Raw genomic sequence first — 115,343 nt, forward strand, 5'->3', positions numbered from 1 at the left:
GGAAATGCCGATCATTTTCAAGCCGTTGCAACGCAGTGGCTGATCAAATTTGGCTTATCCGCAGGACGGTAAAATGACTGCAATCTGCAACGTCAATGGTTTCAACCGGGCCGCAAGGCCCGCTTTTCAACCATTTCCTCGCATATTTTTGTCATTTTACCGCCAAAACAGCCTCATTTATGGGTCCGTGACCTAGCGGTACCAATTTCAAAGTTCTTGAACGATCTTGCACGGAGCCTTCGCCAAAAGGTTTTCTCAAAGCGCAACAAATAAGGCGAGAACAACAAGAACCTTCGCGTAGCCAACAAAACGTTACACTTCATTTGAGACTCCTGCGACTTGTATCTCATTGAAGTGTAACATTTTTCCAAAGCTGCCCGCGTCCCAGTTTCAAGTGTAAACCGACAAGTGGGAAACGGGGTTGCGCGACCGGTTGGGCCGAATACCAAGCCTCATTACAACGAGGTCGTTGCCATAATAGGTGGAGAGGAATTCTCGTCCTGGATTGCGATCGATGTTGACGGTGATTTTCCGCTCAATGAGCGCTCCACTTTTGACCGTAAGACGTAGGTGCTCTCAGCATCAAGCTGCCTTCGATGCGATATAGGCTCGCCAAGAGCCCAGCGCAGTGATTTCTATTGCATCTTTCGTTGCATACGCCTCGCATAGAAAGCCCTTGGCGCGCGTGCCGTCTTCCAGGGTCACGGTTCCAATGCAAAGCGGTTCAGGAATACCGGCCATGAAGCTGCCGAAAGCGTGCTTGGGCAATGCCCAGACTTCAACGGCAATCGAGGCGCCGTCTGTGTCATGCACGAGGCCGGGGCGCTTTGGCGGACCACCGGCAAGCGCATAGAAGCGGTATTGCGCTGCCGTGTTGCAAGCCTTGATAAAGCGCGCGCCTCGTGATGTCAGTTCGTGATTGAGCGGCAGGCCGGACATATGCGCCCCGCAGACAACGATCTCGATCTCGTCAGGATTTGCAGCTGCATCAAGGGGCTTAAACGCCGGACGCGCCCAGTCCGTTGCGCCCATTGCGCCCGCTTCAAGTCTTGCCGCAAGCGAAGCTGCCGCTCCATCGTGGCCCGCCCGCGCCAGAATTGTCAGGCTGCCCGGCCGGCCATCGGACCTGACACCGGTCGGTACAGCAATGCCGCACATATCCAGCAGGTTGACGAAATTGGTATAGGTGCCGAGCATCGAGTTTGGCCCGATCGGGTCCGCCTCGATCTCGGAGCGGGTGACAAAGGTCGGGATCGTGGGAACGCAAAGAAGATCGAAACCTTTGAACGCCGCCTCACAGATCGCACGCAGTTCTTTCAGCTTGTAAATGCCGTTGAACGTGTCGACCGCAGTGACTTTCAACCCTGCACCGACGATTTCGCGCGTCGTGGGATGGAGGGTCTCAGGCGCCTTTGAAAGACGTTCACCCACGGCGGCAGTTCGTTCTGCCACCCAGGGCCCATAATAGAGAAGTTCTGCCACGTCGTAGAACGGCGTGAGATCAATCTCCTCTATAATCGCGCCACCTGCTGCCAAGTTTGCAATCGTCTCTCTGAAATGTGCCTCCTGCACGGTATCGCCGCTCGTTTGCAATGTTGCAGCGCTTGGTATTGCAATACGCAAATGTGGCGCTGGTTTTGAAAGGGGTGCTGTCGATACCGGGCGCGCATAGGGGTCTGCCGCGTCATAGCGTGCGGCAAGCTCGAACACTGCCCATGCATCGCTTACCGTTTGCGCGAAGACCGAGATCGTATCAAGGGTGCGGCAGGCCGGCACAAGACCGCTGGCCGAGAACGCTCCAAGCGAGGGTTTGAGGCCGACAATGCTGTTCAATGCAGCAGGCACACGGCCCGAGCCCGCAGTGTCGGTGCCGAGCGAAAAGGCGGCAATACCCCGCGCCACCGCGACGGCGGACCCGGAGGAGGAGCCGCCTGGAACGATCTCTGCATCCAGCGCATTACGCGGAACAGGGTAAGGCGTGCGCACGCCGACAAGGCCGGTCGCAAACTGATCGAGATTGGTTTTTCCAAGGCAAATCGCCCCCGCATCGCGCAGAAGCTTCACCACGAAGGCATCGCTTTTGGCGTCATATTTGAAATCCGGGCAGGCGCAGGTGGTCGGCATGCCGGCAACATCGATATTGTCCTTGACCACGAAGGGGATACCCCAGAGCGGACGGGCAGCATCGAATGTTCCGAGCCGGTCGGCTTCGGAAAGCGCCGCATCGCGCGCCTCGAAAAGAAATATGCCCGGATCATCTGTCTGATCGAGACGCCGGAAAGCCTCCGCAATGACCGCGGCGGGCGACACGCCTTCGATATAGGCCTCACGCAGGGCCTCAAGCGTAAAGGGAAGATCTTCAAGCATGGTCAATATCCTTCATGTTCCGACATATTTCCTTCCCCCTGGGGGAGAGGAAATGGTGTCTGATCTTGGTCCCTGGCATCGCAGGAATGAACGGGTTCTCTTTGATCTCAGGCAGCTGATTTCCGGTCAGGCGCATGCGGCGCCGCGGCAATCAACGCGCGTGTGTACGGGTTTGTGGGATTGTCCATCACCGCCTCCACCGAGCCGGCCTCCACGATTTCTCCGTCTTTCATCACCACGACGCTGTCGCAGAGGAGCCGAACGACGTTGAGATCGTGACTGACAAAAATGTAGCTCATATTGAGTTTCGCCCTGAGATCGGCGAGCAGATTCAAGACGACGGCCTGGATCGAAACGTCGAGCGCTGCGGTCGGTTCGTCGAGGATCAGAAGGTCGGGGTCAGGCGCGATGGCACGCGCAATACCGACGCGGGCCTTCTGACCGCCGGAAAGCTGGTGCGGGAAACGGTCCAGCAAATGTTCCGGCAAACCGGTCAAAGCGGCAAGTTCCTCGATGCGGGCGTTCAGCGCCTCACCATGCATGCCCTTCAAACGTTTCAGCGGCTCGGCAATCGACTGGCGGGCTGTATGGCGTGGATTGAGACTGTCGGTTGCATCCTGAAACACCATCTGGATTTTCGACCGCAGCGGATTTCGGGCGAAAGCAAGCGCGGGCATTTTTCCAATATCTTCGCCGCGATAAAGGATCTCGCCACCGCTCACGTCGAGAAGCCGAACGATCATGGATGATGTGGTGGACTTGCCGCAGCCGGATTCTCCGACCAGCCCGAGGCTCTCGCCAGCCTTGACAGTAAAGCTGATCCCCTTGACCGCACGGACCGGCCCGGATTTTCCATGATAGGTTTTCTCGAGCCCTTTGATTTCCAGCAGTGGCGTATCGCCCATCTGGCGCGCGGCAAGCGGCTTGCGCTCCTCTTCCGGCAACAGCGACCGGATCGTCGCACCGCGCCGCGGGGTCGCATCCACCAGCTTGTTTGTGTAGGGGTGTTTGGGATTGGTAAAAATCTCGATCGGATTGCCAGCTTCGACGATCAGGCCATCCTTCATGACGACAATCCGATCGCAATATTGGCTCGCCAGACCGAGATCGTGCGTAATGAGGATAGAGGACATGCCTCGCGCTTTGACGAGTTCGTCAACAAGGTCCATCACCGCCTTTTGCGTCGTGATATCGAGCCCGGTGGTCGGCTCGTCGGCAATCAGCAATTTGGGATCACAGGCAAGCGCAATGGCAATCACGATACGCTGGCACATGCCGCCCGAAAGCTCGAACGGATAGGCTTCGTAGCGTGCGCTCGCATTGTTGATCTTGACCGCCTTCAGCGCTGCAATGGCCTTTTTTCTGGCGTCGCTTCGAATTGCCTGTCCGTGCTGAATCAGCACATCTTCAATCTGATGACCAACCTTGCGGATCGGGTTGAGAGCTGCACGCGGGTTCTGGAAAATCATGGAGATTTCGCGCCCGCGTATGTCGCGCATCGCCGTCTCGCTTGCACGCTTCAAGTCGACCCCACCATAGATGGCTTCGCCGGCCTTAATGCGCCCGCCCGCATCCAGAATGCGCATCAGCGCATAGGAGGTTACGGACTTGCCCGAGCCGCTCTCGCCCACAATTCCGAGACGTTCGCCTTTTGCAAGCTCGAAACTGATGCCCTTGACTGCATCCACCTCGCCCCGGCGGGTCTTGAAGGCAACCTGAAGGTCTGAAATCGACAACATGGACTGATCCTTTCTAGACGCGTCGGCGGGGATCGACGATATCGCGCAATCCATCGCCCATGAGGTTGAAGGTAAAAACCGCAAGCATGAGCCAGAGGCCGGGAAAAATGGCGACCCACCATTCACCCGAGACGATGAAGTTTGCGCCTTCCGCAACCATGATGCCCCATTCCGGGGTCGGTGGACGCACGCCCAGTCCGATAAAGGAAAGACCCGCGGCATTGAGGATCGCCCAACCGAGGTTCAACGACACCTGCACCATCATGGGCGGCAGTGCATTCGGGAAAATATGGAAGGACAGGACCCTCACGTCGGAATTTCCCGATAGTTTGGCAGCCAGTGTGAAGCCCGCTTCGCGCCGGATATTGACCTCGGCACGCACGAGCCGCGCATAGAAGGGAATATTGATGATGGCGGTCGCATAGATGATATTGGCGACCGAATTGCCGAGAGCCGCAACAATGCCCATGGCCAGCACGAAGAGCGGAAAGGCCATGATGGTGTCGAGAATGCGGTTCAACACCACATCGACAGCACCACCGCGATAGCCTGCCACTGAACCGAGTATGGAGCCGATTACGAAAGAAAGCGCCACCGCCGAGACCGAGATGATCAGATCGAGCCTGGTTGCCACGATCACCCGGCTGAAGATATCGCGCCCGAGATTATCCGTACCGAACCAGTGGCTGAGCGACGGCGGCTGCAGCGCTATGGCTGCATCTGTCTTCAGCGGATCGTAGGGAACCACGAACGGACCGACGAGAGCCGAAAGCAAGAAGAATGTGAAGAGACCGAACGCGATTGCGGTGACCGGGTTTTCCTTCAGCACATAGATGATGTGGGCGAAATTGCCGGAGCCAATTTTTGGTTTTACAGCCGTTGGTTCAACAGCATTGATCATATCAGCCTGGGTCATTTTGCTGCCGTTCCAAATCGAGGATCGATCACCGAATAGGTCAGATCGATAATCAGGTTGAGGGTCACGAAGAGCAGCGCCATGGCAAGCACGAAGCCCTGCACGGCGGCGTAGTCGGAAACGACAAGCGCTTCCACGGCGTAGGAGCCAATGCCGGGCCAGGCAAAGACCTTCTCCACCAGCACGTTGGCGCCAAGCGAAAAGGAGAAGACCATGCCGAGCGTGGTCACGACCGGCAGAAGCGCGTTGCGAAACGCGTAGCCGTAGAGCACCTTTGTCGTGCCAAGCCCGGCCGCGCGCGCCGTGCGGATATAGTCGGCACTGAGGGCAGACAGCATGGCCGCACGGGTCATGCGGGCAATGGGTGCCAGCGTAAACAGACCAAGCGTCACTGCGGGCAACACAAGCTGCTTGAGCGCGCCAAACCAGGTCTCCCAATCACCAGCTATTGCAGCGTCAATGAGGAAGAAGCCTGTCACATGCTCTGGCTCGAGATAAGCGAAGTCCAGCCGCCCCAGCGGCGAGGGCGCGATACCGGCGAGATAATAGAAGACGTAGATCAGTACGATGCCCGTGAAGAATGTGGGCAATGAAACGCCCGCCGTGACCAGAAGCCGGCAGAGCTGATCGATCAGGCTTCCGGGTCGGGTTGCCGCCAGCACACCGAGGGGAATAGCAATAGCGCAGGAAAACAACAGCGCGGTGAGCGTCAGTTCCAGCGATGCCGGCAGTCGGTCGGCCAGATCTTCCGTAACCTGCCTGCCGGTCGAGACGGACTGGCCGAGATCGCCCTGGGCAAGCTGCACGACATATGTGGCAAATTGCTCGGGCATCGACTTGTCGAGCCCGAGTTTCACGCGCGTCTGCTCAATGGACTCGGGCGTTGCCATTACGCCCGCGAACTGGGCGGCAGGGTCCCCGGGCAGAGCCCGGGTCAACAGAAAGCTGATGACCACCACTCCGAACAGCACAGGCACCGCCTGGGCAATGCGAAGAGCGATCGCGCCGAGGCGGGCGTTCATATCAGCTCTCCCCTACGCTCAGCGAACGGATATCCAGCATACGATGGAACCAGAACTCGTAGCCGGCAGCGCCGTTGAGCGCCACATTGAGCGCGGGCTGGTAAAGCGGAATACGCGGCAAATCCTCCAGCACGATCTTGAACATTTCCTCGATCTTGCCCGCATAGGCGGGATCGTCCATCGGCATGGGAAGCGTCTCGTCCGTCAGAGCCTCGATCCGATCATCATGATAATTTGAGGAATTGAACAGGTGACCATCCTGATAGGCCCAGAAGAAATAGTAGTCCGGCGTATTCAGCCAACCGCCGAAGTTTTCGAAATGGAACGGCAGGCTTTTGTCGACAAGGCTGGCAGTGCGCCAGTTCGCGCCCGGAATCTTCTCGATCGTGACTTTGATACCGAGTTCGGCAACGGCTTCCTGAACCAGGATCGCCGCAGGCTCCATCCAGCCGAGGTCTGCTGAAATCGACAAGGTGGTCTCGAAACCATCGGGATATTTCGACTGCGCCATGAGCGCCTTGGCCTTGGCCATGTCTGTCGAATATTGGGTCTTGCGGGGCCAGGCGGTGTCTGCAATCTCTTCGGAACCGCCCCAAAGCGGCGCACCTCGTCCGTATGCCGCCGTCTTGAAGATCGCCTCATAGGGCACCGCCCAGGCAACGGCCTTGCGCACGTTCGGATCCTGGAAAGGCTCAAACTTGAAATTCATGCAAAGGCAATTGATGCAGTTGTCGATCGGCGTTGAATAGACCGTCAGCTTGTCTGCCAGTTCGGCCGCATCCTTGTCAGGAATGTCGAAGGCGATCTGCACATCACCGCGTTCGACCAGCGCACGCGCGGTGGCCGCAGACGGCACTTCGCGCATGATAACGCGCTTGACCGCTGGGGTCGGTCCACCAATCCATCCATCAAAGCGTTCATAGACAACCTGCTGGCCCTGATCCCATCGAATGACCTTATAGGCACCCGAGCCGATCGTGTTCTTGTGCAGATACTCCGTCGCCCAAGGATCGTCGGTGGTCGCATGTTCTTTTGCAAGTTTAGCGTTGATGATGAAGGGAACAGGCACGGCAAGGTCCGGCAACGACAATTTCGAAGGCTTGTCGAGTTTGACGACAAATGTCGCCTCATCCAGTGCCTCGAACTGGTCTGGCCGCTCCAGCCCGCCCGCCTTCATCTGCGTGGTCGGAAAACCGCCGACGGTGACAGCGCGATCGAAGGACCACTTGACGTCCTCTGCTGTGACCTTGCTGCCATCCTGGAAAATGGCGTTCGGTTTCAGCTTGAAGGTAATCGTCAGCCCGTCATCCGAAACGGTCCAGCTTTCGGCAAGCTCAGGCTCGATCTTTGAAAAATCGTAGGCAAGGCTGCCGTCGTCCAGCGTGCGGGAGCCGAAGGTCACAAGCCGATCGTAGCAGTTGACGGCGATCTGGTAGCTGGCTCGGTTGGTGCCGGTGCGGTGCAAATCAAGCGAGTTGATGGTTTGACCATAAGCGACGACCAGGGTGCCGTCCGGCCCGGCCAAGGCCGGCAGCGCCCGCGAAAAAGGTATGGCTCCGGCAATCATTGCGCTTGCCGAAAGGAAATTGCGTCTTGTGATTGTCATGGTTCATCCCCTCTTTATGAAGCCGCTTCTTGCGGCTCTATGAGAAGACGTTGCCTCTTTTTTGCGTTCAACAAAATTGCTATATTTTCACCGATGCGGTGAAAAAAATGCACCACGGCAAAAGGGCAGGAAATTGAAGCATCTTTTGACATTTCGTCTGATCGAAGCCGTCGCACGCGCGGGCTCCATGCGCAAGGCGGCTGAAGACATGAACATCACCCCATCGGCTCTGGTGCGCCGGATCAGTCGCTTTGAAGAAGAGTTCGGCGCGGACGTCTTTGAACGCTTGCCGGGTGGAGTGCGGCTCAATCCGGCAGGGGAATTGGTGCTGCATCACTACCGTGCCACATCCTCCGATTTGGCCCGTGTACAAAGCCAGGTCGCAGACCTTTCGGGCGAGCGCCGCGGTCATGTATCCATCGCCAGTTCTCAAGCGATGCTGCCGTATTTCCTCCCCAAGCAAATTGCGGATTATCGCGCACTGCATCCCGGCGTGACCTTTTCTGTCAACGTGAGAGACCGCGCCCAGGCAGAGGAAGAGCTGGCCTCCTATTCATCCGACATCGCCTTGGTGTTCGAGCCTGTCTATCTGGTGGATTTTCAGGTCATCCATGCCATTCCTCAAACGGTTCACGCGATTATGAGAGCCGACCATCCGCTAGCGGCGAAACAGGAATTGCGATTGCGGGACTGTCTTGATGTAGGCCATGTCGCGCCCACGGCGAAGTACGGCGTGCGCTACCTGCTCGATTTTGCCGCCCGGCAAAGTTCCCGCCGCGTGTCACCGTTGGTGGAAACCGAGAGCTTCGAGCTTATCAGGCATTATGTCATGCATGAAAACGCGATCGGTTTTCAAATACCAATCGGCCTTGAGGTCGTACCCGGCGGGCCACTCGTCTATCGCCCCATATCAACAAAAGACATGCCGGCGGGCAGTCTCATTCTGGGGCAGATGCGCGGTCGCACCCTGCCCGTCGCTTCGGCCCGCTTCGCCATGCAGCTGGCAACAGCGCTGAAAGACTATCAGCTTGAAGCTGACAGCCGCGCCTGATGCCCCTTCATTCCTTATCCCGCATATCCGTATTGGGCTTGCGTGCCGAAGGTGGGAAACGCGATGTGAAAGCCGCAGCCATTCTGTTGAAAATTGGCGTTGTCACCGAGGCATGATTCCCCGTGTCGCCACGCGAATACAGCTTCGCAGATAACGGATGCGACTGTCTCTGTCGGGAAAATCGGTATGACGGCCAGGCTCTGCCGCCAACCCACCCAGCATAAGTTCCATCAAGATGTTTGCCGTATCACCTGCATCGATAATGTCGATTTGCCCCTTTTTGTGCCGCTCCTCCAACCAGGCCTTCAAATTCCGCCATGAGCGATCGCGGCCCATTTCCCTGAGCATAATGGCCAGTTGCGGATTGCCGCGCGCCTCGTTTATCACGAGGCGGATAAAGGACATGCGCTCACGATGAAGATTTTCATCTATATCGGTGCGGAATATGCATTCGAGCGCCTTTTCCACTGGCAGATCGTCATAATTGCCGGGCAAGGCCAGCATATCGTGACTGTGATCTGCGACGACAGCCGCAAAAACGTCCAGCTTGTTGGCGAAGAATTTGTAGAGCGTTCGCTTTGAGATGCGGCAACGCGCCGAAATTTCATCCATTGTGGAAGCGGCGAATCCCCGCTCCATGAAGAGAGTGCGCGCGTGGCGAATGATCTCCAGTCGTTGCTCGGCATCACTGGTGCGTTTTGGACGACCGCGGCCGCGCTTTGATGGCGGTTCAGCGCCGGATGGTTTCATTTGCAACTCTGGTCGTGTGGAGATTGACTCGGGCATGGCGGGATAATATGGGTACGATATCGTTTTGTAAATGTTCAACAGGCCCGATTTGCGACACTCTCTGAAACCAGCACGCACAGACTGCATCGGCCTGTCTTCCTTTTCTAGGATTGGGAGGCAGTTCGGGCGTTTTGGTGCCGCGGCAGCCGTGGCAATTCTTCTGGCCGGCTGCACGGTGGGACCCGATTATGCGCCGCCCCATATTGCTCTGCCGCTTTTCTGGACGAGCGATCGCAATGCCAAGCCGCCGGAACTGGCCGCATGGTGGCAGCAGTTCAATGATCCTCTTCTAAATGAGCTCATCGAACGTGCAGTTGCCGGCAATGTAGATGTTGCCACAGCAAAGGCGAATATCCGCGCAGCCCGTGCAAGCTATCGCGCAAGCTATGGCGCGCTGTTGCCGCAAGCAGACGGCGATGTCAGTGCCAAGCGATCCGGGAGCAAGCAGACTGCAGCCTCAAGCTTCAGCACTGGCATAAGTTCCAGCTGGGAGATCGATCTGTTCGGCAGCAACCGTCGTGCGGCCGAAGCGGCAAAATATGGACTTGATGCCCAGGAAGAAGAGCTGCGCGCAACGCTTTTGAGCCTCATCGGCGATGTTGCGCAAAATTACGTTGAGCTGCGCGGTTATCAATCGCGCATATCGCTTGCCCGAAGGACCGCTGAATCTCAGCGCAACACCGCTGATCTCACCCGTTCCAAATTTAAAGCCGGTGCGGCCTCCGCAATTGACGTTGAAAAGGCCCTTGGCTCAGCGGCAAGCACGGCCGCCAATATTTCCCAATTGGAGGCACAGGCGAGCCAGTCGATGCACAGGCTTTCGGTGCTGCTGGGTCAGGCACCCGGCGCGCTTGTCCGCCAATTGAGTCACGGCGGCGGAATTCCGACACCCAAATTTCCTGTCAAGACGGGCATTCCGGCCGACGTTTTGACCAATCGACCCGACATCCGTGTGGCGGAGCGTCAATATGCGCAGGCCAATGCCAAGGTTGGCAAGGCGGAAGCAGACCGCTATCCGAGCATCAGCCTTGCCGGCAGCATCGCCACCAGCGGAACCAGTCTCGGCGCATTGGCCAAGGCATCGACAATCAGCTGGTCTTTCGGACCGACCATCAGCATACCGATTTTCAACGGTGGCCAGCTGTCTGCCGCCGTGGATGAAGCGCGCGCAACACGCGACGTTCAGTTTCTCAACTACCGCTCCACAGTTCTCACCGCTTTGGAGGAGGTAGAAAATGCAATCGTGTCGCTCGCCCAGGACCGCAATCAAATGCAACAATTGTCGGTGGCCGCAGGACACTACCGAGAAGCGGTCTCTCTATCGCGCTCGCTTTACAATTCCGGGACGCAGAGCTTCTTCGAACTGCTTGAGGCAGACAGAACGCTTTATTCGACAGAAACGTCCCTCATCGAAGCCAAGGTTTCGATCGCAACCGACTTCATTTCCTTGAACAAGGCACTCGGCGGCGGCTGGGACGGCAAGATAGATACATCCACACCGGAGGTGACTGACATCAATTCCGTTCCGGTCCCAACTCTTATACGGAATCCATCATGAAAACTCGGCATATCGTCGCCGTCATTGCAGCGCTCGCCATCATTGCCGGTGGCGGATATTGGTATTGGAAGAAGAGCCAGTCTTCAGAACAACCGACGATCATGTCGTCGACAGTCAAGCGCGGCGATATTGAAGTCACGGTTCTGACATCCGGCACGCTGCGTCCTGCCAGGCTGGTGGCCGTCGGAGCCCAGGTTTCCGGTCAGATCAAAGCGTTGAAGGTCAGCAACGGACAGAAAGTGAAGGCCGGGGATCTGATTGCGGAAATCGACTCCTCGACGCAGGAAACGACCCTGAAAACCAAGCAGGCTGCCCTTGCCTATGTAAAGGCACAGCGCATGGAGAAGGCTGCAACGCTGAAGCTCAATCAGCAGGATTTGGCCCGGCAGCAGGAGATGGTCTCGCAAAAGGCGGTATCCAGGGCCGATTATGACAGCGCGGTCGCTGCCGTGGATGTGACGAAGGCCCAGCTTGAGCAGCTGGATGCGCAGATCCGCGAGGCGGAACTGGCTGTTGAAGCGGCCCAGGTGGACCTCGACTATACAAAAATCACCGCACCCATTGACGGGACGGTTCTGGCCGTCGTCAGCCAGGAGGGTCAAACGGTCAACGCCTCCTCGTCAACGCCAACGATTGTCATTCTTGGCCAACTGGACAAGATGGTCGTGCGCACGGAGATTTCCGAAGCCGACGTTGTTCAGGTCCATGCCGGTCTGCCCGTCTATTTCTCCGTGGTCGGCGCTCCCGATCAGCGCTACGATGCCACGCTGGAAAGCATTGATCCTGCGCCGGATTCCGTCAAGACCGACAGTTCCTTCACGTCGTCCAGCAGTTCCTCCTCCAGCTCATCAAGTTCATCCACCTCCGCGATATATTATTACGGGACGTTCACCATCGACAACACGGAAGGAGAGTTGCGAACCTACATGACAGCAGAGGTTCACATCGTTCTCGGCCGTGCAGAAGATACGCTGCTCATTCCATCATCGGCGCTGGGCAAACCGGATGAGAACGGCCACTCCACAGTGCGGGTGATTGGAGATGACGGACAATTCGAGACCCGCCAGGTCGAAATCGGATTGAACAACAAGGTCCAGGCGCAAATCCTATCCGGGCTTGAGGAAGGCGAAAAGGTCGTGACCGGCGAAGTGGATGCAGCGTTGGTATCAACAAAATCGTCCGGCCTCTTTGGCGGCGGTCCACCGCCGGGAATGTGATGTGATGCGCAAACCTGTCATCGAGCTGAAAAAGATCACGCGCGAATTCCCCTCCGGCGACAGCGCAATCACTGTCCTCAACGATGTTGACCTCGACATTTACGACGGCGAGATGGTGGCAATCGTTGGAGCCTCCGGTTCCGGCAAGTCGACCCTCATGAACATCATGGGATGTCTCGACCGGGCCACCTCCGGACATTATCGCATCAACGGCCGCGAAACCTCGACCAATAGTCCGGATGAACTGGCCGCCCTTCGGCGCGAATATTTCGGCTTCATCTTCCAGCGTTATCACTTGCTGGGCGAGTTGGACGCCATCGGAAACGTCGAAATCCCCGCAATTTATGCCGGCTATTCGCCGGGCGAGCGTCGTTCGCGAGCAAGGACATTGCTCGAAAGACTCGGATTGAGCGGGCGTCTGGATCATCGTCCCGGAGAGCTTTCCGGCGGCCAGCAGCAGCGCGTTTCCATTGCCCGCGCCTTGATGAACAATGCCCGCGTCATTCTTGCTGATGAGCCAACCGGAGCGCTGGACAGCCAGAGCGGCGAAGAGGTCTTGCGTATCCTTGAGGAACTGAATGCGGAAGGGCGAACGGTCGTCATTGTCACACACGACATGAACATCGCCCAGCGGGCAAATCGCATCATCGAAATCAGCGATGGCATAATCATTGCCGACCGTCGAAATGATGCTTCCCGCAACGACCAGCTGCCACAGCAGGCCCCAACCCAAGGAGCGCGAACCGCCAGTTCGTTCCTGGGCGTTGCCTTTGCGCTGCGTGAAGCCTTCAACATGGCGTTGCTGGCCATGGGAGCGCACAAGTTGCGCACCTTCCTCACGATGCTTGGCATCATCATCGGCATTGCATCGGTTGTGAGTATCGTTGCCCTGGGCCAGGGTACCCAGCAAAGCATCCTTGCCAATATTTCCAGCCTCGGAACCAATACGCTGGAAATCTTCGCCGGCAAGAGTTTCGGCGATACGCGTTCGGGAAAAATAACGACCCTTGTCGTGTCCGACGCGACCGAGCTTGGCAAATTGCCCTATGTCGTGGCCGTCACGCCGACTGTGTCCACCAGCGGCACGGTGCGCTATGGATCGGTCGAGGCCAATGCACAGATAAGCGGTGTGAGCGAACAGTATTTCGTGGTCAAAGGCTCGAAACTGACAGACGGCGACTTCTTCGATTCCGACAGCGTCAAGAGTATCGCGCAAGATGTGGTGATCGACGAAAATGCCAGATCCACGCTGTTCGGTGACGAAGAGGCAAGTGCAATCGGTAAGGTTATTTTCATTGATAGCGTGCCGGTGCGCGTTGTTGGTGTTGTGGAGGCATCATCCAACGGCTTTGGGGGCAGCCAAAACCTGGCGCTTTATCTGCCCTATACAACAGTGCAAACCCGTTTTCTCGGCTCGCAGTCCCTACGCAGCATTACCCTTCAGGTCGACAGTTCGGTGGACACCGAGCTGGCGCAGCAGGCCGTGACTGCATTTCTGACCGATCGACATGGCACCGAGGATTTTCACATTCTCAACACCGATGACATACGCGAAACCATTACATCCACAACACAGCTCATGACGCTTCTGGTTGCAGCCATTGCTGTCATTTCGCTTGTTGTTGGCGGTATCGGCGTCATGAATATCATGCTCGTTTCCGTATCCGAACGCATATCGGAGATCGGTGTGCGCATGGCAGTTGGCGGGCGACAGAGTGACATCCTGCGACAGTTTCTTATTGAAGCCATTCTTGTCTGCCTGATCGGCGGGCTTTTAGGGATCGGTGCCTCACTGGCATTCGGCTTCGTGTTCAGCCTCTTCAACTCCAGCTTCAGCCTGGTTTATTCCACGACATCCATCATTGCTGCCGTCCTGTGCTCCAGCCTGATTGGAATTACATTTGGCTATCTGCCAGCGCGCAATGCGTCCCGCCTTGATCCGGTTCTGGCACTGTCCAGAGGTTAAGCTTTGTCGAGAGTCACAGGCATCATCCGAGGCGACGATCGGCTGCGTTCGGCCATACGGATTTGGAGCGATCCTGAGCGGGACCGCCCCGAAGCGACTGAATTCACCGACGTTTTCGTATCAAAACGAATAGCCGAAATTCCGCACCCGCATCTTGATGTGCTTCTTTTCAAGAAACCCGTGCAATCCCTCGGGACCAAGCTCTCGCCCGAAACCACTCATCTTCCAACCACCAAAGGGTGCCTGAAGATCGCTGGTGTCGTTAACATTGACACCGACAGCGCCGGCCTCAATCCGTTCGGCCATGGCCCAGCCGCGTTCAAGGTCACCGCTATAGACATAAGCAGCCAAGCCAAAGGGCAGCGCATTGGCGACCCTCAGTGCTTCACGGTCGTCGTCCACAGTTCTAAGGGCGGCTATAGGCCCAAAGCTTTCCTGTGTCATCACCAACGCGTCGTCGGCTGAATCCGCGACAACGGTGGGCGTGAAGAAGAAGCCCTTATCGAATGCTTCGCCAGACGGGATATCGCCGCCGGTCAAAAGCCTTCCGCCGCGAGCGAGTGCGTCATCCAGGTGACGTTTCGTGCGTTCTCTCACACTCTCGTTGAGAACGGGACCGTAAAGCACACCCTGCTCAACTCCGTGTCCAAGCCTCATCTTGCGGGTCTGCTCCACCAGTGCCTCGGAAAAACGATCTCGGATGCCGCGCGATACAATGATGCGGTTCACCGCAATGCAGATTTGCCCCATGTTGGAAAAGGAACGGCGCGCAGCCGCGGCCGCGGCTTCCTCCGGATCGGCATCATCCAGCACCACAAAGGGGCATTGTCCGCCCAGTTCCAGAAGCATGCGCTTTAGGTTTCCGGCGGACGCCCGCATGATGGCCTGCCCCGCCGGAACGGAGGCGGTTGCCGTTATTGCCTGTATGCCGGGATGCGCGGAGAGTGCTGCCCCAACTTCGGGACCCGTTCCCGGGATATCGTTCAGCACCCCGTCCGGGAGACCTGCATCCACAAAGCACTGAACCACCATGCCGATGGCAAGCGGCGTTTCATGCGGCGGTTTGGCAACGAGCACGCAACCCGAGGCCAATACAGGGGCGACTTTCCAGGCATAAAGATCCACGGGGTAATTCCATGGAATGATGCCCCCGACGACGCCGGTCGGCTGCGAGATAACGATATTTCTGATGTCGGAACGGCTTGCAGGCCGAACCGAACCAAAGACCCGACGTCCTTCCTCTGCATAATAGCGAATGACCTCCGCACCGAAGGCAATCTCTTTTTTGGAGTCGGGAACGGGCTTGCCCTGCTCCCGCGTCAAGAGCTCCGCGATCGCATCGATCCGTTCGATAATGAGATCGGCGGCACGGTGCATGATCTGAGCGCGCTGATCCGGCGCCAGGGCTGCCCAAAGCGGAAAGGCTTCGCGGGCGGCTTCAACGGCAATGTCGACATCTGCAGCTGTGCCAATGGCGCTGGTGCCGACGGGTGCGCCGGTCGCCGGGTCGTGAATGACAGCGGTCTGCCCGCCGGTGGCATCAAGCCAGCGGCCACCAATGAATAGTTTTCTGTCCATGTTCTTACCGTGCCTTCAGCCGCGCCCAGAGGGCCTCATAGTTGGCATCATTCTGGATGTTGGCCGCTTCTTTGCCTGTCGTGTTCGGGCTGACCATCACGCCCGGAGTAATGCCCTGCTGAACCAGCTTTTCAGCGGTTGAGGAAACAATGGCATGAGCGATTGCGATCGTCACACTGGTCGAACTGCCGCCGACGGGAGCATCCAGACCATCAATGCGTATTGCAGCGTCGGCAAGCGGAATACCTGTATCAATCACCACGTCGGCAACCTCAAAAAGGCGCTTGCCCGAAGAGTGACGTGATGGTGTGGCGGAAGAATGCGGCAGGGAGGTAACACCGATGAGACCAATACCGCGCGCCTTACATTCCATGGCAATGTCCATGATCACCGCATTGATGCCGGAGTGCGAAAACAGAATCATCGTGTCCTCGGCGTCTAGCTGATGAGACCGCAATATCGCTTTTCCGTAACCTTCCTGGGCATGGATGAATCGATATTGTCGCGCGCCCATGTCGCCCCACACGTGGTGGAACGAGATCATCGTGCTTTCTACGATCGGTCGAAAGCCGACAATCGTGCCGGTGCGTGGAAAGGTCTCCAGCGCCGGCAGTGCGCCATGGCCTGTGCCGAAGGTAAAGGCAAGCTTTCCTGCGGCGATCGATTTTGCGCACATTTCGGCAGCTTCAGAGATGGAATCGGCCTGCTTGTCACGGACGTTTTCGAGCCTCTCTATCAGCGTATCAAAGTAACGGTCGCTAAGCCTGCTCATTGTATTTTTCCTTTCCTCGTCATTGCCACGACGGCGTCGAGCGCAATGTCGAACATTTCGCGCTCAAGGGTCGCCATCAGGCCGTCATCAATTTTTTCCTGCGTCATCCCATCGACGGTGGCAACGCAGAGCGTGGAAGCGCGGGCGCCAAGCACACGGCCAGCGGTCAAGAGTGCGGATGTTTCCATGTCGGTGCCGATGAGGCCCAACTTGCGGATATCCTCCTTCAAGCTGTCGACCATCTTTCGGCTCTCGCCGGAAAGCCCGAACATTTCCGTGTAGAAGCCGTCATATGTGCCGAAAATGCCCGCGTGCCAACGGGAACCACGTGCCTGCAACAAGGTGCGCAATTCGGTGTTGAGATCAAAATCGGCAATCGCCGGAAAGCCCAGTGGAGCATAAGATGGCGAGGTTCCCTCTGCGCGCAATGCGCCGTCAGCCAGTACAAAATCGCCGAGTTTGGCCGGCGGCAACGCCATGGCGGTGCCGATACGAAGGAACGTATTCACACCAAGCGCATGCAGTTCGTGCATGACAATCGTGGCGATCGGTGCGCCCATGCCGAAGGCGCTGGCGGTGATGCGTTTTCCGTCGCGTGTCCCGGTCACCGTCTTCAGGCCACGTTGTTCGGGAAGAAAGGTCACATCGCTCATATGCTCGGCAATGCGGCCAATGCGGGCCGGATCGCCGATCAGGATCGCCGCCTCACCGACGTCTTCCTGTTTCGCACCGATATACCAGGCGCGGTTCAATTTTGCATGTTCCGTCATAGCGTCAGACCCTTTTCTGTTTCTTCTTCTGACTTGCGTTTGTTTAGCAGCACCCTGGCCGCCTGATGTCCGGATTGCCCGAGAGTCTCAGGATCCCTTTCACCGTTGATGAAGGCAGCGAGAACACCGCCTGCAAAACTGTCTCCGGCACCGGTTGGATCGCGAACACTGAGCGCCTCAGCGGGAACGAAGCATTGCTTTCCTGCACAATCGAACAACGCACCACGCTGCCCATGCGTCTCCACGATCCACTGATCCTTTCGCCGCACGCCTGCTCCTCCGCGGGCCTTGTCAAGGAATTCTCGCTCACGCGCATTGCAAAAGATGATATCCGCCCGCGCAGCAATTTCGGATGCTTGCTCAGAGGAAAGCGCATCCGGATCGTTCTTGACGATCCAGGAGAGAAACTGATCCTCGCGCAGCATATCCAAGACGGCGGCCGTGACGTTTTTAGGCCCGATAGTCAGGCAAACATTGGAGGCCGCTTCAATTATGTACTTTTGCGCTTCTGAAAGATTGGCGTCTGGAGGAATGCCCGGGTCGTAAAGGCAGGCGCAATCGCCCGCAGGATTGTAGACCAGCATCGAGATCGGGGTGCGCGCCTCGGCAAGCATAGTCATGCCGCTTACGGAAATGCAGCTTTCCTTCAACTGCCTGATATAGGTCTCTCCGAGTATATCGGCACCCACCCAACTGACTGGCACGACCGGTCCATGATACGTTTGCCGGGCTGCTGCAGCTACGTAGGCGGGACCGCCGCCAAGCCGCGGCCAGGCTTCGCTTGGACGATCGGAAATCGTTGTCGTTCGGCCAAAAACAACATCGCCGGACAGTGTGACCACATGATCCAGGCTGGCATAGCCAGTGATAACCAGACCACTCATGCAAGCATCTCCAGACCTTCGGAAAGATCAACGACCTTGCCCATGTAGCGTTCAATGTCTTCCAGCGAAGCTTCAGCCAAATGTGGTCGGTTGGAATTGGTCGCCGCGCGCACCAACACTGGCTCGAAGCCATTGGCAAAAGCGTCCTGTGCGGTGGCGCGAATACACACATTCGTCTTCACACCGGCAATGATGACGCGCTCTACTCTTTGTTCGGTCAGGAAAAGTGCAAGATCGGTTGCAAAGAATGCAGAAAAACGTCGCTTGAGGATCAATGTCTCGTTCGGTCCTTCGGGCCGGAAATCCTCGAAAAATTCTGCATCATCTGCGCCATCTATGTGATGAAGCGGTAGCTTTCTCCATTCGAAGTCATGAAACTCCGGACGGTGCCGTTCCACCGCGTGAACGGTGATGTTGCCGCCTTTTGCTGCCTGCTGCCGCAATGCCCGCATGGGCTCAAGGACGCTTTCGACCCCTTGGTAATAATTGGGGAACTTTGGATCGAAGAAAGACCGGATCACATCGACAAGGATCAAGGCTGTTTTCGGATTGTCGCTCATGAGCGGACTCCTCGGTTTTTACGGGCAGCAAGTGAAATGACCGTCAGGACGACAATGACCATGGCATAAGGCAGCGTCTGCACCAGTTCGGCGGGCACACCGCGGCCTTGAAGGCGGATTTGGAGAGCATCGAAGAAACCGAAAAGCAGCGCACCGACGGATGTCAAACCGGGACGGCCTGCTCCAAAATAGAAGGCGGCCAAGGCAATGAAGCCTCGCCCCGCGGTGATGCCTTCGCTGAAAATTCCAACGACGCCGATCGACAGATAAGCCCCAGCAAGCCCGGACATGAAACCGGCAAATACCGAGGACGCATCACGGATTGTAAGCGGATTAAGGCCAAGCGCCTGCGTGGCTGCTGGGGCGGCCCCCGCTGCACGCAACCTCAGCCCTGGCCTCGTTCTGGCAAGAAACAAGGCTGTCAGCGGCACCATGATCCAGGCAAACCACGTCAGAACATCATGACCGGAGAAGACTGCACCTATGACGGGAATGTCCGCAATGAAGGCAATATCAATACGAGGCAACCTGGAAATGTCAGGCAGATTCAATGTACCCGAAGTGTCATAGGCCGTTTTCAGGAAAAAGCGCACCAGGCCTGCGACGAGAATGTTGAACCCGAGACCGACGATAATCTCCTTGGCTTCGAGCCGTGTGATCGTCAACGTCATCAGAAGTGCGACAAGCCCTCCGGATAAGCCGGCTGCGGCGAGTGCAAGAGGCCAGCTTCCATTGTTCGATGCGACGATAAAGGCAACGAGCGCACCGGCGAGCATCATGGAATCGAGTCCGATATTGACGATCCCACCTATCCTGTTGATCAGACCGCCCATCGCTGCCAGCAGAACTGGCGTTGTCATCACAAGAGCAGCATGGATAACATTGTCGATCATGTGCGTCTCACCTTCCAGATATTGCTGAAGCGAACGACTGCGAAAATCATGATCAAGCCCTGGAGAATATTGACGATCTCAATCGGCACGTCGCTGAAGAGCTGGATCGTCGCGCCGGACGTCGAAAGCGCGCCAAACAACAAAGCGGCAAGCAGAATGCCCCAGGCGTTTCCGCGCCCGAGCAGCGCGACCGCGATGCCGACGAAGCCATAGCCCGGCGAAAATCCAGAAACGTACCGGAACACGTTGCCGAGCGCATGAACGCCCCCGGCAAGGCCACCAATTGCACCCGAAAGCAGCATCATGCGGAAAAGGAGACCAGGCACATTCATTCCCGACGCACTGGCAAAACGTGCATTCAGCCCGGCAATGCGGGTTTCGTAGCCAAGTGCGGTCCAGCGGTCCCAGAGCCAGTAGAGCACAACCAAACCCAGCGCGATAACAAAGCCGGCATTGAGTGAACTGCCGCGCATAAGCTTGGGCAGTCGTGCCGCGTCTGCAACAATGGGGGTTGCAGAATTGGCGGAGCCGGGCGCAAGCAGTGGGCCGTTGACCAGCCAGGCTGTCAGGCTGACCGCGATGAAGTTCAACATCAACGTTGTCACGACCTCGTCGACATTGAGCCTTGATTTGAGCAGCGCAGGCACCAGCATCCAAAGCGCACCCGCGATGACTGCGGCAAGAACGGCGGCCGGCAGAAGAACTGGGCCGGAAAGCGACACGAAAGTGAAACCTACAAAGGCGGCTGCCAGACCTCCCACATTGACGCAGCCCTCGACGCCGACATTGAATGCTCCTGCTCGGAATGCCAGTGCCGTCGCAATGCCGGTAAAAATAAGAGGAGTGGAGGCGGCAAATGTTGCCGCCACCCGCTTGGCAGAACCAAAGGATTCAGCGACCAGGAGCCTGTAAACCTCAAACGGATCATGTCCGGCTACAGCCAGTATGACCGCTCCCAATAGAAGAGCCAACACCAGCGGTGCGAGCGTTTTCACGACGCTTGAGAGCCAGGTGCCGCCGGAGCGCATGCGGCCGATGGAGGCGGATAAAATTGTGATCATCGAACGCCTCCCAGCATGAGGCCGCCGATCTTCTCGACGTCGCTGCCGCGGGCCAGCTCGCCGCAAATTTCGCCATTGTAGATCACAAGAATTCGATCGGCGAGCGTAATGATTTCGTCAAGTTCCTCGGAAATGAGCAGAACTGCGCCGCCGCGGTCCCTGTATTCCAACAGACATTTATGGATGAAGGCAATGCCGTGTATGTCAACGCCGCGGGTCGGCTGGCAGGCAATGAGGCAGGCGGGATCACCGTCGAGTTCACGCGCAATCGCGACCCTCTGCTGGTTGCCTCCCGAAAGCCTGCCCACAGGGAGGCTCGATGCGGCGCGCTTGACGGAATAACTGTCCAGCAACGCATCGACATGATGCCTGATGCGCCCGAGTTTGAGAAAGCCGGCCGACAGGAACTCTTTGCGCCGATGATGTCCAGCTATGGCGTTTTCCACAATCGAAGCCGTCAGGCAAAGCCCTTCAGCCGCACGATCGGGACTGAGATAGGCAAGGCCCGCCGCCCGCCGCGCGGCAATGCCCTCTCTCGTAACATCGACGCTGCAAAGCTCTACCCGACCTTTACGCAAACGCGACAGGCCCGTGAGTGCAGACGTCAACTCCTCTTGGCCATTACCCGCGACGCCGGCGATCGCGACGATCTCGCCCTTTGCCACGCTCAGCGATATGCCTTTCAATCGTTCGACTTGATCGGCATCCACCACGGATATCTTTTCTGCTTTGAGAACGGTTTCTCCAACCTCGCTCTTGTGCGCGACGATATCGAGGAGTGTTTCGCCGATCATGAGTTCGGCAAGCTCTGCTTTCGAGGTTGCCGCGGCAGCCATGCTGCGGATGATGCGGCCTGAACGCATGACTGTGATATCATCGCTCACCGCCATGACCTCATCCAGCTTGTGGCTGATGAAAAGGATTGTACGGCCTTCGTCGCGCAGCCGCTTCAACAGGGCCATCAGGTCGCGTATCTGGGCGGGTGCGAGCACGGCTGTCGGTTCATCGAGGATCAGTACGTCCGCTCCGCGATGGAGCAGGCGCAGAATTTCCAGGATTTGGCGGACGTGAACCGGTGCGTCGTCAACACGCATCGACCAGTCGAGGTGAACACCCGTCTCTTTTTCCAGCTTGCGGGCGGCTTGCATTGCTGCTGCCTTGTCCACAACGCCAAACGCCTTTACCGGTTCGTGTGCAAGCACCAAGTTTTCCAACAACGTAAGACCCGGAACCAGCATGAATTCCTGGTGAACCATTCCAATACCAAGCCCGAAGGCGGCATCTGCACCCGAAAGCGTAACCGGCTGGTCGTTGACGATGACCGTTCCGCTATCCGGTCGGTCCATACCCTGAAGAATGCGCATCAACGTCGATTTGCCGGCACCATTGCCGCCAACAATAGCGTGAATGGTGCCGGCGAAGGCCGAAAAATCCACGCTATCGTTCGCTGTCAACGCGCCGAAACGGCGCGTCACACCGCGTGCGCCGATCCGCACGCGATCTTCCTTGTCTAACCTGTCCAAAGTGTTCACGTCGTTTCAGGTTTACTTGAGATAGTCCGGGTAGCCCTGGTCCACCACGTTCCACACCTTGGTCTTGCCGGAGATGATGTCGGCCTTCGCCTGCTCGACTTTTTCCAGATAGGATGCAGGAATGAGGTCCTTGGTGTATGTCATCGGCGAGAGGCCGACGCCGTCATCCTTGAGACCGAAGGCAAGCGTCTTGCCGCCGAGCTGATCACCCTTGGCATAGTCCTTGACTACATTTTCCACCGCAACGTCCGTACGTTTGATCATCGAGGTCAATACATTGCCAGGTGCCACCCCGTCTTGATCGCCGTCCACGCCGATCGCATAGTGGCCCGTTTCCTTGGCGGCCTGTATCACGCCGGCTCCAGTGCCGCCTGCGACCTGATAGATGATGTCGGCACCTTCTTCGTACATGGCCTTCGCCATCTGCGCACCCAGGGCCGGATCTCCGAAGTTGTTGGAATAGGCAACTTTGACTTCAATATCGGGATTGATCGATTTGGCGCCCTCAATATAGCCCGCGATGAACTTGTCGATACCTGCCGACTTGGTTCCCCCGATAACGCCGATGATCGGCTTGTCGTTGATACCTTTGATCGAGGTATCGGTTGTCACCTGAGCGGCCAGCACACCTGCAAGGTAGGAACCTTCCTGCTCCTGGAAGAGCACGGAAACGATATTGTCTCCAGGCTGAACCTGATTGAGAATAGCAAATGTCGTGTCGGGATAATCTTTGGCAACCTCGACCATCGGCTCGCCATGCGAATATTCAAGATCAATGACGAGGCCAAAATCGGCGTCAGCGGCGCGGCGCAAAATATCTGTCGCCTGCGCAACCACATCCTTCGATTCCACTGGCTTGCCATCGATACCGGATTCTTTGAGCCCACGTTTGAAACCTTCGTATGCAAGGTCATTATAAGACTGGTCGCCCAATCCGCCCTGGGCAATGACCAGGGCTGCCGGTTTCACATCAGCCGCGCCCGCTGTCGCTGCCCCAAGGGCCGAGGCGAGGACCGTTGTGGCCATCAGAGTCATGCTTGTGATTTTCATTTCCGTACTCCTTATTTGTTTTTTGGTTCCCCTGGTCCGGCTCCCGTGTGAGCCGAGCCTCGTAAGAGTAGTGGCGCGCGTCGTACGTTGCATCGACGGCATCAAGCGTCGTTCCATCCGCCGCAAACGACCGGCGGTTGACGGAAACAACGACAGAATTTTTCGAAAGACCGAGAAGACTTGCCTCTTCTTGGCTCGCAAGGCGAGCGATCAGGCGTTCGTTGGCTGAAGTCACCTTCAGGTCATGGTCTTCGAAATGGCTGTAAAGCGAGAAATTTTCCGAACCGACGACAGCTTGCGTGAGGCCAATTCGCTCAGCGATCCTGGCCGAGATGATCGAATGATGACGTGCGACGGCGACGCCATCAACAAACCTCAGACGATCGAGCAAAAGCAGCGGTTCGTCCTTGTCGTAGGGAAAGCCGGGCATCCACTCAATGGGCCGGAACTCGAGTACCTTGTGGGTGGCAGCGTGGCCAGCAGCCTGAACCGCTTCCGTAAAGGATAGCAGATAACCGGGCTGACGTCTCAACGGTGCTTCGGCAACGAACGTCCCGCTGCCCTGCCGACGATAAATCAGCCCATCGTTGACCAACTGCTCCACCGCCTTTGCGACAGTGAAACGGCTGACCTTGAAACTCTTGGCCAGCGCCGGCTCGCTTGGCAGGCGCTCCCCCGAAGGCAGTTCTTCCACCATATCGCGGAGCCGCTCTGCGATCTGGCGGTAATAGGGCTCTCCAGTCTCAAGAAGCTTGGCCATCAGGTTACCTTTAATTTGTCCAGTCAACTGTACATATTTCAAGCGAAACGACAAGTGGCATTTTTCCCCCTTCCGAAAATTTCTTATGCATTTGTTTTTTCATAGAAATATTATGACGCCGCCACTCAGAGTGGAAATCGCTTGAGCGCGAGCAATCAACAGTGGATCGTCAACTTGAGCTTTTCCACGCAGCGAAATGGACGGATCAAACCACAATGCTGCGGCTCACCCCGCGCGTTCGGAGAGGCCGCACGCGTTCATTTCTTGGGCCATGATTGTTTCCCGTCCAGGCTTTCTCCATGGTCAAAAATGCCACTTCTTGCGATCTGGCGTCAGCTGCCGTGGTCCCTCATAAGACATGCCGGCGGGCAGATAATCCCTGGCGGCAATCGGAAAAAAAGATCTGTCACGACTTCCGGCATAACAAGAGCTTAAAACCGACAGCTAGGCGGTCATGCGCTGCCATTCCTCACTGCTGCGCTGAAGCTCCTGATGAAAATAGCCGTGGAGCTGGCGGGAGGCCTTGGTCAGTGGGCGCTGGGTGGAATGAATAAGTGCCAGTTCGACATCCAGCGTAGGTTCCACGATGGGATTAACCGTCACCCGATCATTGCCGAGTTCCTTCAGGCAAATCCAGTAAGGCAGGATGGTTGACCACTCGGAAAGCGCCAGGAATTCGAGGCCGGTCGAAAGGCTGGCAATCGAAATGGTCCGTTCCACCTGAATTTCACCATTGCGAATGGCGGCATCGATCTTCGGGCGGAGACTGTGGGTGGCAAAAGGGACAGACAATTTCAACGGCCCGACATCGTTGAGCCGAATGGGCTTCATTGGCGTCAGACCGCGGCGCGATCCCGAAATCAACGCCACCGGGTATTTTCCAATGGCGGTCGCCGTCAGACCGACCTGCGGTTTTGCAAACTGTCCGACATAAAAATCGAGCCCGCCGCCGGATACTTCTGCGACGAGCGCATCCGCCGTACCGCTCCCGATCTCCACCTCGACACCCGGATATTCGCGCACAAAACGTGCGAGGGCAGCAGGCAACACAGCCCTGGCGAGCCCGGGCGCAAAGCCGGCGGAAACCGAACCGCTCAATCCGGAGGCAAAGTCCTCAATCTCCATCTCCGCCTCAGAAACGGCTTTGAGAACAACCAGACAACGGTTGTAAAAGCGCCACCCGGCGGGCGTGGGATTGACGCCACGGCGCGTGCGCTCGAAGAGGCTGGTCCGCAGCCGCGCCTCCAGTGCGCTCATCTGCTGACTGACACCCGAGGCCGTGCAGTTCAACCGGTCCGCAGCCGCGCTCAACGAGCCTTCCTCACATGCCGCCACGAAATAGCGAATTTGTCTCAGATCCATATCGCTCCTCCAACAGATTTAAGAAAACTGTAACACAGACCTTAGGAAATATAACTACCGCTAATAGCTTTATCTCCTCTAGTGTTTGCAATTGCGGCTCTGGGAGGAGCCCCATCGGTTGCGTCTTGCACGCAAGTATCGGTGGACGCGCCATCAGGCGCACAAAGACAGGAGACCCGCATGCTACCACTCGAGGGGTTTCGAGTGCTCGATCTTACCCACGTGCTTGCCGGCCCGTGCGCCACGCATCATCTCCGTTGCCTCGGTGCGGAGGTGATAAAGGTCGAGCGGCCGGGCAGTGGCGATCCGATGAGGGCGCTGGACATGCAGCCGGAAATGGACGGTTTGCCACCTGGATTCCGCGCTCTCAATGCGGGCAAGAAATCGGTTGTCGCCGATCTTGCGACCGATGCGGGACGGGACGCAATTCTGCAGCTTGCGGCAACTTGTGACATTTTGGTGGAAAACTTCAGGCCGGGCGTTGCCAAACGCCATGGGCTCGGCGTGGATGACATTACGGCGATCCGATCCGACATCATCTACTGCTCGATTTCCGGCTGGGGACAGCACGGCCCCAACAGTGGGCGTGGGGCCTACGACCATGTCATCCAGGCTGCCACCGGCATGATGGCACTGCAAGGCGGCGACACAGACGATATGCCGGTCAAGGTCGGGTTTCCCGTGATCGACATTGCAACTGGCATGAGTGCCGCCGAGGCCATCATGGCAGCGATCATTCGCCGGCTGCGCGGCGACACTTCGCCGATCACGCTCGACGTTTCCATGATCGATTGCGCGCTGGCGCTGATGTCGGGTCCTGTGGCCAACACGATTGCCACCGGCAAGGCACCAGACCGCGTCGGCAATCGGGGCTTTGTTGGCAGCCCGGGTGCCGAAACCTTCGCAACGGCTGATGGGCACATATCTGTGGCCGCAAACACGATGGGGCAATTCAGAACGCTTTGCGCCAAGCTTGGCCGACCGCAATTGGCAGAGCCGCCCCACGTTCCTGGCGGACTCGGGGATGGCGCGTTCCTTGCCAATGCAGCGACAAGCGAATTGCGCAGCGAACTGGCTGCTGCCTTTGCGGTTATGAACGCCGAGACGCTGGAGCAGGCGCTGAACGAAAACGGCGTGCCGTCTTCAAAAGTACGTGATCTCGGCGAGTACCTGACCAAGTTCTATCCAAAGACTCCGGGTATCGGCATTGCAGGCGAGCCGGTGGCGCTCGGTCCTGCCTTCCGGTGGGGCGATATCGGAGCGCCTTCACTGGATGCGCCTCCGAAACTCGGCGCGGATACCAAGCTTCTGAATTCCGGCGCGGTATCAACACCGCCACGCCGGGCCGATGCGACGTAATGGGCTAATTGTCGGGATAGCCAAACGAGTGCCCGACGCTCTAGAGGGAGGAATAAAATGAATTCGATTACGAGAAGGCTGTTTGTCTCGCTCATGGCGGGCGCGGCAATGAGCCTGGGCATGACAACGGCGCATGCCGACCCATCCGGCACCTTCAAATATGCCGAACAGGTCAAACTCATCACCATGGACCCGCAGCAGCAGAGCGGCAGCGGCGTTCCCTATCTGCGTCCCGTCTATGAATCGCTTTTCGAACGGGACGCCAGCGGCAAACCGGCTCCACTTCTGGCGACCGGCTACGAGATCGACGGTCTCAATGTAAAGATATCACTTCGGGAAGGCGTCAAGTTCAGCAATGGCGAAGCGTTTAACGCTGCTGTTGCCGCCGACAACATAAACCGTGGTGTCAAACTGGGGATCATCGAGGGTCTCAAGACCGTCGAAAGCGCCGAAGCAAACGACGAGTACACATTCACGATCAAGCTGAAGGAGAAGGATCCGGCCATCATCGACAGCCTGACCCACACAGGCGGCATGATGCTGGCGCCGGCAGCTATGGCCGATCCAACCATCGACCGCAATCCAATCGGCACCGGCCCTTATGTTCACAGCAAGCAGGAATCGCGTGAAGGCGAGGTGCAGGTCTACACACCGAACCCTCTCTATTGGGATCCCGACAAGATCGGCCTGGAACGTTACGAAGTGTGGGAAATTCCGGATGACACCGCCCGTCTCAACGCCCTGAAAACTGGCCAGATCGACGCGGGCAACTGGCTTGCCAACCCGCAGTCGGCCATCATCGACAGCTCGCCGGATCTCAAGCTTATCCGCAACACGGGCGGCCTGAACTACCATGTCATCATTTCCGATCGGAATGGAACACAGGTGCCAGCCTTCGCCGACGTGAATGTGCGCCAGGCCATGGCACATTCAATAAACCGCGCCGCATTTGGCAAGGCGATCCTCTTCGGTCTGTCGGAAGATACGTACCAGCCCTATCCGAAGGGCCACTGGGCACACAATCCGGATGTCGAAGGTGCCTATGCCTATGACGTCGAAAAGGCCAAGGAATACATGGCGAAATCGGCGTTTCCCGATGGGTTTGCCTTCGATATGCCGTCGATCCCGATCTACCAGTCACGCCTTGAAGCACTGGCAGGGTTTTTCAAGGAAATCGGTATCACGATGAATATCGTACCGGTCGAACCCGGTACCCTTGCACGGCGCAGCCGCACCACGGATTTTCCGGCCACCAACCTTGTATGGGCGACCAACACGGACCCGAAGTTCCTGGCGCTGCGTTACATATACGAAGACGCCGCCTATAACCCGTTCCACATCAAGCCGGGTGATGAACTGCTCACTGCAGCCAATGCCGGCCTCGAATCGGTGGACACAGATGTACGCGGACCTGCCTATCGCCAAATGGCGGCAAAACTGGCGGAAGAAGCCTTCCTGATCTTCGTGGCAAACTCTCCGATCCTGATCGGCGTCACGAATGCGACGGCAGCCAACCCTACAGTTGTCTATCGGTACGGTGAGGATTCCATTAATCTTCGCGGTCTGAAGGCAAACGACTGACAAGCGGGTTCAATGTTCAGGCTCATTTTCCAAAGGCTTCTCGCACTGGTGCCACTATTGTTCATCGTTTCGGTGCTGACGTTCTCGTTTACCTCGCTACTGCCGAGCGACCCCGTCGACCTTATTCTCGGCGACACTGGAACGGACGAGCAGCACGAAATGCTGCGCGAGAGAATGGGCCTGAACGAACCGATCTACCTGCGCTATCTGCAATGGCTGGGCCGCGCCGTGCAGGGGGACCTGGGCAACTCATTCTTCAACAGTGTCAGCGTGATGGATGCGGTCATGCAACGGCTGCCCGTCACTCTCTCGCTCACCGCGATTTCGGCTCTGATTGCAATCGTTGTCGGCATATCGGCAGGCGTTGTGGCAGCGCTGCGCCCGCGCTCATGGGTGGATCGTCTGGCCACCCTTGGCGCGACCTTTGGGCAGGCAATACCGAACTTCTGGTTCGGCCTCATTCTGGTGGCGATATTCGCCGTCAATCTGCGCTGGTTTCCCGCTACAGGCTTTACACCGATAACAAACGCCCCGTGGGAATGGCTGCGCAGCAGCATCCTGCCGTCGATCGCTCTTGGAACCGCTTCAAGCGCGGCCATCGCCCGCCAGGTTCGCTCGGCAATGGTCGGGGTGCTGCAGCAGGACTACATTCGTGCAGCGCGCGCGCAAGGCCTTTCGGCGCGTCGCGTTCTGTTCAAACACGCGCTTACCAATGCCATGGTCCCCGTGGTGGCAGTCCTGTCGTTTCAGATCACGGTTCTTCTGGGCGGCGCGCTGATCGTTGAGCAGGTATTTGCGATCAACGGGCTCGGCACATTGGCCATTGCCGCAGTTCGTCAACAGGACATTCCCATGCTGCAGGGACTGGTTCTCGTGATGGTTGGGCTTGTCGTGATCGTCCAGCTCGCGACCGACATCATCTATGGCCTGCTCAATCCGAAAGCACGACCAACATGACCATCCCGGCATCCGAAAATTCCCGAACGGTTCTCATTCGTCTCCCGAAGCCTAGTGCATCCGGAATGATCACTGCCGTGGCTGTATTCATCCTTCTTCTGCTCGGGTTCATGGCAATCTTCGCGGACGTGATTTCGCCCTATGATCCACTCAGGCAGAACCTCATCAATGCGCTGCAAGGCCCTTCTGCCGAGCACTGGCTCGGGACGGACGATCTCGGTCGCGATGTCCTTTCACGCCTGATCTACGGCTGCCGCATCGCGGTCATTGCGTCGGCCGAGGCAACCACAATCGCGGTGCTCTTGGGCGTGCCCATCGGCCTGTTCATCGGCTACCGCGGCGGCTGGTGGGACTGGGTCGTGATGCGCATTGTGGAAGCCATCGTTTCGGTCCCCGGCATCATGGTCGCTATCGTCATTATCGCCATACTCGGTACCGGTCTCCACCGCGCCATGATCGCACTCGGAATCCTCTTTTCGACCTCATTCCTGCGGCTGGCGCGTGGCGTCGTTCTCGCTGAACGCGAAGAGGTCTATGTCCGTTCGGCACGGGTGATCGGCACGTCCGACAGGCGAATTCTGCTGCGCCACATCTTGCCCAACATCGCCCCACCGCTGATCGTGCAAGTCACGCTGACCGTTGGAGCCGTGCTATTGTCCGAAGCCGGCCTCAGCTTCATCGGCCTCGGTGTCCAGCCGCCTGATGCGAGCTGGGGAACGATGCTGAACACGGCTGCTGCCTTTATGCAACTTGCGTGGTTCCTGTCGATCCCGCCAGGAGTTGCTATCATACTGACTGTGCTGTCGGTGAACCTTCTTGGCGATGTCTTGCGGGATTCCATCGGCCGCGGCATCGCGGGCGACGCGCCCCAACCCGCGTCAGCCGTCCGCGTCAATCTTCCGGCTGCAACCGCTGCGCCTGAGCCTACCGCAGTCTCAAGGCCCGATGACGTATTGCGGATCGAAGGTCTCGACGTCGCCTTGGGTGGTGACACCGGCGTGCCGATCATAACTGACCTCTCCTTTGGCATCGCGCGCGGTGAAACACTGGGACTCGTCGGCGAATCCGGTAGCGGCAAGACGATGACCGGTCTGGCCATTCTGGGGCTCATGGGACCGGCTTTGCGCGCCACGAAAGGATCAATTGTACTCAACGGCAAAGACCTGACGTCCATGAGGCAAAACGAGATCGAGAAGGTGCGCGGCAACGCGGTGGCGATGGTCTTTCAGGACCCCACTACCAGCCTCAACCCTGCCTTCACGGTCGGCAGTCAGATTGCCGAGTTGCTGCGAACCAGAAAGGGGCTATCGAGCAAAGACGCCTGGAAACGCACCGTTGAACTCATTGACCGGGTCGGCATTCCAAGGGCGGCGGAACGGGCTAAAGCCTACCCGCACGAACTGTCAGGCGGCATGGCGCAGCGCATTGCCATTGCTCGTGCGCTCAGCTGCAATCCTTCCCTGCTCATTGCCGATGAACCCACCACCGCACTCGACGTCACCGTGCAGCAGGAAATCCTCGATCTGTTCCGCGACCTGCAGGAAGAATATGGCATGGCGATCCTGTTCGTCACACACGATCTCGCTGTTGCCGCCGACATCTGCGATCGCATCGCGGTCATGTATGCTGGCGAAATGGTGGAGATGGCGGAGGTCAATGCCCTGTTTGCCAAACCACGCCATCCCTACACGCGCGGCCTGTTGCACGCCATGCCGCACGCCTCGGATCGCGAGCCGCCCCTGCCGACCATCCGCGGCAGCGTGCCGCGGCCTGGCAACTGGCCTCAGGGGTGTCGTTTTTCCAATCGCTGCGATTACAAGACGTCTGCATGCGAGACGCGTATTCCCTTGGTCGGCACGTCAAGGCGTGTCCGTTGCATTCGCGCAGATGAACTCAATCTGGGGCGAAGACCATGAGCGACAGCCCCCTGCTTCAGATCGCCGACCTCTGGGTGACATACCGGCAACGGTCCCTTCTCGGCCTCGGCGGAACGTCCTTCCACGCTGTCAAAGGCGCCAACCTTACCATTCGCAGCGGCGAAACGTTGGGTCTGGTGGGCGAATCCGGCTCCGGCAAATCGTCTCTGGCCAATACCGTGCTTGGTCTGGTTCCGGCATCTTCCGGGTGCATCAAGTTCGACAACGTCGATCTCGCATCCCTGGGATCCCGCTATCCGCTTCCGGTCCGCAAACAAATCCAGGCTGTATTCCAGGATCCCTATTCCTCGCTCAATCCGTCCATGACCGTCGAGGATATCGTCACCGAACCCCTTCGGGTTCACACACGAATGAGCAAGGTCGAGCGGCGCGCGCGCGCCATCGAACTTCTCAGGCTGGTATCGCTGCAGGAGGAGCATCTCAATCGTCATCCGCATCAGTTTTCCGGTGGACAGAGGCAGCGCATCGCCATCGCCTCCGCACTCGCGTTGCAGCCGAAGCTCATCGTTCTTGATGAGCCTGTGAGTGCGCTTGATGTTTCGACGCGGAACCAGATTATCAATCTCCTTTACGAGCGTCGGGACCAGTTCGGCATCGCCTATCTCTTGATCGCCCACGACCTCGCCCTGGTACACCACATCTCGGACAGAATTGCGGTCATGTATCTCGGACACATTGTCGAGGAAGGACCATCTGACAGGGTCTACAAGTCTCCAGCGCATCCATATACAAGAGCGCTTCTGGATGCTGTGCCGCTTCTTGATCCGGCCAGGCAGCGCGCTCGTCGCGCACAGCGCAAACTGTCGCCCGCACAGGAGACGCAGCGTGTTGCCGAAACGGGTTGCCCCTACAAGAACAGGTGCCCGCTGGTGATGCCGCGCTGCCAGACCGAGACACCACCTGCATATCCCGTTGATGGCGGCGGTGTCGCCAACTGCTTCCTTTATGCCAGCGATCAAGTCCGCCAATCCGAACAGAGAGAGCGCAAAGCTTTATGACGCAAGTCCCTTACCGTCACGCCGCAAACGGCCAAGGCTTTGAAATTCGCACCGACTTAAGGCTTCCTGGTGTGACTGATGATAGGCCGCTGCCGCTCGTTTGCCGCTGGCCCGAGCGTGGCGACGTGAAGGGCTTTATCGTCTTCTGCCACGGGCTGAGCGCGAGCGGACACGATTATGCCGAGCTTTCCAGCCACTGGGCAGCGCACGGCTATATCGTTGTCCACCCGACATTCCCGGACTGGATCGGGGCAGTGGCGGCGGCAGAACCCGGCCTCGGTCTCGATCCGTCCAGCAATCTCAATCGGTGGGCTGACATGCCCGAGGTGCGGGCGCGCATGTTTGAGATCCTGCATTCACCGCACTTTTGGATGGAACGAATCCGCATCGTGCGGCAACTGATGGACCACATGGAGGCCGTCCTGGAAGCAACCTGCGGGTCGCAATCCTCATCGCTTGCCTGCGCGATCACGGGCCATTCCTTCGGCGCCTATACATCGCAGCTGTTTGCCGGAGCCGAGATTGATCTGCCGCAGAAAGGCAAGCAGAATTTCAAGGATGCCCGCTTTGCCGCAGCAGTCCTTCTAAGCGCACAAGGGCGGGATCAGCAGGGTCTTCGCGAAGGATCATGGAGTGCAATCACCGGACCCATGCTGAATGTGACCGGCACGCTGGATGGCGGAGCCAAGGGTCAGGATTGGCACTGGAAGGTCGAGCCCTATGAATTCGCGCCGCCGGGCGACAAATATCTGGCGCTGCTGACCGATGCCGATCACTATCTCGGCGGCATAGCGCGCCCGGATCAGATGCCCGTGCAAGCACAGAAGGAAGCCGTCTTCCAAATTACGCTGGCCTTTTTGGACGCTTATCTGGCAACTGACGCGGCGGCAGGCGACTGGCTCGCCTCGATCACCGACCGGGTGAATGGTTGCCCCCTCGTTTTCAGGCGCAAGTAGAGGAGGGCTTTCGGAAACAGCAGAATGTTTTTGGTTATCGCAGCACTCTGTTTGCGCCAGGTGTCCTCAATGCCGTCTGCGCTCAATGAAAACCGGATATCGGAAAAGCGGGACCGGAAAACCGTGATTTCCAAGACTTCCCCTCTGTGGCACCAGATGCCGGACGTCAGGCCCGCAAATGGTCAGCGAAATAAGGACTTGCATAGCGCTCGCGAAACAGTCCCGCATCTTTCAGGCGCGGAACGAGTTTTTCGAGCGCAAGGTGCATGGAAGTGACCGAGCCGCCGGGAAGCAGAATGAAGCCATCCATGGCACCGGCCTCGGCCCAGTTGCGGATTTCCTCGAATGCGTCGTCGACTGTGCCGATGATCTGCCAGTGGGCCGACCCCATGACCTCAGGACGCCAAAGCAATTCCGCAACGGTCGGCTGATCGCGCTCAATTGCGCGGCGCAGGAGCTCGGCATGGGTACCGCTGTAGGGCTGGGCCAGCGGTGGAGGAAGATCAGGCGTTGAAACACGCCTGCTTTCCGGCCATTCGGCAAGATCAAGTCCTATCAAGTTCTTGATCGTGTTCAGCTTTCTGGCCTTCTCCGTGCGGGCATGCGTTTGCCTGAAGAGATCGTCGGCCTCTTTGCGGCTTTCGGCAAGGTAGAGGCTCAGGCCAGGCATCAAATTGACCGAATCTGCGCTGCGATTGTGGGTTTCGGCAAGGCGGCGCAGGTCGCGACGCAATTCGATCGCGGATTCCATATCTGGGGAAGACGAAAAAATAGCGTCTGCAATCGATGCGGCAAAGGATCGACCGCGCGCAGACGCACCCGCCTGCACCAGCGGTATGGGCGATTTTCCGAATGCCGGCAGGTTCAGCGGTCCCTTGACCCGATTATAATCGCCGACGTGATTGATCGCGCTCACCTTTTCGGGGTCGGCAAAACGTCCGCTCCCACGGTCGAGCTTCAGGGCATCGCTGGGAAAGCTCTCCCACAATTGGCGAACCACCGCCGTAAATTCCTCAGCCCTGTCATACCGCTCCTGTGAAGACGGCATATTTTCCAGGCCGAAATTGTCGTGTCCGTTCAATGCCGTCACGACATTCCATCCCGCGCGGCCATTGCTCAGCCAGTGCAGTGTTTGAAGCTGGCGCGCCACCAGATAGGGCGGAAAGAAGATCGTCGAAATCGTCGACAGCAGGCCTATATGCGTTGTCTCGCGCGCGAGCGACGCCAGAAGCAGCGTGGGATCAAGGCTTGCGAAGCCTGATCCGTTTTCGATCATCTCAAGCGGCAGAAACAGGGCATCCGGACGGAACACGAAATCCAGGTGCACAGCCTCGGAGCGTTTGGCGATATCAACATAAAAGTCGCTCGAGAAAAGACCTTCAACATTGCTGTCTTCTCGTCTCCAGGCTTCCCCACTCAGCCAGGTTGGAGCCAGGGACATGCCGATATGCAGCTTCTTTTGCGGAGCCATGAAAACCTTCCGAATATGCGCCTTCGAATTGCGGAACGCATTCCACATTTAAATTGCTTCCTCTTTTAGTCTAGTTTAATTTCCCGGCCAAGAGCCGACGAAAGGTATCCATGTCGTTTATTGAAGTGAAAAATTTGCAGGTCTCCTATGGCCAAACGCCCGTGTTGAAGGACCTTTCGGTGGCCTTCGCTCCAGGAAAGGTCACCGCCCTGATCGGTCCGAACGGCTGCGGCAAATCGACCTTGCTGAAGGCCATCATGGGGTTTTTGCCCGTTTCTTCCGGCCAAGTGCTTTTGGGTAACCGTGAGATGGAAAAGATCAAGCGCCGTGAGTTGGCAAGACAGGTCGCTTATCTGCCACAGGAAAGTCACTGCCCCGACTATATGACGCTTGGTGAATTGATAGAGCTTGCCGGATACTCCCGCTATTCGCTGGTGGGGGGGCCATCGGCAAAAGACAGGCGTCTCTTCGGCGAAGCATTGGAGATTGTGGGACTGAAGGGTATGGCCTCAAGGCAGGTTAATGCGCTTTCAGGCGGTCAGCGCCAGCGCGCATGGATTGCCATGGTTCTCGCGCAGGACACCGATATCATCCTCATGGACGAGCCGGTCAACCATCTCGACGTCAAATATCAATATGCCGTTCTTGAACTGGTGCGATCGCTCAGCGAAGAGCATGGCAAGACCGTCATTCTGGTGTTGCACGATGTCAACCTCACAACCGCTTTCGCCGACAATGTCGTGATGCTGAATGACGGCACCCTGTTGGCATCCGGGCCGGTAAGCGACGTTGTAAACGCAAGCAATGTCGGGCGAACCTTCGATGTTGAAGCCGATATTTTTGACCATGCCGGCCGGCTGGTATGCCTGCCGCGCAGGAGCGAACGAACGGCGGTGACCGCATGAGGAAAGCCGTTCCGGTTTTTCTGGCTGCAATGCTGATATTGCTTTGCGGTTTCGTCGCCAATCTCTCCTTTGGAGCGGGCGTCTGGCAGTTCGACGCCTTTTTCAGGGCGATAACGCAGTTCGACCCGACAAGCTACGAACAATCGGTCATCGTTTACCAGCGCATGCCCCGGGCGATGATTGCCATTTACGCCGGCGCGATGACTGCGGTTTCCGGGATGGTGCTGCAGGGACTGATTGCCAATCCGCTTGCAGCACCCTCGACTTTGGGGATCAACGCCGGGGCCGCATTTTTCGTGGTTGCCGGTGCGCTGTTCTTCAATCTTGGTCTATTCGCGCAAGGTGCAGCAGCGCTGGCGGGAGGCGTGTGCGGCTTCTTGACCTGCTTCCTCGTTGCCAGACTGGCAGGCCGGGTCAACGATCCTCGCGGACTTTCACTCATCCTCTCCGGCGCATTGACGTCGATGTTCTTTGCGGGGCTGACCAGCGCACTACTGCTTGCTGATCCAGGCTTGAGGACACAATTCCTCGGCTGGGTCAGCGGGAACATCAATCATGTCTACTTCGAACGGCTTGGCGCCTTCTGGTGGCTCGGCATTCTTTGCTTGACGGTCCTCCTGGCGATCGTCCGCCCGATGACGCTAATCCAGCTTGGCCCGGAAAAGGCAACCTCCGCCGGCGTCAACGTGCGGTTGATCTATGTCGTTGCGTTGACCGCCACGGTCATCGCCACGGCTTCGGCGGTCGCCGTTTGTGGCCCTATCGGCTTCGTAGGTCTCGTCGTTCCGCATATGGTTCGGCCCCTGACCGGCAATCATTTTGCCAGAGCTCTTCCCGTCAGTGCCCTTTTTGGTGCCAGCATCTGCTTGATTGCCGACCTGATCGCGCGAGAGGCATTTCAGCCCTATGTGCTCCACACCGGCCCGCTGCTTGATCTTCTGGGCGGGCTTCTTTTCGTGGTCATTGTCAAACGCTTCTATCTTTCCAACAGCGTCAGAGCGTCGACATGAGGTGGACGAGGGCTTTGGACCGAAAGGTGGTCTACCGCTTCGAAAGCGGTTTGGAAATTCGACTGCACAACCTCTTGGCCGGCATCGGCCTGATGCTTGTCGCGCTGATATTGGCTGCCCTTGCGGTGGAAACCGGCGCCACAAGCACAGGCATGACCGATCTGCTACAGAATATTTTCGGTTCCGGGTTGAGTGACGATCAGGCCTACGCGTTGTGGACGGTTCGCCTGCCGCGTCTGCTCATGGCATTCCTGGCCGGCTGGTGTGTGGCAATCTCCGGCGCAATCCTGCAGTCCATTGCGCGCAATCCCCTTGCCGATCCGGGCCTATTCGGCCTGAGCCAGGGCTCCATGACAACCATCCTTCTGCTTATGGTTCTGGCACCCGCCGCCCCCAAAATTCTCGTTGCCGGGGCGGCAATGGCGGGCGGGCTGTGCGTTGCGCTCTTGTTGATCTGGCTGGTCGGTGGAGAACGTTCCAGCGGGCTTGCCATCATGCTCATGGGCATTGCCATGGAAACGGTGTTGTCTTCGACCAATACACTCATGCTTCTCTACACGCCAAGCGAAGTCTCAATGGGGCTTTCTCAATGGCTGGCAGGCTCCCTCTTCCAATCAAGCTGGTCATTGATTGCAACTTTTTTGCCTGCCTTTGGTCTCAGCTTCGCCGGCATTTTCTTGTGGGGCCGTGCACTTTCCACCTATGACCTGGGCAACGAGATGGCCATGGCACTCGGCGAGCCGCTGGGCCGTTCACGTCCCCTCATCCTGATCTTCGCAGTATTCTTGAACGCAGCCGCCGTTACGGCTGTCGGACCTTTGACATTTTTGGGCGTTCTTGCGCCCCATATTGCCGGCTTTCTGTCCCCGGCGAGCGGGCGCGCGCGCCTGCTGCTTTCGGGTCTGGTTGGCGGAATTCTGGTGATTGGTGCCGACACGGTTGCCAGACGCTTGGCCGGTGACCTTCCACTGCCGATAGGCTTGAGCCTCACCATTATCGGCGTCCCCCTTTTCATCCTTGCCCTGCGTCTTCAAGCGCTGAGCAGGAAGCACAAGCACTAGAAAGGACAAACGATAAAATGCGACTACTCCCCTTCCTCACCGCGCTTTTCGTTGCATCTGCTGCATTGGCAGACGATCAAACGGTCACCGATGATGCGGGGCGTTCGGTTACTGTGCCCGAACACCCGCAACGGATCGTCGTCATGCATGAACCGCTGCTCGGCCTGCCGCTGATCGATCTCGGCGTCAACCTGACCGGCAGCTACGGCCGCAACGATGACGGCTCGTTCTCAACGAAGCTTGACTTTATCGATGTGGTATTCGGAAAAGGCGTTGAAAAGCCTAAAGGCATCGGCCCCTTCGGCCAGATCGATCTGGAGAGACTGCGCGCGCTTGATCCGGATTTGATCATTGGCTCCGAACTCGACATCGATTCTGTCGATCAACTTTCCACCGTCGCACCGACATACCTGCAAAATGTCAGTACGGGGAAAACCCGCGGAATCGACATTGAGCGCGATCTCGCCAAGCTGGTGGGGCGGGAAGACGCTTTCGACGACCGCATGAAGACATACAGGGCAAGGCTTGAATCCGTGCGGAACTCGCTATCTGAAAGCCTGGAGGGAAAGACATACCTGGCAATCTTTCTGACAGATCAGATCAACGCCGTTGGTGAAATGTCGGGCGCGGTTCAGGCTTTGGAAGATCTGGGCTACAAGCGCCTCGCGCTTGATGAGCAAGGCAATGGTTCGGGCATGGGATCAACACTCATTGTGCCGCTCAGCACGGAAGCCCTGGGACGGCTGGAACCGGACCTATTGGTGGTCATGAACAGCTACATGAGCGACAATCGTGAAGAAGCCGGCTCAAGGCAGGCGCTCGACAAAATCCTGCCCGGCTGGGAGAACTTTCTCAAACCAGCCCGTGAAGGACAGGTTCTGTTTCTCGATTCAGCAAAAGTGACCTCGCCCACTGTCGCCAGCGCGTTGCATACACTCGATGCCTTCGAGAAATGGTCAAAAACGAGCAGCCAATAGAGCTGGAAACCAAGGCCCGGCATCGGTTTGAACCATTGCCGGGCCGATCTATTTGGGGTCAGGACCTATTACACGTTCAGCTTCGGCGGAATTCGAGGATGCTGAGCGGCGATGGCGTCGGTGTCGTAGCCACAGCCTCGAAGCCGTTCAGGCGCAAGAGATCGGCAAAGGCTTCGGGTGTCCGTTCCCGTCCGCCCAGCAGAACCATCATCATGATATCCTGAGAGGATGCAGCCGGTTGTTTCAGCTTTTGCGCGTCAAGCATCATGTCGATAATGAAGAGGCGTTCCTTGCCTTTGGTCGCCCTGTGCAGATTGCCGAGTATGCCGGCGACCGCGTCATCGTCGAAATCGTGAAAAACGCGGCTGAAGAGATAGACATCCCCACCTTCCGGAATTGCGTCAAAGAAGGAGCCTTCTATCACCTGAGCACGCCCTTCATTGACGAACGCCGCAAAATCGGGGTTCAAGACTGCGGTACTCCGCGGCAATTCATGAAGCACAGCGGTTGCGTCAGGTTTGTGATGAAGAATCTGAGCCAGAAGAGATCCGTCTCCGCCGCCGACATCGACGACTTGGGCATTGGCGGGAATATCGAGATGCCTGACTGCAATTCCGCTCATGGCTGTTGACGCCGCCCGCATTTCCGCGTCGAACCGCGCTTGCGCATCCACATCCTCGGCAAGCCAGGAAAACAGCCCCTTGCCATGCGCAATTTCAAATGCCGGCCGGCCGCTTTTCAGCTGTTCGGGAAGCTTCTCCCAGGCCCGCCAGTAAAGCGGGTGTAATTCGGAATTGATCCACGGGTGCAAAGAAAACGGGCGGTTGGGCAAAAGCGCCCGCCCCGCCGCAGAGAGCCCATAGTTGCCGCCGTCATCAGTTAGGAAGACACCTTCGTTAACGAGATGGTTCAAGACGCGCTCCAGGGATGGCGCGTGGGCACCAGCAGCCTTGGCAAGATCATCGCCGGACACATATCCATCCTGCAGATACGCCGGGACTCCCAATTCAACGATCGCCCGCAGGCATTGCGAGGTCCGGTAGGCTGCTATTTGCTGGAGGAGACGAATGGGCGGTCCCTCGCCTGCCATGTTGATGTCTTGGCCCTGGCTGGTTACCGGCATGGGTCGTTTTCCTTCGTCCTCGTCGGATATTGGGGTATTTTTCTTCGGCAACAAGGGCCGCGCCTCACGAGGCCACGGCCCTTGCTTTATGACGCTTTAGAACTTGCCGCGGATGCCAACGCCGAAAGTGCGTGGTTCCAGCATGTTGGCCACGGTACCTCCAACGGCGCGGTCTGTGGAAAGATAGGTCGGCGCACGCTTGTCAAAGATGTTGTTCACATAAGCGTAAAGCTCAGCCTTTTCGTTGAACGCATATGACATGCTGGCATTGGCAACCGCATAGCTGTCAACTGCGTAAATGGCCTGGTTTTCGTCTGTGGAATAGTATCCGTCCGTAAAGCGGATATCACCGCTCACGGTCAGCTTTTCAGTTACATCCCAATCCGCTCCAAGGCTCAGCATATAACCCGGTGCCTGCCCGAACTCGTTGCCCGTGTAGGAATTGCCCAGGCTGTCGACAAATGTCCCGATTTCAGTTTTGAGCAACCCAGCACCGGCTCTGATGCGCAGGTTGTCACGTGCCATCCAATCCACGCCAACCTCAAGACCGTAGGAATGGGCCTTATCGGCATTGACGACAATACTGCCGTACTGGGTGGTACCCAGGTAGTCAGGCAAGAGGCGCTGGGAATTTCGGTAATCGGTATAAAAGACGTTCGTTGTGATGTTGAGGCGACCATCCATCAATTCTGCGCGGGCGAAAAGCTCATAATTCCATGAGGTTTCCGGCTCAAAGGTGATGTAATTCTTGCCCGCAAAGCTCAGATTGACGCCGCCTGGGTTGTAGCCTCTGCTGACCAGACCGCCGACTGTCAGGTCCTGTGTCAGATCATAGGCAACCGAAAGTTTCGGCAACCACGCATCGAATGTGCGGTCGTAGTCCAAGGCTCCAGTTGCATAGGGCGAAGAGCCGCTGCGCTGAATGTGATCGTTCTGGTAGCGCAAGCCGCCTGTAATCGTCCAACGATCGGTCGGACGGTAGCTGACTTCGGAAAACACACCAACATTTGTTTTCCGATCATGAAAATCGGATATGCCTCTGATGTTCAGGCGGTCATGCGATAGGGTGCGCGCCAAGTAAACACCGGCCATTCCGCTGAACATGGAATCTTCATCGCCAAACGTGACACGCGATTCGTTTGAGTAGTTTGTCTGATCGATTGTCGCAGAACCGTTGGTGACTGGCGCAGCGACGCGATCCACATGCATCTTCGAAATTTGCGATTGATTGAAGACCTTCACGCCATTTTCAAAATCATAGGAGATGTCGAAGACTCCGGTATCCGAACGCGACTTCCAGCTTGGCATGGACGTCGTTGTGCTGTCCAAATTTGAATAGGGCGATGAAGCTGCTTCCCAGGTCGGCCGGTTATTCTGGATATGGGAATAGGTCAGCTTTGCGCTCAGTCCGGGAATTTCATCAGGTTCCCACAAAAGTTTTGCACGACCATTGAATGAGCGCAGGTTTTGATCCGTATCGCCCTTGTTAAAGGCCGTGTTCACATAATCGATAAACGTATCACGTCCCCAGTAATCCACCGCGACACGACCCGCCAAACCGCTATCACCGAGCGGTCCGGAAACCATGGCCGAGGCCCGTTTTCCTTTATAGCTTCCCACCTCGGCGCGATAGGCGGCCTCCGGCTCGAATGTCGGATCCTTGGTGTTCACCATGATCGCGCCGGCAATGGCGTTTGCACCTTGGGAGGTGGTCTGAGGGCCGCGGAAAACCTCAATGCTATCGACGTCCCAGATCGACGCCCCGCCATAAACATACTCATAGAAGTTCAGATAATGGCCATCGAGATTGATTGTTGCGCGCGGCACAGTTCCCCCGAAAAATGCCGTTGAGCCATAATTGGGCCCTTGCGTATCTTGGCCGCGAATGATGGGCGCGCCTACGGTGCTCGTAAAAGTGACGTTCGGCACCGACTTGATCACGTCGGCAACAGAAGCTGCGTCACTGTCTTTTTCCAGTGTTTCCGAATCAATCGCGCTGACCGACGAGGCCGTATTGCGAAGGCTTCGGGAAACCTTTTCACCGGTAATCGTGATGGCTTCCAGCTGGGTAGCGCCTCGCGTGCTGGTCACAGCATCCTGCGCAACAGCATTGCCGGCCATCACAACCATGATGGCGATTGCACTCGCATTGCATAGGTACGCAGCTGATCGTTCAGTTTTCATCTCTAGCCCCTTAAACATGAATTAATTTGTCATCTTTAATCATCGGCCTATCGATTCCACAATCCAGAATGCATTCTGCTTTTTTTCATCTGCCCGTGGATTTCTCTGTCTGTTGCTATTTGGCAACAAATGATCATCAGCGGAGGACATGACAGGAGGTTCGACTTCCGTTAGGCTGGGCCTACTTTTCGACTTTTGAGGTTCGGCCTGTCGCAAATGGAAATACCGAAAGAAAAGAAGGCCCTCGGCAAAGACAGGCGCACCGGCACGATCCAGTCAGTCTCCATAGCCACGCGGTTTTTGAAGATCCTCGCCAACGCCGATGAACCCTTGCCGCTCGGCGCCTTGTCTCGCGAGGCTCAAACCGGAAATTCGTCAGCTCACCGCTATATGCAAAGCCTTGTCAAGGAAGGATTGGCGTCCCAGGATCCGGTAACCGGATTTTACGATCTGGGACCGACGGCCCTTGACCTCGGAATCGGCGCAATGCGCAGGATTGACCCTGTGGACGTCGCTTCACGGCACATGAAATTGCTGGCTCAATACCACCGAGCGAGCGGCGGGGTGGTGATGTGGACGGAAAGAGGGCCAACGCTGGTGCGCTGGTACAGGAGCGCGCATTTTTCCATAAGCTCACTGGCAATCGGCGATATATTGCCACTGGACAATACCGCGAGCGGTCTTGTTTTTCAGGCATTTCTCCCGCCAGATCGTATCCAGAAGGCCAGAGACTTACAGCCAAGACATTTCAGGGGTCAGCCCCCAGACGCGCAAACGCTGGAGCAGATTCGGCAGACCGGGTTCAGCGAACTCACCAGCCATCTTCTCCAGGAGGTTACCGGGCAGGCTGCCGCCGTTTTCGATGCGCAGCAGGAAATTGCCTGTGTCATGACCACGGTCAACGATATGCGGCAACCGGGCCGACAAGAAGACGGTGAAGCGCTCGCCAAAGCGGCGGCCGAAGCCAACCGAGAAACCGGGGGAACCTGGCGTCGCCGCTGATTGCAGATTTCCGTGTGCCAGGCGTAGCGCAATAAAACTTGATTTTTTTAGACTAGTTATATTGCGAGCCTTTTCGCGGGCTGTTATTCTGCACGCAAATTTGGGAGAATGGTCGAAATTGTCGCTATAATTTCAATGATTTGAAGCCATTCCGCGAAATGAAGCAGCTTTTTGAAGGATCTATCATGTCTGCTGAAGCAAAGCATTCAACACCTGTTATCGACCGCACCCCGCAACGGCATCGTTTTGACCTACGCCTGCGTCATCTGCACGTAAAACGCCTGGAAAAGGTCGGCGCTTCCATGATGCGCGTGACACTGTCGGGACCCGAACTGGAGGGCTTCAAGAGCCTCGGCTTCGATGATCATGTGAAAATGTTCTTTCCTGCCGAGGGGCGTTCCGAGCCCGTATTGCCGATTATTGGCCCCAATGGCGTGGAATTCCCCAAGGGTGAAGATAAGCCGATCGCCCGCGATTATACGCCCCGCCGCTATGACGCCGACAGCGGCGAGCTCGATATCGACTTTCTGCTTGGTCACGACGGGCCGGCGAGCCAGTGGGCAGCAAAGGTCAAACAGGGAGACAGCGCCTGGGTTGCCGGACCGCGCGGTTCCTTTGTCGTGCCTTTTGACTTTGACTGGCACTTGTTGATTGCCGATGAAACCGGCCTTCCCGCACTTGCACGCCGTCTTGAGGAATTGCCAGCCAGCGCTCGCGCCGTCGTCATCGTTGAGGTCGAGACCGTCGACGATCGTATTGATCTTCGCACCGAGGCAGACATTGTCGAGACCTGGGTGTGCAGAAGCCAGACCACAGGAGAAGCAGACCAGATTCTGCTGAATGCTTTGCGCGAACAAACGCTGCCCGCAGGCGACTTCCATAGCTGGATTGCCTGCGAATCTGCAGCCGCCAAAAATCTGCGCCATTATCTCGTGAACGACGTCGGGACCAATCCGAAATGGGTTCGCGCCTCCGGTTACTGGCGACGTGGTGCCACAGGTGTCCACGACCACTTTGAAGAATAACGCGGCATTCAAGATGGAAATCATCGAAGAAATTCGAGGCCATCTGGCAACGGTCCTTGATGACGTCATGTCCGAGCTCGACGCCGATCAGAACCTGATCGAGGTCGGCCTGCATTCATTGGCAATCATGCAATTGATAAAACCGCTCTCCGAGCTTGCTGGTCGGCGCATAGACTATGCGGATCTCGCGGCCCATCCCACGCTGCGATCGTGGGGAGCGCTCGTTTGTCGGCAGAAGGCCGCATCAAACGAGACGGCTTAATGCCGCAGAAGAGGAAATACAAAATGGCTCTGAACAGTAGCAACCTGCGCGTCAGCAACGAAGGCACTTACGACCGATTAGAGTCCAACAATGCGCCTGAGGCCCTTTGGGGCAATGGAGAGCCCAGCGAATACGAAGAGCGGATTTGGCTGACCCAACAACAGAATCCCGAAACACCATTTTGCTATGCGCTTGCCTATCAGTTGAGCGGTTCGATCGCTGTTTTCAGATTGGCCGATGCAATACGAAACCTGTTTCATGGTATGCCGGGGCTCGATGTCCGCTATCATTTTGACGAAGACACGTTGAGCAAGTCAAAACCGGAACAGCCTGGGGAGTATCTCGAAATTCTGCATGCCGATGCAGAGAGCCAGATTATCGAAGAACTGGTGTCATTGCAGGCCTTGCCGTGGGACCTTGAAACGCAGCCTCCTTTCAGAATCAGGCTTTTTGTTTCGAAAGACTCCGTCACACTCGGCATGGTCCTTCACCGCATTTTGGACGAAAGCTGGTCGGCAGAAGATTTGCTCAAGGGCATAAGCCGGGCTTTTGCCGGAAGTCCGGTCATGCTGCCGGAGAAGACAGGACGAATGGCCGCGAATGCCGGCCTGTCTGAAGCAACATCCCCCATCGAATGGGCGCAGCGCGCAGGAACGCTACTCGATATCGGCCTGAACGATGTGACCGAAAAATACGCAGCGACGCCATGGCCGCAGAGCGCGCGGGCATATGGTTGCCTCATCCCCGCTGACCGATTGAAGGATGTGGCAAAAGGCGGGTTGGAACCCGATCGCATTCTCGCCCCTATAGCGGCTCGTTTTGCCGCGTTTGTGTGTGAGTTCGGTGGACACGACGCTGTCAGTGTCTGGTTACCTTGCGATCCGGCCAGGAGCCTTGGAGACAACAACTGCACGATCGGTGCGCCGCAGATGCGCGAGGTCGTTGTGCATGGCAATGCGCCGTTGGAGACCAGCTTACAGCAGATCATGCAGAGCAATGATCAGGATGAAAGCCGAAACGAAGCGGCTTCCGGCAACATGCCGCGGCTGCTTGTGACCTGGCTTGGCGATCCTGCCGCGTTCATATCCTTTCAGGACATCACCGCCAGGCGTCTCACCGTTCCCGCTCTTGAGCGGCGGCCTGAACTGGCCCTGGCCGTGGGTCCTGCCACAGATGGCAATTTGCGCATTCAGCTCACAACCGGGCAGGCGATGTCTCCCAATATCGGTGCTTTTCTGCTGGAAAGCTTTATCCGTTTTATTACCGATACGCCGGCAGCACGACCGATGATGGCGGCAACCAAAAAGGTCGATCAGGACGTCACGGCTCTTCGGCCAGTCACAAGCCAACAGGTCGAGACAGACGAAATCGCGAAGACAATTCTTGCGGAATTCCGCGACGCGCTGGATATGCCGGGCATGAATGCGCAGGACGACTTCTTCGACTTCGGCGGGCATTCCCTCATCGCCACACGCATTATCGGCCGCCTCTTGAGCCAACATGGGATCGAAGTGCATTTCAACACGCTGTTCAGCTATCCCACCGCGGCTGAGCTTGCAAAGCATGCACGAATAGTCGAAGCGACACCCGGCACGCCCAGCACGGGACATCCGCTTCCAGCCAATGCAAAAACGCCGCTTTCTCTCGCCCAACAGTCATTGTGGAAAGCCTACGCGGCATTCGGCTTCGGCGAAATATTCAACATCCCCTTCGCGCTCCGTTTTCTCGATACGGTGGACGAACAGGCGTTTCAAAATGCCTTCATGGATATTCTGGAGCGTCATCCGGGATTGCGCACGCTCTTTGTTCGCGATGGTGACGCAGTCTACCAGCAGGTTGTGCCCATAGATGATGTTCCACGCTTCAAGTGGTTCTGGACAAGCGAAGAGAGCACCGACACTGACCGCCATGTGGAAGCGGGATACCATTTTGATCTTTCCAAGGAGCTTCCCTTGCGTCTTCGCTTCATGCGCGACGCACAAACGGGCGAGCAGTTGCTCTCTTTCCTCTTCCATCACATCGTTCTTGACGAGTGGTCGGTTAACTTGATGATGGACGAGCTTGCCGAGGCCTATCGCGCGCGCACGACCGGCAGTGTACCGCACTGGGATACAACACCGCTTGCATTTGAACACTTCGCAGCCAAACAGAGTGCCGAGGGCGTCGACCAGGCACATCTGGATTATTGGGTGAACATGTTGCGTGGCGCGCCGCCTCCGCTGCCGCTTTTCAAGAATGATCCTCATCTGGAAGACGCTCAAGCTGAGGAGACGAGCCCGGCTGGTGGCTGGGTGGAAATGCAATTGGATCAATCGGTGTGCGATGGTCTTTATTCGCTCGCGCGCGAAAATAACGCCTCGCTTTTCAATATCGCCTATGCCGCCATCGCATCCACGCTTTATCGTCTCGGCGCATCGAATGATCTGGTGATCGGCACATCGGCATCAGGGCGCACCGATCCGGAATTTTTCGACACAATCGGATATTTCACCACGCTTGCCGCCCACCGGGTGCAAATGAGCCCCAAGACCAAAGTTGGCTCACTGATCGCGCAGGTCAAAACCACAATCAATGATTCGCTCCCGCATTCACAAATCCCGCTGGATCTCGTGGAAGAAGCGCTCGGCATGCAACCCGGCAGGGATCATTTGTTTGAAGTGTTCATCCAGATACACGCCAAGAACAAGCTGAATGGCACCCTGCCCTCAGGCAATGACGGCAGGATTGAATTCAGGCAAGTTGATCCCGACAAGCATGAATCGCTTCTAGGCCTGCAATTCGAGGTGATGGAAGAGATGATCGGCCGAGAACGATCGATCCGTATCCTCATGAGTTACAGGGCAGACCGCTATGGCCCTGACCGGGTGGAGAGCCTGCGCAAGGCAACCGTGGACATGTTTGCTCAGTTTGCACGCCCCAACGCCTCGGCACGTCAGCTTGAAGAGCTGGATTTGACCACCGTCGGCTGACCCGACACCGTGAACAAAACAAACCCGGCTTGGGTCACGCAAGCCGGGTTTGCCGTTCGTCACCCCCGATAAAATCAGGCGGCAGCGAATTGTTGGCTCAACACATGTAAGGGTCTTTCCAAAGCGTCTGCCGACAAAGCGTTTTTGAGGAAGACCGGAAAATCACGGCCGTGCCTTTCGAATTGCTCTTTGCTGGTCAGGGCGGGATCTGCATCGATCTCCAAGGTCAAGTGCGAAGCATCCTCATTTGCACGAAAGGTCAGGTTGAACCCGTCTGCAGGCCCGCTGGCCAGAACATGACGCTCGGTCTGGCAGCCTGGAAACGTCGGAGCCGTGAAGGGAAGTACATTGATGAGCGGCGAGAAAAAGAACCGGCTGCCGTCTTCAAGGTGTTGATCCATGGCGATCTGTTCGATTCGGTAGCGGCCGTGACGCCTTTGTTTGCGCAAGGCTGCAGCGCCGACCTGCAGAAACTCCATCAGTGTCTGACCCGTTTGCACCGGCACCCGGAAAGGCAGAATATTCACGAGCATGGCCGGCACATGCGCACCTATGCTGCCCCAGCGGCTCATGAAGGGTAGCCAGACGATAAGTTCGCGCTGATCTTCATGTGTCTCACGCCCTATCTCCTGGTGCAAATAAAGGCTCGTCAGGAGAACCAGCAAGTCGGGCCAGCCGATGCCGATCACGTCAGCCCGTGCTTTGAGCGCCGTGCCGATCGTATCATCCAACGCCTTGCGGGCATAAAGGCCCGCTGCGCCATAGTCTTCCACATCTCTTTTCAAAACCGGGAGATTGTCGGCATCCCCCAGATAGTCGCGCCAGAATACACTGTCCTTCTCGTGACGGCTGCCGGCACGATAAGCCTCTTCCTCTTCGATGAAATGTGCAAATGCGTGAAAGGGTGGCCCGGCTTGTGCTCCATTGGAAAACTGGTCGTAAAGCTCACTACACCGCCGCTCAATCAGTGCAAATCCATACCCGTCGAGAATGATGTGATGGGCGCGCAGATACCAAAGGTAACGGTCTTGCGCGACCCGATAGACGCGCTGGCAGGAAAGTCTGTCTGTTCGCAGATCAAGCCTGGCTTCCATATCGGCGCGCATCCGCTTCAGCGCTTCCTCGAAGGCGTCGGTTACGGTCCGCAAATCAACAAACTCAACCTCCGGAACGTTCATAGGATCGCAAATCTGGCGGGGTTCGTTTTCTGTGGGGTCCACCTGAATGCGAATCGACAGGACTTCAGCTTCATGGACCGTTTGGGAAATAGCCTTCAGCAAAGCCGCCTCGTCCACGTCGCCGGTAATATCGAGATAATGCGCGATTGTCGAAACCGGGTCGTGCGGGTGGTGGCAAAACTCCTCCCAGAAATCAAGCTGGGGAAGCGTCAGAGGCATCCACCCTTTATCTGAAGCCGCATAGGCCATGAAATCCTCCTTTGGGGCCGGCGGAAATCGGGTCTCCGCCTTTCTTATTTATGGCAGGAGCCGCGCAACTTGATCGGCATTGCGGCAATTGAGCAAATGGCGCGGCGGCAAATCCACGCCGAATTCCTCACCAATGTTCCGGGAAATTGTTTTCAGGTGCGAGGGCAGAAGCCCGATTGTGACAAAATCGGTTGCCGCATTGGCATCAGCCAAATCCTGCCTGCCCAAAGCAGCCAGATAGATATCGAGAACACGCCGGCTCGTTGTCGCGTCCGCGTTCTCGGGCTTGGTCGGGGTGGGTTCGTGCGCCGCCGCAGATGCCGTCAGAAGCGCCCGTGCCTGTCGCCGGTCCGGCTTGCCGTTTGCCGATAGAGGCATCGTATCAACCTCAGAAAAGCGCGTCGGCACATGCGAGTTCGGCAGCTGCTGCCGCGCAAAATTGCGGATAGCCTGCGCGTCTAGACGCGCACCTTCCCTGGCAACATAGAGAATACCAATGGCGGCTTCGCCCTGTTTCTCCTCGCCGTAATCCACGGCGAGCGCCTGATGAATTCCAGGGTGTTTTGCGATTTCAGCCTCGATGTCGGGCAATGAAACGCGAACACCCCTGACCTTCACATAGCCATTCACGCGACCCGCAAATATAATTGTTCCGTCTGGTCTGTAGCGCGCCCTGTCGCCGGTTCTAAAGGCGCGCACGGGCTTGCCGTCTTCGTCTTCGACGGTCACAAAGTCTTTCTGATTGAGAATTCCATCCTCCAGATACCCCAGAGCAACGTTCACGCCTGCGGTGTGAATCCGTCCTTCGACATGGGCAGGGCAATGTTCGCCGCGCGCATTCAAAATGAAGTAGCTGTTGCCTGCAAGCGGACGGCCATAAGGAATGGTTTCGATGTCCAGCGCGCCGATTTCGTGCCAGATGCTCCAGATTGTCGTTTCGGTCGGGCCGCCGAGAGAGACCAGGCGCATGTCCTGATTCAAATTCCGCAACGTTTCTATGACGGAGGGTTTGATATAATCACCGCCTTGCGCAACCAGACGAAGGCTCTTCAGGTCGCCGGTTTGCCGGCAGGAGAGCAGCATTTCCAGTATCGCGGGAACGGAGCACCATATGGTCACGCCATGTTCACGAACCAGCGCGTTCCAGCGGATGGCATCTTTTTCCTCTTCCGGCTGCGGCAGAACAAGGGTTGCACCGGCTGTAAGGCTGCCAAAAATATCGAAGACCGACATATCGTGATGAAACGGTGTCACGGAGAGAAAGACATCGCGCTCACTCACCCGCCAATTGCCGATCGTCTGGCCGATGACATTGGCGGTTGCCCGGTTTGACAGCACAACGCATTTCGGCTTGCCGGTCGTCCCGGATGTATAAAGATAATACCCAACCTCGCCGCTGGTCGACAGAGCCTCAAGCCCCTGCAGTTGCGGCGCTGGTCCGGTTTTCCTTTCAACATTCAACAGCTCTGCGGGAGTGATCGATTGAAATCCGGCAATCTGTTGATGCGACACCACAAGAGCAGGCTTGCAGTTTTCCAGGAGGTATTGCAGCCGGTCTGCCGGAGAGGAAGCGTCGATCGGAACCCAAACCACGCCCATCAAAGCACAGGCAACAGACACCATTACATGCTCAGGACTGCGTCTCAGGCAGATGGCAACGACACTGCCTTTGCCGATACCATGGTCTTCCAGCGCAGCAACAATCCGGCCCACATTCTCGCCCAGTGCCTGATACGAAATGTGCTGCGGCCCGCAAATCAGCGCCGTCTTTTCAGTGCTCTTTTCAAAAAGATTCTCGCTGATCCGCTGGAGAAAATTGCAATAGACCGGCTTGTTTCTCGCCGCATTGAAAAGCTCTGGCTTTCGTTCCACGACAACAGAAGGTCTGACCTCAAACGCGCCTGACGCTGCAGTTGCCTCAACAGCGCGACCGATCGCAGCGAGAATATCATTCACAACATATTCTTCCACCGCCTCGCGCGCGAAATCGATATCGAAAACAAGATCGCCGGTGCTGGACAACGAAAAGCGGAAATCCATTGCGATCTGCGGTGTCTGCGTGAGACCATCGGTGTAGCGCATGCCGGTCGCCTGTTCATCGCCGTTCGGCCACGAAAGGCCATTGGTTATGACAACCGGCAAGGATGGGCTGCTGACGCCGTTGTTCATCAACAGCCTGTTGATGTCGATGCCGGAAAAGGAGAGATGGTTCAAACCTTCGAGAATATCAGCTTGCAGGCCCTTTGCCCGCTCTTCGAAAGTCCATTTTTCCGGTTGCCAGTTGACCGCCAGAAAGCTTGATCTGTTTGCAACAGAGGCCGCCCCCAGGGGCGCGACCGGCACGCCCACGCAAAGGTCTCCATCACTCAGCCAGCGCGAGAGCACTTCCAAAATAATTGCGGTGATGCAGGTGTTTTTAAACAGCCCCTGTCTGGCGCCTGCGCGGCTGAATGCCTTAAAGACATTCTTGTCGATCCGAAGACTGGATCTCTGGTAGCGCGACGTTGCAATCGCTGTCAGTGGGCGCTTCCATGGCAAGCGCGGTGGCTCTTCGACCATACCGAGTTTTTCCGCCCAGTAGGCGCCATCCGCCAGGCGCGCGTCCGGCGAGACCGCCGGCTCTTCGTCTTTTTCCGCCCCCGCCTCATGCGCTGTCAATTCGTCTTGACCAAAAAGTTCTGACACAAGCAGCGAGATCGAACGGCCATCAAGGATGAGGGCATCGAATCGCAGGAACACGATGACGGTATCATCATCACGATTGTCTGGCGGCGGAAGCCTGAAGGCCGTGACCTGCCATGGAGATTTCTGAAGATCGAACAGGCAATGCGCGTAGTCGTCCCGCATAGCGTCTACCCGCTGCAAAGCCTCTTCGTAGGATAAGTTCTGAAGACTGACCTCTTCAAAATTCACACGGCCTTCTTCATCCAGACGTTCCACGAGCCTGTCTGCATCAATGATCTTTCGAAGGCTCTCGTAACGAGCGACGAGATTTTCAAGGCGCGTGTGCAACAGCTCGATATCGATGCGACCGCGGTATTCGCGAAAATCCTGCATGGCAACGCCGCCAAGCGGCAGATGCTCGCTGCGGCCCATCAGGTAAGCTTTCTGCAAGGCCGATAGAGGTCTCGTCATCTGTATCTCGCAATTCGTCGTCGGCGCATCGCCATCCCGTTGCATGTCTGCACATTGAACGGCGGGTATTTCGAAGATGTCAGGCTGTCTCGCGACCCTCTGCACAAGGTCGATATAGGTGTCGAAAACAGAGCTTATCCATGCTTGCGGCAACTGGTCGAATCGAATGTCCCAGTTCACCAGAATACCGCCATCAAGCGCTGCAACCTGTGCATCGAGCACGACATACGGCCCTTGGGAGACTGCCCATTCCATCGACCCGAACGCCTCGCGAACTTGCGGCGAAAAGAGCTCTCCGGATGGCAGATCAAGGCCGGCCGTAAAGACCACCGGCGCAGTCTGCATAGTGCCTGTGTGGCGCGAAAGATCCCGCATGACACTGACGCCCGGATAGGCTGAATGGCTCAACAGTTGCGCCAATTCTTGCGCGGTTTTACGGCAGAACGCGGCGAGCGTTTCATGGTCTTCGATTGCGGCATTCAAAATCAACGTGTTTGAAAATTCGCCAACGATATGCTGGACATTTTCAACCACAGGCTCACGCCAGAACATCGGTACATTCAGGCGAAATCGCCGGTCACCGGTTGCCCCGCCAAGGGCGAGCGAAAAAAGGCTCAGCATGAGCGTGGAAAGGGTTATGCCATGGCGACCTGAAACCTGCGCAAGTTCGTTGCGTATCTCGGGTGGCAACCATCTCGAGAGGCGACCGCTGTTAACTTCGAAATCGGAGGATTTCAGAGCTTGCGGCAGACTTGGCGCCGGCGCGATCTCACCGAGACGCACTTTCCACCATTGCCGGTCCTGGTCCAGGCGCGCAGCGATGTCCTGATCGGCCTTCAGGGAATCCAGCCAGTCAAAGAATCCGGTTCCCGGCTGGGCCTCGTGATCAGCATCCGGCTCTGTATAGAACCGCGCCAGATCCTCCATCAGGGTGGTAAAGCTGACCGGGTCAATGGCGATCATGTCCGTATCGACATGCAATCGACTGGTGCCGTTAGGCAAGAGACTTAGGCCCACCGCGAGGCTTTCGCCATGCGCAATATCCAGTTTCTGATTCGTCCAGTCTTTTCGCTTCCGCAAAAGATAATCATCGAGCTTTTTGCTATCAAAGCCCCGGAAATCCTCCACTTTCAGCGAAGGCGAAGCGTCCGGCGACAGCGCTTCCTGCTCACCCTCGGGGGTGATTCGCAGCCGTGTCATTGCATGCTTCCGGCAGAGCTTCGCAAGCGCTCCGGACAGCCTTTCGGGGTCGATTTCGGCCCCGTCGAACTCGGCATAAAGGTGCGCGGAAACACCGCCAAGCGGGGCCTCGGCGTTGCGTCCGACCCAATAGGCCGCCTGCATCTGTGTCAGATCTCTCATCGCAATTCTGGGCAGTTGACAAAACATGATTAAAATACTCAGGTATAGCAAATCGTCAACCACCCGCACAGGAGAAACCCATGAGATCGGGCGCTCTAAAGACGAATCAGATTGCAGAAGATTCACAAGTCGAAGAGGCAACAAAGTTCCTTTTCACCTCAGGCTCGCGTGCCTTGCATGCCCGCGGAATACAGCGCCACATCGCGGCTCCGGCTCGCGGCAGCGAACATCCCGAAAGCATGCTGCAAATTTCGCTGAAAGCCGCTTTCGCGGAGGCGCAAAGAGCCGGTCAGGCAAACCCCATCGCCATCGGCGCGATCCCCTTCGACATGCGTGAGCCTTCCTGCCTTTACGTGCCCGAAACATATGAATGGCGGGACCTAGGATCAGATGAAAGCGCATCTGCTGATTTGCAGCCCACCCGGCTGGTGGAGCAGCGCAGCATTCCCGATGAGGCCGGTTTCAAACGTTCCGTTGAACACGCCATCCTCAACTTCAATCACAGCGACGTTCGCAAGGCCGTCCTGTCGGTAACGCGCGAATTGCAATTCGATGCGCCGCTGAATGTCGAGCAGCTTCTCGCGAACCTCAGAGCACAAAACAAGCAGGGCTATCAATTTCGTATTCCGCTCGACGATGGAAGCACGTTGATCGGCGTCAGTCCCGAGCTGCTGTTGCGGAAGGAAGGAAATCACATCATTTCCAACCCGCTGGCCGGTTCAGCCAGACGCGATAAGGATCCGGCGCTCGACAGACAGGCAGCCGCAGCACTGGAAGCATCCGAAAAAGATCAGTATGAGCATAGCCTTGTGATCGAGGACATCCGGCGCGTCTTGACGCCGCATTGCTCGCAGATCAACATTCCCGATGCCCCCTCGCTCATCAACACGGCCACGCTTTGGCACCTTTCTACCCGCATTGAAGGTCAGGTTGCCGATCCGAACGTAAACGCCATCCAGCTTGCCAGCCTCTTGCATCCGACACCAGCCGTGTGCGGTTACCCGACAGAACAGGCGCACCGGCTCATTCGGTTTGTCGAGCCGTTCGAGCGCGGCTATTTTGCTGGCATTGTCGGCTGGTGCGATGCTCAGGGCAACGGCGAATGGGTGATTACCATCCGCTGCGGCATGGTGCGCGAGGATACCATTCGCCTGTTTGCAGGCGCGGGCATTGTCGATGCCTCCATACCCCAGTCTGAATGGGCAGAGGTGCAGACCAAGCTGCGCACCATGCTGAATGCATGCGGCATCGCCGCCTGAGCAAAATCGTAAATACCAATTCGGATCATTGAGATGACCATCGAATATTCCCGTTGGCCGGAGCCATTCGCCGCACGCTATCGCCAAAAAGGCTATTGGATCGACGAACCGCTTTCACGCTTGATCGAAAAACCTGCCGCCGAAACACCGGATGCAACGGCAATCATTTGCGGCGAACGGCATTTCACCTACGCGCAAGTGAACGAGAAGGCGGATAACTTGGCATTCCGCCTCGCTGCTTCCGGGCTTAGCCACGGCGATACGGCCTTGGTTCAATTGCCCAACGTGGCGGAGTTTTACATCGTCTTCTTCGCACTTTTGAAGATCGGTGTTGCCCCGCTCAATGCGCTCTTCAGTCACCGCAAGCTCGAGCTCAACGCCTATGCCGGGCAGATCAAGCCCAAGCTGCTGATTGCATCACGTGAGCATGCCTTGTTTGCCGATGACAGTTTTGTCGAGGCGTTGCGCGAACAGGCACCTGATCTGGCCACGATCATTTTTCATGGCGAAAAGAACCGCCAAACCAGCCTGGAGCACTGGCTTGAGCCTTCGCAGCGGCAGGAGACGGGCTCCGTTTCGCCAACAGCAGCTGACGAGGTCGCGTTCTTTCAGCTTTCCGGCGGCAGTACCGGCACACCCAAGCTCATTCCGCGAACGCATAATGATTACGACTACAGCGTGCGGGCCAGTGCTGAAATCTGTGCGCTGACCCGTGAGAGCCGTTTCCTTTGCTGCCTTCCGGCCGGGCACAATTATCCGCTGAGTTCGCCAGGCGCATTTGGCATCTTTCACGCGGGCGGCTGCGTCGTGCTGGCAGCAAACCCTGAACCGCTGAATTGCTTCGAGATCATTAAACGCCATCAGGTGAGCATAGCTGCGCTCGTCCCCTCCGCAGTCATTTTGTGGCTGCAGGCGGCTACCGAGCACCGCGCTTCGCTGGGTTCGCTAAAGCTGTTGCAGGTTGGCGGCGCGAGTTTTGCAGACTCGTTGGCCCGTCAGGTGCCGGAGGTTCTCGGCTGCAAGCTGCAGCAGGTTTTTGGCATGGCGGAGGGACTGGTCAATTATACCCGGCTGGATGATCCCGATCATCTCGTTTTTCAAACGCAGGGCCGCCCCATCAGCCCCGATGACGAAATCAAGATCCTGAGTGAAGACGGCACGCCGGTGGAGGCTGGACAACCCGGCATGCTGGCAACGCGGGGCCCCTATACATTCCGCGGATACTACCAGAGCCCTGAACACAACAAGGAGGTTTTCGACGCTGACGGCTTTTATTATTCGGGCGACGTGGTTCAGCAGACCGAAGAGGGCTATCTGCGGGTCGTGGGTCGCGTGAAAGATCAGATCAACCGCGGCGGCGAAAAGGTTGCGGCGGAAGAAATCGAGCATCTTCTGCTGCTGCATCCCGATGTTGAAAGCGCTGCCCTGGTTGCAATGCAGGACACGCTTCTTGGCGAAAAGAGCTGCGCCTTTGTTGTCAGCAGCAACGCAAATCCGAAAGCGCTTCTGCTGAAGCGCCACCTGCTCAACCTCGGCATTGCCGAATACAAGCTGCCAGACCGCATACGATTCATTGATGCATTGCCGCTGACACCTGTCGGGAAGACCGACAAAAAGAAGCTGCGCATGCTGCTTTCTCAACAGAACGAACACATAAAAACTATCTGAGGTACACCCCATGGCTATTCCCAAAATCGCCGATTATTCCATGCCGCAGCCAGAGACCTTTCCGGCCAACAAAACCTCTTGGCAGCCGGATGCAAAGCGCTCTGTGCTGCTGATCCACGACATGCAGCGCTATTTCCTGCGCTTCTACGGTGAAGACAGCGCCCTGATGAAGACGCTTGTCGATAATTTGGTGCGCTTGCGCAAATGGGCGAATGAAAATGACGTGCCAGTGGTCTATACCGCCCAGCCGCATGATCAGCCGGCTGGCGACCGTGCGCTCCTGAACGATATGTGGGGTCCAGGGCTGACCCAGGCCGACCCCGCGCTCCAAGGCATTGTGGATGAACTTCTTCCTTCAGAGGCGGACATTGTCCTGACGAAGTGGCGCTATAGCGCTTTCAAACGCTCCGATCTCCTCGAGCGCATGCAGAAATGGGGCCGGGATCAGATTATCATTGGCGGCGTTTACGCCCATATCGGCTGCATGGTCACGGCCGTGGAAGCGTTCATGAGCGACATCCAGCCTTTCGTCGTTGGCGATGCTCTGGCGGACTTCTCCCAAGGGGAGCATGAAATGGCTCTCAAATATGTGGCAACACGATGCGGCTCCGTTGTTTCAGCGGCCAGCCTGACGGGAAATGAAAGTGCAAATGCCGAGACAAGCCGCACCTGGCTTGAGGCGCGTGTTCTAAAGCTTGTCGAAGACGAGCCCGAACTCGATCCTGATGAGAACCTCATTCTCTATGGACTCGATTCACTGCAGGTGATGGTCCTGGCATCGGAATTGAAGGAACGGGGAATCACAGTCAGCTTCGAAGAGCTGGCGAAAACACCGACGCTGAATGGCTGGTGGTCGCTCATCGAATCCAAGCGCATGGCAGCCTGAGCCATGACGCAGCGGAGATTTGAAAACAAGCGGGTACTGGTCACCGGTGCAGCGGCCGGTATAGGCCGGCGCATAGCCGAACAGTTTCATGCCGAAGGCGCGGACGTTACCGGGTTGGATAGCAACATTGATGTCCCCGCCCCGCAGTACCGTCTGCTGAAGGCAGATGTGTCCAGTCCGGACAGTATCTCAGCCGTCACCGCGCAGTTGAAAGGCGAAGCGGTCCAGCTTGATGTCTTAGTAAACGCGGCAGGCGTCCTCCGGCTTGGATCTGCCGAGGAACTGAGCGTGGACGATTGGAAAGCCTGCATGGATGTGAACGCATTCGGGACGTTCAATGTATTGCGGCACTGGATACCCACCTTCAAGGCCCAGCGTCACGGCGCCATCGTCAACATCGCCTCCAACGCGGCACACGTGCCGCGCACCGGCATGACCGCCTATTGCGCCTCGAAGGCGGCGGTGGCAAGCCTCAGCCATTGCGTGGGCCTGGAGCTTGCTCCCTTCGGCGTTCGCTGCAACGTGGTTTCGCCCGGCTCGACGGATACCCCCATGCTGGCTGGAATGCTTGAGGATGAGAAAGCACGCCAACGGCTGATTTCCGGTCTCCCGGAACAATTCAAGCTCGGCATTCCGCTGGGGAAGATCGCAACACCTGAGGAGATCGCCAACACGGTCCTGTTTCTCGCTTGCGACCAGGCAAGCCATATCACCCTGCAGGACATTGTCGTCGATGGCGGGGCAACACTGGCCGCCTGATGAAGGGTGCTTGCGCATTATCGACGTGGCCTTGCCGGACCACCCCGTTTCATGGCTTGAAATGCAAACAGCATGACGGCCTCGTTGAACTTGTTGGTATTGCTGAGGACTGCGCCTGTTTTGCGCAGCAATTTTGCTGGTGTGCGCATTGCAGCCAACGTCTCCAACCCCTTCCAGGTGTCGCTCCATCGACAATCGGACGCATGCGCGCACGCCGACGCGCCGAATTTGTCGCAGGCCGGCTCTGCGCAATTCAATCTCTCAAATCCTTGAATTCACCGGCGACCGCGCCCGCAGAAGGGCCGGACCGTGCGCCCGTGTGGCCCGACAACATCATCGGCTCCATCACGCATTCCGGCCATTGGGCGTTATCCATTGCCGCTGGTCGTCAGCATTATTCAGGCATAGGCGTTGATCTGGAGGAACAATTGAGTGCACAGAGCGCGGCGGAAATTCGCGCGCAAGTGTTCTCCGAATGGGAACGTCAGCGGTTTGGAATTGATGTTGATGCATCGCTCACAGGCTTGGCTTTTTCGGCAAAAGAAAGTCTCTTCAAGGCGCTCTATCCGATCACGCGCCAGCATTTTGGTTTTCACGCAGCACACATTGTGGACAAGCCACGGAATGGATTTATGCAGTTGCGGCTTGATGTTGACCTGGATCCACAGTTTCGCAAAGGCCGCCAGTTCGACGTCCAATATGACTATTTTGGAGATCGTCTTCTGACGTGGATTTTGGTTGGGAAAACCCGGACAAACACCTCACATACCAATGACCGATGATAAGAAACCGTATGACCGGAGCGCTTGAGCGGTCGCCAAAAGCCGCAAAGTGCCGTCAGCGACACCACCGGAAAGAAGGTGCTCACCACGCCCAACAGGCATAGGGCACCACCGGCGGCGCGGCGTATGTGAAGGGCTCCCGAAAAAGAGCTTTTCATGACGACCAGAATTCAGCTGCCGGCGGCGACGCAGAGACGTCAGGCACGGTAGCAAGGTCGAAGCCGGCCATGAAAGCCGCCCCGGGTGAGGAAGCCGTCCACCCATCCGGTCTATCCCGATCAAATTGTGCAACGCTATCGGGCAAAAATTCCGCGACCAGCGTGCTGATATCCCATTATTTGGTTGAACAAACAACTAATTATGTTATTTAGAACCGAAAGCGTTTGCGGATACAGGGAGTTGGCAATGAAGATTATCGGACCAGATCAGGTCTATTTTGGCGTTGACGATCTGAATGCCTGTCGTACATTTTTGACCGATTACGGGCTTCGTGAAAACGCTCCGGGCTATTTTGAAGCGCTCGACGGCACGGGCTGTCAAATTCTCAAACGCGACGATCCAAGTCTTCCCGAAGCGCTGCCGACAGCGACCTTGTTGCGCAAGACGGTATATGGCTGTGTCGACCAGAACACGGTTGAGGAAATCGCAGCCGAGCTTGAGAAGGACCGCGAAGTCAAACGTCTGGAAGATGGCTCCATTGAGGCCAAGGACGACGCCGGCTTTGTATTGGGCTTTCAGGTGACAATCCGGCGCGATATCAAGCTTGTGGCAGAGCGGGTGAATTCCCCCGGCGCTGAACCCGCGCGGTTGGAAAACGATGTCGCGGCAGATCCGAATGGAGAAGCTCTACCGCGCACCCTTAGCCACGTTGTCTATTTCGTACCCGACGTCGAAAAGGCAGAAGCCTTCTATGTCAACAGATTGAAGTTTGTGGAAACGGATCGCTTCATCCAGGCCGGTCCCTTCCTTCGTCCGGGGGCCTGCCGCGACCATCACACACTCTTCCTCATCCACACGCCACCACATATGCAGGGCCTCGAACATATCGCGTTTCACATGCAGGGGCCGACGGACCTGATGCTTGCGGGAAGCCGCATGGTGCAAAAGGGATACGAGAGTTTTTGGGGACCTGGCCGCCACCAGCTCGGTTCGAACTGGTTCTGGTACTTCAACTCACCGCTGGCAACGCATTTCGAATTCGATGCGGACATGGACCTGCATGATGACAACTGGGTCTCGCGTCACGTCGACCTCAACGCAGCGAATTCGCAGCTTTTCCTGTTCGAAAATCGCGAAAAATGGTCTCCTGGGCCACCTCCCGAAGGTTGATCGCTACCTTGCCGCGGGTCAGTAAAAGGATAATAAAATGTCTGAACGCTTGAAGGGAAAGCGCGCCATAGTGACTGGAGCCGGTCGCGGAATTGGCCGCAAGATAGCGTTAATGTATGCTTCCGAGGGTTGTGAAGTTCTTGCCTGCGACATTGATGGTGCAGCGCTTCGCAAGCTGGCCGACCATGATCCCATGATCGCCGTCCAGAAGGCGGACCTGACGACAGAAGATGGCGCGGCAACGCTTGCGGTGTCTGCGGCAGGGCGTTTTGCCGGTGTTGTCGACATTCTGGTCAATGCCGCGGCAATCGTTCGCTTCGCGCCGATCAAGGAAATGACCTATGGCGATTGGAAAACAACGACCAGTGGCGAAATCGATTCCGTATTTCTGGTGACCCGAGCCATGTGGCCCCTGCTCGAAAGAAGTGGAAGGGCTTCCATCATCAATTTCAGCTCGGCCAACGCCCATGTGGCGTTAAAGGGTCTACCGGCCATTGCTCACACCGCAGGCAAAGGTGCGGTCATGGCCATGACCCGCCAGATGGCGATGGAAGGCGGCCCATCAGGGATTCGCGCCAACTCGATTGCGCCTGGCTTCACCGTTACGGAAGAAACGGAACAACATCTTGATACGCCATTGATGGTGAATGTTCGCGAGAAGCTGATGGTCGATCGCCTCGGCACGTCAGAAGATATCGGCTACCTGGCTATTTACCTCGGGTCAGACGAAAGCGGCTACGTGACCGGCGCTGATATTTGCATCGATGGCGGAGCAACGGCCTGGTAGGCTGCGCCCATCAACTGCCATCATGAATTAACGTACCTCCATCAACCACTATCGTCTGACCTGTAACGAAAGCACCCCCAGGACTTGCAAGCCAGAGTGCGGTGGCGGCAATTTCGGCGGCTTCGCCCACGCGCCGGAGCGGCGTAGCTTGAAGCCGGCGCTCCATGAATTCCTGATTCGCCATCAAGCCTTCAGCGAAGGGCGTTCTGATCAAGCCAGGCGCAATCGCGTTCGCGCGTATGTTTTTCGGGCCATGGGCGACAGCAATATTGCGCGCCAGTTGAGCCAGCGCCGCCTTTGACATGGAATAGGTCGCTATCGACTTGTTGCCTCGCAAAGCGCTAAGGCTCGCCATGAAGATGAGCGACCCCCCTCCTAGCACTTCCATTCCCGGAAGGAGCGCACTCGAAATCCAGGTTGCCGCATGCAGATTAACGTCGAAGACACGCAGATAGTCTACTTCATTCAGTTCTGAAATCCCGGATAAAGGCCCCTCTATCCCGGCGTTGGAAACGAGAATATCCACCTTGCCCAAGGCATCTTCTGCCGTACTGGCAAGTGTAACTGCCGCCTGGCGCGTGGAGATATCGGCAGGAAGGCCGACGGCACCGATACTGCTCGCGACGCTTTCGACTTCTTCAGACCTGTTTCCGGCGATCGCCACCTTCGCCCCAGCGTCAATAAAGGCCTTTGCAATGGCAAGGCCGATCCCGCTTGATCCCCCGGTTATGAGCGCGCATTTTCCGCTCAGGTCGAACATTTCAGTTGCTTTCATCATTTGCCCCCTTGGCTTCGCAAGCAAGCTTGCTTGCCAGGTCCATTCGTAATAGGTTGAACGTACGACCTACTAGTGTGTCGATAGAATTACAACGCGCAGAGGCACCTGCCAAGACAAATTGTTTTGCTGCAGGAAGATTGAACACCCAACGGGAGGAAATAGGATGTCGGGCAGGTTGGCAAATGACCTGAATAAAGTGCTCATCGTGGGCGGCGGCATTGCCGGCATGGCGGCGGCAATCCGGCTGAGAGAAGCCGGTGTCGAGCAAATCGAAATGATCGATGTTGATCCACAATGGCGGGTCTACGGAACCGGCATCACGCTTTCAACACTGACAATGCGTGCGCTGTGCGATCTCGGTTTCCGCGATGAAATTCTTGCGCATGGCTTTGCCCACAATCGCGTCTCGATGCGAACGTCTGCCGGCAAGATTTTGAACGTGGTGGAAAGCCCCTCCGTATTCGCCGACGGCACGCCGTCTGAGGGCGGTATTCTACGCCCGGTCCTTCATAAGATGATGTCCGAAAGGGTGCTGGGGTACGATATCAAGGTTCGCCTGGGGCTGACGGTGGAAAAGGCCGAGCAGGACGAAGACGGTGTTTCCGTCACCTTTACCGATGGAAGCACTGGACGCTATGATTTTGTGATCGGGGCCGATGGTCTGTTTTCGAAAATGCGTGAACTCGTTTTTCCGGATACCCCCAAGCCCACCTTTACCGGCCAGGCCTGTTGGCGTGTGCTTTTTGACCGACCGGACGATTTCGACCACTGCCACATGTATATGGGGAAGATGGTGAAAGCTGGCTTTAATCCGTGTGCGCCCGACAAGATGTATATGTTCGTGTTGGAACACGTTCCTGGAAATCCGAGGCGCTCACAAGATGAGCTTGTATCAATCCTGCAGGAGTTGACTGCCGATTTCGAAGGCGAAGCAGGAGAATTGATCCGTTCTGTCAAATCGGGCTCGCAAATTGTCTACCGGCCGTTGGAATCGATCTTAATTGACGGTGACTGGTATTGCGGGCGCATTCTTCTCATTGGCGATGCGGTTCACGCCACCACACCGCATCTGGGCAGTGGTGCCGGCATGGCGGTGGAAGATGCGATCGTTCTCGTTGACGAATTGAAAAAGACCAGCGTCCTCGAAGTGGCATTACAAAACTTCATGGATCGACGCCTGCCACGCGGCAAAGCCGTGGTGGGAAACTCGCTCAGAATCGGGGATTTGGAAATGGCGGGCGCGCCAATGTCTGAAATCGGCCCGCTCTTCGGGCAATCGTTACAGATGATCGCTCAGCCATATTGACGCAAAAAATGCGGGGCGGCCAATGACCGCCCCGCTTCAATTAGTTCTTCACCACTTTCTGGTCGATCTTGCCGAAAACAGATTGCCCATCGCTACCGATGCACTCCATCTGGACTGTATCGCCAAAAGACATGAAGGGCGTCTTCGCTTCGCCTTCGTCCAGGATCTCAATGCCCCGGCGCTCGGCAATGCACGATGAACCGACCTCGCGATAGGTCTCATTGGAAACAGTTCCCGAACCGATAACTGTCCCCGGCACAAGATCACGTGAATATGCCGCATGCGCGACCAGTTCGTGAAATCCCGACGACATGGCATACCCGCTGGCGGCACCAAAGCGCTTCTCGTTCCAGTCCACGCACAACGGCAGATCAACACGGGCGTCGCGCCAATTGGCACCGAGCTCGTCGGGAGTGACAGCGACCGGTGCCATGGAGCAGGCTGGCTTTGCCCTGATCCAGCCAAATCCCGTCTTCATCTCAAGCGGGGCAAGTTTTCGCAGCGACCAGTCGTTAATCTGCACAATCAGGCGAATATGATTTTGCGCACGCTCTTTATCCGTACCCATGGGTACGAAGTCGGTAATGATGCCGAACTCGCCTTCAAAATCTATGAAATCCTCCTCCGATGGCATGCGCACATCATCCGTAGCCCCGTAAAACTTGTCGGAGGTTCCCTGATACATATAGGGGAAGCCGGGCTTTTCCTTCTTTTCAAAGCCGAAAACGGCGTCCATCAGATTGCCATGGCTGTCGAAGGCCGAACCATCCAGCCATTGCCAGGCGCGCGGCAATGGCGCCATGGCATCGGCTTGATTGAATGCAGTTCCGCCGCCGTCATTGACAGCCGCGAACTCCCGTTTAAGCGCCGGTTCGATCTCGGACCAGGCCTCAAGAGCTTCTTGTAAGGTGATAGCCGCCTGTGCCGGCGTGCACCGTGTCAGATCGCGGCTGACAACGTGAAGCCGGCCATCTTTGGAGCCGTTTTTCAGTGTTGCAAGTTTCATGGTGAGCTCTCCTCCTCTCTAACTTGGCATGGAGTTTTGAATCAGTTCGTCCGCATTTGCATCGCGCTTGAAGCCAAGCCGATCGGCAGTTTCCGTCACCAGTCCGGGGTAGGAACCGAAAAGCGAAACGATTTCAGAATCCGGATCAAACGTTACCCGGCTTTTGCTTTCAGGGAAGCGCCGACGAAGCGCCTCCGCAAGTTCGCCGAAGGTCAAGGACAATGCCGGTAATGTAAGGGCTTTCTGCGGACCCACCTCCGGAAGAAACGCGCCGTGAACGAAATTGTGAGCAACTGTTTCAACCGAAGTCAGCCAGGTGCGGCTGTCCGGACGAACCGGCAAACTGATATCTTCGCCACGACGCACGGCCCAGAAAAGCCGTGACATGAATGCCGTCTTCAATCCGGCATCAACACCATCTCGGGCCATCACACCGGAGGGCCTCAAGCTAATTCCGTCAAGCCAGCCTTTGGCGGAGAAATTGGATAACGCGACTTCCATCATCAATTTCTGCGCGCCATAAACCATCGTCGGGCCAAATGGCGCAGCATCTGTCACCGGGTCGGGCATGGGCTTACTGTAAACGGCGATTGTCGAGGCGAAGACAACCCGCGCGCCACTGTTGAGCTGTTTGATTTCTTCGAAAAGGTCGAGCGTGGCGTCGACATTCACCTTGCGCGCAAGCGCATAATTGGCCTCTGCCGCGCCGCCGAGAATTGCGGCGAGCACGATAACCTTGTCCGCCCCATCCAGAAAACGCCTGCGCATCCGGCTGTCGGCCAAATCGCCAATATGTTTCTCGATACGTTGATCATCCGGCGCAGAAAAATCGACTGCATCAACCAGCGTTATTTTCTTTGGTTGACCCATGCCCGCGAGCTGCTTGGAGACTGTTTGGCCAATAAATCCACCGGCACCGACTACGACAACTTTCAATCTGATAATTCCCGTGCTATTAATTGGTTAATCGTTCAAGCAATATACACTAAAGCCTTGGTTGGCAAGGAATTCAAGCAACTGGCCCGTACTGTTTTTCAGGAGCTCTAAGCAAAAACAGCGCGCGACCTGCCCTCCAGGAGGGCAAGTCACAACTTAAACACAGCCCGTTTGGCTGTGAAAAACCGGAGGAATGAAGAAGTTGGTTAAGTACCTTAAGGAAGGCGTCAATGCGTCGGAAGTGAAGGCAGCCGACGAAAAGGTGCGTGCAATCGTGGAAGGCACGCTTTCGGACATTGAAAAGCGGGGCAACGCTGCCGTTCGCGAGTTGAGCAAGAAGTTCGACAACTGGGATCGCGACGATTACCGCCTGACCCAGGCGGAAATCAACAGGTGCCTCTCAGACCTCACGCGCCAACAGATTGCCGACATTGAATTTGCCCAGGAACAAGTGCGGAATTTTGCGCAGATCCAGAAGGCTGCACTCCGCGATGTCGAGGTGGAGACCATTCCCGGCGTTATCCTCGGACACAAGAACATCGCCATACAGAATGCAGGCTGCTATGTGCCGGGTGGGAAATATCCCATGCTCGCCTCAGCCCATATGTCTGTGTTGACCGCGAGTGTTGCCGGGGTCCCGCGTATCATCACCTGCGCACCGCCACACCAGGGCAAGCCGTCCTCAGTCATTGTCGCGGCACAACATATGGCCGGTGCTGACGAAATCTATGCGCTCGGCGGCATACAAGCCGTTGGCGCGATGGCGCTCGGCACCGAAACAATTCAGCCGGTCGACATTCTCGTCGGCCCCGGCAACGCCTTCGTGGCCGAAGCAAAGCGCCAGCTCTACGGCCGGGTCGGTATCGATCTTTTTGCAGGCCCGACAGAAACGATGGTCATCGCCGATGAAACTGTCGATGCTGAAATTTGCGCAACCGACCTCTTGGGTCAGGCAGAACATGGTCCTGATAGCCCTGCCGTTCTTCTGACAACGTCTGAAAAGCTCGCCCGCGAGACAATGGAGGAAATTGAGCGCTTGCTGCAGATTCTTCCAACGGCCGGCCATGCCCGCAAGGCCTGGGACGTATATGGTCAGGTGATCGTCGCCGATGATCACGACGAGATGTTGAAGATTGCGAACGACATTGCCTCCGAACATGTTCAAGTCATGACGGATCGCGATGATTGGTATCTGGAGAACATGGTCAACTATGGTGCCTTGTTCCTCGGCCCACGAACCAATGTGGCCTATGGTGACAAAACAATCGGCACCAACCACACCTTGCCGACGAAAAAGGCCGGACGCTATACCGGCGGCCTTTGGGTTGGAAAGTTCATCAAGACACACACCTATCAAAAGGTTCTCACCGACGAAGCGTCTGCCAAGGTCGGTCGATACTGCTCGCGCCTGTGCATGCTGGAAGGCTTTCAGGGTCATGCCGAGCAGGCCAACATTCGAGTGCGTCGCTACGGTGGCCAAAATGTTCCCTATGCCGAAGGCGCAACGCCGCTCGCCGGAGCAGATCTGGTCGAGGGCTGAAAGTGGCAGATTTACCTGAATTTCCGGGGTTTTCCCTGAGTGGGCGGCGCGCCTTGGTGACCGGCGCTGGCCGCGGAATCGGTCTGGGATGCGCAACCGCTCTTGCCAATGCAGGTGCTAACGTCATCCTTGCCGCCCGCAGTGAGGACGAAATCCGTTCAGCCGCCAGTGCTATAGCGGCAGCCGGCGGCAAGGCCGGCCATCTGCGGCTTGACGTGACCAACATCGAAGCGACCGCAGCGGCCATCGCCGATGCCGGTCCTTTCGATATTCTGGTCAACAATGCCGGAACCAACCGGCCCAAGCCCCTCTGGGATGTGACACTTGAGGATTACGATGCTGTTCTGGATCTCAACCTGAAATCGGCCTTTTTCGTCGCCAAGGCAGTCGCCGAGGGCCTGATGAAAGCCGGAAAGCCCGGCTCACTTATCCATATGTCAAGCCAGATGGGTCAGGTCGGTGGCGCTAAACGCTCGCTCTATTGCGCATCCAAATGGGCAATCGAAGGCATGTCGAAAGCCATGGCGCTTGATCTTGCTCCTTACGGAATCCGATCAAATACGGTCGCTCCGACTTTCGTCGAAACGCCGATGACCAAGCCCTTCTTCGAGGATGAGGCTTTCAAGTCGGCAACGCTTAAAAAGATCAAGCTTGGACGCCTCGGTACGGTGTCCGATCTGATGGGCGCGGTGCTTCTTCTGGCATCTCCCGCAGGCGAAATGATGACAGGCACAACAATTACGGTTGATGGCGGCTGGACCGCCGACTGAATGTATTGGAGGGAATACGTATGTGGGAACCATTCCCGGGCAATTATGTCTGGAACCTGAGCTCAAACCTGGCTCTGATGTGTGGTGGAAATATCGGCGAAATCGAAGCCGCCTGCCAACCCATCAGGGACGCCGCAAAAAACGGCGAAGACGCAGGGACGGCGCTGTTCTTTGATAGTTGGATAGCGGTTGCAAACAACGTGCTGGCAAACGCCGACGCTGACCTTGCAAAAGGCAGACGCCTGAGCGCCGGCATCAAATATCAGCGTGCAGCCGGTTATCTGCTGACAGCAGAGCGCATGCAAAGCCGTGATTATGCCCCGCGCTGGCAGGCTTATGCCGACGGATTGGCCAATTTCCGGAAAGGTGTCGAGCTGCAAGGACTGGACGTGGAGTTTGTTCAAATCCCCTATGAGGGAAAGTTCTTCACCGGGCTTTTCGTCCCGGCCAAAAATGTCGACGGCCCGGCCCCGTGCGTGGTGTCCTGCAATGGTCTCGATTCCATGAAAGAACAGATTTTTGGTGCCGGAAATCCTGAGGCCAATAGAATTCGCGGAATGCACACGCTGGTCATCGATCAGCCGGGAACCGGAGAAGCGCTTCGTATCCTTGGCTTAAACGGCCGTCATGATGCCGAAGCCTGGGGCAGCGCAGCATTCGATTATCTGCTGACACGCGATGATGTTGATCACAAGCGTATCGGCATGTTCGGACTGTCGCTCGGCGGCTACTTCGCACCGCGCATTGCATCAATGGATCATCGTTTTGCCCTTTGCTGCGTTATGGGCGCAAACCACAATTGGGGCGAAATGCAAACCCGACGCCTCAAACGCGAAGGTGACAATCCGGTTCCCCACTACTGGGATCATGTGATGTGGGTGTTCGGCAAGAAATCACTGGAAGAGTTCATGGACTGGGCACCGAACATGGATCTCACTCCCGTAATTGGCAATATGAAGTGCCCTTTCTTTATCATGCATGGTGGTGGAGACCGGCAAATTCCCGTCGAATATGCACAACAGTCGCGTGATCAGGCGACCGCCGCTGCAAAGGTCGACTATTTCATAACCGGAAGCTCGGAATATGAGGTCGAGCATTGCGGTGCCGACAACGGCACATTCATGCGGGACATGCTCGCTGACTGGATGGCCGAAACATTTGCGGAGGTGGCTCGATGAGCAACAATCCGCTGATCGGTTGGGAAGTCGACCCCGCAAACATCCGTTATATCGGCCATGACCTGCAACGACCCGAGTGCATTCTTGCAGAAAGAGATGGCAGCCTCTGGGTAGCCGACGGGCGCGGTGGCGTGATGCATATCGCACATGATGGCGAGCAGACCCTGATCCTTCAACAAGGACAGGAGGAAAACACAGCCACGTCCTTCGAAGATCGCCTGGTCAACACAAAAGGAAGCCTGCCGAACGGTCTGGCCTTTGCCGAAAACGGCGATTTCCTGATTGCCAATTTCGGCACAGACCGGGTCGAAGTGATGAAACGCTCCGGGGAAACGTCTGTTCTGGTCGACAATATCGACGGCAAACCCATCGGTAAGGCGAATTTCGTCACGCGCGACCGAAAAGGCAGGCTCTGGCTGACCGTAACCACCACAATGATACCATGGACCGAGCACGTGAAGTGCAATTCCCGAGACGGCTATATTGCCCTGCTCGACGAGAAGGGTATCCGGATCGTTGCCGACAATCTTTGTGGGACCAACGAGCTTCGTTTCGACAGAAATGAAGAATGGCTTTATGTTGCAGAAACGACCAGCAGAAACATCACCCGTTTCCGCGTTCGCGGAGACGAACTGGTCGACCGTGAAATCTTCGGTCCTTCCAATGTCGGCGGTTTTTGCGATGGTATCGCCTTCGATGCATATGGCAATCTGTGGTCAACGCTCATCATGGCTGATCGCCTGATCGCGATAACGCCCGATGGCGAGCTTCTCACCCTTCTGGATCTGGGAGGCGAAAGCGACGCACTGGCCGCGCTGGACACCGCCTGGGAGCAGGGACAGGTGACACCGGAGCTCATGGCGGCATGCGGCAGCACTGAATGCCGGTGGATGGCATCCCTCACCTTTGGTGGAGCAGATTTGAAGACAGTCTACCTGGGATCGCTGCAAGGCCAGAGAATTCCGTATTTCAAATCTCCGGTTGCCGGATTACCGTTGATATACTGGTAGTCGAAGCGCTTGTTGCTAGCCATTGCAACACGAATATGATTATTCAGTGAGAAGACTTGATTGACGGACTTTAAGAGACGCGGACGGGAACGGGTGAAGATGGTTCAAGACAAGGCGGGAGGTGCGAAGAAGCGGCTAACCGCGACACGGTCGAACGGTGACGAAACGCGCGCGCGCATCATCAATGCGGCTGAAGCACTTTTTGGCGCACGCGGCTTTGCTTCCGTGTCCTTGCGTGACATCACCACCAAGGCGGATGTCACACTCGCGCTCGCGTCCTACCATTTCGGCACCAAGGACAATCTCTTTGAAGCCGTGGTCGAAAGACGCGCGCACGTCTTGGGTCTTGAACGGCGGCGGCGGCTAGGCGAACTCAGCCAGCCTGATGCGCGGGCCATACTTGATGCATTTATGGCTCCGCTTTTTGAGTTCGCTCTTTCGGGTGAACCAGGCTGGCCGGATTATTTCCGATTGCTGGCCAGATTGGGAGAAGACAATCAATGGATTGATCTCCTGAGCAAGCACTTTGACGAGACCGCGCAGCAATTCATCGACGCTCTCTGCAAGGCGCTTCCCAATGCTACGCGCCACGACGTTATACGTACTTTTACAATGGTTTTGCACGCCATGCTTTCAACGGTTTCCCAGCACAGCCGGGTCGACAAGCTGGCAGAAGGCAAACTTCGAGGCGCGGATCTGAAGGGCGCATATCCTGTCCTGCTCCAATTCGCGACCACAGGAATGGAAAGTTTCAATCGCGGAAAGTAGCGCGGGCCGCCAAGATCTGATCCATCCGATCTTCTATCCAGCCAATGATATGATCGAGTTCGGCGCTCAGTTCGTAACCCAACGGCGTCAATGAGTAGACCACTGTCGGCACATTGGAATGGTACTCCTTACGGGCGACGAAACCGTCTCGCTCCAGCGCCCGCAGTCGCAATGTCAGCATTCGCTGAGAGATTTTCTTCTCGGAAGACAAGTCTGAAATGACGCGCTTCAGCGTGCTATGTCTGAATGTACCCGTTGCCAGGACCTTGATGATCAGAGCCGACCAGTTGTCGCCCAACCTAGCCAAGACCTCACGCTGCGGGGCGTCGCGTGCCGGTGGCGGATCGCCCATGGTTTTGGCAAGTCTTACCAGACCCGTCAATCGCGGGTCGTCGGCTTCGATTTTGGACGCTTCTCCTACGCTCAGGAGTGAAATCCACCGGTCTGTGTCGAGTTTTGTCGCCATACCGGCAATCTAGCCATAAGCTTGGATTTGCACCAGATGCCATCGCAATGCCCATCTGGTGCAAATCATTTTGTTCGCTCAGCCTGCCGGACAGGGATTGCTGTTTGCGAACGGCTAACCGGATTTTTTCTTTGCCGGTCTTGCGCTCCGCAACAGCATCGTCAGAATAAACCACACGGTTTTCAGATCGAGCAATTTCAATGCCGCGCGTGCTTCTTCGGGACTGAGGCGCGCCGTCATCGGCATGGCACCGAATATCTTGCCGCGAATGACCAGATAGTTGCGATCATCAGCCTCGATCTTGGAAACCGTCATCAGTTCCTTACCGGTATTGTCCAGGATTTTCATTAGGCAATCACCTTCTCGAAATCGATTCCAAGATCGTCAAACATGCGGATGGCCGTGCCACGGCCGGCACCGAATACGCCGCCGCCCGGATGCATGAAGGGACCGACAAGATAGAAGTCGTCTAGCCCGGGGACGGTGTATTGGCCCAGATCCGACGTAGGCCGATGGCCTCCGGTCTGGTACAAAAATGGCGCGCAGCCGTGCATGTCGCCCAAAACGAAGGAGTTGGGACTCGAACGCTCCATATCCAGTGGCGAATAATGGCTCGACGCGATGATGTTGTCAGCGCCCAGGTTCGAGATAAAGGGATCATACTGGCGCAGGGTTTCTGCGGCGTATTCATCCTTGATCTCGTCCCAGTATTGAGCGCCTTTGCCCTTGATGTTGTACGGCGCCATTGTAATGGAGTGAAATATCCCTGCCCCCTCGGGTGCACGGGTCGGATCACCATGCGTTTCATCACCGCCACCAAGCAAGCGGCGCGGGCTGATCCGGCCGCGGCGCAGGTAGTCGAAATCGTCAAGCAGGCTTTCCAGATCCCTGTAAGGGAAATATTCCAGCATGGTCGCCGTCGTGATTTCCTCGCCCGCACGGTATTTTGTGCGCTCCTTCAAATCATAGTGGGACACGAATAGCGACTGCGTGGATGGGTTCACCTTGTTGGCTTTAGCCTGAACACTTTCGCTCACACCGTCAATAAACTTGGTCAGCACGCGCGGATGGATGGCACCGATCACCGCCCGCTTGCCGCGAATTTCTTCGCCCGTTGACAATCGGACACCGACAGCCCTGCCGCATTCAACAAGGATCTTGTCTACCTCGCTGTCGCAGCGCACCTCGCCGCCATTATCTTCCAGGCAACGCACGAGCGCATCCGTTAGACCACCAGACCCGCCAACAGGCTGACTGACGCCAAAGGTATGGATAATTCCCGGCATCAGAAAGATACCCATTCCCGTACCCAGTTCATCGGGCAGCTGCAGGTTTTCAGTAACGAGTTTGAGGAGATGAATCTTGACGCGATCGTCTTCGAAAAGATGATCGATAATGTCGAGGGATGAACGGTTCATCGCGTCGAGAATTTCGCGGCCCTCGTCGGAACTGTCCAGCATGGCAAAGAAGGGGCCAAGCGGAATCGGTGGTGAGTAGAGCCCCGAGATGAACATCGGCATCATCTGCACCGAGCGCTCCGCGAAACGCCGATATGTCTCGGCATCCTTGCGGGAGAACTTGGAGATTTCTTCGCAGGATTTATCGAGATCCTTGTAGGTAATCAGCGTCTCGTTGTCGGGAAAGATTGATGCGTATGGAACGTCGGAATAGCGATAGTTCAAACCGTATTTCGCCTTCAGCTCGAGCTCGTCTTCCGTCAGCATCGGATTACCCTGAATCATGATGTGGCAGGAAGAATGAAGATCGTGCCGGTAGCCGGGTGTATGTAACTCCAATGTTACCACCCCACCGCCTGGATAGGGTTTACGCTCCAGAACGAGAACCTTGAGGCCGGCGCGCGCGAGATAACATGAGGCGGTCAGTCCATTATGGCCAGCGCCCATAACGACGATATCGTATTCACTCATTTGTTCCTCCAACTTAATTGTTTGTACGTTCATACAGGAAGCATCTGCTGCAAGGAAAGTAGGCACAGAAATGTGCCTAATTTTCTTGTCGTCCAGATCGTCCTAAACACTATGAAAACGGAGGAAATTCATGGCTTATACTGTTGATGGAAAAGTGGTTATCGTAACTGGCGGTGCCGGCGGAATTGGCTCGGAAGCCTGCCGGCTTTTTGCGGAAAACGGTGCCCGCGTCGTGGTGGCGGATATTGCCGCCGAGCGGGCCGCTGATCTGGCTGCTGAGTTGAGATCGGGTGGAGCGGAAGCCGTTCATGTCGGCGTGAATTTGGCCGACGAAACAAGCATCAAACATCTGTTTGAAACAACAATGGCAGAATACGGCACGCTCGATATCATTGACAACAATGCTGCCCTTCTGAGCGCCGAAATGGCGAAGCGCGACGGCAATATTGAACATATGGCGACAGAAGATTGGGATGCGACATTTGCGGTCAACACGCGGGGCACAATGATTGCCTGCCGTGAAGCTTTAAAGATAATGGCGCCGAAGAAGTCGGGCGTCATTATCAATACGGCCTCCAACCTGGCGCTTCAGGGCAATGTTATTCAGGCTGCCTACTCAGCCTCCAAGGCCGCAGTCATTCAGATGACGCGCTCCATTGCAACGAGCCATGGCAAGCTTGGTATTCGCTGCAATGCAGTGCTGCCGGGTCTTACGGGAACACCCGCTGCCCTTGAACATCTGCCTCAGGAGCTGCGTGAAACTGTCGAGGAAGAAACGTTGACACCCTATCTTGGTGCGCCTGTCGACATTGCACACCTGGTTATTTTTCTGGCCTCTGAGGAAGCCCGCTACATCAGCGGCCAGGCGTTTGCCGCAGATGGCGGAACATCTGTTCACATACCGGGATTTGCAAGATTGCGCCGTTTCTTCAATGGCTAGCGGTTCAGCTTTTAGCTGAAGCGCTCAAGGCCACAAGCGTGGCCCGGTGCTCATGCGCCGCCTCCGTGGAGCATTGCGCAAAGCGCAATTGGCGTGAGCGAAAAAATGTAGACTGTTTCAGTCAAAAACTGAAACAGTCTAAGAGACGTTCTTTTCAGAGCATCGACGGACTGGAACAGAAATGGGGGCCTTGTGGCCCCCAAAATCATTTTCCCGCCAGTTTTTTCTCTCACTGACGCGGAGCGCCGCTCCAGAGATACTCGTCGGCGCTTGGCGCGCGAGCGATGAAACCGTATTTGAAGAGCGAAGCATTCTCCACATCCCAGGCCTGGGAATTAAAGCCTGCCTGAAAGGGTGAGATGACCCGGGATTTGAGATATTCCGGCGGCAGCTTCGTCTGGGCCATGTCGATAGCGCGGACGGCATCGGGATTGGCGTTGGCATAGTCATATGCTTCCTCCATCGCCGCGATGAATTTGCCGAGCGTCTCGGCGTTGGCCTCAGCCCACTCCCTGTTGGACGCAAAAATGACAGACGGGAAACCAAGTGTTGCATTATTGGCAACCTCCTTCAATTCCCGGTTTCCGGACTGAATTGCAGTGTCATAGAAAAGTCCGATCGGCATACCTGCATCAACCGAGCCGCTTTCGATGGCGGATAAAACACCTGGAAACGGCAGGTTGACGAGCTCCACGTCATCCCGTGTCATTCCCTCTGCTTCGAGCGTGCGCAGCAGTGCTGCCCCTTGCGGGCTGGCAATACCGGGGAGCCCGATTTTCTTGCCCTTCAGATCCGCAATCGTCTTGATATCACTGGCCTGCGGGACGATAAGCCCAAAGGTTGGAATTTCGTTCTGATCTTGGGCGTTCAGCACGGCAACAACCGGCAATCCGTTGGCAACAGCCGCAGTCAGCGGAACAGCGCCAGTCATCGCAACGTCCTTCTGACCGGACATCAACTGAGCCAGCGCGCCATCCGGCGATGCACCGACTTCAATTTCTACCTTAACGCCGTGTTTGGCAAAAAGCCCCTGTTCCTCTGCAATGAACAGGCCTTCGAACTGACCGACGGGTGAACGTTCAACCCGAACGACAGGCAAATCATCTGCGCTGGCTCCTCCTGCAAGCGAAAGTGTTGCAACGCCTGCCATGACCATCGCCTGGACGATGCCTCTAACTCCTGAAAATCTCATTGTTCTCCTCCAACAATTCAGGCCAACTGACCGTTTCGAGATTGGTTGTTAATCCCGGACCCGCATGATCTCGCTCAAAACGCGGTTTCGGTATTCTACAAAACGAGGATCGGATTTCGTCTTGATCTGATCCCGGTTCATTCCAAGGTCGACATCAACATTGTCAACAACACTGGCTGGCTTGCCGGCAAGCACGACGACGCGGTCGGCGAGGTACACGGCTTCATCGATATCATGCGTGACGACAATGACGCTGATTTTCAAACGGGAACGGAGATCCAGAACAAGGTCTTCGAGGCCGAGCCTGGTCTGTGCATCGAGCGAGCCGAAAGGCTCGTCCATGAGAAGGATATGGGCGTCGTAGGCGAGCGCTCGAGCTATCGCCACACGCTGCTGCATGCCACCTGAAAGCTCCCAAGGGTATTTTTGCCCCGCGTCGCTGAGACCGACGGTGTCAAGGCATTCCTGTGCGCGTTGCTCGCGTTCGGCTTTGCCTATGCCACGTCCTTGCAACGGAAAGGCCACATTTTCAAGTGTGCGCATCCAGGGCATCAGCGAGCCGCGATAGTCCTGAAAGACAATGCCGATCTCTTCGAGCGGTTGGGTGATGACCTTGCCGCCCACTGAAACGCTACCACTCGTCGGCGGCATCAAGCCTGAGAGAGATCGAAGAAGCGTGGTCTTGCCGACGCCGGACGGCCCAACGATGCAAATGATCTCACCCGGGTCGACATGCATGTTGAGGCCGGAAATTACCTCAATTGATCCATAGGACTTGGACAGGTCCCGGACCACCATTGGCGGCGCCTTCGACGCCACTCCATCGCCGTTTTCATGCGTTTTGACAGTTTGAAGCTTTGGTCTAATCATTTGCATTCTCGCTTTGGAAATACCAGGACAGCGCAAAGGCCTCGATCTTCACAAAGATGGCGCTCAAGAGGTAACCGAGGAATCCGATCAGGACGGTGCCTGCCCAGGTTTCCGTCATTGCGAAACGCTGCTTGTTTTCATTGATGTAAAAGCCGAGACCTTCCGAGGCTCCAAAAAACTCGCCAATGACCATGAGCACCAGCGCCACGGCCACGGCAATGCGGATCCCCGCCATGATCTGCGGCAGGGCCGCCATCAGCAAAACCCTTCGGAAATAGAGACTATAGGGGATCTTGAAGGCTGATGCCGTGTCGCGCAATTGCGGGGTCATGCCTCTGACGCCATCGATTGTATTCAAAAGGATGGGCCAGAAGCATGTCAGCGCTATTATGAAAATCTTCGGCGCGGCGTCTGTCCCCAGGGCGACGATAACCAGCGGCACAATGGCGGCTGGCGGCACCGAGCGAAGAAAGTTGAGCATCGGCATCAGCGCATCGCGGAGCTGACCGAACTCGCCGATCAGGAGGCCAAATGCGACACCAAGCACGATGGAGATCACAAGGCCGGCAGCCATGTTGGCGAGACTGATCCACATGTACGAAAGCAGTGGGCCTTCGGTAAGATCGCGCCAAAGCACGGCAAGAATGGTTTCAAGACTTGGAAAATAGAAAGACTTTGAACCGGCAGACAGAAACCACCAGGCAAGGATGCAGATGATCGGGAGCCACCAGGCCTGAATCAGGGACAAGCCCGGACTTGCACGCCAAAGTCTCTTCCTGTTGCTATCGGCAGTCATCAACGCGTCCTCCTGGCCCATGGAAGCATTCGCTCTTCCGCAATCTCCCAAAGCGTCGTCAGGATCACCCCGAGAAAACCGGCATAAATGACATAGGCAAACGCCAGCGCGACTTCATCGTTGATGCTCGCCACGCTTATCTGCCGCCCCACGCCGGGAACCGGCATGATGACTTCTGTGCCCACGGCAACAAGAATGGAGACAGTTGCGGCAATGCGAATTCCTGTGGCGATGTATGGCAATGCAGAAGGCAGCAGCACACGGAAGAAGCGCAGGTGATGTGGTATGCGGAAACTGCGCACCGTATCAACGATCACCGGCTCCTGCCGCCGCACGCCATAGATGGTCTGCAACAGGATCGGAAAAAAGCAGGCGATGGCAATCGTTACAATTTTCATGGCGGAGTTTGCGCCAATCAACAGAACAAAGATTGGCAACAGAGCGACGACGGGAAAAGCGCGCCCAAAATCAAGCAAGGTTCGCGTGGCAATCTCCACCGCACGCAGCGAGCCGATGAGCAGACCAAGAGGAACGGCCAGCACGGCTGCAAAGAAGATGCCCATCAACGCATCGGACAGCGTACTCCAGATGGCCGGCAGAAATTCAGGGCGAGCCCAGGCCGCAATAAATTGGTAGGCGACATCCGTCATGGGTGGAATGACGTCGCGATTGAAGACGTTGAAGTGGTTTCCGGCAAACCAACCGAGCAACACGATCACGACAACAAAGACCTGCCAAAGCAGCTTGCTCACCGCGCTTTCCCTCCCTTATTATTTATTGGTCAACCAACCAATTAATGTAACTTAACCGCGTCTTGCCGGTGAAAGTCAAATGATTTTTACATGTTCATGCCAGTTTCAATGCGTTTTTAGCGCCGTGGCAATAACGCCCCAGGCTTTCTCACCGCTCTGCCGCTGAAATCGCTCCGCTTCCGGCGGCACGTATGCTGCGATCGCTGTTCGGTAACTTGGTCGAGCTTTCATCCGGTCGAGCCACTGACCGACTCTTGGCCATTTGGCCCAAAGGCCTTCAAAAGCGAGGCGATGAAGGCGATCGATATAAGCGGTCAAGGCTGTGTCGGCCATGCCATACGCTGGTCCGTTCAGATAGGGTCCATGAGACAGTTCCCTATCCATGTCCTCAAAGACGCGGCTGAATGTGCGAATTGCACCGCCGACAAAAACGGACTCCGGACCGCGCGCCATCAACTCCCGTCTCTTGGCTTCAATCTGGGGGTTGGGTGTGGAGGCAAGCCACCGTTCGATTTCATCGGCACTGCGCCGGGCCAGTTCGCCATCACGTATGTAACTCGCAAAGCTCAGGGAATTGACCGCTTCGTGTATTTTGATGCAACGCACAAGCCAAATTCGCGCTTTGGCAGCGGCCTTGGAATCATCCGGCATCAACTTGGGCTTGTCGGACAGTCCATCGAGATACTCGATGATGACGCTGGATTCGCGCAGCACAAAATCGTCATGTACCAACGTGGGAACCTCGCCCTCGGGATTGAGCACGAGGTATTCAGGTGCGAACTGCTCGGCCTTTTTCAGGTCGACAATATTGCTTTTCCAATCCAGTCCCTTCTCCGCCAGCGCGAGACGGACCTTCTGGCTGCAAACCGAATTGTCTCCGTGGTAAAGCGTCAGCACCGCATTTTGCCCTTAGTAGCCGATGGTGAAACGTTCGTTGACATGTTTGGGCGTCTCCACCTCGTCGGCCACAACGATGGCAAAATCCTCAAAGGAAATCGAGGTCGGCTGGCCGTCAACCATCAGCATGTCATCCTTGCCGTAGCGGAACTTGCCGGTGCGCTCGCCGGGAACGAACATGCGCGGTGGGCAAATGAACGTCCAGCTGATGCCCTTTGATGCTTTCAACAGTTCGAGCATGTAAACGCCGCGCTCGGAGTTCGGCTTGGCCGGCGCGGGAAAGCCTGGCTGATCAACCTCGGCAACGCCATCGGGATGCTTCAGGCCACCCGCTCCGCCGACAACGACATAGCGGCCAACGCCCGATTTCAGAACAGCCGAAACAAGGATATCAGGATCCAGATCAACGAACCGAACGGAGGAAACAACAGCATCATGACCGGCCACAGCCTCTGTTATGTCTTCACCGTTCCCGGAAAGGGCCCGCGGCTTGACCTGATCACTCTCCGAAAGGCTTGAAACATCGCGCGCCATTGCCGTTACCACATGTCCCCGACTGACAAGCTCGCTCAGGATGCGCGAACCGGCTTTGCCGGTTGCGCCAATCAATGCAACTTTCATATTCCCTCCTCTATCGATCAGTTTACGGAGTAGCGCATTACATGTTGTCGGTTCGCCGCCTGCCCATGTCCGCGAAAAGCTTGACGCTCAACCGGCACACTTCCGACGCTGCTGCATCTCCCGCTCTGTTGCTTTGTTAATTATACGACCAACCAATAAATTTGCAAGCGGCCATTGCTGCGGCGACATGCACGCTGTATGCACTCAGCTTGAAAAATCCGAGCGGCGGACAATTTCGACCAGCGTGTCAGACACATCAAGGAAGAAGAATGCGGCGGCAGGAGGCTTGTCAGGTGTCAGCCGCGGGTCGTCTTCGGCAGCCATCGGCCTGCCGTGACCGCGCATGATGCCGACAATACGCACGCCGCGGGCATGCAATTGCTCCAGGGCGGCTTGCACATCATCGACAGCAAAGCAGATATGCTTCGTCCCTTGTGTTTCAAGGTCTGTATTCGGTTTCAAGCGGCTGGTTGGAGCCGGGCTGGATCCCTCTATTTCGAAGAACTCGATCCGAAATCCATCGCGCTTGATAAAGGCGATTTTTGCCTTGATCGGCGCAATCTCTATCCGGAAATCCACTTCGAAGCCGAAGATATCACACCAGAAATCAATGGCTTCTTCGAGGTTGCGAACACTGATGCCTACGTGATGAACCGTCATGTCACTCAAAGCCTGGCTCATGAATTCCTCCCAGTCCCAACGTCCAGGTACAGCGACCCGATCGCCAAATCCCATAGACTGAATCGTCTTCATTGACAATATTGATTGGTTGCCCAATTAATAAAGGGAGAATCATACATGCTTGTCGTCGGGAGGACGAGGAATGGAAGCATCACGTGCAAAGCTGATTGAGACCCTGAAGGCGTTGAGCTGGGTTAACGACCCATTTTCTGGTCTCATCACGCCCAAGGATTTTGAAGACAGTTTCCTTTGGCCGGGCGAAAAATGGGATAGCATTGAGGAAAGCGCACAAGCATCTGCCGACGGCAGGCAGGTGGCGGAATACCGCTTCATGGGGCCAAAAGGTCCGAAACCCTTCCTGCCGGTTGCTTTTGTCGTTGATCCGGCGGCATCGAACGGCCCCACCGCCTATGTTTATTCCGACCATCACCTTGTGGACGACAGAGGGCCAATTCTCACGCCGGTCGAAGGCATAAAGCCGTGGCGCTCTGAGGACGATGTCCTCTATCGCTATTTCCAGGCGCTCAATGGCAATCGGCTCGAAGAGGTACTCTCGATCTTCGATGAAGATGGATATTTCCAGCATTCCAATGCCGAAACCTTCCGGGGGCGCGATGAGCTGCGCACAGACTTCGTCAAGATGATGGGCGAAACGGGTATTCGTATCCAATATTGCCGCTTCACAGATGACGGCAAGACGTGCGTCGTTGAATGTTACATGCCTTCCGGTCGACCGGCGATTGCCGTTTATGAACGAGGCAACACCGGCGGCCTGCATGCCGTACGTATTTACTTGTGAGGACGTATGGCCAATCTCGTTTTTATCGCAGGTGTACCCCATGATCCCACACTGGCCATTGCCGCGCGCATGGCGGCCGTTGGCAAAGCCGACCCAGGTGCAATACCTGCACTGAAGCACTTCGACGCGTTAAGGGAAAAACTGGAGGCTGCAAGGCCCGATATTGTCGTGATGGTCGGTAGCGATCATCTCAATCAATGGTTCTACGACAATCTGGCGCCTTTCATGATTGGCATAGCAGAACGCATGGCAGGGCCATTCCCGTCCGAGATCAAGTCGTGGGGGCTTGACCCGTGCGATCTGCCGGTCGATCAGCGATTGGCCCGACACATCCTCAAGTCGGGATATGAAAACGGTGTCGACTTCGCCTTTTCGAACGAATTCGTTGCCGACCATTCCTTCACCATTCCCATGCAGTTTCTTCGACCGGCTGACGATCTGCCGGTCGTGCCGGTCTTTATCAATCTTCTTGCGCCACCCGTCCCGCCCGGACGTCGCTATGCCACCGTCGGCAGTGCTCTGCGTTCTGGTATCGAGTCCGACGGCACGCACCAGCGGGTCGCATTGATCGTCACCGGACATATGTCGAACAGTGTGGGCGGACCGAATATGCTGTCGATTCAGAAGGAGCCGGCAAGCGCATGGGACATCGAGACCTGGGCATTGATTGAAGAGAACAGGGTAGATGACATATTGCAGCGCGCGACTTGGGATCAGCTCTACGCTCAAGGAAACGGCACGCCCGGATTTCTCGCCTATTGTGTCGCCCTCGGTGCCGCGCGTGGAGCAGCACCCGGATTTGCAGAGATGGTAGCAACCGGCGCACAGCCGCCATGTGCATTCCTGGGCTGGACTGAAAGCGACCTGAAGGGAGGCGCACAATGAGCCGTTACATGGTCAACAAGGTGCTTTGGCGCTATTCGCGGGAGGACGATTTTCGCGCGGCTTTCGACGCAAACCCGGAAGCCGCGTTGAAAGGGTTTTCGCTGAGTGCTGACGAGCATGCAGCTCTTTCGGCACGCGATCAGCGCGCAATTTTCCTGCTCGGAGCGCATCCTTTCCTCATTTACGCATTCATGATTGCAGTTGAAGGTGGCTGGAGCTTCGAGTTCATGCAGCGTTACGTTGATAAACTCCAGGGCGTCGAACTGCAGAACATCGAAACCTGACCCTAAGCTTTGGCAGTGAGTGCGAGGGCCCAATCGGGCTGGCCGTTCCAAAGTCGCCACTTGATCCGCTCGACATGTGTCAAGAATGAGTGACCATCTCGATTCCGTTCGCATCACCGCAGATAGCAACTGCCAAGCTAACGCTCTGTTGACCAACGACTTTGAGGAACAACCGTTCGAAGTTTAAATCGACAGTCAGGCGTTACGCTCTCCTCGTTGCAAGCAGATGAGAGCTCTGAATGATCGTTCATTCAGTTGTCATGCATAGCCTATATCAGTGCTCTGGACGCTAACGTCCCGGTGAGGGGCGAAAAGAGACATCGCATTTTCAAGAGAATCGATCCTGACCGCTTCGTGGGCGGTCGGGGGTGGGTCGTTGCGTCGCTGAAAACAAAGCTGGAGCGCATCATGCCGAAAACCACAACCTTTATTCATCTGACAGATCTCCATATCAGCAATCCCGCAGTTGACGATGACCACCTGCATTCGGACACCTCCGCCACACTCGCGGCGATCCTTGCCGATATTGCGACGCTGGACCCGCAGCCAGAATTTATCGTTGCGACCGGAGACCTCACCAACCGCGGGGATGTCGATAGCTACGGGCATCTCAAGTCGATCCTTAAGGCTTCGGGCATCGATCTGCCAATTGTCTGGCTGATAGGCAACCACGACACACGCGACGGCTTCTACAAGGGCATGCTCGGTCGCGACACTAATACCGATGCACCATATTTTCATGACACGGTACTGGCTGGCATTCATGTGATTGCTCTTGACACGAGCGTGCCTGGCCAGGTTGGCGGCAACATTGAACCTGAACAATTCGACTGGTTGGAGGCAGTTCTGAAAACGCACCCCGATCTGCCGAAGCTGATCACGCTGCACCATGGCCCCGCACTCGACGAAGATCAGCCGGATATGGAATGGGAGTCCCTGACGATTGCCGACAGCCTTAAGTTGCGCGACACGCTTAAGGGTCACAACATTCTGGGCATCCTCTCCGGCCACGTTCACTACGACAGACTGAGCAATTGGTACGGCATGCCGCTGATTGTCGGCATGGGTCAACATGCTGCGCTCGATCCAAGGGCCTTTCCAAACGCACTTAGAATGGTCGACGGCACCAGCTATTCCATCGGTATTGTCCGCCCGTCTGGTCTGACGATGGCGCTCGTGCCGCAGCCGCAAACGCGCGTAGAAAAGCACACCGTGCCCATGGAAACACTCAAGGAATATGTCGCGAAAGCACAACGGCAACTTCATGCCGGCCCACAAGCCGCAGAATAAGGGAGACTTGAAACATGTCTGCAATTGGAAAGAAACTTGCCCGCATTCTCGTCGGGACATTCGCCTCGGTTGCCGTAGCGGCACCGGGTTTTGCCCAAACCATTCCGGCAACCGTCGACAAACCGGTTACCATCACTTTCTACAATTACAACCTTGCCTCGGCCGGGATCGGCGCGGATGGCACCAAAAAGCTGATAGCCGAGTTTATGGCGGCCAATCCGATGATCAAGGTCGATGGCGTGGGTGTGCCTTCTACAGAAATGAACAGCCGCATTCTGGCCGACGTGGCGGCAGGCCGAGGTCCGGACCTGGCTCAAGTCGTTTTTGACGGTCTCGACTTTGTTGCCAACAACATGGGTGCGAGCGCTCTGGAAGATATCGTCCCCGCTGACGAACTCGCTGAACATTTCAACGGTATGTCGAAAAACGGCCTGGAGCTTGGTGTTCTCGATGGCAAGACATATGCACTTGCCTACACCTTTTCGACTCCGGTCCTGTTTTACAATGCCGACCTTTTCCGCAAAGCTGGTCTCGACCCGGATTCTCCCCCGAAAAACTGGGCGGAGATCAAGGAGACCGCCCTTACTATTCAGGACAAAACAGACGCGAAGGGCTTTTCAACCGGCGTCGTAGGCGCTGCGGCCTCCGGCTTTGACTGGCTGCTGCAGAGCGTTCTGCTGTCCAATGGCGGACGGGTGATGTCAGAGGATCGCAAGACCCTTACATTTGCCGAGCCAGCGGCGGCTGGTGCCGTCAAAATGCTTCGCGAACTGCATGATGCCGGTGTACTGGAAAACAGCAGTTCCGGAAGCAACCTGGAATCGATGAATGCTGGGGGGACGGCGATGTTCCTCAACACATCGGCCTACCAGCGCGCACTGATTGCCGGCGCGGAGGGCAAATACGAGTTACGCGCCGCGCCCATGCCAGGTTTTGGGGACACACTGGCCACACCGACCAATTCCGGTTCCGGCCTTGTGATCCTCAGCCACGACCCCCTGAAACAGCGGGCCGCCTGGGAGTTCATGAAATTCCTCACCTCCAAGCGCGGTTACACAATCATCACCTCCGAAATCGGCTACTTGCCGCTGCGCACCGATATCGTCAATGATCCCGCCTATCTCAAGGACTGGGTTGCCGAACACCCGCTTATTCAGCCGAACCTCGCTCAGCTTGAGCGCCTTCAGCCCTGGACGCCGTTTCCCGGATCGAACTACCGCCAGATTCTCAAGACGATGATGGATGCGATGGAACAAGCAGTATTCGGGGGCGGCGATGTCGACGCAACGCTGAAAGCCGCACAGGATCAAGCTCAGGCCCTGATGCCCAACAACACCTGATGCACAAGTAACCAGGGCCGCTGGTCTCAGCTGGCGGCCCCAACCTCACTTGAAGGAAGTGTCATGAGCACCGCAGCCCTACAGCCTGTATTGGCGCGCCCCATCCGCCGGTCTGTACGCCGAATTGGTCTTTCCGCCGAATTACTGCCATGGCTCTACATTCTGCCCGCTGTTCTGGCTTTCGGCGTGTGGATTTATGAACCCCTGATCCGAGCCTTCATGCTGAGTTTCTACGAATGGAACATGTTGCCTTTCTCACCGCAAAAATGGGTGGGAACACAGAATTACTCGAACATATTTGCACTTCAAAAACTTTGGCAGGCACTGGGAAACACGGCCATCTACGTCGTCGGGCTTTTGCCGATGTCTGTCGCAATTCCCCTTGCAGTCGCCATTTTCACCCACGACCTCAAGGGTCGATGGCGGAATTTTTACCGCGCGCTCATTTTTGTTCCCATGATCATCGCGCCAGTCGTGGCGGCAGCCGTTTGGCGATGGTTGCTGGACCCCCAGCACGGTATACTCAATCTCGCTCTGCAAGGCCTTGGAATCGCGCCAATAGACTTCCTTGGCGATCCGAATTTCGCCATATGGACAATCATCCTGATCACCGGGTGGAAACTGATCGGTTTTGCCACACTGATCCTCTCGGCAGCCAACGCCAATATCAACCCCTCCCTCATCGAGGCTGCCCGCATGGACGGAGCGAGCTCCTGGGAGATCGTGCGAGACATTCGACTGCCGCTCCTGTCTTCCACGGCGCTCTTTTTGGTCATGATGACTATTTTGCTCGGCGCACAATGGAGCTTCACCTATATCAATGTGCTGACGGCGGGCGGGCCTCTCGGATCAACCACCAATATCTACTATCTGCTTTGGGATTTCGGCTTTTCCTCCATGTCGGTGGGTTGGAGTTCGGCCGCCGCCGTTGTCCTGTTCGTCGGATTCTCTGTCATCGCGTTCGGTCTCTTTCGTATGATTGAGAGGTATTCCTTCTATGACAACTGAAACGCTGTCGTTACCTATGTCTACTTCCGGTTTGCAAAGCAGGAAGAAGCGTCGCCAAGCCAATCTGGCGATTGCCGGTCATGCTTTGATGATCGTGATGTCGCTGTTTGCCGTTTTTCCGGTCTACTGGATGTTGGTGTCCTCGCTACGCGCCGAGAACCACATCTTCGATACAGCACTTTGGCCAGACGCCGCTTCGCTGGACAACTACGCCTACGCGCTTTCGGCCATACCGATCTGGCGGATGCTCTGGAACACGCTCGTGGTTTCCGCCGCAGTGACATTCATCCAGCTTCTCACCGGCATTGCTGCCGCCTATGGCTTTGCCCGCTGGCGCTTCCGGTTTGACAAGTTCGTCTATGCACTCATCGGACTCACGTGGCTTGTGCCTATTCAAGTCGTTATGATCCCCAATTATCTCCTCGTGGCGCGCATGGGCCTGCTCGATAGTCTGCCGGCACTCATTTTGCCACACTTCGCATCGGCCTTCGCCATCATGCTCCTGACGCAGTCAATGCGCGCCTTCCCCAAGGAAGTGCTGGAGGCGGCGCGGATGGATGGTGCTGGAAGCTGGCGCACATTGTGGGAGGTCATCGTACCCAACTTGCGCGGGATCATAGCCTCCCTTGCCATCCTGATATTCATATCAACGTGGAACGAATATTTCTGGCCCCTGCTTCTGTCTCGCTCTGCGGAGAACACAGTCATTCAAATCGGTATCCAGATGTTCATTACGCAGGAAGGCACCTCCTGGGGGCCGCTGATGGCCGCCTCGTCGTTGGCCAGCCTGCCGATCCTGCTCATTTACGTGGTGCTCCAACGCCAGGTGATCCAATCCTTCATGAAATCAGGAATTCGCTGACATGGACATTAAGATGGAAAGACATATTCGCATTCCTGGAACCTACAACATCCGCGATCTTGGCGGTTACGGGATTGTGGGTGGAGGTCAAACGCAGTGGCGGCGCATTCTACGCGCCGATTCCCTGCACCGGATTGATACCGATGGCGTCGCCGCTTTGATTGCTGAGGGCGTGCGCACCGTCATCGACCTTCGGCACGACCGGGAATTGGCCGAAGCTCCCGGACTGTTTTGCAACCATCCCGAGATTTCCTACCACAGCATATCGCTCTTTGAAGACCTCGCGCCGGAACCACAAATGGCGTCTCAAAATGGGGGAAACATGCTGCTCGGCCTTTACATTGCTGCCCTCGATAAACGTGGTGAAGCCTTCCGGGCGATCTTGGAAACCATTGCCGACGCACCGCCGGGCGCTGTTCTGTTCCATTGCACGGCCGGCAAGGACCGGACGGGGCTTGTAGCGGCATTGGTCCTGGCGGCGACAGGCGTTTGCGATAACGAGATCGTTGCAGACTACGCCATGACGGGCCCGCTGATTGCGCCGATGCTCGAAGAACTGGTCGCCGCCGCGTCGGCGCGCGGCACCGATGTCGAGAGCTTCCGCCCTCTTCTGACGTCCGATCCACAGACCATGTCGGCGGCAATTTCTCATATAAGCGACGCATTCGGCGGCATTGAGGCCTTTTTTGACCGGATCGCGCTTTCACAAGATCGCAGGCAGGCCCTCGCCCAGAGGCTGGCCAACACCGAAACCAGATGGAAAGAGGTCGTGTAATGGCAAATCTGCAAATCGCAAATGCCCGCAAGAGTTACGACAACAAGCAGGTGCTGCATGGTATCGATCTGCATATCGAGGATGGCACGTTTCTTGTGATCGTCGGACCTTCGGGGTGCGGGAAATCAACCCTTCTGCGTATGATTGCCGGTCTTGAGGATATTACCGATGGTACAATCTCCATCGACGATGAGGTGGTCAACGACTTGGAACCTTCCGCTCGCGGTTGCGCCATGGTGTTTCAGAACTACGCGCTCTATCCGCATATGAGCGTGGAGCAAAATATCGGGTACCCTTTGAAGATCGCGGGGGTATCCAAACCGGAGCGCGCACGTAAGGTCGCAGAAGCTGCAGCGCTTCTTGAACTAGGCGACTATCTCGACCGCCGCCCGGCGCAACTTTCCGGTGGCCAGCGTCAGCGCGTGGCAATGGGTCGCGCAATTGTCCGCGAGCCGCGGCTGTTCCTGTTCGATGAACCGCTCTCCAACCTCGATGCAAAGCTGCGCGTGCAGATGCGCATCGAGATCAAGCGGCTGCACCGTCGACTGTCTGCAACCAGCGTCTTTGTCACCCACGACCAGGTGGAGGCCATGACATTGGCGGACAAGCTGGTTGTGATGAACGCGGGCAAGGTTGAGCAGGTTGGAACGCCCGGTGAGATCTACCGCGCCCCCGCCTCCGCCTTCGTAGCCGGCTTCCTTGGCGCCCCGGCTATGAATTTTTTACCGGGAAAGGTTCTGCAACAGGGAAATCTGCACATCTTGCCAAATACAGAGATTGCGGTCCATTCACAGGAACTCCATCAATGGACGGGACGAGAGATCACGATCGGAATAAGACCGGAAAGCCTCCTGCTCGGAAAACCGTCCGCCGAGGGTATCCCGGCCCATGTCGATCTGATTGAGGAACTTGGGGGAAGCCGTGTCGCATACTGCCGGACGGATGGACCTGAAATTGCGGTGGTTATGCATGGCGACTTGACTGTCCGCGAAGGCGACAGAGTGTCGATAGGTCTGCTGCCGGAACATCTCCATTTTTTCGAGAAAACGAACGGTCAGCGGCTCGGTGGCGGGCAAGCCAGCCAGCAGGCTCAAGCTTCTCGGGCCATGCACGTGGCGTTTAATTGATTGCGCAAGACATAGCAAACACGCGCTAATTGTTCTTTTGCAAACCGCTTTCGCGCCGCTAGAATAGAGGTATGCCATGTAGTGCAGAAATGAGTCGAAATGGACGCAATCGCCGACAAGCGTAGTCGTATTCTCGCCGCAGCCACCGAATTGATTGTGGAGAGCGGCCTGCAATTTCCTATGTCCACGATCTCGGCAAAGGCCAACGTCGCAACAGGATCCATCTACAACTACTTTGCATCAAAGGAAGAACTGACTTTCGCGGTTTATGGAGAGCTCGCGGCGTATATCAACAACGCCTTGGTGCATGAGATCGATCTGAGAGAGGAGCCGCGCGCCCGCGTTATCCGATATATCTACGAGTATATCGACTGTTTCTGGTCAGATGCCCGCCGCGCCGTCTTGTTTGAGTATCTCTCGAATGTGCCGCTCATACCTGCCGTCCAGTTTGACACGCTATTTCATCCGGTGAATACTTACGTTATCCGCATTGTCGAATTGGCGCAGGACGCCGGACTGTTGAGAAAAGCGCCTGCCACCTTGCTGGCGCCCTACATCGGCGGCGGCATCCGGAACACCCTCAAGTGGCATCGCATGCGTCATTCTCAACTGACAAATGAACAAAGGGAGCAAATCGCCCTGACAAGTTGGTACGCTATCGCAGAGCCCGGCACCTGAATAAATGAAAGCCCGACGCCCACCGTCGTTCAATCTCCGCGGATGCAGGTTGTATATCGAAGATGAGGGAGTGACACTTTGACCTTGGACCCGAGCTTCCTCCATTTATTGGCAGAATCCGAGGGTTGATTTATGGCCTCATGCGGCCAGCTTTTCCAAAGCCATTTTCATGGCGAATTCGTTGGGCGTGATATTGCTACGAAGCCGATTGAAAGCAATCGGCAGCAGTCTGCAGATCGGCTCGATCCCGAGCCGCGAGCAGTGTTCGTCGATGAAAGAGATCAGCGCTTAAGTGGGCGGTCGAGCTCTGCCATCGCAAAATAAGCTGATGCCTTGCACAAAATCTCATTTGCTTGAAGAAGCTCGCGGTTCTCACGCTCCAGGGCTTTCATCTTCTCCGCAACGTCACTAGGCAAACCCGCACGCTTACCGCTATCGACCTCGGCCTCCTTCACCCATTCATGGAGGGTATGCGCCGAGCAACCGATCTTGGCCGCGATAGATGAAACGGCCGCCCATGGCGACGGATGTTTCAACTCATGTTCGGCCAACATTCGAACGGCGCGGGCGCACTTCAGGAGAAAATTTGTTCGTCGTTTTGCTTGCCATAGACCCTACTTCTCACGCGTTGGGTCTCCGGCAAACGCGGCGCGGCTCAACCCCCAGATGCGGCGCTTCGCAGCAAGGTCCATATTCTCCCAACGCACCGCCATCAACGCACCGTCAAATATTGCCCCCTAATTATGGCTTGCAATGAAGCTCCGGGCGCGCTCGGTATCGGGTGATGTGAAAAATTTCTCCGGAGAGCCTTCTTCCACGATTTTGCCTGCATCCATGTAAACGATGCGATTTGCGCACTTGCGCGCGAAATTGGTTTCATGCGTCACGATGATTGATGTCAGCCCTTCCGATGTCAGGTCCTGGATGATGGCGAGGACCTCTCCCACCGTTTCCGGATCGAGCGCCGAGGTCGGCTCGTCGAACAGCATGACTTCGGGACTCATCATCATCGATCGTACGATTGCGACTCTTTGCTGCTGGCCGCCCGACAACTGGCTTGGGAAGGAGCGCTCCTTGCCGCGAAGCTTGACCCGTTCGAGAAGTGCCAATGCACGCTCCTCGGCCGCCGCCTTTTTCATCAAGCCCTCCCGAACGGGTGCGAAAGTCAGGTTGTTCAGAACAGTCATATGTGGGAAGAGCGCAAAATCCTGGAAAACCATACCAATCCGGCGGCGCAGTGGCCGCCAATCCCTTTCGGCGAGCGCCTCGATATCTCGTCCGTGAAACTGGATGTGTCCGCCTTGGGTGCTTTCCAGGCCGTTGAGGCAGCGAATAAACGTACTCTTCCCGGATCCAGAAGATCCCATGATGACGACCCGTTCACCCTCTGTAATGGAAAAATCCACGCCGAACAGAACTTGATGGATCCCATAATATTTTTCCAGACCAATGGTGCGGATAACGGCCGTGTCCAGGTTTTGTGTCATTTTGAAACCCTCTGTTTTGTTTTTGGACTACCTTTTGGAGGAGCGCCCCAAGTGACGCTCGAGCCCACGGATTCCCGCATTCATCAACAGGCCGGCAATAAAATAGACGACAAGGATGAACCCATAGACGGTAAGGCCCGGGGAACCGCCCTGGTAATAGGACGCTCGGTCGATGACGATCTGTCCGCTTTTCAGCAGCTCGACAACGCCCACCAATGCCCCGAGGGAGGTCGAATGCATCAGGATATTACACAGGCCCGCATAGGCGGGAATAACGGGTCGAAGCGCTTGCGGAAGTATAATCGCCACAAATATCGAGAAGGATCCGAGCCCCAGTGAACGGGCGCTCTCGAACTGGTGTCGAGGCACTGCATTGATTCCGCCCCGAACGATTTCCGCCCCGTTCGCCCCGCCCCAAAGGGACAAACAGAGAATGGTGGCCTGAAGCGGTCCCAGTTGAAGCCCGAATGCCGGAGCGCCAAAGAAGATAAAGAACAAAAGAACAACCTGCGGGATATCGCGAAAGACCTCTATGACAATGCGGACAGGCATGCGGATCAGCTTTAGACGCACGGTCGCCAGAGAGCCGAATGCAAGAGAGAGAGCCATAGCAGCCATGGTGCTGGCCACGAAAATCACCACTGCGTAGCCGGCAGCGCGCAGAAAGAAGTCCCGGTTTTCCAGGATGAGGTCGAAATTCATCGGCGATATCCTCTGCCCAGATGCCTTTCCAGCAGCGTGACGATTGCGGAAAGCCCCATGACTATCGTGAGGTAACAGATCAGCAGCGCCAGGAAATTCTCCATGGAACGATAGCTCTCCGCAATGTTATCCATCGCGACATAGGTCAGTTCCATCACGCCGATCGAGCTTAACAACGCCGAGTTCTTGGTCGCCGATATGATCGTATTCATCATGGCTGGAACCACTGTCCGCGTCGCAACAGGCGCGATGACAAAAACGAAAAGGCCGCCAGGGCGCAGGCCGAGCGAACGTCCGGCCTCCGTCAGTCGCGGCGGAAGACCTTCTATCGCACCACGGATATTTTCGGTTTGATACGCTGTGGCCCATACCGTCAGCACGATTATGCCTGAGATGAGCGGCGATGCCGCCACGCCGATTTCCGGCAGACCGAAATAGAAGAAGAAAAGCTGCACCAGCATCGGTGTGTTGCGGATCAAACTGACATAAGCTCTGATAAGCTGGCAAAGGACAGGCGTGCGGAAATACAGGATGGTCGCCAGGACATAGGCGACAGCAATGGAGATCCCGTTACAGACCAGACACAAAACCAGCGTCAGTTCCAGCCCCCTCAGAAACAGGGGCGCAACTGACCAAAAATAGTTCCAGTCGATGGCGATACCTGTCATGACGCGTCGGCCAGAAATTTTGAAGGAGTTTTCGACAACATCGCTGCTCTCTCAAAGTGGACAGCCCAGGCAAGGGCCGTCCATAGGATAGGGAAGGACCGGGACGAGATCCTACGGTGAGGGAAGAACCGTGTTCTGGTCGGTGCTGCCATCCGGCGGGGACTGTGTGTAGCTGGCGATCCGTTCGTCGAGTTCAATCGCCTGCGCGTATTTCTTCACCGCAGCAACGTAGGTTCCATCAGTCTTCGCCTTTTCCACCATGGCGCTTATGAATTGGCGCATGGGGGTATCGCCGCGGCGCACCGCGGGCGCTGACCAGCCGATCTGGAACTGGACATCGGCCACCTGAAGTCTCGGGTCCTTGCTGGCCGCGACGACGAGACTGTGATGATCCTGGGCGACGCCGTCACCGCGTCCCTGACGCAACGACTGAATGGCATCCGTCACATTGTCGTACTTCACCAGCTTGATATCCGGATATTCCTTTTCGAGGTACGTCGATTGCCAGCTTCCCTTGTTCGTCAGAAGGGTCTTGCCCTTCAGCTCATCAAGGTTCGTGACATTTTCGCCCTGCCTGACAAGGATGCCGGACGAGCCCCAGTTCGTGGATGTTGCGAAGTCGACCGTCTCTTTGCGCTCTTCGGTGACACCCATCGTCGCAAAAAGCACGTCGACCTTGCCGGAAACGAGCATCTGTACGCGGGTTGCGGCGGTAACGCAGGTGAAGACGGCCTTGTTTGCGTCCGAAAACACGTAGTTTGCCATATAGCGCCCGACATCCACATCAATGCCGGTGACATCCCCGCTCTGATCCAGAAAGCCAGACGGAGGGCTGTCGCACTTGACGCCGATCCTCAGCTCACCTTTTTCCTTCAGTTCCTTTGGAACGGTCACGTCCTGTCCGTGCGCCGCCGCGGCAAGCACAAGCACGGAAAAGGCGGTGATCAACCTGAATGTCGTTCTCTGTTTCATTGTCTATGTTCCCCTTGTTGGAAATGACGCTTTGAAATTCACCTTGTTCTCGATTGGGGGCATTTCCCCAAATCCGTGCTTCCTCCCAGCGCCTGCGGGTTCTTCCGACCCATCAAGCCGACTCAGGACAAGCCTAAGTTTCGCTCCTCATGAAGCCCGGCAGTACACGGACGGGTCCTTTGATCTCTGCCGGGCTTTGTTGCTTTTTCCGAGGAGCGCCCGGAGCTTATTTTCCGGAGATTTTATTGACCACCGCCGTGAGCATTTCACTGGCCTTGGCAAGCTGTCCGCGGCGATCGGACAACCATTTGAGATCTGCCTCGAGTTCGATTTTCGCTTCGTCGATTGCGGCTTTGACGGATTCTGGAGCGGGCATCCCCTTGCCGGCACGGCGGGCGACATTCTTGACAGGATCCAATGCATCAATGATATCTTGCGGGCTCACATCAATCGGCGCGCCAGTCTGAGCGACGGCCGCTTCCTGAACGAGATCGATTTCAATCAAATTGGCTTTGATGCCCCGCTCTATAGCCGTGATGACGACGCGGGCAACGATTTCATGGGCTTCGCGATAATCTATACCGACACGGCGCACCAACATGTCGGTGAGATCGGTCATCGTGGCATAGTTTTCCGCTGCATATTTCAGCATCTGCGCCTTGTTTGGATGCAGGGTACGCACGACGCCGGTCATTGCATGGGTGGCGGCAATCATTGCATCGATAGAGCGCGGCTCCAGTTCGACGCGGGCGGCACTATATTGATATTCGATCGCATTCAGCGAAGTCAGAATCGCAACAAGCGGCCCCATCGCGGCAAACGCTGCTTTACGGCTGCGTTCGAGAGAGTCCGGGTTCTTCTTCTGCGGCATGATGCTGCTGGTGCCGGCAAAGGACGCATCCAGCTCAGCCGTCTGATATTCATCCGAACTCCAAAGCTGGATTTCCGATGCCAGCCGGCTCACGCCGCTGAGAAAGATCGCATTGTCGGAAGCAAATTCGGCAACGTGATCCCAACCTGCCACGCCTTCAATACTATTGACGACAAGACCGTCAAAACCCAAGAGAGCGGCTGTCCGATCGCGGTCGAGCGGCCATCCAGTGCCAGCCGTGGCGGCAGCGCCAAGCGGGCATTGATTAATCCGCGGGTATAATTCGCGGTACCGATCGAGGTTCTTTCCAAGATTTTCGCAGATCGCCATAAGATAGTGGCCAAGCGTGATCGGCTGGGCTTCCTTACGCTGGGTGTAGACGACCATGACTGTGTCAAGATGATCGGCGGCCTTATCGATAACGGCCTCGCGAAGTCCGATCACCGCTTCGATGGTGCGTAACAGCTGATCACGCAGAAACATTCGTTTCCCGGCATTGGCGAGGTCGTTTCGGCTGCGCCCGATATGCATCTTGCCGGCAACCGGCCCGATCTCACGCTTTAGCGCGGCTTCATAGGGCAGATAGGTGCGCAGCGAAGGATCGTCCTGTGCCGAAAGATCGACAGCAGCCAGCCCTTGCAGAATCGCAGCCGCTTCCTCGGGCTTTAGAATGTTCTGCTCCGCCAGCATGCTGACATGTGCTCTGTGAATCTGGCTATCATAGGGAAATACAGCGCTGGTCAGCGTGAGAGCTGCGGCATCGAAGTCGTAGAGCTCCTGAAACTCCGGGGCCTTTGCTCCGCTGGCACGCCCGATACGGGTCGCGTCGGGTTGAGACGGGGTGGTGCTCATATTCTGCTCCTTATTCACTGGAGGTTTTGAAATTGTTGTGGGATTCATCGCAGCGCCGTTCCAGCGTCGAAGCGTAGGGAACAAAACCCATCCTGCTCCAGAATGCCTGACCGCCCGGATTGCTTTGCATAACCTCCAGGACGACCCGGATATTTGCGGGGAAACGGTCTGATACGAGTGTGTCGAAGGCCTTACGCCCGACTCCTCCTCCGCGCATATCCCGGCTGATGTAGAATTGCCGTAAATAGACGCTTTCACCGCTCTTTTCGGTTATATCGTGCTGCTCGCGCCAAGTCGCAAATCCCGCAGTTCGACCGTCAATGTCCAGCAGATCAATGTGCCACTCTCCACTCTCCATGAAGCCGCGCGCACGTTCTTCCAGCTGCGACAAGGTCATCGGATTGCGGTGCCCTTCGTCAATGATCAGTTCCCGGTTCATTGCCGCGATCTCTGGTAAGTCGGCAACGGTGGCAGGACGAATGTCCAGCTTGTGAAAGGTATCGGTCATGCAGTTTTCCCCAGTGCGATCCAGGTTGTCTTCAGGTCGGAATATTTGTCGAAAGCGTGCAGGGACAAATCCCGCCCGTTGCCGGACTGCTTGACCCCTCCGAAAGGTGTGCGGACATCGACGTGGTCGACCGCATTGACGCTTATGCTGCCCGCATGCAGCGCCCGTGACATCCGGATCGCGCGGTCCAGATCCTGGGTCCAGACTGACGCACCCAACCCATAAATTGAAGCATTGGCGATGGATACGACTTCGGCTTCGCTCTCGAAGGGAATGACGCAGAGTACCGGCCCGAAGATTTCCTCGCTTGCAATCACTGAGTCTGGAGCAGCCCCCAGGAAAATGGTTGGAGTGATGAAGCAGCCGCCGGTGTCGAGCAAAATGCGGTTTCCGCCCGCCACGAGTTCCGCTTCTTGGCGGCCCTTTGCTATGTAGGACAGCACGCGCTCTGTGTGTTCTTCGCTGATCATTGCACCCATGCCGGAATCGCTATGCATCGGGTCGCCGGGTTCGTAAGCCTGCGTGGCCTGAAGCAACAGGGGCAGGAAATCCTTCAGAATGTTCTTGTGAACAAACAACCGGGACGTTGCCGAACAAACCTCGCCCTGATTGAAGAAGACGCCAGCTGCTGCAGCCTTGGCCGCCGCCTCAAGGTCGCGAACATCCGGAAAGACGATGCAGGCGCTTTTCCCCCCGCACTCCAGCCAAATCCGCTTCATGTTCGATTGCGAGGCATACCCTAGAAACCGCTTTCCGATTTCAGTCGAGCCGGTGAAGCCAACACAATCAATCCCCGAATGTAAGCCAATTGGCCCACCCACATCAGGTCCGAAGCCGGGAAGCACGTTGAACACACCCTCCGGCATACCCGCCTCGGCCGCAAGAGAAGCAAGGCGCAGGGCGGTTAGCGGCGACTGCTCAGCCGGTTTCAAAATCACGCTATTGCCTGCAGCAAGAGCCGGAGCACACTTCCATGAAGCCATTTTCAAAGGGAAGTTCCAGGGCACAACCGCGCCGACCACGCCAACCGGCTCCCGCGTGATTGTAGCAAGCGCTCCAGGCCCGACAGGAACCGTCTCATCGACAAGCTTGTCACAAGCCTCGCCGAAGAAGCGAAAAACCGAAGCCGCTCCGGGAATATCGAGCGTTGATGAATCGCGGATAAGCTTACCTGTATCCATAGTCTCGAGAACGGCCAGTTCATCGGAAGCCTGTTCAATAAGATCTGCCAACCGCACCAGAACACGCCGCCGGAACTCCGGATCGCAACGAGACCAGTGCCCGGCGTCAAAAGCACGACGGGAAGCCCTGACCGCGAGGTCCACATCATCCGCATCGCAGGACGCGACCTTGGCAATGATCTTGCCGGTCGCCGGGTTGATGCAGTCAAAGCGCCCGTCATTGACCGGCGCGACAAACCTACCATCGATAAACGCACGGCATTCTATATTGCCGATCGTTTCGGCGCCCGGTTGGGGCTGGCTTTCGCTTCGGATAAGGTCAGTCATATCCTCTTTATCCTTTTCGATCCTGTTGAGGTCATAACCCGGCTCGTTTGCGATCAAGCCAATCGGCAAAGCTGAAATATCCGGCTGCAAACGGCACATACCAAGGTGTGCCGCCGATATTGGGCAAGACGCCGAAAGAGATGCGTTCGAACACGCTTGGTTGCGTGAGATTCCCGAGCATCCGTTCTATCGTCAGTCGCCCAAGCCAGGGCATGATAGCGATGCCACTGCCGTTGCATCCAACCGCAAACCAGACACCCTCACGCTGCCCGATATGCTGGATATGACGGCGTGTCATGGCGATCGTTCCCGTCCATGCGTGGCTGATACGGACGTTTTCGAGTGCGGGAAAAACACGCGACAGGAAGCGATGCAGATATCCTGCAGCCATTTCGGGCGTGTTCGGGAAAAGACCGGGGCGAGCACCGAATAGAATTCGCTTGTTGTCCGGCGAGGGCCGGAAAAACCAGAGATTGCGCTTGGTGTCTGAATACATGCGCACTTTGGGCATGAGAGCGGCAACGCGATCATTTCCCAGTTCCTCCGTTGCAATCATGTAAGAACCAACAGGGGCGATCCGCCGTCTGAGGCTTGTCAGCGCCGCATCAGTGTAGCCGTTTGTCGCGAAGAGCACGTGGCGAGCCTTGATGCTTCCCTTGCTGGTCTTCACCACGTGGTCTGCGCCGCTTCTCGCTATGCCTTCCACCCTTACATGCGAGCGCAGAATACCACCGCGACCTTCAACATCCCGCGCGAGGGATTGGACAAGCATGGCCGGGTTCAATCCGCCAAATTCTTCGACCAGAAGTCCACCGTGATAGAGGTCACTGTCGATTTCGCACCGCAACTCCTCGCGGGAGACAGTCCGGGCCGTCACGCCGGCGGCGTCGCTCAAAATGCGCGCATGACTTGCGAACTGCTCAAGATCCCGCGGCAAGGCTGCGAGGAAAAGTCGCCCCGTTTCGCGAAAAGAAGCGCTGATTCCGCCCGTTGTCGTCAATGTGCGAACATATTCAAACGCGTCAGCATGGGCTTGCGAAAGTTCGGTGACCGCATCTGAGCCCAAGGCGCGCGCCGCACCGCTTATCAAGAGCTTCTGCCCGCTGGAAACCATGGCACCGCTGCGTGAACTGGCCCCGCCACCGATTGCGCCGGCATCCAGAACCAAAGGACACGCGCCCAATTCGATAGCCCGGCGCGCGGCACTCAGGCCGCAGATGCCAGCCCCTACGATCACCAGATCTGCCTCATGAGGTAGATCCTCATCGGTCGAAAATGGTCGAGCATTCTCCCACCAGTAGGGCTCGCTCTTGAAGTCATTTGTAAAAATATCGCCGGACATTCGAACCCTCAACGGAAGCATGCCACCAACCATGAGAGGCCAAATAAAAATTGTCAACAAAAAAATTATTGTCAACAAAGTGAACTTGCGATTACCGATCCGGTGATATACTGATCTCTCAGTCAGGGAAAAATCATGAGTGCAGATTCCTCAATCAGTTCGTCGCGAGCCAAACGCCGTCCGCTAGCCGAAATAGTGGTCGAACAGATTTCCAGCATCATTTTGAATGGAGAATTGCGCCCTGGCGACAAGCTCAATGAAGCGGAAATAGCGGAACGTCTGAAGGTCAGTCGCGGCCCTGTTCGCGAAGCCACGCGCCAGCTCAAGGAAGCTGGCTTGCTTGAGACTCATGCCTATCGCGGGGCGTTCGTGCGGAAACTGGACCAGCGCGAGATCTCCGACATATATGCTTTACGGGAAATTTTGGAATGCACTGCCGCTCTGGCTGCGGTTCGCCTTGCTTCGCCAGACGATTTCGGAGCAATTGAGAACGCATTGCGCGATACTGAAACGGCTGCCCTCTCGAATGCGCGCGCCAGAATGATCGAGGCGGACGTGGCATTTCACACAGCGCTGTGCCACGCCGGCCATAATGGCCGCATCACCGAGACATTCAGCAAGCTGGCGACGGAGTTGCGGCTTGTTCATCTGATGATGAGTCCAAATCCCGACCAGCTTAAAGCCGCTGCCCTCGATCATCGCACGATCATGGAAGCATTGCGAAACAGAACGCCCGACAGGCTGATCGCCGCCCTGCGCAGCCACATAACCGGGGAGCGTGATTTGGTTCTCCAATATCTGGGACCTCACGGTGATACAGCAAACACCGCCTCCCCTGCTGCATCAATCTCGCAGGAAATGCCCCTGGCATCGCGTTTCATTGGCAAAGTGAGCGTTCGCAAACACACCTCTGAAGATTTCCCGCTTCTCGCCCGCATGAATCGCGAACTGGCAGACGACGAAGGTCATCGCAATCCGATGAATGTCTCGGAAATGGAAGAACGTTTCCGCAAGTTTGTGGGTCACGAGGGATGGAGCGTCGACCTCTTCCTGCTCGACGACGAAATTGTAGGATATGCCACGCATAAACGGGAGACGGACCCGTCCAACCCACGAAGGCAGCGTATCTTTTTGCGGCAGTTTTTTATCGTCCGTCATTATCGTCGCGACGGCATGGGCCAGGCCGCGTTTAATGCGCTGGCTTCTGCCCGTTTCAAAGCCGGAGACCATCTCATGCTCGAGGCAATCGAAAACAATCCGGGCGGTCGCGTATTCTGGCAGCGTCTCGGCTTTACGCCTTATAGCGCCATCCTTGAATATACCATTCCCTGAGGAGGCGCAGGACCACGCCCGAATGCCCGGTTCTCTTTTGCGCTCCCCTTCAAGTCAACACACCAGCGCGATCCAAAGTGTCGCGCCAGCCATCGCCAGCTACGTCAACACCGATGAAGGATCCGCGCACCAACGCCGACCGGATGCAGAATATGCAGACCCTTCGGCCGCTCGGGGCGGCTAAATGGATCAAGGCCCATTGGCGCTACGACTACAAGCGTGGTGCTTGGGACTGGGTTCCGGACATTGGAACAAATCGATGGGCCGCTTGGCTCCAGACATGGGCGACAACCTTGCTGTTACCATCGATCAGCAGATCGATGCTGAAGTCTTTTCCGATGACCCGAACCAAGGTCTCACGACCGACCGGCTCGCTCGACGCAGAGGTCACCGCATCCACCCTGAGCATCCATTCCCGCCAGCGCAGTGCCGGCGGCAGGTCTTCCAGCTCCCGATCAAACAGACGTTCGTCTGCTGCGTTCGCTTTCCGGCGGGCTTTGGCTGTGCTTGATCCCGTCATCGTCACAACCCGCAGATCCGCAAGGAGGGGCAGCCCGACAGTTCGCGCACGGCACCAAAGCCTTCCAACCGTTCAAACAGTTTCGTCGCGGCCCAAAGGGAGAGATAGCTGCCGGGCACCGTCGCCGGCAATGCATCCTCTTCCAACAGCCTGCGTATAACGGCGTCGGCACGCTTTGATCGAACCTTCGGCGTTACGGCCAGAAGCGTGTCCGCGCGCCGGGCAATTTCATTCGCCGAGCGTAAGGTCATTCCCGCGCCTTCCACCAGCGCCAGATAGACCGTGCGCGGAAAGCCGGCCTCGCCGGGACGCACGCGCCCCTTGGCCCCGAGTGTGCGGAAGGCAGGACCGGAACGCTTGGCCATCGGCAGCACAGGCCCGGTCCCATTTCAGCAGGACCGCGATCAGCATGTCGGAGAGCGCCCTGGCGAGTGGTTCGGCATTCGGACGGACGACAAGGATCGCAGTCACAAGGTCCGCCACTGCGAAGGGTGCCGCCCGTCCGGACTGGACGACAGATTCGACCAGATCGGGGATGGAGGCAAGGCCAACGTCCCAGGCCAATCCCAAAAGATCGACCAACGCAGCGACCGCCTTCGAGGAGAAACCCGGTTTCCGATCCGTGATCCTTTTGGAGGCCAGAAACACGATTCCCCGCCGGCCCCGGATCGTCGCCGGAGGCCGTGAACGAAAGCGCATCACGCGACGCGTGTTTGTCCTCATTGCGGCCCATCAACCGCACGACCGCCGCGGCGCATTTCAGCGCCTGACGCTGCCGCCAGCAGCCCGCCCATCCGGGTTCGGGATGCACAAGATCATCCAGTGATTTCAGAGCGATATCCGCATCACATTCCGCATCCGTCTCTGCCAGATGACGCCCGCGCGGAATGGACCAAGCCGGTAACAGCGCCGGTGGCCTGTATCCCGGGAAGATGGTGGGAGAAGGCGAATCATGCCCGCGAGACTACATGATACGAGCAGTTTTGACAGTCTACTCGCATCTAACCGCACAGACCGTAGTAATGGCATAATGCCCGATAAGATTGCATTATCGTTCATATTGTACATTATAAAGAAAACCCACGCTCAGAGGCCGCAAATCCCCGAAAATGACATCGATCTGCACGCTGCGCCGTCTCTCAGCGCGGTGCGATGAGCATTCAGAGCTTTCGGCGTGCCCACACATGAAGGTAAGCCACATCTGGAATGGGTTCTGATACGCCAAGCCGGCCACAGCGGCCTTTAGCCGGTTTATCAAAACATTCCCGCTTTAAGAGACGGTAAACGGCGCTTGAAAATTGCGCATACGTCCGGCCGCTTTTGCGCGTCCATTGTCGCCGGCACCACTGCAAACGGAACCTGCCGGTCGGTCTTCGGCCAACCTGTCCTCCTGTCGCATTATTGCTCTTGACAGCATGTCGGAAATGCTTCGACTATGTGAACAGGTCTGAACAGGTATATCAGACACGATTGATCAAGGACCTTATGTCGATGAAAGCCAAGCTGGACCCCGGAGCACCAAAACCGCAACAGATCGCAAGTGTTCTGGAGCAGGAAATCCGCTCGGGCGTTCTCGGTTTCGGGGACAGGTTGCAAAGCGAGAGCGAGCTTGTGCGCCGCTTTTCGGTGAGCCGGAATACGCTGCGCAAAGGCCTTGAGGAGCTCAACAGCCGCGGACTGATCACCACCAAGGTGGGTATCGGCTCCTTCGTCACCTTCAATGGCAAGACGATTGAGGATGTCTCCGGCTGGTCGAAGGCGCTGGCTGAAGTCGGGGCGAAAACGCAAACCACCATCCTGCGGATCGAGGTTCTGCAGGACGCAGATCTTGCCGAACAGCTGAAAATCGACAATCCCTTTTTCATTGCCGTCGATCGCCTTCGCAGCCTCACGCCGGATCAGACGCCGATTTCGTTGGAGCGCAGCCGCCTGCCCCTTCTGCCCGAGCTGGAAAGCGTGCCATTGCGCGGCCTCAAGGCGGGCTCCTTGCACGAAACGCTGCGCGAGGCGGGTCTCATTACAACACATGGCGAGGAATGGGCCGGCGTGGAGATGCTGAGCGCGGAAGACGCCGACCTTTTGAAGCGCGCGCCGGGGCTGGCGTTTTTGAGAACAAGCCGACTGGCGCGCTGCGCCGATGGTCGGCCCATTGAATATGTCGTCAGCCTTCTCGACCCATCGCATTTTGCATTGCATCTGGAGTTTTAAGCTTGGAAACGTCCAAAGACACCATCATCGATCATGCTCTGGCCGCTTTGGCCGGTGGCGCGCTGGGCGATGCCCTTGGAATGCCCACGCAGCTTCTCTCGCCGAAACAGATTGCGGAAAGCTACGGCAATGTTGATGATTTTGTCGCCCCTACTGAAGACCATCCGGTGTCCAAGGGCCTGCCGCCCGGTGCCATTACCGATGACACCGAGCAGACCCTGTTGTTGGGTTCCGTGCTCCTCGACTCCTCGGGTGGCTTTGACCACGCCCTGTGGATCAAGGCGCTGGTGGATTGGGAAGAAGACATCCGTGCGCGTGGCGGTTACGACCTTCTCGGCCCTTCCACCAAACGCGCCATAGACGCCATCAATCGCGGCGTCGCGCCAGGCGAGGCCGGGCGATACGGCGACACCAATGGCGCAGCCATGCGCGTTGCACCGGTCGGCATCATGTTGCCACCAACGCAGGAACTGATCGCAATGGTCGCTGAAACCTGCCGCTCAACCCACAATACGACGATAGCCATTTCGGCGGCAGTTGCGGTTGCCACAATGGTCAGTTGCGGTGTTGCCGGCATGAAATGGCGTGATGCCATCCCGGTTGCGCTCGACGCCTGCCGAACGGCGGAAAGCGAAGGAAGCTGGGTTGCCGGCGGGCGCGTTTCCGCCCGCATCGCCTGGGCCCTGTCGCTTGCCGAAAAGGCCACCAGCAGCGCAGAACGCCGCGCGCTTTTTGATCTGGTCGGAACCAGCGTCGCCTCGCAAGAGTCCGTTCCAGCCGCCTTTGCCGTTCTCGCGCTCGCTGATGGCAATTGCTGGCAGGCCGCAGTCATCGCGGCCAATCTCGGCGGTGATACCGATACGATCGGGGCGATTGCCTGCTCCATGGCCGGCGCTTGTGGCGGATATGAAAGCTTGCCTGCAGACAAGATTGGCAAACTGGTTGGTTTTGATCTCAACAAGGCAAAAAATCTGGCGACAGCGCTGGCCGATCGGCGCCTGTCCCACATGAGGGCGCATGAGGTTCGCGATGGCTGAGCCGCGGCTTTTCCATATCGGCAGCGCCGTGATCGACTATATTTACCAGTTGGAGCGCCTGCCCAATCCCGGTGACGATCTGCTCGCTTCCGATTTCGCGGTATCGCCAGGCGGCGGCTTCAATATGTTGCTCGCGGCAAAGCGCAGCGGAATGGAAAGTTGCTACGCTGGCAAGATCGGCAATGGCCCGGCTGGCGCTTTGCTGGAAGCCGCCTTGCGGGCCGAAGGCATCAAGAGCCTGAATAACAAGGCGGCTGATATCGACACGGGAACATGCATCGTTCTGATCACCAGCGATGGTGAACGCACCTTTATCTCCCGCCAGGGTGCCGAAGCGCAGATGACGATGGCAGAGCTGAATGCCGTTCCCGCAGCTGCGGGTGATTGGGTCTTTACCTCCGGTTATACGCTCGCCTATCCCGAATGCCGCCAGGCCCTGGCGCGTTTCATCGAAAGCTTGCCCAAGGACCGCTCTTTTGTGCTCGATCCGACGGGTGCTGTCGCCGCGATTCCCGCCGACATTCTGGCTCGTGTGCTCAAACGCGCCGACTGGCTGACCTGCAATGAAGCCGAAGGCCAACAGATAGCGGGCGAGATGGAGGGGCAGGCGCTCAGCCAAGCGCTTCTGGAGCGCTTCTGTCCCAATGCAAAGGGTGTGGTCGTGCGCTGCGGCGGCAAAGGGGCCTTTCTGGCGCTGCGCGGCCAGGCTCCCCTCTTCCTGCCTGCCTTCAAGGTCGAAACAATCGACACCAATGGGGCGGGCGATGTCCATGCAGGGGCCTTTATCGCCGCGCTTGCCCGCGGCGAAAGCCCTCAGAACGCTTTAAGGCGGGCCAATGCGGCCGCAGCCATGTCGACCACGCGCAAAGGCGGAGCCAGCGCGCCAACACGTCAAGAAGTCGAGGCATTCCTGAACCGTGCCCAGGAAGCCGAAATCGACCGTCGAGACAAGGGAACAGGCACTGAAAACTGAGAGGACACGACAATGAAAACCTATTCGCTTCTGGTGGCCGCGGCCTCCGTGACGCTTTTGATGCAGAGTTCGGCACTGGCCGGTGATGTTCATGTGTTGAACTGGAAAGGTTATGGCACCGATGAAAGCTGGGCCGTTGAAGCCTTCGAAAAGGCCACCGGCCACAAGGTCATCAACGACTATTTCAATTCCGAACAGGAAATGCTCACCAAACTTCGGACCAATCCGGGCCTCTATGATGTCGTGATGATCAATGCGGCCTTCAACGATCAGGCAACCGCCGAAGGTCTCATTCAGCCCATCGACGTCTCGAAGATCCCCAATGCCGCCGATATCGGGGAAGAAAAAGCCGCCTCCCCCATGCTCAACCACGATGGCAAAGTTTATGGCGTGCCGTGGGTCTGGGGCCTGACATCGATCGCTGTGAACGATAAATCCTTTGACGAGACCCCGACCTCCATTCAGGTCATGTGGGATGAAGCCCACAAAGGCCGTGTCACGCTGCGCGATGACGCCTTGGAAGCCATCCAGTTCGGCGCCATCGCGTCCGGCCAGAACATCAACGACATCAAGGATATGGACGCGGTCAAGGCAAAACTGACCTCGCTCATCCCGCAGATCAAGACCTTCTGGGGTTCGGAAAACGACTGGAACCAGATGGTGGCAGCAAATCAGATCGATGTCGGCACCTATTGGAGCGGTTCGGCGTCGCGCGCGAAGAAAAACTTCAATCTGCCGGTCACGTTCGTGGTGCCGGAAGAGGGTGCCGTCGGCTGGCTGGATGCGCTGTCCATCCCCAAGGATTCAAAGAATGTTGAGGGGGCTGAAGCCTTTATAAACTACATGATCGATCCGGCTTTTTATACCGAATGGGACGAAAAGGTTGGTGCGCCGGTCTCTGCAAACCTCAAGGCGGTCGCAGCGCTTCCCGAAGACGCCTTCAACCGCAAGGTCATGGGCGATCCGAAGGTTGCAGAACGTATCCAGTTCCAGGCACCCGTTTCCGATGCCGATCGCGAAGCCTACCTGAAAATCTGGCAGGAACTGAAGGTCAACGTTCAGTAAATCGGCCTCTGAGGGAGGAGCATGGATATGAGTGGACAATCCGTCAGCATGGGCCGCCGTTCCCCGGCGAAAGCCGCGGCCCCCTTGCTCCTTCCCGCCTATCTCTGGCTGATCGTGGCAATATTCCTGCCACTGTCAGCCATGGTTTTCTTCTCCTTTGCCAGCGATATGCCCTTTAGTGGCAAGCCCTGGTCGCTGACGCTTTCCAATTACGCGGAATTCTTTTCCTCCAGCGTCTATGCAACCCTGCTTTTATCCTCCTTTCGCCTCGCGCTGGAGGTCACGCTTTGGTGCGTTCTGCTCGGCTTTCCAGCGGCCTATGTTCTGGCCAAGGTCTTCAAGGGCAGAACCCGCGAGGCCGTTTTTCTGCTCGTCATCCTGCCCTTCTGGAGCAACGGTCTGGTGCGGATCTTCTCCTGGGCCATGGTGTTGCGCAGCGGCGGCATCCTGGATACCGCGCTCAATGCCGTCCTGCCTTTCAAGATCAATATCGACCTCATGTACTCCTATCCGGCGGTGATTATCGGCCTGGTTCACTCCTATGTGCCCTATATCGTGCTCACCTGCTATCTCAGCCTGCAGGCCATTGATGACAGCATCATCGAAGCGGCCCGTTCGCTTGGCGCTTCACGGCTGACCATCCTGAAACGGCTGATCATTCCGTTGGCCCTGCCCGGCATTCTGGCGGGCTCCGTGCTGGTTTTCGTGCCGGTCATCGGTTCGTTCATGGAGCCGCGCATTCTGGGCGGCCGCACCGGCACATTCTACGGAACCGTGATCGAGGATCAGTTTGTCGCTGTCTTCAACTGGCCGCTCGGCGCTGCACTATCATTCATTCTACTGGCCGTGGTGCTTATCATTCTGGCCGCAGCATCCCCGATCATGAGGAGAGCCACATGAGCAAGACAACGCGTTTCCTCAGCGCGCTCGGGCGCGGCTATGTCGTGCTGCTGCTCGCGTTTCTCTATCTGCCCATTTTCATCATGGGGCTGATGTCGTTCAACGCGTCGCCGTTTTACCAATTGCCCATGAAGTGGTCGACAACCTGGTATGAAGCCCTGTCTCAGGATGACAGGCTGGTGGGTGCAGCCCTCAACAGCCTGCAGATTGCAATCATCACCACAGTGATTGCCTCCATCCTTGGCACTGCCGCTTCGCTGGCGTTTTTCCGCTACAATTTCAAAGGCAAGAAGGTCCTTCAGACGCTTCTGTTGCCGCCCATCGCCATTCCTTGGCTGATCACGGGAACGGCCATGCTGGTTTTCTTCTATGGCGTCGGCATAGGCCGCGGCCTGCATGCCATTCTGCTGGGCCATGTGGCGCTTGCCCTGCCCTACGTCATCATCGTGGTCAATGCGCGCCTTCAGACATTTGCGCCCGAACTTGAGGAGGCGGCCCGCTCGCTCGGTGCCTCGCAGTGGCAGATCACCCGCAGGATCACCCTGCCCTACATCGCACCCGGTGTGATTGCCGGCGGGCTATTCGCCTTTGCCGTGTCGTTTGACCAGTTCGTGGTGTCCTACTTCCTGGCAACGCCCGGACAAACCACCCTTCCCGTCGAAATCTATGCCGCGATCCGCAAGGGTTTCACGCCGGAAATCAACGCCGTTTCGACCATCATCATCGTCATTTCAATGGCGCTCATGCTGTTTACGGCGCGCTTTTACAAATTCGGAGGAAATGGCTGATGGCCAGTGTTGAGGTCAAGAACATTTCACGCAGCTTCGGCAGCTTCAAAGCCCTGGACAACGTTTCCATGTATTTCGAGGATGGCGGCTTTTATGCCCTTCTCGGTCCATCGGGCAGCGGCAAAACAACCCTGTTGCGGATGATTGCCGGTTTTGACTATCCCGACACCGGCCATATCGAGATGAATGGCGAAAGCGTGGAGCGCGTACCGCTCGAAAAGCGCAATATCGGCATGGTGTTCCAGAATTATGCCCTGTTTCCCAATCTTTCGGTTTTCGAAAACGTCGCTTTTGGTTTGGATGTCCGCGGCGTTGCACGTGAGGAAACCCGAAACCGGGTCCGTAAAGCCCTCGAACTCGTTCAACTCGGCAAACTCGAAGACCGCAAGCCGCATCAGCTGTCCGGTGGCCAGCGCCAGCGTGTCGCCTTGGCCCGCGCGATCGTCATCAACCCCCGCGTTCTCCTTCTCGACGAACCGCTTGGCGCGCTGGACAAGGCATTGCGGCTCGATATGCAGGTGGAGTTGAAGCGCATTCAGCGCGAAACCGGCATCACCACGGTTTTTGTGACCCACGATCAGGAAGAAGCGCTGACCATGGCTGACCGCATCGGCCTCCTGAAAGATGGAAAGCTGGTCGAAGAAGGACGGCCGGAGGAAATCTACAACCGGCCGAAGTCGCTCTTTGCCGCGACCTTCCTTGGAGACGCCAATATCTTCGAAGGCATGTCGAACGAGCGGGGGATTACGCTTGCTTCCGGCGAGACAATCGCCGTTGCCGGGGAAAAGCCCGCATCCGGCCAGACGGGCTGCTGCGCGGTCAGGCCAGAGCGCATCCGCATCGTTTCAGGCGCGCAGCAAGAACTGGAAAACGTAGTCGAAGGTCGGGTCGAACGCCGCCTCTTTGCGGGGAACAGCACAACGCTCTTCGTGAACCACAAAGAACGCCAGATCCGCGTCGGCGTTCCCAATATCGGTTCTCTTGTCCCCGCAGATGGAGAGACAGTGACACTCACCTGGGCAGCAGAGAGCACCGTGCCTTTGGCGCGGGACTGAACACCGCTCATCAAGTCTTTGAAGCCGCTGCAGCTGCTATACAGCCGCCGTCTCGCTGGGGTTTGGTCATCATTGTCATGAATCGCTCAGGCAAAACCGATTCCAAACATTCATTGGACGTTGCTCATAGGGGTTTGAGACAATGGCCGCATGGACATCTGCGACGACCCCGTCTATCTCATCCGCATCGACGCGGCGGCCAACATGGCGCGCTTCTACCAGCTTCGCATAGAGCCGACGCTTTTCGGCGGTATTGCGCTTACCCGCAATTGGGGTCGCATCGGGCATTTCGGGCAAACCAGAACGGTGTTTCACGCCTCCTTTCAGGACGCTCTGCAGGAAAAACAGTTCCATCTTGAACGGAAGTTGAAACGCGGGTACCGCTACCCCTGAGACGGCCCACAGGATCGTATCAATCCATCAATATAACCTTGCAAATATGGAATTATACTCCATAATTGCAAGGATGATAAAACGCTCCACGAAATCCGATCTGATTGAACTGCTGGACACTTATCCTGCCGTTGCCCTTCTGGGTCCGCGCCAGGTCGGTAAAACGACGCTCTCTCTGGAAATTGCCGACGAACGGCCATCGATCTATCTTGATCTGGAATCGGATGCCGACCGCGCAAAGCTTGAAGAACCTGAACTTTATCTCAAAGACCACGCTGACAAGCTGGTGATCCTTGATGAAGTGCATCGCATGCCGGGTCTCTTTCAGAATCTGCGTGGCTTGATCGACCGCAACCGGCGCAAGGGCCGCAAAACTGGCCAATATCTGCTTCTGGGCTCCGCCTCGATCGATCTTCTGAAACAGTCTGGTGAAACACTTGCCGGCCGCATTGCCTATCTCGAAATGCCGCCCATCAGCGCTGTGGAAATTCCTGAAGACGATTTCAACAGGCTTTGGCTGCGTGGCGGCTTTCCCGACAGCTTTCTCGCCTCAAGCGATAAGGCCAGCATGGGCTGGCGGCAGAACTTCATTCGCACCTATCTGGAACGCGATATTCCCCAGCTTGGGCCGCGTATCCCTGCTGAAACGCTGCGCCGCTTCTGGACCATGCTGGCGCATCACCAGTCCGGCCTTTTGAACGCTGCAGATCTCGCCCGTTCTCTTGGCGTGGACGGAAAAACCGTTGCGGCCTATCTCGATCTGCTCGTCGATCTCCTCCTGGTGCGCCGGCTTGAGCCCTGGCACAGCAATACGGGCAAACGCCTCGTCAAATCGCCGCGCATCTACGTCCGTGACAGCGGTCTCACCCACACTCTGCTCGGTATACCGACCTATGAAGACCTTCTCTCCCATCCCACCGCGGGTGCCAGTTGGGAAAGCTTCGTGGTTGAAAATCTGATTGCCGCCGCACCCGACGCTACCACCAGCCATTTTTATCGCAGTGGCGCCGGGGCCGAAATCGATCTTCTGCTGACCCTGCCCGGACAATCCCCCTGGGCGATTGAGATCAAACGCAGCCTGTCGCCGAAACCCGAAAAAGGCTTCTATTTTGCCTGCGAAGACATTCAGCCGGCACGCAAATTCGTCGTCTATCCCGGTTCGGAACGCTTCCCCATCAAGGCCGATATCGAGGCCATTTCCCTCGTGGCACTGATGGGCGAGCTTTCGAAAGCAGCCGGCTGAGGAAAAGTCATTCATCTCCCCTACCCCGCTTTGCGCTCACTTCCGCCATTCGCCCTGATTTGCGCCATCAGCATCGGACCAAGCGAAAATTCCTGCCGTTCTGCACGCCGTGTCAGATCCCGCAAATAGCCTCCGGCCGAGTTGATCTGCCCGGTTCGCTCCAGAATACAGGCCATCACGGTGGCCGCATTTTCAGGGCCCAGAACCTCGCATGCCTCCTGATAGGCAGACGGAGACACCCCGAGCATGGAGCGCACCACCACGGCCGCCGCCATCAGGTCCCGCCAACTGGAAATGGCCCCATTTGGCCCATAATCCGACATTTGCGGGCAGGCCGATAACACCATGCCCAGCGGGAAAGGCTTCAGCCCGATTTCGAAGTCCAACGATTTCGTCTGCGGGGCCATGCGACCACCACCGGCTTCGTCAGGACTGCGTCCATCACCGTTTTCATGCCCATCGAGCAAGTCTTCAATTTCATCAGTCTCCGCCAGATTCTCGTCCTGCAGCTTTTCAAAGCGCGGTTCAGATTCATCGTAAGATTCGGAATTTGAATTCTGTATATGCCGCTCATTTTGATGGTCATTGCCGCCTTGTTTTTGTGTTTTCAGCAACATTTCCAATTGGTTGAGCACGTTTTCACGCAAGAAGCGCATCGCTTCGAGTGCGTGTGTCACCAGATTGACCGGGGCGTTGCGCGGTAGATCGCTCAAAATCGTCCTATATTCGCTCTCTGCTGCATCCCAGTTGCCTGGTGCGCCCTCTTCCAGAGCTGTCGCGATCAGCTTGGCAACGTCACGCCGGCAGATCGTCAGTTGCTCACGCATGTGATGCAGATGGATACGCTCTGCCTCAACCTCGGCTGCAACCTGCTCGATCTCTTCAGCACGCGCCAGAAGCGGTGCCAGTGAAAAGCCAAATGCTTCGTCAATGCTGCCTTCCCTGCCCCGCCTGGCAAAACGCTTGCCGTTGGCGCTGTCCTTGCGGATCAACAGGCCAGCATCGACGAGAACAGCCACATGCCGGCGGATCGTTTGCTCGGCCATACCGTGAGCCCGCAGCGAGAGCTGGGCATTCGACGGGAAAACAATCAGACTGTCGTCGGCATCAAGCGTGTTTTTGGGATAGAAGCTCAAAAGCGCGTTGAGGACGGCTAGGGCCCGATCGTTTACACCAAGCCTGGTTCGCGCCTCACACAGCGCACGGTAGATTTTCCACTTGTCGACGGAGGCTCCGTCTTCGATTTCACCCGCGTCCATTTGGGTTTTCAAATGGCCAAGCGAGACCGTTCGCCGCCCAAAGGGCGTCGTCACATTTCCAACCTGCATTTTCTTCACCTTTCAAAAAGGCAAAAGAAACCTACCCGCCAAAAAAGACGGCCAAAGACTCTTGACTGTGATTCGGGGAAATGCGATTCTCAAGCTGCTAGACACGAGAAGGGCTTCCACGACGGCAACGTTTGGGGGCCTTTTTCTTTTGCTATTCTCTCTTATCCACTCCTTCTGGCATCGTTCGCCGTATCTTTGAGATACGCGTCATGGATCTCTTCGATCTGCTCGACCAGATAGCGCACGAAATCATCCGGCACCGACTTCGAAAAATTCAGCTTCGCGCCGGATTTCGAATAGCGCACATCGGCCAGTTTCATGCCCTTGGAAAGGATCGGCAAAGCCTCCTCCCCTTTGGGTTTGAGCAGCACATTCTTTTCAAAGAGCGAAGACAGAACCGCCGCAAAGCGCTCCTCGCTGGAAATGTTCGGGCCAAGGGCTTCCACCATTTCCAGGGAATGCGGATGTGCTGCCGGGAACTTGTTCCAACGCTCCACCAGCTCCAGCCAGCGCCGACGCCCGATCTCGGGCGCAGGGCCGATGCCGCGGCGCAGCTTTTCAGGCAGCACACTGGCCACACGGATCATCTCTGAAATATGCGATTTGCCGGTCGACAGCGACGCCGAGATGGTGGCGCGCGAAAAGCCGGCCTGCTCCTGCGAATAGGCAAACGAGCATTTTTCGATAAAGCTGAGATCGTTGCGAGCGGTGTTTTCCTCGCCCTGGAAGATAACCGCCTCTTCATCGCTCAAATCGCGGATAACGGTCTTGAACTTCTGGCCAAGCAATTTGACCGCAGCAAGCCTGCGGCGGCCATAGACGATCTGGTAACGCCCGGGTTCGCCCTGCAGAGGACGCACGAGCCCAGGGACAATCTGCCCCCGCTCGGCCATCGATTCCTTCAATTCGGCGATGGCCGCCTCGTCATAGGCACCTTCGAAGCGATCTGGAATGGCCGAGGGGGAAATGAGCGACGGATCAAGCTCGACCACATGCGCGCCGTCCTTGAGAAGACGATCGGCCAATTCACCGCGCTGCTGGATCTCCTTCACCCCTGCCGCCACCTTGGCAAGATGGGGCGATGCGCCGGCAGACTTCTTTTCAGGTGCTGCCTGGTTCACAGGCTCATTGAGCTGGTTCAGCACATTGGCGAACAGGCCCTTGGAATCCTTGCGGCTCATTCACGCCCCCATGACTGCCAGAGCAGTTGTTCGATTTCAGCATTTGCAGCGTTGACGGATTCAATGGCCCGGTCATAGGTCTTCGGCGCGGAGAAGCGCGTGCGCTGAACCTCGTAGAGGCTCTGCTTCCATGTCAGTACATCGGCAACAGCCGTCGATTTGATGACCATGTTCAACAGCAGGTCGTCACCGAACACCTGTCGCATCAAGGCCATCATATTGGCTTGCGGGTGATCGTTCGGTTCGAACTTGGTGATCAGGAATTTTGCAAAATCCCACTGCGCTGTCGTCCCGATATTGCTGAGGATTTCCATATAGGACGCGGCAAGTTCCAGGAACTTCGCCGTCGAATCCACATCCAGCATATGGGCGGGAACGGGTATCAGAACGCCTGTCGCTGCGGTCAATGATGATAGCGTCAAGAAGTTCAGCGACGGCGCTGAATCCATGAGGATGATATCGTAGTCGTCGGCAATCTGCTCGATGGCTTCAGCAACACGGAGCAGGAATCCCGTTCCGCCCGTATTGCGCATTTCAAGCGCAACGGCAGTCTCAAACTCGGTCAGTTCAAGACCAGCGCAGATCACATCAAAACCGGCAATATGCGTTTTGTGGATCAAGTTCCCCGCGGGGACAGGATCATCAAACCGGATGGCAGAATAGAAGGTTTCCCCTTCCCGTGGGTCGAAACCCGGCAACGTTCCGTGCAGCGCCGTCAACGATGCCTGCGGATCAAGATCAATTGCCAGCACGCGATAACCGCGCAGCGCCAGGTAATGGCCGAGATGAATGGTGGTCGAGGTTTTGGAAGACCCGCCCTTGAAGTTTGTGACCGCCAGCACCTGGCAGGCCTCGCCTTCCACACGGCGGGGATTGATCCATTTCTTGCGGCCGTTTTCCGCGAGCAGCATTCTCAGTTCAAGAATTTGCTCCAGCGTATATAGCCGCCGCCCATTTGCGGAGACGTCCGGCTCCGGGCCTTTTCCCTTCAGCGAGATCTGGCGGATATAGGCCTCGGTGACATCCAGAAGCTGGGCCACTTCAGATGAGGCAAATGTGCGCATGGTGCGCATCGCGTCCGGCGGATATTGGGCGAGCGAAAGATTCTTCAACGCAGCATCGAGCTTCGTTGAAAAGGTCTGCATGAAATCCAGGCTACTCAAATGTCGAGTCACGGTGTTGGTCCTTTCAAAATTCACTTCGACTATTGTGCCTGACATGGTTAACGATAATTTAAATGCGACGGGGCTACGCAAAAAAACGCAAATTTCGTAATTTCGCGTAGCTTTTCATACTCCGATTCGCCTGAGAAGGACAATTCCTGCAAAATGGATGTTCCCCGCGGGGAACCATCGGGTCAGGCTTATGCACAAGTGATGCAAAAAGCGCCGTACCTTGAGAGCGACGTTCTCGGGAATGCCTGAGCCACCCTTCAGCGCTTCGGAAAGTGACGACCAACAGAGCGAAAGGTTCCCCGCGGGGAACTCGACGTTCAAACGACTATTCTTCTACACTCCCGTGGAAGTTCATGAACTCTCCACGCGCCTCCTCCACCGCGCTGACGATGAAGCGTATCGCCGTGCGGACACGCGCCGACTCGCGAACATCCTCATGGACAGTGAGCCAGAACGTGCGCTTCAACTCAATCTCTTCCGGTAGCACACGCACCAGGTCCGAGTTTCCACTTGTCATGAAGTCCGGGAGGATACAAAGGCCCGTACCGGCCATTGTGGCGCGCAGTTGCGCAAAGAGATTTGTGCTGGAAAGTCGCGGTGACAGTTTTTCACCAATATGAGTTATATAGTCGAGCTCTGGCGCAAAGATCAGTTCGGAAATGTAGCCGATCAGAAGATGGTCAGAAAAATCATCCCGGCCGGTAATAGCTGGATGCCGCTCGAGATAATGGCGAGATGCGTAGACGTGCAGCGAGTAGTCGGTGAGCTTTCGAGACACAAGCCGTCCCCGCTCAGGACGTGAGAGACTGATGGCGATGTCGGCTTCCCGTTTCGACAGACTGAAGATGCGTGGCATGGCGACGATCTGCAAATCGAGTTCGGGATTGCGTCTTGCCAATTCCCCAATTCTCGGCGCCAGGAAAAACGCACCGAAGCCGTCCGGGGCACCGATGCGAACCGCGCCGCTCAAAGACAGACGCTCGCCGGCAATGTCATTCTGGATCTTTGCAGATGTGCTTTCCATTTCCTCGGCATAACGGAGCAGACGTTCGTCCATGTCGGTGAGCGTGTAACCGCGTGGCGAGCGGGTGAACAACGCCGCCCCCAGTCGCTCCTCGAGCGCGCGGACACGCCGGGACACTGTCGCATGATCCGTTCCCATGCGCGGGGCCGCTGCCGTGAGCCGACCGGCACGCGCAACAGAAAGGAAATAGCGAAGGTCGTCCCAGTCAAAACTCATTATATGATGATATTCGCACAACGGATGGGCAATCAAGCACATGGACCTGCGAAAATAACGCCATAAGATTGAAACCAAGACATTTGCACCCGAACGCGTTTGAGGAGACGCCGAAGGTTTGCGGCAATCTGCAATGCGCAGACACGCGCCCCGGCTGATGCCATGCAGATGCGACACAAGGGGGAGAAATGAGCAGGATTGCTTTTATCGGTCTCGGCAATATGGGCCTGCCCATGGCGACCAATCTCGCCAAGGCCGGGCACAATGTGACTGTGTTCGATACCGTTGCCGCGGCAATGGATAAGGCTGCGAGCGACGGCATGAAAACGGCACAGAGCGCATCTGCAGCTGTTTCCGAGGCCAACATCATCATGACCATGCTTCCCAACGGACCCATTATTCTGAAGGTTCTGGAAGAGGTCATTCCTGCCGCCAAAGCCGGCGCAGTGATCATCGATTCCTCGACGATCGATGTTGCAAGCGCGCGCAAAGCACACGAGATGGCCAAATCGGCAGATCTCCAATTGCTTGATGCTCCGGTCTCCGGCGGCATTGGCGGCGCAGCCGCGGGAACACTGACATTCATGGTGGGCGGCTCAACGGATGCATTTGAGCGGGCGCAACCGGTGCTGGAGATCATGGGCGGCAAGATCGTCCATTGCGGCGAAGGCGGAGCAGGGCAGGCGGCAAAGATTTGCAACAATATGCTGCTCGGCATTTCCATGATTGGTGCTTGCGAAGCGTTTGCGCTTGCCGAGAAGCTCGGTCTTTCGGCTGAAGCCGCCTTCGATGTGATTTCCACCTCGTCCGGTTCCTGCTGGTCAGTCAATACCTATTGCCCGGTTCCGGGGGTTGGGCCGAAGACGCCGGCGGATAATGATTACAAGCCGGGCTTTGCCGCAGACCTGATGCACAAGGATCTCGGTCTGGCACAGCAGGCCGCATCGGAAAGCGGGCAGGCGACACCCATGGGCGCGCATGCGCTTGCACTCTACGACACGTTCTTGAAAGAGGGCGGTTCAGGCCGGGACTTCTCGGCCATGATTGAATATCTCAAGACGGCTGCGCGCTGAGGAGAGCGCCAACCGCCACCGAGTGTTCATTTCACGCCCTGCCAGTCTGGCAGGGTTCTGGAAAACTGGGAGGAATGACGAATGAAATCTTTGTTCTATGGAAGTGTTTGCGCTGCGGCTTTGAGCCTTGGTGCGGGAGCCGCTTTTGCTGACGGTATTTCCGACGATGTGGTCAAGATCGGCGTTCTCGGCGACATGTCGGGTGTCTATTCAACCGGCTTTTCCGGCGAAGGTGCTGTGGCAGCCGTGAAAATGGCGGTCGAAGATTTTGGCGGTACCGTGCTGGGTAAGAAGATCGAGGTTATTTCGGCAGACCACCAGAACAAGGCAGACGTTGCTTCGGCAACCGCGCGTCAGTGGATCGACGAAGATCATGTCGACATGATCACGGACCTGACCAACTCCGCCGTCGCGTTGGCCGTGCAGCAATTGGCCTCAGAAAAGAAGGTCATTAGCATTGCGACCGGTGCAGCCACCTCGGACCTCACAGGCAAGGCCTGCACCAAATATGGCATCCACTATGGCTATGACACACATGCGCTGCCGGTCGGGACGGCCACCGCCATTGTGAAAGAAGGGGGCGACAGCTGGTATTTCATCACCGCTGATTACGCCTTCGGCCATGCCCTGCAGGACAATACATCCGAAGTGGTGGAAAAACTCGGCGGCACTGTGGTTGGCAGTTCGGATGTGCCGCTCGCCTCCACCGATTTTTCATCTTACCTTCTTCAGGCCCAGTCATCCGGTGCCAAGGTGATTGCGCTTGCCAATGCCGGTCAGGACACGGTCAACTCGATCAAACAGGCCAATGAATT

Annotated in this window: 102 protein-coding genes, 4 pseudogenes and 1 other annotated feature (1 of these 107 running past the window's edge); of the genes and pseudogenes, 54 read left to right on the plus strand and 52 right to left on the minus strand. The window is 56.7% G+C overall.

The window, feature by feature from the left end; all coding sequences use genetic code 11:
• Window positions 1–582: 582 nt before the first annotated feature.
• The 5 genes from atzF to NHF56_RS15040 all read right to left on the minus strand — a co-directional run bounded on the left by atzF (window position 583) and on the right by NHF56_RS15040 (window position 7,650).
• Window positions 583–2,367 (minus strand): allophanate hydrolase, encoded by a 1,785-nt coding sequence (gene atzF / locus NHF56_RS15020; protein WP_252805984.1) that lies wholly within the window; start codon window positions 2,365–2,367, stop codon window positions 583–585.
• A gap of 107 nt (window positions 2,368–2,474) precedes the next feature.
• Window positions 2,475–4,106, minus strand: coding sequence for an ABC transporter ATP-binding protein (locus NHF56_RS15025; protein WP_252805986.1), 1,632 nt, complete (start codon window positions 4,104–4,106; stop codon window positions 2,475–2,477).
• A gap of 13 nt (window positions 4,107–4,119) precedes the next feature.
• Window positions 4,120–5,007, minus strand: coding sequence for an ABC transporter permease (locus NHF56_RS15030; protein ID WP_373456328.1), 888 nt, complete (start codon window positions 5,005–5,007; stop codon window positions 4,120–4,122).
• 11 nt (window positions 5,008–5,018) lie between these two features.
• On the minus strand, window positions 5,019–6,044 hold the full coding sequence (locus NHF56_RS15035) for an ABC transporter permease (protein WP_252805990.1): 1,026 nt from the start codon (window positions 6,042–6,044) through the stop codon (window positions 5,019–5,021).
• Between the two features lies 1 nt (window position 6,045).
• Complete coding sequence (locus NHF56_RS15040) at window positions 6,046–7,650, minus strand: ABC transporter substrate-binding protein (protein WP_252805992.1); 1,605 nt, start codon at window positions 7,648–7,650, stop codon at window positions 6,046–6,048.
• Window positions 7,651–7,795: 145 nt separating this feature from the next.
• Here NHF56_RS15040 and NHF56_RS15045 point away from each other — a divergent pair, with 145 nt between their 5' ends.
• On the plus strand, window positions 7,796–8,701 hold the full coding sequence (locus NHF56_RS15045) for a LysR family transcriptional regulator (RefSeq protein WP_252805993.1): 906 nt from the start codon (window positions 7,796–7,798) through the stop codon (window positions 8,699–8,701).
• Window positions 8,702–8,803: 102 nt separating this feature from the next.
• Here NHF56_RS15045 and NHF56_RS15050 read toward each other — a convergent pair whose 3' ends face one another.
• Entirely contained in the window at window positions 8,804–9,451 is a 648-nt protein-coding gene (locus tag NHF56_RS15050) for a TetR/AcrR family transcriptional regulator (protein WP_252805995.1), read from the minus strand.
• A 187-nt stretch (window positions 9,452–9,638) separates the two neighbouring features.
• On the opposite strand from NHF56_RS15050, the gene NHF56_RS15055 reads away from it, so the two are divergent.
• The 3 genes from NHF56_RS15055 to NHF56_RS15065 are packed head-to-tail and all read left to right on the plus strand — an operon-like array spanning window position 9,639 to window position 14,231.
• Window positions 9,639–11,048 (plus strand): efflux transporter outer membrane subunit, encoded by a 1,410-nt coding sequence (locus NHF56_RS15055; RefSeq protein ID WP_252805997.1) that lies wholly within the window; start codon window positions 9,639–9,641, stop codon window positions 11,046–11,048.
• A complete protein-coding gene (locus NHF56_RS15060; RefSeq protein WP_252805998.1) occupies window positions 11,045–12,265 on the plus strand; it encodes an efflux RND transporter periplasmic adaptor subunit in 1,221 nt (406 codons plus the stop codon). Before NHF56_RS15055 ends, NHF56_RS15060 begins: the two co-directional genes overlap by 4 nt.
• 4 nt (window positions 12,266–12,269) lie before the next feature.
• Complete coding sequence (locus tag NHF56_RS15065; protein ID WP_252806000.1) at window positions 12,270–14,231, plus strand: MacB family efflux pump subunit; 1,962 nt, start codon at window positions 12,270–12,272, stop codon at window positions 14,229–14,231.
• A gap of 120 nt (window positions 14,232–14,351) precedes the next feature.
• On the opposite strand, the gene NHF56_RS15070 is transcribed toward NHF56_RS15065, so the two are convergent.
• The 11 genes from NHF56_RS15070 to NHF56_RS15120 all read right to left on the minus strand — a co-directional run bounded on the left by NHF56_RS15070 (window position 14,352) and on the right by NHF56_RS15120 (window position 25,453).
• On the minus strand, window positions 14,352–15,809 hold the full coding sequence (locus tag NHF56_RS15070) for an aldehyde dehydrogenase (RefSeq protein WP_252806002.1): 1,458 nt from the start codon (window positions 15,807–15,809) through the stop codon (window positions 14,352–14,354).
• A gap of 4 nt (window positions 15,810–15,813) precedes the next feature.
• Complete coding sequence (locus NHF56_RS15075) at window positions 15,814–16,581, minus strand: sugar isomerase domain-containing protein (protein ID WP_252806004.1); 768 nt, start codon at window positions 16,579–16,581, stop codon at window positions 15,814–15,816.
• On the minus strand, window positions 16,578–17,351 hold the full coding sequence (locus tag NHF56_RS15080) for a nucleoside phosphorylase (RefSeq protein ID WP_252806006.1): 774 nt from the start codon (window positions 17,349–17,351) through the stop codon (window positions 16,578–16,580). Before NHF56_RS15080 ends, NHF56_RS15075 begins: the two co-directional genes overlap by 4 nt.
• A complete protein-coding gene (locus tag NHF56_RS15085; protein WP_252806011.1) occupies window positions 17,348–18,235 on the minus strand; it encodes a carbohydrate kinase family protein in 888 nt (295 codons plus the stop codon). Before NHF56_RS15085 ends, NHF56_RS15080 begins: the two co-directional genes overlap by 4 nt.
• Window positions 18,232–18,795 carry a cysteine hydrolase family protein gene (locus NHF56_RS15090; RefSeq protein ID WP_252806012.1) on the minus strand — a complete coding sequence of 188 codons (564 nt, stop codon included), beginning with the start codon at window positions 18,793–18,795 and terminating at the stop codon, window positions 18,232–18,234. Before NHF56_RS15090 ends, NHF56_RS15085 begins: the two co-directional genes overlap by 4 nt.
• Window positions 18,792–19,688, minus strand: coding sequence for an ABC transporter permease (locus NHF56_RS15095; protein WP_252806014.1), 897 nt, complete (start codon window positions 19,686–19,688; stop codon window positions 18,792–18,794). Before NHF56_RS15095 ends, NHF56_RS15090 begins: the two co-directional genes overlap by 4 nt.
• Window positions 19,685–20,749 carry an ABC transporter permease gene (locus tag NHF56_RS15100; protein WP_252806016.1) on the minus strand — a complete coding sequence of 355 codons (1,065 nt, stop codon included), beginning with the start codon at window positions 20,747–20,749 and terminating at the stop codon, window positions 19,685–19,687. The genes NHF56_RS15095 and NHF56_RS15100 overlap by 4 nt, the downstream gene beginning before the upstream one ends.
• A complete protein-coding gene (locus tag NHF56_RS15105; protein ID WP_252806018.1) occupies window positions 20,746–22,245 on the minus strand; it encodes an ATP-binding cassette domain-containing protein in 1,500 nt (499 codons plus the stop codon). The genes NHF56_RS15100 and NHF56_RS15105 overlap by 4 nt, the downstream gene beginning before the upstream one ends.
• A 48-nt stretch (window positions 22,246–22,293) precedes the next feature.
• Window positions 22,294–23,331 carry a BMP family protein gene (locus NHF56_RS15110; protein ID WP_252806020.1) on the minus strand — a complete coding sequence of 346 codons (1,038 nt, stop codon included), beginning with the start codon at window positions 23,329–23,331 and terminating at the stop codon, window positions 22,294–22,296.
• Window positions 23,252–24,091, minus strand: coding sequence for a GntR family transcriptional regulator (locus NHF56_RS15115; RefSeq protein ID WP_252806022.1), 840 nt, complete (start codon window positions 24,089–24,091; stop codon window positions 23,252–23,254). Before NHF56_RS15115 ends, NHF56_RS15110 begins: the two co-directional genes overlap by 80 nt.
• A 444-nt stretch (window positions 24,092–24,535) precedes the next feature.
• Window positions 24,536–25,453 carry a LysR family transcriptional regulator gene (locus NHF56_RS15120; RefSeq protein WP_252806024.1) on the minus strand — a complete coding sequence of 306 codons (918 nt, stop codon included), beginning with the start codon at window positions 25,451–25,453 and terminating at the stop codon, window positions 24,536–24,538.
• 180 nt (window positions 25,454–25,633) lie between these two features.
• Here NHF56_RS15120 and NHF56_RS15125 point away from each other — a divergent pair, with 180 nt between their 5' ends.
• The 6 genes from NHF56_RS15125 (at window position 25,634) to NHF56_RS15150 (ending at window position 33,241) form a co-directional block, all read left to right on the plus strand.
• Window positions 25,634–26,812: a CaiB/BaiF CoA-transferase family protein gene (locus tag NHF56_RS15125; protein ID WP_252806026.1), complete on the plus strand. Its 1,179-nt coding sequence runs from the start codon at window positions 25,634–25,636 to the stop codon at window positions 26,810–26,812.
• A 57-nt stretch (window positions 26,813–26,869) separates the two neighbouring features.
• Entirely contained in the window at window positions 26,870–28,393 is a 1,524-nt protein-coding gene (locus tag NHF56_RS15130) for an ABC transporter substrate-binding protein (RefSeq protein WP_252806028.1), read from the plus strand.
• Window positions 28,394–28,405: 12 nt separating this feature from the next.
• A complete protein-coding gene (locus NHF56_RS15135) occupies window positions 28,406–29,350 on the plus strand; it encodes an ABC transporter permease (RefSeq protein ID WP_252806030.1) in 945 nt (314 codons plus the stop codon).
• A 77-nt stretch (window positions 29,351–29,427) separates the two neighbouring features.
• On the plus strand, window positions 29,428–31,266 hold the full coding sequence (locus tag NHF56_RS15140; RefSeq protein ID WP_252806031.1) for an oligopeptide/dipeptide ABC transporter ATP-binding protein: 1,839 nt from the start codon (window positions 29,428–29,430) through the stop codon (window positions 31,264–31,266).
• Window positions 31,263–32,285, plus strand: coding sequence for an oligopeptide/dipeptide ABC transporter ATP-binding protein (locus NHF56_RS15145; protein WP_252806033.1), 1,023 nt, complete (start codon window positions 31,263–31,265; stop codon window positions 32,283–32,285). The genes NHF56_RS15140 and NHF56_RS15145 overlap by 4 nt, the downstream gene beginning before the upstream one ends.
• Entirely contained in the window at window positions 32,282–33,241 is a 960-nt protein-coding gene (locus NHF56_RS15150) for a hypothetical protein (RefSeq protein ID WP_252806036.1), read from the plus strand. The genes NHF56_RS15145 and NHF56_RS15150 overlap by 4 nt, the downstream gene beginning before the upstream one ends.
• 166 nt (window positions 33,242–33,407) lie before the next feature.
• Here the strand turns inward: NHF56_RS15150 and NHF56_RS15155 are convergent, their stop codons facing one another.
• Complete coding sequence (locus NHF56_RS15155; RefSeq protein WP_252806038.1) at window positions 33,408–34,712, minus strand: NtaA/DmoA family FMN-dependent monooxygenase; 1,305 nt, start codon at window positions 34,710–34,712, stop codon at window positions 33,408–33,410.
• A 110-nt stretch (window positions 34,713–34,822) separates the two neighbouring features.
• Here NHF56_RS15155 and NHF56_RS15160 point away from each other — a divergent pair, with 110 nt between their 5' ends.
• Genes NHF56_RS15160 through NHF56_RS15175 form a run of 4 tightly spaced genes read left to right on the plus strand, consistent with a single transcriptional unit; the run spans window position 34,823 to window position 38,665 of the window.
• Window positions 34,823–35,617, plus strand: a complete 795-nt coding sequence (locus NHF56_RS15160) for an ABC transporter ATP-binding protein (RefSeq protein WP_252806040.1) — start codon at window positions 34,823–34,825, stop codon at window positions 35,615–35,617.
• On the plus strand, window positions 35,614–36,627 hold the full coding sequence (locus NHF56_RS15165; RefSeq protein WP_252806042.1) for an iron ABC transporter permease: 1,014 nt from the start codon (window positions 35,614–35,616) through the stop codon (window positions 36,625–36,627). Before NHF56_RS15160 ends, NHF56_RS15165 begins: the two co-directional genes overlap by 4 nt.
• Window positions 36,624–37,688, plus strand: coding sequence for an iron ABC transporter permease (locus NHF56_RS15170; RefSeq protein ID WP_252806044.1), 1,065 nt, complete (start codon window positions 36,624–36,626; stop codon window positions 37,686–37,688). Before NHF56_RS15165 ends, NHF56_RS15170 begins: the two co-directional genes overlap by 4 nt.
• Window positions 37,689–37,705: 17 nt before the next feature.
• Window positions 37,706–38,665 carry an ABC transporter substrate-binding protein gene (locus NHF56_RS15175; protein ID WP_252806046.1) on the plus strand — a complete coding sequence of 320 codons (960 nt, stop codon included), beginning with the start codon at window positions 37,706–37,708 and terminating at the stop codon, window positions 38,663–38,665.
• A gap of 76 nt (window positions 38,666–38,741) precedes the next feature.
• Here the strand turns inward: NHF56_RS15175 and NHF56_RS15180 are convergent, their stop codons facing one another.
• Together NHF56_RS15180 and NHF56_RS15185 are read right to left on the minus strand one after the other, a co-directional pair.
• Window positions 38,742–39,788, minus strand: a complete 1,047-nt coding sequence (locus tag NHF56_RS15180; RefSeq protein WP_252806048.1) for a methyltransferase — start codon at window positions 39,786–39,788, stop codon at window positions 38,742–38,744.
• Between the two features lie 96 nt (window positions 39,789–39,884).
• Window positions 39,885–41,972 carry a TonB-dependent receptor gene (locus tag NHF56_RS15185; RefSeq protein ID WP_252806049.1) on the minus strand — a complete coding sequence of 696 codons (2,088 nt, stop codon included), beginning with the start codon at window positions 41,970–41,972 and terminating at the stop codon, window positions 39,885–39,887.
• Window positions 41,973–42,188: 216 nt separating this feature from the next.
• Between NHF56_RS15185 and NHF56_RS15190 the strand changes: the two genes are divergently transcribed.
• From NHF56_RS15190 to NHF56_RS15205, 4 genes are all read left to right on the plus strand, one after another.
• Entirely contained in the window at window positions 42,189–42,974 is a 786-nt protein-coding gene (locus NHF56_RS15190; RefSeq protein WP_252806050.1) for an IclR family transcriptional regulator, read from the plus strand.
• Window positions 42,975–43,159: 185 nt separating this feature from the next.
• Complete coding sequence (locus NHF56_RS15195; protein ID WP_252806052.1) at window positions 43,160–43,999, plus strand: siderophore-interacting protein; 840 nt, start codon at window positions 43,160–43,162, stop codon at window positions 43,997–43,999.
• Window positions 44,000–44,012: 13 nt separating this feature from the next.
• Window positions 44,013–44,261 (plus strand): phosphopantetheine-binding protein, encoded by a 249-nt coding sequence (locus NHF56_RS15200; RefSeq protein ID WP_252806054.1) that lies wholly within the window; start codon window positions 44,013–44,015, stop codon window positions 44,259–44,261.
• A gap of 23 nt (window positions 44,262–44,284) precedes the next feature.
• Window positions 44,285–47,230, plus strand: a complete 2,946-nt coding sequence (locus NHF56_RS15205; RefSeq protein WP_252806056.1) for a condensation domain-containing protein — start codon at window positions 44,285–44,287, stop codon at window positions 47,228–47,230.
• Between the two features lie 74 nt (window positions 47,231–47,304).
• Here NHF56_RS15205 and NHF56_RS15210 read toward each other — a convergent pair whose 3' ends face one another.
• The gene (locus NHF56_RS15210; RefSeq protein WP_252806058.1) at window positions 47,305–48,657 is read right to left on the minus strand and encodes a condensation domain-containing protein; all 1,353 of its coding nucleotides are present in this window, start codon (window positions 48,655–48,657) and stop codon (window positions 47,305–47,307) included.
• A gap of 48 nt (window positions 48,658–48,705) precedes the next feature.
• On the minus strand, window positions 48,706–53,154 hold the full coding sequence (locus tag NHF56_RS15215) for an amino acid adenylation domain-containing protein (RefSeq protein ID WP_252806060.1): 4,449 nt from the start codon (window positions 53,152–53,154) through the stop codon (window positions 48,706–48,708).
• Window positions 53,155–53,234: 80 nt separating this feature from the next.
• Between NHF56_RS15215 and NHF56_RS15220 the strand changes: the two genes are divergently transcribed.
• The 7 genes from NHF56_RS15220 (at window position 53,235) to NHF56_RS15250 (ending at window position 60,624) form a co-directional block, all read left to right on the plus strand.
• Window positions 53,235–54,413: an isochorismate synthase MenF gene (locus NHF56_RS15220; RefSeq protein ID WP_252806063.1), complete on the plus strand. Its 1,179-nt coding sequence runs from the start codon at window positions 53,235–53,237 to the stop codon at window positions 54,411–54,413.
• Window positions 54,414–54,446: 33 nt separating this feature from the next.
• Window positions 54,447–56,081 (plus strand): (2,3-dihydroxybenzoyl)adenylate synthase, encoded by a 1,635-nt coding sequence (locus NHF56_RS15225; protein ID WP_252806064.1) that lies wholly within the window; start codon window positions 54,447–54,449, stop codon window positions 56,079–56,081.
• A gap of 10 nt (window positions 56,082–56,091) precedes the next feature.
• Complete coding sequence (locus NHF56_RS15230; RefSeq protein WP_252806066.1) at window positions 56,092–56,967, plus strand: isochorismatase; 876 nt, start codon at window positions 56,092–56,094, stop codon at window positions 56,965–56,967.
• Between the two features lie 3 nt (window positions 56,968–56,970).
• Complete coding sequence (dhbA, locus tag NHF56_RS15235; RefSeq protein WP_252806068.1) at window positions 56,971–57,726, plus strand: 2,3-dihydro-2,3-dihydroxybenzoate dehydrogenase; 756 nt, start codon at window positions 56,971–56,973, stop codon at window positions 57,724–57,726.
• Window positions 57,727–57,929: 203 nt separating this feature from the next.
• On the plus strand, window positions 57,930–58,508 hold the full coding sequence (locus NHF56_RS15240) for a 4'-phosphopantetheinyl transferase (RefSeq protein WP_252806070.1): 579 nt from the start codon (window positions 57,930–57,932) through the stop codon (window positions 58,506–58,508).
• 405 nt (window positions 58,509–58,913) lie between these two features.
• The gene (locus NHF56_RS15245) at window positions 58,914–59,837 is read left to right on the plus strand and encodes a VOC family protein (protein ID WP_252806071.1); all 924 of its coding nucleotides are present in this window, start codon (window positions 58,914–58,916) and stop codon (window positions 59,835–59,837) included.
• 37 nt (window positions 59,838–59,874) lie between these two features.
• Entirely contained in the window at window positions 59,875–60,624 is a 750-nt protein-coding gene (locus NHF56_RS15250) for an SDR family NAD(P)-dependent oxidoreductase (protein ID WP_252806072.1), read from the plus strand.
• A gap of 10 nt (window positions 60,625–60,634) precedes the next feature.
• Here NHF56_RS15250 and NHF56_RS15255 read toward each other — a convergent pair whose 3' ends face one another.
• Window positions 60,635–61,402: an SDR family NAD(P)-dependent oxidoreductase gene (locus NHF56_RS15255; RefSeq protein WP_252806073.1), complete on the minus strand. Its 768-nt coding sequence runs from the start codon at window positions 61,400–61,402 to the stop codon at window positions 60,635–60,637.
• Window positions 61,403–61,565: 163 nt separating this feature from the next.
• Here NHF56_RS15255 and NHF56_RS15260 point away from each other — a divergent pair, with 163 nt between their 5' ends.
• Window positions 61,566–62,708 carry an FAD-dependent monooxygenase gene (locus NHF56_RS15260; protein WP_252806074.1) on the plus strand — a complete coding sequence of 381 codons (1,143 nt, stop codon included), beginning with the start codon at window positions 61,566–61,568 and terminating at the stop codon, window positions 62,706–62,708.
• Between the two features lie 40 nt (window positions 62,709–62,748).
• Here the strand turns inward: NHF56_RS15260 and NHF56_RS15265 are convergent, their stop codons facing one another.
• Entirely contained in the window at window positions 62,749–63,714 is a 966-nt protein-coding gene (locus NHF56_RS15265) for a fumarylacetoacetate hydrolase family protein (RefSeq protein WP_252806075.1), read from the minus strand.
• 18 nt (window positions 63,715–63,732) lie between these two features.
• A complete protein-coding gene (locus NHF56_RS15270; protein ID WP_252806076.1) occupies window positions 63,733–64,650 on the minus strand; it encodes an NAD-dependent epimerase/dehydratase family protein in 918 nt (305 codons plus the stop codon).
• Between the two features lie 193 nt (window positions 64,651–64,843).
• Between NHF56_RS15270 and hisD the strand changes: the two genes are divergently transcribed.
• From hisD to NHF56_RS15295, 5 genes are all read left to right on the plus strand, one after another.
• On the plus strand, window positions 64,844–66,190 hold the full coding sequence (gene hisD / locus NHF56_RS15275) for a histidinol dehydrogenase (protein WP_252806078.1): 1,347 nt from the start codon (window positions 64,844–64,846) through the stop codon (window positions 66,188–66,190).
• Window positions 66,191–66,192: 2 nt separating this feature from the next.
• Window positions 66,193–66,960 carry an SDR family oxidoreductase gene (locus tag NHF56_RS15280; protein ID WP_252806080.1) on the plus strand — a complete coding sequence of 256 codons (768 nt, stop codon included), beginning with the start codon at window positions 66,193–66,195 and terminating at the stop codon, window positions 66,958–66,960.
• A gap of 20 nt (window positions 66,961–66,980) precedes the next feature.
• Window positions 66,981–68,138, plus strand: a complete 1,158-nt coding sequence (locus NHF56_RS15285) for a S9 family peptidase (RefSeq protein WP_252806082.1) — start codon at window positions 66,981–66,983, stop codon at window positions 68,136–68,138.
• A complete protein-coding gene (locus NHF56_RS15290) occupies window positions 68,135–69,148 on the plus strand; it encodes an SMP-30/gluconolactonase/LRE family protein (RefSeq protein WP_252806084.1) in 1,014 nt (337 codons plus the stop codon). Before NHF56_RS15285 ends, NHF56_RS15290 begins: the two co-directional genes overlap by 4 nt.
• Window positions 69,149–69,247: 99 nt before the next feature.
• Window positions 69,248–69,916 carry a TetR/AcrR family transcriptional regulator gene (locus tag NHF56_RS15295; RefSeq protein WP_252806086.1) on the plus strand — a complete coding sequence of 223 codons (669 nt, stop codon included), beginning with the start codon at window positions 69,248–69,250 and terminating at the stop codon, window positions 69,914–69,916.
• Here the strand turns inward: NHF56_RS15295 and NHF56_RS15300 are convergent.
• From NHF56_RS15300 to NHF56_RS15310, 3 genes are all read right to left on the minus strand, one after another.
• Window positions 69,900–70,382, minus strand: coding sequence for a helix-turn-helix domain-containing protein (locus tag NHF56_RS15300; protein WP_252806088.1), 483 nt, complete (start codon window positions 70,380–70,382; stop codon window positions 69,900–69,902). The genes NHF56_RS15295 and NHF56_RS15300 overlap by 17 nt on opposite strands.
• Before the next feature lie 114 nt (window positions 70,383–70,496).
• Window positions 70,497–70,730: a hypothetical protein gene (locus NHF56_RS15305; RefSeq protein ID WP_252806090.1), complete on the minus strand. Its 234-nt coding sequence runs from the start codon at window positions 70,728–70,730 to the stop codon at window positions 70,497–70,499.
• Window positions 70,730–72,310 carry an NAD(P)/FAD-dependent oxidoreductase gene (locus tag NHF56_RS15310; RefSeq protein ID WP_252806092.1) on the minus strand — a complete coding sequence of 527 codons (1,581 nt, stop codon included), beginning with the start codon at window positions 72,308–72,310 and terminating at the stop codon, window positions 70,730–70,732. The genes NHF56_RS15305 and NHF56_RS15310 overlap by 1 nt, the downstream gene beginning before the upstream one ends.
• Before the next feature lie 130 nt (window positions 72,311–72,440).
• Here NHF56_RS15310 and NHF56_RS15315 point away from each other — a divergent pair, with 130 nt between their 5' ends.
• Window positions 72,441–73,250, plus strand: coding sequence for an SDR family NAD(P)-dependent oxidoreductase (locus NHF56_RS15315; protein ID WP_252806094.1), 810 nt, complete (start codon window positions 72,441–72,443; stop codon window positions 73,248–73,250).
• Window positions 73,251–73,479: 229 nt separating this feature from the next.
• On the opposite strand, the gene NHF56_RS15320 is transcribed toward NHF56_RS15315, so the two are convergent.
• The 7 genes from NHF56_RS15320 to NHF56_RS15350 form a co-directional block, all read right to left on the minus strand.
• Window positions 73,480–74,442 carry an ABC transporter substrate-binding protein gene (locus tag NHF56_RS15320; RefSeq protein ID WP_252806096.1) on the minus strand — a complete coding sequence of 321 codons (963 nt, stop codon included), beginning with the start codon at window positions 74,440–74,442 and terminating at the stop codon, window positions 73,480–73,482.
• 48 nt (window positions 74,443–74,490) lie between these two features.
• On the minus strand, window positions 74,491–75,240 hold the full coding sequence (locus NHF56_RS15325; RefSeq protein WP_252806098.1) for an ABC transporter ATP-binding protein: 750 nt from the start codon (window positions 75,238–75,240) through the stop codon (window positions 74,491–74,493).
• Window positions 75,241–75,304: 64 nt separating this feature from the next.
• Window positions 75,305–76,108 (minus strand): ABC transporter permease, encoded by an 804-nt coding sequence (locus tag NHF56_RS15330; RefSeq protein WP_252806100.1) that lies wholly within the window; start codon window positions 76,106–76,108, stop codon window positions 75,305–75,307.
• The gene (locus NHF56_RS15335) at window positions 76,108–76,860 is read right to left on the minus strand and encodes an ABC transporter permease subunit (RefSeq protein WP_252806102.1); all 753 of its coding nucleotides are present in this window, start codon (window positions 76,858–76,860) and stop codon (window positions 76,108–76,110) included. Before NHF56_RS15335 ends, NHF56_RS15330 begins: the two co-directional genes overlap by 1 nt.
• 105 nt (window positions 76,861–76,965) lie before the next feature.
• Window positions 76,966–77,757 (minus strand): glutathione S-transferase N-terminal domain-containing protein, encoded by a 792-nt coding sequence (locus NHF56_RS15340; RefSeq protein WP_252806104.1) that lies wholly within the window; start codon window positions 77,755–77,757, stop codon window positions 76,966–76,968.
• A gap of 12 nt (window positions 77,758–77,769) precedes the next feature.
• On the minus strand, window positions 77,770–78,378 hold the full coding sequence (locus NHF56_RS15345) for an NAD(P)-dependent oxidoreductase (RefSeq protein ID WP_252806105.1): 609 nt from the start codon (window positions 78,376–78,378) through the stop codon (window positions 77,770–77,772).
• A gap of 204 nt (window positions 78,379–78,582) precedes the next feature.
• Window positions 78,583–79,059: a VOC family protein gene (locus NHF56_RS15350; RefSeq protein ID WP_252806107.1), complete on the minus strand. Its 477-nt coding sequence runs from the start codon at window positions 79,057–79,059 to the stop codon at window positions 78,583–78,585.
• 142 nt (window positions 79,060–79,201) lie between these two features.
• Between NHF56_RS15350 and NHF56_RS15355 the strand changes: the two genes are divergently transcribed.
• From NHF56_RS15355 to NHF56_RS15400, 10 genes are all read left to right on the plus strand, one after another.
• Complete coding sequence (locus tag NHF56_RS15355) at window positions 79,202–79,858, plus strand: nuclear transport factor 2 family protein (RefSeq protein WP_252806109.1); 657 nt, start codon at window positions 79,202–79,204, stop codon at window positions 79,856–79,858.
• A gap of 6 nt (window positions 79,859–79,864) precedes the next feature.
• Window positions 79,865–80,743, plus strand: a complete 879-nt coding sequence (locus NHF56_RS15360; protein ID WP_252806111.1) for a 2,3-dihydroxybiphenyl 1,2-dioxygenase — start codon at window positions 79,865–79,867, stop codon at window positions 80,741–80,743.
• Entirely contained in the window at window positions 80,740–81,027 is a 288-nt protein-coding gene (locus NHF56_RS15365) for a hypothetical protein (RefSeq protein ID WP_252806113.1), read from the plus strand. Before NHF56_RS15360 ends, NHF56_RS15365 begins: the two co-directional genes overlap by 4 nt.
• Window positions 81,028–81,435: 408 nt before the next feature.
• Complete coding sequence (locus NHF56_RS15370) at window positions 81,436–82,317, plus strand: metallophosphoesterase (RefSeq protein ID WP_252806115.1); 882 nt, start codon at window positions 81,436–81,438, stop codon at window positions 82,315–82,317.
• A gap of 14 nt (window positions 82,318–82,331) precedes the next feature.
• On the plus strand, window positions 82,332–83,657 hold the full coding sequence (locus NHF56_RS15375; protein ID WP_252806117.1) for an ABC transporter substrate-binding protein: 1,326 nt from the start codon (window positions 82,332–82,334) through the stop codon (window positions 83,655–83,657).
• Window positions 83,658–83,720: 63 nt separating this feature from the next.
• Window positions 83,721–84,665, plus strand: coding sequence for a carbohydrate ABC transporter permease (locus tag NHF56_RS15380; RefSeq protein WP_252806119.1), 945 nt, complete (start codon window positions 83,721–83,723; stop codon window positions 84,663–84,665).
• A complete protein-coding gene (locus NHF56_RS15385; protein ID WP_252806121.1) occupies window positions 84,655–85,527 on the plus strand; it encodes a carbohydrate ABC transporter permease in 873 nt (290 codons plus the stop codon). Before NHF56_RS15380 ends, NHF56_RS15385 begins: the two co-directional genes overlap by 11 nt.
• A 13-nt stretch (window positions 85,528–85,540) precedes the next feature.
• On the plus strand, window positions 85,541–86,302 hold the full coding sequence (locus NHF56_RS15390) for a tyrosine-protein phosphatase (RefSeq protein WP_252806123.1): 762 nt from the start codon (window positions 85,541–85,543) through the stop codon (window positions 86,300–86,302).
• Window positions 86,302–87,429, plus strand: coding sequence for an ABC transporter ATP-binding protein (locus tag NHF56_RS15395; RefSeq protein ID WP_252806125.1), 1,128 nt, complete (start codon window positions 86,302–86,304; stop codon window positions 87,427–87,429). Before NHF56_RS15390 ends, NHF56_RS15395 begins: the two co-directional genes overlap by 1 nt.
• 99 nt (window positions 87,430–87,528) lie before the next feature.
• Window positions 87,529–88,107, plus strand: a complete 579-nt coding sequence (locus NHF56_RS15400) for a TetR/AcrR family transcriptional regulator (protein ID WP_252806127.1) — start codon at window positions 87,529–87,531, stop codon at window positions 88,105–88,107.
• Window positions 88,108–88,319: 212 nt separating this feature from the next.
• Window positions 88,320–88,434, minus strand: a sequence feature (AL1L pseudoknot).
• Here NHF56_RS15400 and NHF56_RS15405 read toward each other — a convergent pair.
• The 9 genes and pseudogenes from NHF56_RS15405 to NHF56_RS15445 all read right to left on the minus strand — a co-directional run.
• Window positions 88,321–88,716 (minus strand): annotated as a pseudogene (locus NHF56_RS15405) (transposase); the annotation flags it as partial. Its footprint overlaps the feature before it by 114 nt.
• A gap of 128 nt (window positions 88,717–88,844) precedes the next feature.
• Complete coding sequence (locus NHF56_RS15410) at window positions 88,845–89,594, minus strand: amino acid ABC transporter ATP-binding protein (protein WP_252806129.1); 750 nt, start codon at window positions 89,592–89,594, stop codon at window positions 88,845–88,847.
• A 27-nt stretch (window positions 89,595–89,621) separates the two neighbouring features.
• The gene (locus NHF56_RS15415) at window positions 89,622–90,296 is read right to left on the minus strand and encodes an amino acid ABC transporter permease (protein WP_252806131.1); all 675 of its coding nucleotides are present in this window, start codon (window positions 90,294–90,296) and stop codon (window positions 89,622–89,624) included.
• On the minus strand, window positions 90,293–90,964 hold the full coding sequence (locus NHF56_RS15420; RefSeq protein ID WP_252806134.1) for an amino acid ABC transporter permease: 672 nt from the start codon (window positions 90,962–90,964) through the stop codon (window positions 90,293–90,295). Before NHF56_RS15420 ends, NHF56_RS15415 begins: the two co-directional genes overlap by 4 nt.
• Before the next feature lie 111 nt (window positions 90,965–91,075).
• The gene (locus NHF56_RS15425; RefSeq protein WP_252806136.1) at window positions 91,076–91,936 is read right to left on the minus strand and encodes a transporter substrate-binding domain-containing protein; all 861 of its coding nucleotides are present in this window, start codon (window positions 91,934–91,936) and stop codon (window positions 91,076–91,078) included.
• Between the two features lie 226 nt (window positions 91,937–92,162).
• Window positions 92,163–93,659 (minus strand): argininosuccinate lyase, encoded by a 1,497-nt coding sequence (gene argH, locus NHF56_RS15430; RefSeq protein WP_252806137.1) that lies wholly within the window; start codon window positions 93,657–93,659, stop codon window positions 92,163–92,165.
• 10 nt (window positions 93,660–93,669) lie between these two features.
• On the minus strand, window positions 93,670–94,167 hold the full coding sequence (locus NHF56_RS15435) for a GNAT family N-acetyltransferase (RefSeq protein ID WP_252806139.1): 498 nt from the start codon (window positions 94,165–94,167) through the stop codon (window positions 93,670–93,672).
• Window positions 94,164–95,675, minus strand: a complete 1,512-nt coding sequence (locus tag NHF56_RS15440; RefSeq protein ID WP_252806141.1) for an aldehyde dehydrogenase — start codon at window positions 95,673–95,675, stop codon at window positions 94,164–94,166. Before NHF56_RS15440 ends, NHF56_RS15435 begins: the two co-directional genes overlap by 4 nt.
• A 31-nt stretch (window positions 95,676–95,706) precedes the next feature.
• Complete coding sequence (locus tag NHF56_RS15445) at window positions 95,707–97,017, minus strand: FAD-binding oxidoreductase (protein ID WP_252806143.1); 1,311 nt, start codon at window positions 97,015–97,017, stop codon at window positions 95,707–95,709.
• A 135-nt stretch (window positions 97,018–97,152) separates the two neighbouring features.
• On the opposite strand from NHF56_RS15445, the gene NHF56_RS15450 reads away from it, so the two are divergent.
• Window positions 97,153–98,349 carry a GNAT family N-acetyltransferase gene (locus tag NHF56_RS15450; RefSeq protein ID WP_252806145.1) on the plus strand — a complete coding sequence of 399 codons (1,197 nt, stop codon included), beginning with the start codon at window positions 97,153–97,155 and terminating at the stop codon, window positions 98,347–98,349.
• Between the two features lie 304 nt (window positions 98,350–98,653).
• On the opposite strand, the pseudogene NHF56_RS15455 reads toward NHF56_RS15450, so the two are convergent.
• The 4 genes and pseudogenes from NHF56_RS15455 to NHF56_RS20950 form a co-directional block, all read right to left on the minus strand.
• A pseudogene (locus NHF56_RS15455) lies at window positions 98,654–98,869 on the minus strand (segregation and condensation protein B); the annotation flags it as partial.
• A gap of 2 nt (window positions 98,870–98,871) precedes the next feature.
• Window positions 98,872–99,234, minus strand: a complete 363-nt coding sequence (locus NHF56_RS20940) for a DUF1403 family protein (RefSeq protein ID WP_306431187.1) — start codon at window positions 99,232–99,234, stop codon at window positions 98,872–98,874.
• A 61-nt stretch (window positions 99,235–99,295) separates the two neighbouring features.
• Window positions 99,296–99,592 (minus strand): annotated as a pseudogene (locus NHF56_RS20945) (DUF1403 family protein); the annotation flags it as partial.
• A pseudogene (locus NHF56_RS20950) lies at window positions 99,576–99,803 on the minus strand (DUF1403 family protein); the annotation flags it as partial. The pseudogenes NHF56_RS20945 and NHF56_RS20950, both read right to left, overlap by 17 nt.
• A 536-nt stretch (window positions 99,804–100,339) precedes the next feature.
• Between NHF56_RS20950 and NHF56_RS15465 the strand changes: the two are divergent.
• The 9 genes from NHF56_RS15465 to NHF56_RS15505 all read left to right on the plus strand — a co-directional run bounded on the left by NHF56_RS15465 (window position 100,340) and on the right by NHF56_RS15505 (window position 108,531).
• Window positions 100,340–101,077 carry a GntR family transcriptional regulator gene (locus NHF56_RS15465; protein WP_252806147.1) on the plus strand — a complete coding sequence of 246 codons (738 nt, stop codon included), beginning with the start codon at window positions 100,340–100,342 and terminating at the stop codon, window positions 101,075–101,077.
• 2 nt (window positions 101,078–101,079) lie between these two features.
• Entirely contained in the window at window positions 101,080–102,114 is a 1,035-nt protein-coding gene (locus NHF56_RS15470; RefSeq protein ID WP_252806149.1) for an ADP-ribosylglycohydrolase family protein, read from the plus strand.
• On the plus strand, window positions 102,107–103,087 hold the full coding sequence (locus NHF56_RS15475) for a PfkB family carbohydrate kinase (protein ID WP_252806152.1): 981 nt from the start codon (window positions 102,107–102,109) through the stop codon (window positions 103,085–103,087). Before NHF56_RS15470 ends, NHF56_RS15475 begins: the two co-directional genes overlap by 8 nt.
• 12 nt (window positions 103,088–103,099) lie before the next feature.
• Window positions 103,100–104,152, plus strand: coding sequence for a PotD/PotF family extracellular solute-binding protein (locus tag NHF56_RS15480; protein ID WP_252806154.1), 1,053 nt, complete (start codon window positions 103,100–103,102; stop codon window positions 104,150–104,152).
• Window positions 104,153–104,179: 27 nt separating this feature from the next.
• Entirely contained in the window at window positions 104,180–105,052 is an 873-nt protein-coding gene (locus NHF56_RS15485) for an ABC transporter permease (RefSeq protein ID WP_252806157.1), read from the plus strand.
• On the plus strand, window positions 105,049–105,840 hold the full coding sequence (locus NHF56_RS15490) for an ABC transporter permease (protein WP_252806159.1): 792 nt from the start codon (window positions 105,049–105,051) through the stop codon (window positions 105,838–105,840). Before NHF56_RS15485 ends, NHF56_RS15490 begins: the two co-directional genes overlap by 4 nt.
• The gene (locus NHF56_RS15495; protein ID WP_252806161.1) at window positions 105,840–106,895 is read left to right on the plus strand and encodes an ABC transporter ATP-binding protein; all 1,056 of its coding nucleotides are present in this window, start codon (window positions 105,840–105,842) and stop codon (window positions 106,893–106,895) included. The genes NHF56_RS15490 and NHF56_RS15495 overlap by 1 nt, the downstream gene beginning before the upstream one ends.
• A 150-nt stretch (window positions 106,896–107,045) precedes the next feature.
• Complete coding sequence (locus tag NHF56_RS15500; protein ID WP_252806163.1) at window positions 107,046–107,288, plus strand: WGR domain-containing protein; 243 nt, start codon at window positions 107,046–107,048, stop codon at window positions 107,286–107,288.
• A gap of 73 nt (window positions 107,289–107,361) precedes the next feature.
• Entirely contained in the window at window positions 107,362–108,531 is a 1,170-nt protein-coding gene (locus NHF56_RS15505) for an ATP-binding protein (protein WP_252806165.1), read from the plus strand.
• Window positions 108,532–108,551: 20 nt separating this feature from the next.
• On the opposite strand, the gene repC is transcribed toward NHF56_RS15505, so the two are convergent.
• The 4 genes from repC to NHF56_RS15525 form a co-directional block, all read right to left on the minus strand.
• Window positions 108,552–109,859, minus strand: coding sequence for a plasmid replication protein RepC (gene repC / locus NHF56_RS15510; protein ID WP_252806167.1), 1,308 nt, complete (start codon window positions 109,857–109,859; stop codon window positions 108,552–108,554).
• Window positions 109,860–110,020: 161 nt separating this feature from the next.
• Complete coding sequence (repB, locus tag NHF56_RS15515; protein WP_252806169.1) at window positions 110,021–111,040, minus strand: plasmid partitioning protein RepB; 1,020 nt, start codon at window positions 111,038–111,040, stop codon at window positions 110,021–110,023.
• Window positions 111,037–112,215, minus strand: a complete 1,179-nt coding sequence (gene repA / locus NHF56_RS15520) for a plasmid partitioning protein RepA (protein WP_252806171.1) — start codon at window positions 112,213–112,215, stop codon at window positions 111,037–111,039. The genes repB and repA overlap by 4 nt, the downstream gene beginning before the upstream one ends.
• Window positions 112,216–112,540: 325 nt before the next feature.
• The gene (locus NHF56_RS15525) at window positions 112,541–113,455 is read right to left on the minus strand and encodes a LysR family transcriptional regulator (RefSeq protein WP_252806172.1); all 915 of its coding nucleotides are present in this window, start codon (window positions 113,453–113,455) and stop codon (window positions 112,541–112,543) included.
• Between the two features lie 188 nt (window positions 113,456–113,643).
• Between NHF56_RS15525 and mmsB the strand changes: the two genes are divergently transcribed.
• Complete coding sequence (gene mmsB, locus NHF56_RS15530; RefSeq protein ID WP_252806174.1) at window positions 113,644–114,528, plus strand: 3-hydroxyisobutyrate dehydrogenase; 885 nt, start codon at window positions 113,644–113,646, stop codon at window positions 114,526–114,528.
• Between the two features lie 81 nt (window positions 114,529–114,609).
• Window positions 114,610–115,343: the 5' portion of an ABC transporter substrate-binding protein gene (locus NHF56_RS15535; RefSeq protein WP_252806177.1), read on the plus strand. 481 nt of this gene lie beyond the right edge of the window; 734 of the gene's 1,215 nt are visible here — the first part of the coding sequence; its start codon is at window positions 114,610–114,612; its stop codon lies off the right edge, out of view.

Source organism: Rhizobium sp. L1K21, from assembly GCF_024055895.1.
Taxonomy (GTDB): domain Bacteria; phylum Pseudomonadota; class Alphaproteobacteria; order Rhizobiales; family Rhizobiaceae; genus Ensifer_A.

Coding starts and splice junctions, on each gene's coding strand:
- NHF56_RS15375 (WP_252806117.1), top strand. CDS start 82,332: ATGTCTGCAATTGGAAAGAAACTTGCCCGCATTCTCGTCGGGACATTC.
- NHF56_RS15165 (WP_252806042.1), top strand. CDS start 35,614: ATGAGGAAAGCCGTTCCGGTTTTTCTGGCTGCAATGCTGATATTGCTT.
- NHF56_RS15345 (WP_252806105.1), bottom strand. CDS start 78,378: ATGAAAGTTGCATTGATTGGCGCAACCGGCAAAGCCGGTTCGCGCATC.
- NHF56_RS15200 (WP_252806054.1), top strand. CDS start 44,013: ATGGAAATCATCGAAGAAATTCGAGGCCATCTGGCAACGGTCCTTGAT.
- NHF56_RS15215 (WP_252806060.1), bottom strand. CDS start 53,154: ATGAGAGATCTGACACAGATGCAGGCGGCCTATTGGGTCGGACGCAAC.
- NHF56_RS15500 (WP_252806163.1), top strand. CDS start 107,046: ATGGACATCTGCGACGACCCCGTCTATCTCATCCGCATCGACGCGGCG.
- repC (WP_252806167.1), bottom strand. CDS start 109,859: ATGCAGGTTGGAAATGTGACGACGCCCTTTGGGCGGCGAACGGTCTCG.
- NHF56_RS15475 (WP_252806152.1), top strand. CDS start 102,107: ATGGCTGAGCCGCGGCTTTTCCATATCGGCAGCGCCGTGATCGACTAT.
- NHF56_RS15305 (WP_252806090.1), bottom strand. CDS start 70,730: ATGAAAATCCTGGACAATACCGGTAAGGAACTGATGACGGTTTCCAAG.
- NHF56_RS15190 (WP_252806050.1), top strand. CDS start 42,189: ATGGAAATACCGAAAGAAAAGAAGGCCCTCGGCAAAGACAGGCGCACC.
- NHF56_RS15450 (WP_252806145.1), top strand. CDS start 97,153: ATGAGTGCAGATTCCTCAATCAGTTCGTCGCGAGCCAAACGCCGTCCG.
- NHF56_RS15490 (WP_252806159.1), top strand. CDS start 105,049: ATGAGCAAGACAACGCGTTTCCTCAGCGCGCTCGGGCGCGGCTATGTC.
- argH (WP_252806137.1), bottom strand. CDS start 93,659: ATGAGCACCACCCCGTCTCAACCCGACGCGACCCGTATCGGGCGTGCC.
- NHF56_RS15210 (WP_252806058.1), bottom strand. CDS start 48,657: ATGGCCTATGCGGCTTCAGATAAAGGGTGGATGCCTCTGACGCTTCCC.
- NHF56_RS15380 (WP_252806119.1), top strand. CDS start 83,721: ATGAGCACCGCAGCCCTACAGCCTGTATTGGCGCGCCCCATCCGCCGG.
- NHF56_RS15085 (WP_252806011.1), bottom strand. CDS start 18,235: ATGAGTGGTCTGGTTATCACTGGCTATGCCAGCCTGGATCATGTGGTC.
- repB (WP_252806169.1), bottom strand. CDS start 111,040: ATGAGCCGCAAGGATTCCAAGGGCCTGTTCGCCAATGTGCTGAACCAG.
- NHF56_RS15035 (WP_252805990.1), bottom strand. CDS start 6,044: ATGAACGCCCGCCTCGGCGCGATCGCTCTTCGCATTGCCCAGGCGGTG.
- NHF56_RS15170 (WP_252806044.1), top strand. CDS start 36,624: ATGAGGTGGACGAGGGCTTTGGACCGAAAGGTGGTCTACCGCTTCGAA.
- NHF56_RS15250 (WP_252806072.1), top strand. CDS start 59,875: ATGTCTGAACGCTTGAAGGGAAAGCGCGCCATAGTGACTGGAGCCGGT.
- NHF56_RS15175 (WP_252806046.1), top strand. CDS start 37,706: ATGCGACTACTCCCCTTCCTCACCGCGCTTTTCGTTGCATCTGCTGCA.
- NHF56_RS15040 (WP_252805992.1), bottom strand. CDS start 7,650: ATGACAATCACAAGACGCAATTTCCTTTCGGCAAGCGCAATGATTGCC.
- NHF56_RS15385 (WP_252806121.1), top strand. CDS start 84,655: ATGACAACTGAAACGCTGTCGTTACCTATGTCTACTTCCGGTTTGCAA.
- NHF56_RS15110 (WP_252806020.1), bottom strand. CDS start 23,331: ATGAAAATCACAAGCATGACTCTGATGGCCACAACGGTCCTCGCCTCG.
- NHF56_RS15115 (WP_252806022.1), bottom strand. CDS start 24,091: ATGGCCAAGCTTCTTGAGACTGGAGAGCCCTATTACCGCCAGATCGCA.
- NHF56_RS15145 (WP_252806033.1), top strand. CDS start 31,263: ATGAGCGACAGCCCCCTGCTTCAGATCGCCGACCTCTGGGTGACATAC.
- NHF56_RS15220 (WP_252806063.1), top strand. CDS start 53,235: ATGAGATCGGGCGCTCTAAAGACGAATCAGATTGCAGAAGATTCACAA.
- NHF56_RS15150 (WP_252806036.1), top strand. CDS start 32,282: ATGACGCAAGTCCCTTACCGTCACGCCGCAAACGGCCAAGGCTTTGAA.
- NHF56_RS15365 (WP_252806113.1), top strand. CDS start 80,740: ATGAGCCGTTACATGGTCAACAAGGTGCTTTGGCGCTATTCGCGGGAG.
- NHF56_RS15495 (WP_252806161.1), top strand. CDS start 105,840: ATGGCCAGTGTTGAGGTCAAGAACATTTCACGCAGCTTCGGCAGCTTC.
- NHF56_RS15435 (WP_252806139.1), bottom strand. CDS start 94,167: ATGACCGATACCTTTCACAAGCTGGACATTCGTCCTGCCACCGTTGCC.
- NHF56_RS15480 (WP_252806154.1), top strand. CDS start 103,100: ATGAAAACCTATTCGCTTCTGGTGGCCGCGGCCTCCGTGACGCTTTTG.
- NHF56_RS15205 (WP_252806056.1), top strand. CDS start 44,285: ATGGCTCTGAACAGTAGCAACCTGCGCGTCAGCAACGAAGGCACTTAC.
- NHF56_RS15290 (WP_252806084.1), top strand. CDS start 68,135: ATGAGCAACAATCCGCTGATCGGTTGGGAAGTCGACCCCGCAAACATC.
- NHF56_RS15120 (WP_252806024.1), bottom strand. CDS start 25,453: ATGGATCTGAGACAAATTCGCTATTTCGTGGCGGCATGTGAGGAAGGC.
- NHF56_RS15100 (WP_252806016.1), bottom strand. CDS start 20,749: ATGATCACAATTTTATCCGCCTCCATCGGCCGCATGCGCTCCGGCGGC.
- NHF56_RS15360 (WP_252806111.1), top strand. CDS start 79,865: ATGGCCAATCTCGTTTTTATCGCAGGTGTACCCCATGATCCCACACTG.
- NHF56_RS15180 (WP_252806048.1), bottom strand. CDS start 39,788: ATGCCGGTAACCAGCCAGGGCCAAGACATCAACATGGCAGGCGAGGGA.
- NHF56_RS15125 (WP_252806026.1), top strand. CDS start 25,634: ATGCTACCACTCGAGGGGTTTCGAGTGCTCGATCTTACCCACGTGCTT.
- NHF56_RS15315 (WP_252806094.1), top strand. CDS start 72,441: ATGGCTTATACTGTTGATGGAAAAGTGGTTATCGTAACTGGCGGTGCC.
- NHF56_RS15265 (WP_252806075.1), bottom strand. CDS start 63,714: ATGAAACTTGCAACACTGAAAAACGGCTCCAAAGATGGCCGGCTTCAC.
- NHF56_RS15135 (WP_252806030.1), top strand. CDS start 28,406: ATGTTCAGGCTCATTTTCCAAAGGCTTCTCGCACTGGTGCCACTATTG.
- NHF56_RS15415 (WP_252806131.1), bottom strand. CDS start 90,296: ATGAATTTCGACCTCATCCTGGAAAACCGGGACTTCTTTCTGCGCGCT.
- NHF56_RS15400 (WP_252806127.1), top strand. CDS start 87,529: ATGGACGCAATCGCCGACAAGCGTAGTCGTATTCTCGCCGCAGCCACC.
- NHF56_RS15330 (WP_252806100.1), bottom strand. CDS start 76,108: ATGACTGCCGATAGCAACAGGAAGAGACTTTGGCGTGCAAGTCCGGGC.
- NHF56_RS15090 (WP_252806012.1), bottom strand. CDS start 18,795: ATGAGCGACAATCCGAAAACAGCCTTGATCCTTGTCGATGTGATCCGG.
- NHF56_RS15300 (WP_252806088.1), bottom strand. CDS start 70,382: ATGGCGACAAAACTCGACACAGACCGGTGGATTTCACTCCTGAGCGTA.
- NHF56_RS15240 (WP_252806070.1), top strand. CDS start 57,930: ATGCGCGCACGCCGACGCGCCGAATTTGTCGCAGGCCGGCTCTGCGCA.
- NHF56_RS15160 (WP_252806040.1), top strand. CDS start 34,823: ATGTCGTTTATTGAAGTGAAAAATTTGCAGGTCTCCTATGGCCAAACG.
- NHF56_RS15295 (WP_252806086.1), top strand. CDS start 69,248: ATGGTTCAAGACAAGGCGGGAGGTGCGAAGAAGCGGCTAACCGCGACA.
- NHF56_RS15395 (WP_252806125.1), top strand. CDS start 86,302: ATGGCAAATCTGCAAATCGCAAATGCCCGCAAGAGTTACGACAACAAG.
- NHF56_RS15245 (WP_252806071.1), top strand. CDS start 58,914: ATGAAGATTATCGGACCAGATCAGGTCTATTTTGGCGTTGACGATCTG.
- NHF56_RS15030 (WP_373456328.1), bottom strand. CDS start 5,007: ATGATCAATGCTGTTGAACCAACGGCTGTAAAACCAAAAATTGGCTCC.
- NHF56_RS15255 (WP_252806073.1), bottom strand. CDS start 61,402: ATGATGAAAGCAACTGAAATGTTCGACCTGAGCGGAAAATGCGCGCTC.
- NHF56_RS15080 (WP_252806006.1), bottom strand. CDS start 17,351: ATGACGGAACATGCAAAATTGAACCGCGCCTGGTATATCGGTGCGAAA.
- NHF56_RS15390 (WP_252806123.1), top strand. CDS start 85,541: ATGGAAAGACATATTCGCATTCCTGGAACCTACAACATCCGCGATCTT.
- NHF56_RS15195 (WP_252806052.1), top strand. CDS start 43,160: ATGTCTGCTGAAGCAAAGCATTCAACACCTGTTATCGACCGCACCCCG.
- NHF56_RS15050 (WP_252805995.1), bottom strand. CDS start 9,451: ATGAAACCATCCGGCGCTGAACCGCCATCAAAGCGCGGCCGCGGTCGT.
- NHF56_RS15095 (WP_252806014.1), bottom strand. CDS start 19,688: ATGATCGACAATGTTATCCATGCTGCTCTTGTGATGACAACGCCAGTT.
- NHF56_RS15350 (WP_252806107.1), bottom strand. CDS start 79,059: ATGAGCCAGGCTTTGAGTGACATGACGGTTCATCACGTAGGCATCAGT.
- dhbA (WP_252806068.1), top strand. CDS start 56,971: ATGACGCAGCGGAGATTTGAAAACAAGCGGGTACTGGTCACCGGTGCA.
- NHF56_RS15065 (WP_252806000.1), top strand. CDS start 12,270: ATGCGCAAACCTGTCATCGAGCTGAAAAAGATCACGCGCGAATTCCCC.
- NHF56_RS15320 (WP_252806096.1), bottom strand. CDS start 74,442: ATGAGATTTTCAGGAGTTAGAGGCATCGTCCAGGCGATGGTCATGGCA.
- NHF56_RS15370 (WP_252806115.1), top strand. CDS start 81,436: ATGCCGAAAACCACAACCTTTATTCATCTGACAGATCTCCATATCAGC.
- NHF56_RS15260 (WP_252806074.1), top strand. CDS start 61,566: ATGTCGGGCAGGTTGGCAAATGACCTGAATAAAGTGCTCATCGTGGGC.
- atzF (WP_252805984.1), bottom strand. CDS start 2,367: ATGCTTGAAGATCTTCCCTTTACGCTTGAGGCCCTGCGTGAGGCCTAT.
- NHF56_RS15445 (WP_252806143.1), bottom strand. CDS start 97,017: ATGTCCGGCGATATTTTTACAAATGACTTCAAGAGCGAGCCCTACTGG.
- NHF56_RS15355 (WP_252806109.1), top strand. CDS start 79,202: ATGGAAGCATCACGTGCAAAGCTGATTGAGACCCTGAAGGCGTTGAGC.
- NHF56_RS15225 (WP_252806064.1), top strand. CDS start 54,447: ATGACCATCGAATATTCCCGTTGGCCGGAGCCATTCGCCGCACGCTAT.
- NHF56_RS15060 (WP_252805998.1), top strand. CDS start 11,045: ATGAAAACTCGGCATATCGTCGCCGTCATTGCAGCGCTCGCCATCATT.
- mmsB (WP_252806174.1), top strand. CDS start 113,644: ATGAGCAGGATTGCTTTTATCGGTCTCGGCAATATGGGCCTGCCCATG.
- NHF56_RS15410 (WP_252806129.1), bottom strand. CDS start 89,594: ATGACACAAAACCTGGACACGGCCGTTATCCGCACCATTGGTCTGGAA.
- NHF56_RS15440 (WP_252806141.1), bottom strand. CDS start 95,675: ATGACTGACCTTATCCGAAGCGAAAGCCAGCCCCAACCGGGCGCCGAA.
- NHF56_RS15505 (WP_252806165.1), top strand. CDS start 107,362: ATGATAAAACGCTCCACGAAATCCGATCTGATTGAACTGCTGGACACT.
- NHF56_RS15420 (WP_252806134.1), bottom strand. CDS start 90,964: ATGACAGGTATCGCCATCGACTGGAACTATTTTTGGTCAGTTGCGCCC.
- NHF56_RS15075 (WP_252806004.1), bottom strand. CDS start 16,581: ATGAGCAGGCTTAGCGACCGTTACTTTGATACGCTGATAGAGAGGCTC.
- NHF56_RS15155 (WP_252806038.1), bottom strand. CDS start 34,712: ATGGCTCCGCAAAAGAAGCTGCATATCGGCATGTCCCTGGCTCCAACC.
- hisD (WP_252806078.1), top strand. CDS start 64,844: ATGAAGAAGTTGGTTAAGTACCTTAAGGAAGGCGTCAATGCGTCGGAA.
- NHF56_RS15525 (WP_252806172.1), bottom strand. CDS start 113,455: ATGAGTTTTGACTGGGACGACCTTCGCTATTTCCTTTCTGTTGCGCGT.
- NHF56_RS15025 (WP_252805986.1), bottom strand. CDS start 4,106: ATGTTGTCGATTTCAGACCTTCAGGTTGCCTTCAAGACCCGCCGGGGC.
- NHF56_RS15285 (WP_252806082.1), top strand. CDS start 66,981: ATGTGGGAACCATTCCCGGGCAATTATGTCTGGAACCTGAGCTCAAAC.
- NHF56_RS15485 (WP_252806157.1), top strand. CDS start 104,180: ATGAGTGGACAATCCGTCAGCATGGGCCGCCGTTCCCCGGCGAAAGCC.
- NHF56_RS15130 (WP_252806028.1), top strand. CDS start 26,870: ATGAATTCGATTACGAGAAGGCTGTTTGTCTCGCTCATGGCGGGCGCG.
- NHF56_RS15310 (WP_252806092.1), bottom strand. CDS start 72,310: ATGAGTGAATACGATATCGTCGTTATGGGCGCTGGCCATAATGGACTG.
- NHF56_RS15230 (WP_252806066.1), top strand. CDS start 56,092: ATGGCTATTCCCAAAATCGCCGATTATTCCATGCCGCAGCCAGAGACC.
- NHF56_RS15185 (WP_252806049.1), bottom strand. CDS start 41,972: ATGAAAACTGAACGATCAGCTGCGTACCTATGCAATGCGAGTGCAATC.
- NHF56_RS15070 (WP_252806002.1), bottom strand. CDS start 15,809: ATGGACAGAAAACTATTCATTGGTGGCCGCTGGCTTGATGCCACCGGC.
- NHF56_RS15325 (WP_252806098.1), bottom strand. CDS start 75,240: ATGGTGGTCCGGGACCTGTCCAAGTCCTATGGATCAATTGAGGTAATT.
- NHF56_RS20940 (WP_306431187.1), bottom strand. CDS start 99,234: ATGGCCAAGCGTTCCGGTCCTGCCTTCCGCACACTCGGGGCCAAGGGG.
- NHF56_RS15425 (WP_252806136.1), bottom strand. CDS start 91,936: ATGAAACAGAGAACGACATTCAGGTTGATCACCGCCTTTTCCGTGCTT.